Annotated in this window: 83 protein-coding genes and 1 tRNA gene; 44 read left to right on the plus strand and 40 right to left on the minus strand. The window is 48.0% G+C overall.

Translation table 11 applies throughout. The features are described 5' to 3' along the window. The first annotated feature begins 471 nt into the window (after positions 1-471). On the plus strand, positions 472-1206 hold the full coding sequence (locus F569_RS0114585; RefSeq protein ID WP_026942803.1) for a hypothetical protein: 735 nt from the start codon (positions 472-474) through the stop codon (positions 1204-1206). 1 nt (position 1207) lies between these two features. On the opposite strand, the gene gyrB is transcribed toward F569_RS0114585, so the two are convergent. Both gyrB and F569_RS0114595 read right to left on the minus strand, forming a co-directional pair. Then, positions 1208-3643 carry a DNA topoisomerase (ATP-hydrolyzing) subunit B gene (gene gyrB, locus F569_RS0114590; protein WP_026942804.1) on the minus strand — a complete coding sequence of 812 codons (2436 nt, stop codon included), beginning with the start codon at positions 3641-3643 and terminating at the stop codon, positions 1208-1210. 85 nt (positions 3644-3728) lie between these two features. Further along, positions 3729-6947 (minus strand): intermembrane phospholipid transport protein YdbH family protein, encoded by a 3219-nt coding sequence (locus tag F569_RS0114595; RefSeq protein ID WP_026942805.1) that lies wholly within the window; start codon positions 6945-6947, stop codon positions 3729-3731. Positions 6948-7120: 173 nt separating this feature from the next. Here F569_RS0114595 and F569_RS18375 point away from each other — a divergent pair, with 173 nt between their 5' ends. Both F569_RS18375 and F569_RS19185 read left to right on the plus strand, forming a co-directional pair. Continuing rightward, positions 7121-8530 carry a M23 family metallopeptidase gene (locus tag F569_RS18375; RefSeq protein ID WP_051279936.1) on the plus strand — a complete coding sequence of 470 codons (1410 nt, stop codon included), beginning with the start codon at positions 7121-7123 and terminating at the stop codon, positions 8528-8530. A 66-nt stretch (positions 8531-8596) separates the two neighbouring features. Beyond that, complete coding sequence (locus tag F569_RS19185) at positions 8597-9361, plus strand: DUF4282 domain-containing protein (protein ID WP_051279937.1); 765 nt, start codon at positions 8597-8599, stop codon at positions 9359-9361. A gap of 80 nt (positions 9362-9441) precedes the next feature. On the opposite strand, the gene F569_RS19190 is transcribed toward F569_RS19185, so the two are convergent. From F569_RS19190 to F569_RS0114625, 4 genes are all read right to left on the minus strand, one after another. After that, positions 9442-10017: a DUF4167 domain-containing protein gene (locus F569_RS19190; protein WP_026942806.1), complete on the minus strand. Its 576-nt coding sequence runs from the start codon at positions 10015-10017 to the stop codon at positions 9442-9444. Between the two features lie 134 nt (positions 10018-10151). Next, a complete protein-coding gene (gene prmC, locus F569_RS0114615; protein ID WP_051279938.1) occupies positions 10152-11045 on the minus strand; it encodes a peptide chain release factor N(5)-glutamine methyltransferase in 894 nt (297 codons plus the stop codon). A 41-nt stretch (positions 11046-11086) separates the two neighbouring features. Continuing rightward, entirely contained in the window at positions 11087-11542 is a 456-nt protein-coding gene (locus tag F569_RS0114620) for a TlpA family protein disulfide reductase (protein ID WP_162143791.1), read from the minus strand. Between the two features lie 66 nt (positions 11543-11608). Beyond that, positions 11609-12388: an alpha/beta fold hydrolase gene (locus tag F569_RS0114625; RefSeq protein ID WP_026942809.1), complete on the minus strand. Its 780-nt coding sequence runs from the start codon at positions 12386-12388 to the stop codon at positions 11609-11611. Between the two features lie 32 nt (positions 12389-12420). On the opposite strand from F569_RS0114625, the gene F569_RS0114630 reads away from it, so the two are divergent. From F569_RS0114630 to F569_RS0114640, 3 genes are all read left to right on the plus strand, one after another. Continuing rightward, positions 12421-13527, plus strand: a complete 1107-nt coding sequence (locus tag F569_RS0114630) for a glycosyltransferase family 4 protein (protein WP_026942810.1) — start codon at positions 12421-12423, stop codon at positions 13525-13527. A gap of 52 nt (positions 13528-13579) precedes the next feature. Further along, entirely contained in the window at positions 13580-14116 is a 537-nt protein-coding gene (infC, locus tag F569_RS0114635; protein WP_084169050.1) for a translation initiation factor IF-3, read from the plus strand. 160 nt (positions 14117-14276) lie between these two features. Further along, on the plus strand, positions 14277-15071 hold the full coding sequence (locus F569_RS0114640) for a CPBP family intramembrane glutamic endopeptidase (protein WP_084169051.1): 795 nt from the start codon (positions 14277-14279) through the stop codon (positions 15069-15071). On the opposite strand, the gene F569_RS19195 is transcribed toward F569_RS0114640, so the two are convergent. From F569_RS19195 to F569_RS0114660, 4 genes are read right to left on the minus strand one after another with little or no spacing between them, the layout of a single operon-like run. Beyond that, a complete protein-coding gene (locus tag F569_RS19195; protein WP_051279939.1) occupies positions 15068-15484 on the minus strand; it encodes a hypothetical protein in 417 nt (138 codons plus the stop codon). The genes F569_RS0114640 and F569_RS19195 overlap by 4 nt on opposite strands. 4 nt (positions 15485-15488) lie before the next feature. Further along, entirely contained in the window at positions 15489-15851 is a 363-nt protein-coding gene (locus F569_RS0114650) for a DUF4345 family protein (RefSeq protein WP_026942813.1), read from the minus strand. Continuing rightward, a complete protein-coding gene (locus tag F569_RS0114655) occupies positions 15848-17359 on the minus strand; it encodes a hypothetical protein (RefSeq protein ID WP_026942814.1) in 1512 nt (503 codons plus the stop codon). Before F569_RS0114655 ends, F569_RS0114650 begins: the two co-directional genes overlap by 4 nt. Before the next feature lie 38 nt (positions 17360-17397). Next, on the minus strand, positions 17398-17979 hold the full coding sequence (locus tag F569_RS0114660) for a DUF1287 domain-containing protein (RefSeq protein WP_026942815.1): 582 nt from the start codon (positions 17977-17979) through the stop codon (positions 17398-17400). Between the two features lie 56 nt (positions 17980-18035). Between F569_RS0114660 and dapB the strand changes: the two genes are divergently transcribed. Together dapB and F569_RS0114670 are read left to right on the plus strand one after the other, a co-directional pair. Continuing rightward, positions 18036-18848 (plus strand): 4-hydroxy-tetrahydrodipicolinate reductase, encoded by an 813-nt coding sequence (gene dapB, locus F569_RS0114665; protein ID WP_026942816.1) that lies wholly within the window; start codon positions 18036-18038, stop codon positions 18846-18848. A 2-nt stretch (positions 18849-18850) separates the two neighbouring features. Next, a complete protein-coding gene (locus tag F569_RS0114670; RefSeq protein ID WP_026942817.1) occupies positions 18851-19606 on the plus strand; it encodes a M50 family metallopeptidase in 756 nt (251 codons plus the stop codon). Here the strand turns inward: F569_RS0114670 and gloA are convergent, their stop codons facing one another. Together gloA and F569_RS0114680 are read right to left on the minus strand one after the other, a co-directional pair. Beyond that, entirely contained in the window at positions 19607-20083 is a 477-nt protein-coding gene (gene gloA / locus F569_RS0114675) for a lactoylglutathione lyase (protein WP_026942818.1), read from the minus strand. It abuts the gene before it with no gap. Between the two features lie 17 nt (positions 20084-20100). Continuing rightward, a complete protein-coding gene (locus F569_RS0114680; RefSeq protein ID WP_026942819.1) occupies positions 20101-20700 on the minus strand; it encodes a hypothetical protein in 600 nt (199 codons plus the stop codon). A 124-nt stretch (positions 20701-20824) separates the two neighbouring features. On the opposite strand from F569_RS0114680, the gene F569_RS0114685 reads away from it, so the two are divergent. From F569_RS0114685 to nth, 3 genes are all read left to right on the plus strand, one after another. Next, positions 20825-22840: a hypothetical protein gene (locus F569_RS0114685; RefSeq protein ID WP_026942820.1), complete on the plus strand. Its 2016-nt coding sequence runs from the start codon at positions 20825-20827 to the stop codon at positions 22838-22840. Positions 22841-22924: 84 nt separating this feature from the next. Next, on the plus strand, positions 22925-23473 hold the full coding sequence (locus F569_RS18395) for an NADPH-dependent FMN reductase (RefSeq protein WP_051279940.1): 549 nt from the start codon (positions 22925-22927) through the stop codon (positions 23471-23473). 9 nt (positions 23474-23482) lie between these two features. Beyond that, positions 23483-24172: an endonuclease III gene (gene nth / locus F569_RS0114695; RefSeq protein WP_026942821.1), complete on the plus strand. Its 690-nt coding sequence runs from the start codon at positions 23483-23485 to the stop codon at positions 24170-24172. 135 nt (positions 24173-24307) lie between these two features. On the opposite strand, the gene F569_RS18400 is transcribed toward nth, so the two are convergent. Together F569_RS18400 and F569_RS0114705 are read right to left on the minus strand one after the other, a co-directional pair. After that, the gene (locus F569_RS18400; RefSeq protein ID WP_034389159.1) at positions 24308-24529 is read right to left on the minus strand and encodes a DUF5710 domain-containing protein; all 222 of its coding nucleotides are present in this window, start codon (positions 24527-24529) and stop codon (positions 24308-24310) included. Between the two features lie 91 nt (positions 24530-24620). After that, a complete protein-coding gene (locus F569_RS0114705) occupies positions 24621-25013 on the minus strand; it encodes a TerB family tellurite resistance protein (RefSeq protein WP_026942822.1) in 393 nt (130 codons plus the stop codon). Between the two features lie 187 nt (positions 25014-25200). Between F569_RS0114705 and F569_RS0114710 the strand changes: the two genes are divergently transcribed. Further along, on the plus strand, positions 25201-26139 hold the full coding sequence (locus F569_RS0114710; RefSeq protein ID WP_026942823.1) for an NAD(P)H-dependent flavin oxidoreductase: 939 nt from the start codon (positions 25201-25203) through the stop codon (positions 26137-26139). Here the strand turns inward: F569_RS0114710 and F569_RS0114715 are convergent. The 3 genes from F569_RS0114715 to F569_RS0114725 form a co-directional block, all read right to left on the minus strand. Then, on the minus strand, positions 26136-26921 hold the full coding sequence (locus tag F569_RS0114715; protein ID WP_026942824.1) for a glycoside hydrolase family 16 protein: 786 nt from the start codon (positions 26919-26921) through the stop codon (positions 26136-26138). The two genes, F569_RS0114710 and F569_RS0114715, sit on opposite strands and share 4 nt — an antisense overlap. 37 nt (positions 26922-26958) lie before the next feature. Further along, positions 26959-27975 carry a fatty acid desaturase gene (locus tag F569_RS0114720; protein WP_026942825.1) on the minus strand — a complete coding sequence of 339 codons (1017 nt, stop codon included), beginning with the start codon at positions 27973-27975 and terminating at the stop codon, positions 26959-26961. Positions 27976-28131: 156 nt separating this feature from the next. Next, positions 28132-29040, minus strand: coding sequence for an ATP-grasp domain-containing protein (locus tag F569_RS0114725; RefSeq protein ID WP_026942826.1), 909 nt, complete (start codon positions 29038-29040; stop codon positions 28132-28134). A gap of 106 nt (positions 29041-29146) precedes the next feature. On the opposite strand from F569_RS0114725, the gene F569_RS0114730 reads away from it, so the two are divergent. The 5 genes from F569_RS0114730 (at position 29147) to F569_RS0114750 (ending at position 33775) form a co-directional block, all read left to right on the plus strand. Next, a complete protein-coding gene (locus F569_RS0114730) occupies positions 29147-30139 on the plus strand; it encodes an adenosine kinase (protein WP_026942827.1) in 993 nt (330 codons plus the stop codon). 116 nt (positions 30140-30255) lie between these two features. Beyond that, positions 30256-30939 carry a LolA family protein gene (locus tag F569_RS18405; protein ID WP_051279941.1) on the plus strand — a complete coding sequence of 228 codons (684 nt, stop codon included), beginning with the start codon at positions 30256-30258 and terminating at the stop codon, positions 30937-30939. A gap of 120 nt (positions 30940-31059) precedes the next feature. Next, complete coding sequence (locus F569_RS18410; RefSeq protein ID WP_051279942.1) at positions 31060-31926, plus strand: mechanosensitive ion channel family protein; 867 nt, start codon at positions 31060-31062, stop codon at positions 31924-31926. Positions 31927-31957: 31 nt separating this feature from the next. After that, positions 31958-32833, plus strand: coding sequence for a mechanosensitive ion channel family protein (locus tag F569_RS0114745; RefSeq protein ID WP_233353695.1), 876 nt, complete (start codon positions 31958-31960; stop codon positions 32831-32833). A 108-nt stretch (positions 32834-32941) separates the two neighbouring features. Beyond that, a complete protein-coding gene (locus F569_RS0114750; RefSeq protein WP_026942829.1) occupies positions 32942-33775 on the plus strand; it encodes an exodeoxyribonuclease III in 834 nt (277 codons plus the stop codon). Here F569_RS0114750 and F569_RS20090 read toward each other — a convergent pair. From F569_RS20090 to F569_RS0114770, 4 genes are read right to left on the minus strand one after another with little or no spacing between them, the layout of a single operon-like run. Further along, positions 33768-34043: a lysoplasmalogenase family protein gene (locus F569_RS20090; protein ID WP_162143792.1), complete on the minus strand. Its 276-nt coding sequence runs from the start codon at positions 34041-34043 to the stop codon at positions 33768-33770. The genes F569_RS0114750 and F569_RS20090 overlap by 8 nt on opposite strands. Next, positions 34003-34410, minus strand: a complete 408-nt coding sequence (locus F569_RS0114760) for a lysoplasmalogenase family protein (RefSeq protein WP_084169053.1) — start codon at positions 34408-34410, stop codon at positions 34003-34005. The genes F569_RS20090 and F569_RS0114760 overlap by 41 nt, the downstream gene beginning before the upstream one ends. Beyond that, positions 34407-35453 carry a cupin-like domain-containing protein gene (locus tag F569_RS18415; RefSeq protein ID WP_051279943.1) on the minus strand — a complete coding sequence of 349 codons (1047 nt, stop codon included), beginning with the start codon at positions 35451-35453 and terminating at the stop codon, positions 34407-34409. Before F569_RS18415 ends, F569_RS0114760 begins: the two co-directional genes overlap by 4 nt. 43 nt (positions 35454-35496) lie before the next feature. Beyond that, complete coding sequence (locus F569_RS0114770) at positions 35497-36204, minus strand: response regulator transcription factor (protein ID WP_026942832.1); 708 nt, start codon at positions 36202-36204, stop codon at positions 35497-35499. Positions 36205-36312: 108 nt separating this feature from the next. Here F569_RS0114770 and F569_RS0114775 point away from each other — a divergent pair, with 108 nt between their 5' ends. Beyond that, a complete protein-coding gene (locus F569_RS0114775) occupies positions 36313-36819 on the plus strand; it encodes a L,D-transpeptidase family protein (RefSeq protein ID WP_026942833.1) in 507 nt (168 codons plus the stop codon). On the opposite strand, the gene F569_RS0114780 is transcribed toward F569_RS0114775, so the two are convergent. Next, entirely contained in the window at positions 36810-37490 is a 681-nt protein-coding gene (locus F569_RS0114780; RefSeq protein ID WP_026942834.1) for a YggS family pyridoxal phosphate-dependent enzyme, read from the minus strand. The genes F569_RS0114775 and F569_RS0114780 overlap by 10 nt on opposite strands. Between F569_RS0114780 and F569_RS18420 the strand changes: the two genes are divergently transcribed. Then, positions 37489-38124 (plus strand): thiamine phosphate synthase, encoded by a 636-nt coding sequence (locus tag F569_RS18420; protein ID WP_051279944.1) that lies wholly within the window; start codon positions 37489-37491, stop codon positions 38122-38124. The two genes, F569_RS0114780 and F569_RS18420, sit on opposite strands and share 2 nt — an antisense overlap. Here F569_RS18420 and F569_RS0114790 read toward each other — a convergent pair. Then, positions 38121-39833 carry a porin gene (locus F569_RS0114790; protein ID WP_026942835.1) on the minus strand — a complete coding sequence of 571 codons (1713 nt, stop codon included), beginning with the start codon at positions 39831-39833 and terminating at the stop codon, positions 38121-38123. The genes F569_RS18420 and F569_RS0114790 overlap by 4 nt on opposite strands. 247 nt (positions 39834-40080) lie before the next feature. Between F569_RS0114790 and F569_RS0114795 the strand changes: the two genes are divergently transcribed. The 7 genes from F569_RS0114795 to hslU all read left to right on the plus strand — a co-directional run bounded on the left by F569_RS0114795 (position 40081) and on the right by hslU (position 48238). Further along, positions 40081-40551, plus strand: a complete 471-nt coding sequence (locus F569_RS0114795) for a DUF3576 domain-containing protein (RefSeq protein ID WP_034389162.1) — start codon at positions 40081-40083, stop codon at positions 40549-40551. A 104-nt stretch (positions 40552-40655) separates the two neighbouring features. Further along, positions 40656-43358, plus strand: a complete 2703-nt coding sequence (leuS, locus tag F569_RS0114800; RefSeq protein WP_026942837.1) for a leucine--tRNA ligase — start codon at positions 40656-40658, stop codon at positions 43356-43358. Further along, the gene (lptE, locus tag F569_RS0114805) at positions 43355-43855 is read left to right on the plus strand and encodes an LPS assembly lipoprotein LptE (RefSeq protein WP_084169055.1); all 501 of its coding nucleotides are present in this window, start codon (positions 43355-43357) and stop codon (positions 43853-43855) included. The genes leuS and lptE overlap by 4 nt, the downstream gene beginning before the upstream one ends. Beyond that, on the plus strand, positions 43855-44907 hold the full coding sequence (holA, locus tag F569_RS0114810) for a DNA polymerase III subunit delta (RefSeq protein ID WP_026942839.1): 1053 nt from the start codon (positions 43855-43857) through the stop codon (positions 44905-44907). The genes lptE and holA overlap by 1 nt, the downstream gene beginning before the upstream one ends. 66 nt (positions 44908-44973) lie before the next feature. Continuing rightward, positions 44974-45807 (plus strand): mechanosensitive ion channel family protein, encoded by an 834-nt coding sequence (locus tag F569_RS0114815; RefSeq protein WP_084169056.1) that lies wholly within the window; start codon positions 44974-44976, stop codon positions 45805-45807. A 43-nt stretch (positions 45808-45850) separates the two neighbouring features. Then, positions 45851-46906, plus strand: coding sequence for a hypothetical protein (locus tag F569_RS0114820; RefSeq protein WP_026942841.1), 1056 nt, complete (start codon positions 45851-45853; stop codon positions 46904-46906). 30 nt (positions 46907-46936) lie between these two features. Then, the gene (gene hslU, locus F569_RS0114825) at positions 46937-48238 is read left to right on the plus strand and encodes an ATP-dependent protease ATPase subunit HslU (RefSeq protein ID WP_026942842.1); all 1302 of its coding nucleotides are present in this window, start codon (positions 46937-46939) and stop codon (positions 48236-48238) included. 123 nt (positions 48239-48361) lie between these two features. Here hslU and F569_RS0114830 read toward each other — a convergent pair whose 3' ends face one another. The 3 genes from F569_RS0114830 to F569_RS18430 are packed head-to-tail and all read right to left on the minus strand — an operon-like array spanning position 48362 to position 50830. Beyond that, on the minus strand, positions 48362-48883 hold the full coding sequence (locus F569_RS0114830) for a Smr/MutS family protein (RefSeq protein WP_026942843.1): 522 nt from the start codon (positions 48881-48883) through the stop codon (positions 48362-48364). Beyond that, positions 48884-50161 (minus strand): murein transglycosylase A, encoded by a 1278-nt coding sequence (mltA, locus tag F569_RS18425; protein WP_051279946.1) that lies wholly within the window; start codon positions 50159-50161, stop codon positions 48884-48886. A 3-nt stretch (positions 50162-50164) separates the two neighbouring features. Beyond that, positions 50165-50830, minus strand: coding sequence for a Tim44/TimA family putative adaptor protein (locus F569_RS18430; RefSeq protein WP_051279947.1), 666 nt, complete (start codon positions 50828-50830; stop codon positions 50165-50167). 166 nt (positions 50831-50996) lie between these two features. Here F569_RS18430 and secB point away from each other — a divergent pair, with 166 nt between their 5' ends. Then, complete coding sequence (gene secB, locus F569_RS18435; RefSeq protein WP_084169067.1) at positions 50997-51542, plus strand: protein-export chaperone SecB; 546 nt, start codon at positions 50997-50999, stop codon at positions 51540-51542. A 37-nt stretch (positions 51543-51579) separates the two neighbouring features. Here the strand turns inward: secB and F569_RS0114850 are convergent, their stop codons facing one another. Then, a complete protein-coding gene (locus F569_RS0114850) occupies positions 51580-52689 on the minus strand; it encodes a PQQ-dependent sugar dehydrogenase (protein ID WP_026942844.1) in 1110 nt (369 codons plus the stop codon). Between the two features lie 63 nt (positions 52690-52752). Between F569_RS0114850 and F569_RS0114855 the strand changes: the two genes are divergently transcribed. Next, on the plus strand, positions 52753-53217 hold the full coding sequence (locus tag F569_RS0114855; RefSeq protein WP_026942845.1) for a hypothetical protein: 465 nt from the start codon (positions 52753-52755) through the stop codon (positions 53215-53217). A 16-nt stretch (positions 53218-53233) separates the two neighbouring features. Here F569_RS0114855 and rho read toward each other — a convergent pair whose 3' ends face one another. From rho to hemE, 3 genes are all read right to left on the minus strand, one after another. Next, positions 53234-54499, minus strand: a complete 1266-nt coding sequence (rho, locus tag F569_RS0114860) for a transcription termination factor Rho (RefSeq protein ID WP_026942846.1) — start codon at positions 54497-54499, stop codon at positions 53234-53236. 161 nt (positions 54500-54660) lie between these two features. Next, entirely contained in the window at positions 54661-55101 is a 441-nt protein-coding gene (gene hemJ, locus F569_RS0114865) for a protoporphyrinogen oxidase HemJ (RefSeq protein ID WP_026942847.1), read from the minus strand. Further along, on the minus strand, positions 55085-56119 hold the full coding sequence (gene hemE, locus F569_RS0114870) for a uroporphyrinogen decarboxylase (RefSeq protein WP_026942848.1): 1035 nt from the start codon (positions 56117-56119) through the stop codon (positions 55085-55087). Before hemE ends, hemJ begins: the two co-directional genes overlap by 17 nt. Positions 56120-56529: 410 nt before the next feature. Here hemE and F569_RS0114875 point away from each other — a divergent pair, with 410 nt between their 5' ends. Genes F569_RS0114875 through dnaQ form a run of 5 tightly spaced genes read left to right on the plus strand, consistent with a single transcriptional unit; the run spans position 56530 to position 60105 of the window. Further along, positions 56530-57372 carry a pyruvate, water dikinase regulatory protein gene (locus tag F569_RS0114875; RefSeq protein ID WP_026942849.1) on the plus strand — a complete coding sequence of 281 codons (843 nt, stop codon included), beginning with the start codon at positions 56530-56532 and terminating at the stop codon, positions 57370-57372. Continuing rightward, complete coding sequence (locus F569_RS0114880) at positions 57369-57959, plus strand: Maf family protein (RefSeq protein ID WP_026942850.1); 591 nt, start codon at positions 57369-57371, stop codon at positions 57957-57959. The genes F569_RS0114875 and F569_RS0114880 overlap by 4 nt, the downstream gene beginning before the upstream one ends. Continuing rightward, entirely contained in the window at positions 57956-58804 is an 849-nt protein-coding gene (aroE, locus tag F569_RS18440; RefSeq protein WP_034389167.1) for a shikimate dehydrogenase, read from the plus strand. Before F569_RS0114880 ends, aroE begins: the two co-directional genes overlap by 4 nt. Continuing rightward, complete coding sequence (gene coaE / locus F569_RS0114890) at positions 58801-59388, plus strand: dephospho-CoA kinase (RefSeq protein ID WP_026942851.1); 588 nt, start codon at positions 58801-58803, stop codon at positions 59386-59388. The genes aroE and coaE overlap by 4 nt, the downstream gene beginning before the upstream one ends. Positions 59389-59394: 6 nt before the next feature. Continuing rightward, entirely contained in the window at positions 59395-60105 is a 711-nt protein-coding gene (dnaQ, locus tag F569_RS0114895) for a DNA polymerase III subunit epsilon (protein ID WP_034389170.1), read from the plus strand. On the opposite strand, the gene F569_RS0114900 is transcribed toward dnaQ, so the two are convergent. Beyond that, positions 60102-61004: a glycerophosphodiester phosphodiesterase family protein gene (locus F569_RS0114900; RefSeq protein WP_026942853.1), complete on the minus strand. Its 903-nt coding sequence runs from the start codon at positions 61002-61004 to the stop codon at positions 60102-60104. The two genes, dnaQ and F569_RS0114900, sit on opposite strands and share 4 nt — an antisense overlap. A 47-nt stretch (positions 61005-61051) precedes the next feature. Here F569_RS0114900 and mnmE point away from each other — a divergent pair, with 47 nt between their 5' ends. From mnmE to F569_RS18445, 6 genes are all read left to right on the plus strand, one after another. Next, entirely contained in the window at positions 61052-62398 is a 1347-nt protein-coding gene (mnmE, locus tag F569_RS0114905; protein WP_026942854.1) for a tRNA uridine-5-carboxymethylaminomethyl(34) synthesis GTPase MnmE, read from the plus strand. Positions 62399-62569: 171 nt separating this feature from the next. Continuing rightward, positions 62570-64438, plus strand: coding sequence for a tRNA uridine-5-carboxymethylaminomethyl(34) synthesis enzyme MnmG (gene mnmG / locus F569_RS0114910; protein WP_034389263.1), 1869 nt, complete (start codon positions 62570-62572; stop codon positions 64436-64438). Continuing rightward, entirely contained in the window at positions 64438-65061 is a 624-nt protein-coding gene (gene rsmG / locus F569_RS0114915; RefSeq protein ID WP_026942856.1) for a 16S rRNA (guanine(527)-N(7))-methyltransferase RsmG, read from the plus strand. The genes mnmG and rsmG overlap by 1 nt, the downstream gene beginning before the upstream one ends. 16 nt (positions 65062-65077) lie before the next feature. Further along, the gene (locus F569_RS0114920; RefSeq protein WP_026942857.1) at positions 65078-65854 is read left to right on the plus strand and encodes a ParA family protein; all 777 of its coding nucleotides are present in this window, start codon (positions 65078-65080) and stop codon (positions 65852-65854) included. A 35-nt stretch (positions 65855-65889) separates the two neighbouring features. After that, positions 65890-66801, plus strand: a complete 912-nt coding sequence (locus F569_RS0114925; RefSeq protein ID WP_026942858.1) for a ParB/RepB/Spo0J family partition protein — start codon at positions 65890-65892, stop codon at positions 66799-66801. Positions 66802-66803: 2 nt separating this feature from the next. Continuing rightward, a complete protein-coding gene (locus tag F569_RS18445; protein ID WP_051279950.1) occupies positions 66804-67466 on the plus strand; it encodes an NUDIX hydrolase in 663 nt (220 codons plus the stop codon). On the opposite strand, the gene hslV is transcribed toward F569_RS18445, so the two are convergent. The 5 genes from hslV to F569_RS19795 are packed head-to-tail and all read right to left on the minus strand — an operon-like array spanning position 67463 to position 70409. Then, positions 67463-68038: an ATP-dependent protease subunit HslV gene (gene hslV / locus F569_RS0114935; RefSeq protein ID WP_026942859.1), complete on the minus strand. Its 576-nt coding sequence runs from the start codon at positions 68036-68038 to the stop codon at positions 67463-67465. The two genes, F569_RS18445 and hslV, sit on opposite strands and share 4 nt — an antisense overlap. 53 nt (positions 68039-68091) lie before the next feature. Beyond that, positions 68092-68289 (minus strand): Trm112 family protein, encoded by a 198-nt coding sequence (locus tag F569_RS0114940; RefSeq protein WP_026942860.1) that lies wholly within the window; start codon positions 68287-68289, stop codon positions 68092-68094. Positions 68290-68311: 22 nt separating this feature from the next. Continuing rightward, on the minus strand, positions 68312-68986 hold the full coding sequence (locus F569_RS0114945) for an LON peptidase substrate-binding domain-containing protein (protein WP_034389171.1): 675 nt from the start codon (positions 68984-68986) through the stop codon (positions 68312-68314). 25 nt (positions 68987-69011) lie between these two features. After that, positions 69012-69896: a thioredoxin gene (gene trxA / locus F569_RS19790; RefSeq protein ID WP_026942862.1), complete on the minus strand. Its 885-nt coding sequence runs from the start codon at positions 69894-69896 to the stop codon at positions 69012-69014. Between the two features lie 3 nt (positions 69897-69899). After that, on the minus strand, positions 69900-70409 hold the full coding sequence (locus tag F569_RS19795) for a prolyl-tRNA synthetase associated domain-containing protein (protein ID WP_026942863.1): 510 nt from the start codon (positions 70407-70409) through the stop codon (positions 69900-69902). Positions 70410-70451: 42 nt separating this feature from the next. Here F569_RS19795 and F569_RS18450 point away from each other — a divergent pair, with 42 nt between their 5' ends. The 4 genes from F569_RS18450 (at position 70452) to F569_RS19640 (ending at position 78051) form a co-directional block, all read left to right on the plus strand. After that, on the plus strand, positions 70452-71234 hold the full coding sequence (locus F569_RS18450; protein ID WP_034389172.1) for a DUF6065 family protein: 783 nt from the start codon (positions 70452-70454) through the stop codon (positions 71232-71234). Positions 71235-71365: 131 nt separating this feature from the next. Continuing rightward, positions 71366-71440 (plus strand) — tRNA-Gly (locus tag F569_RS0114965). Between the two features lie 369 nt (positions 71441-71809). Then, on the plus strand, positions 71810-72676 hold the full coding sequence (locus F569_RS0114970; protein WP_154813769.1) for a hypothetical protein: 867 nt from the start codon (positions 71810-71812) through the stop codon (positions 72674-72676). Positions 72677-72687: 11 nt separating this feature from the next. Next, the gene (locus F569_RS19640) at positions 72688-78051 is read left to right on the plus strand and encodes a calcium-binding protein (protein WP_026942865.1); all 5364 of its coding nucleotides are present in this window, start codon (positions 72688-72690) and stop codon (positions 78049-78051) included. Positions 78052-78998: 947 nt separating this feature from the next. Here the strand turns inward: F569_RS19640 and F569_RS0114985 are convergent. The 4 genes from F569_RS0114985 to F569_RS18460 form a co-directional block, all read right to left on the minus strand. After that, positions 78999-79205 (minus strand): helix-turn-helix transcriptional regulator, encoded by a 207-nt coding sequence (locus F569_RS0114985; RefSeq protein WP_026942866.1) that lies wholly within the window; start codon positions 79203-79205, stop codon positions 78999-79001. 68 nt (positions 79206-79273) lie between these two features. Continuing rightward, positions 79274-80107 (minus strand): hypothetical protein, encoded by an 834-nt coding sequence (locus F569_RS0114990; RefSeq protein ID WP_026942867.1) that lies wholly within the window; start codon positions 80105-80107, stop codon positions 79274-79276. Between the two features lie 9 nt (positions 80108-80116). Then, a complete protein-coding gene (locus F569_RS18455; RefSeq protein WP_034389173.1) occupies positions 80117-81259 on the minus strand; it encodes a tyrosine-type recombinase/integrase in 1143 nt (380 codons plus the stop codon). 250 nt (positions 81260-81509) lie between these two features. Continuing rightward, complete coding sequence (locus F569_RS18460; protein WP_051279951.1) at positions 81510-81914, minus strand: winged helix-turn-helix transcriptional regulator; 405 nt, start codon at positions 81912-81914, stop codon at positions 81510-81512. Positions 81915-82390: 476 nt separating this feature from the next. Between F569_RS18460 and F569_RS19680 the strand changes: the two genes are divergently transcribed. Further along, positions 82391-85446, plus strand: a 3056-nt coding sequence (locus F569_RS19680) for a beta strand repeat-containing protein (protein ID WP_162143793.1), incomplete at its 3' end; no start/stop codon positions are given.

An 85446-nucleotide genomic window follows, 5' to 3' on the forward strand; every position in this document is an offset into this window, starting at 1 on the left:
TAAATGGACGTCCGCAGGGTCGATGCCTTGAGGCACCTTCTTAAGATAATAAACACAAGGCACTAACCCTGCGGCGGTGATTTTATCGGCGGCGTCTCAAGTGACGCACGCCGAGGCCAGCTTTCCACGCGCGTAATTCGCGGCGCTCAGCCTCACCGTCCCTCTAACAACAAACCTACGCGATTGCCTGTCCTATTAGCGGGAACGGGGGCAGATTAGCACAGGGAGCGTGGAGCGAGGATTGAGTTTTTTGAGTGTGGGTATTTGTGGAGGTTTTGGCTTCTACGGCCAAGGATTTACAGTAGCGTGGATTAGGCGAAGCCGTAATCCACCATTGCCACAAAGCATCAAGAAGAGGTGGATTACGAGCAAGCTCTAATCCACCCTACTCGCTGAGTACTTAGATAATGACTTTGACAGCTGGGCGACTCGCTTTAGTTGAATAATGTACATTAACACCGCAGCGACTTCATGAAGACATTTGTAAATACATTACTTGGAACACTGATAGCAGGTCTAATACTCTATGTATTTCAAGACCGCCTGGCTGAATGGATAAGTCCAGAATCAAGTCCCCTAAAAGCGGAAATGTTTGTTGGAACATGGCATGATTTTCCAGATAAAGCCTACGGCTCTGACGACTACTATGTATTAAAAAATTTTATGAGCTCCTCAGATACGCAAAATGACTTTGCTGCTATCAAGTTATCAAATGATGGAAACGCAATAGCTAAAGAAACTAGATTCAACTTTGAACACTCCACTTACGGTATCATCAAAAACGGAGAAGAGACAATTAAATTTCAAGATGTGAAGTTTGTCGAGCTGCCTAACTTGTCTCCAGGAGACACTATGAACCTCTACCTATGGAGCATATATGGTTTTAGCGAATACAGGGAATTACAATCTTTCTCATCGATGGGACCATATAAGATAAGGCGACATTATCATAAAGCAGAACACGGGGCCTATAATCTTGCATGGTTATCAACTATTTTAGATTATGGAGGAGTAATTTTATTAATAGTATTAGGAATTATGGTATTTTTATTTTGGCTAATTAACGATTATTTTCAAAAAGCTATTCGTCAAATTCTCATAGATGATGACATATACCTAGAAGAGAAAATCAGGCTAGACGAAAATTCAGGAAAATACGTTCTTGATACTGATAAAATAGATAGTTACCAAAAACGCATAAAATAACCTAGCTATCCACCTCAGCGTCCAGCGCATGTTCTATAATAAATTCGCGGCGGGGTTCGACGACGTCTCCCATGAGTTTTGTGAAGAGATCGTCCGCTGAATCTGCGCCTTCGACTTTGACCTGTAATAGGCTACGGGCGTTTGAGTCGAGCGTGGTTTCCCAGAGCTGATCGGGATTCATTTCGCCGAGGCCTTTATAGCGCTGAATCTTGAAGCCTTTCTTGCCGCCCTCAAAAATCACTTCGAGGAGTTGCGCGGGGCCATTGACCTCTATCGGATCATCATCGCTGCGGCGAAATTCTGCGCGGCCTGAATAGGTTTCCGCCAGAGCGGGCGCAAGGCGGTGAAGGCGGCGGGCGTCGGAGCTGTCGCGGAAACCGGGTCGCAAAATAATACGGTCGGTTACGCCGCGCACGTCACGCTCTAACACAAGCGCGCCGTCATCATCATAGCGTCCGGCCCATCCGTCTTCGCCCTCATCGGCAATCATATCAAGGCGAACAACCGCGCGGTCAATCGCCTCCGGGCTTTCTTCGATATCCAATGCACCGGCAATGGCGAGCTGTGCAATGGCGCTGTCGGGCGCGCGGTGCTTCATACGGTTTATGATGGTCTGTGCTTGGAGCGCTTCCTTGGCAATGCGTTTTAAATCCTCGCCCATGCTTTTGGCCCCGCCGTCTAATGTGAGCGAGGCATCTTTGGCCCCGGCATCGATGAGGTAATCATCCAGCTCCTCTTGGTCTTTGATATATTGGGTACTCTTTCCGCGCTCGACCTTATAGAGTGGCGGCTGGGCGATATAGAGATAGCCTCGCTCAATCAGCTCCGGCATTTGGCGATAGAAAAATGTCAAAAGCAATGTGCGGATATGCGCGCCATCCACATCCGCGTCGGTCATAATGACGATCTTATGATAACGCGCCTTATCCGCGTCAAAGTCATCACGGCCAATACCTGTGCCTAGCGCCGTAATCATCGTTCCGATTTCTTGCGAGCTCAGCATGCGGTCAAAGCGGGCGCGTTCGACATTGAGGATTTTACCCTTTAGCGGCAGGATAGCCTGGTTCTGACGATCACGCGCTTGCTTGGCAGAGCCCCCCGCAGAGTCGCCCTCCACGATGAAAATTTCAGACAGGGCGGGGTCGCGCTCTTGGCAATCGGCAAGCTTACCGGGAAGCGAGGCGATATCGAGCGCGGATTTGCGGCGGGTTAAATCGCGGGCCTTACGCGCGGCCTCACGCGCGGCGGCGGCTTCGGCAATTTTCGTCATCAGCATTCTGGCTTCAGTGGGATGCTCTTCGAACCACTCGCCAAGCGCTTCATTCATGGCGGATTCAACAACAGGGCGAACTTCGGAGGAGACGAGCTTATCCTTAGTCTGGGAGCTAAACTTTGGGTCGGGCACTTTGACAGACAGTACACAGGTCAAGCCTTCCCGGGCATCATCGCCTGAAATCGTGACTTTTTCTTTCTTTGCTGTCCCCATGCTGGCAGCATATTTATTGACGGTACGGGTGAGCGCGCCGCGAAAGCCCGCCAAGTGAGTGCCGCCATCGCGCTGCGGAATATTATTGGTAAAGCAGCGGACATTCTCATGGTAACCGTCATTCCACCACAGCGCGGCCTCGACGGTGATGCCGTCCACTTCGCGCATCACGGAAATAGGCTCAGCTAGAAGGCCTTCTTTATTGGCGTCCAAATGTTTAACGAAAGCCGTGATACCGCCCTCATAAAACAGCTCTGTGACGATATCGTCTTCGGGGCGCTCATCGGTAAGGATAATCATTACGCCCGAGTTGAGGAAGGCGAGCTCGCGCAAGCGGCGCTCTAGCGTATCACGGTCAAATTCGACCATGGTGAAGGTCTCTTCGGAAGGGAGGAAGCGCACACGCGTTCCCGTCAAAGTGCGAACGCTACCATCGCGGCGATGATCATCCGGCGCGTCGCCTACGGCCTTTAGCGACGCCACTGTATCGCCGTGGCTAAATTCCATATAATGCTCTTTCCCGTCGCGCCAGATCGTGAGCTGTAATGAGACGGAGAGCGCATTCACCACAGAGACGCCCACGCCGTGAAGACCGCCTGAGACCTTATAAGAATTCTGATCAAACTTCCCGCCCGCATGAAGCTGAGTCATGATAACCTCGGCGGCAGAGACGCCTTCTTCCTCATGGATAGCCACAGGGATGCCGCGCCCATTATCGCGCACGGAACAGGACCCGTCAGTGTGCAGCGTGACTTCTACGCGGTCGGCATGTCCGGCAAGGGACTCATCAATAGAATTATCGACAACCTCATAGACCATGTGGTGCAAACCTGATCCGTCATCCGTATCGCCGATATACATCCCCGGACGTTTGCGAACCGCATCCAGTCCCTTAAGAACCTTAATACTATCAGCGCCATATGCGGGGGTATTTTCAGCAGGATCGGCCATGCGTTCATCTTTCACGAATCAGTCAGTCTACGTGCTAAAAATATAGGGGATGCAAGGGCAAAATGCACGCTTAAACCCAATAATCCTATTGCTCTAGATCGGGGATTTCTTCTTCCTGGTTTAGGCCTCTGCGGGCTAGCTCGGACTTTATCTGGGCATTGGTATTGAAGCTGCGCAAAATATTCAGGAGCTCACCTTCAAGGGCAATATCAAAGCGGAATGGCTGTCCCCCAAGCACATCCGCATTCTTGCCGTCAAATTTCAGATTCACGCCAATCGCCCCGTCCAATGGGCCATCAATGGTCACGCGCAGCTCATCATATTCAAAATCCTTCAGCGCTTCAAAAGCGGCGTCACGATAATTACCTTGGCGCATAGCCGCCACCGCGCGTTCATCCGTGCCGTCCAATTGCGAAATCGCATTTAGCTGTTTGGATTGATATTGAATACGCCCGCCGTCACGCACGAAAAGCTCACCATTTTCGACTTTGACGTCCACACCCGAGAGAACAATTGGCAGTGTGCCTTCAAGATCACCTGTGGCCTTAATAGATCCATCGCCGACATCTTTGAGAAACTCTCCAATGGAAACATTTTCAATGCGCATGACGACGCGGTTGACCTTATTGGAATAAAGCCAATCAAACGGGTCAAGCGAGAAAAAGCCTTCGCCCAGTGGCCAACGCGCGGAATAAACCCTTACGCCGTCAGGTATCATCTCAAATTCAATCACGCCATTTTCCAGCGGGAAACCCGGATCAAATCTATCCACAGTCAAGGTCTGCCGCCCCTGACTTTGCAAAGGAAACATATTAGAAAAACTCATTTCCGTATTCACGCCTGTTAGCGGTCCAGGCAGCGTACCGAAATTCATGTCGATAATTTTAGCCGTGCCAGAGCTTTGCAAAGGTTGTCCCGCTGCAAAAGCGAGTTTTATATTGGCCTGAACCAAGCCTTGGACTTCGGCGATCTTACCCCTAAGAGCTGAGACCAAATATTGTGGCTGTAATCCTTTGGGCGTAAAGCGCAGTTCAGGAATGACGACATCGGCTGTGCCCTGCCCGTCTTTGAACAGATAGCTAATATCAATCGGCGTATCATCCGTCAGCGGAAGGGTCGTGACAGCTGTGCCTTTAAAGACGCCATCTTCAAAATTTACCTCCCCCGTCATAGGTAAGCGCGGCAGCGCGTCCCCTGCGAATTTTACGCGGCCCTGACCCGCCTCGCCGGGGCTGTAACGCAGACGATATTTATCCGGCTGACCCGCCGCTTCAACGCGAATAGCCGAGGCGGTTACAAGCTGTGTTTTTATATCGGCGGTCGGGGCGGCCATAAAGAACTGTATGGGACGCTTAGGGTCTGTGCGTTGGACTTGGATGCGTGCCTCGGGGGTTGTGATAATCGTTCCCGGGCCAGGCATATCTTCGGAACGGATCGTCACCACATTGCCCAAGACATCCCAATTTTGGGCTTCCCCCTTAAACTCGCCCTCAACCTCCATCTGTTGAAAGCTCATATCAAGGTTTTTTGTATTCGTCTCATCTATGGCGATGAAGCTGACATCGGCGAGTTTTGCGCTCATATTTGAACTCTTGCCGCGGCGGCTAAAAACAGGCGCGCCGGATAAAAGCCGCGCGGAGACATTCTCACCGCGCCAGGCTGTATCTGTTTCTATTTTCGAAATCAGTATCGGGGCGTCATCTTTGGGCGCAAAGCTCACATCAAGGCGTGAGCCGCGTAAATCCATAGACATACGCCCCGCTGTTTTAAGGCCGGTCACATAACCGCCCGGCACCACCCCGTCATAATCCACACCGCCCGATAGCAAGAGGTTACGGGTGCCCGCTCTTCCGCTTACCAAACCCTTATAAACGGCTTCACTCTTAAAGGGGGCCAGCCGTGCCCCGCGCCCATCTATGCCTTTGGACTGCCAAATCTTTGACGTGCTTATATCTGCTGAGAAGCGTTCAAGGCCACCCAACTGCCACCCATTAGGTGAGCTCGCCACCAAATCACCCTCTCGAAAAGTAAGGCCCGCAGGCTCCGTTAAATTGGCGTGAAAGGCGAGCCGCAGTTTTTCGTCCTCGCGCGTAAAATTATAAAGAGGCGCCCAATCTGTTTGCTCTAGGCGCAAGCGCGTTGTGTCGCCGCGCAATGTGGCGGGGACTGACAAATTTACAGAAAGTCCCTCCGCTGAGAGTTTTATGCCGCCAGCGGCCTCAACATCACTGCGGGATAAAAGCGTCTCAATTTGGCGGGTCAACTGGCCGCTGAAATTCTGCGCAATCGGTGCATTCAATAAGGTTTCGGACAGGCTTAATGTTTGCGCCAGGTTTTTCCGGCGCGCAGGGTCTGGTAAAACGACGTCTTTGGTTTGGCTCGACCATGTTCCGGACATCGTAAAAGGATGTATGCGGTCGGGATCACGTTCTACACGCCCGTCCCACCTCGCCTCGCCTTCTCCCGTCATAAGCTGCGCCGTGACAATGGAGCCAAAACCAATATCCAGCTCACCTTCAACTTTTATAGCCTCGCCTGACAGGATTGGGGCTAAATCCCCCTTTAGGCGCACTTCAGAGGCATCAATAACGGGGTGCTCCAAATTCGACAGGCGCAAATCCAAATCCAATTTAGAGTTTGTGTCTTTCAGTTCTATATTCAGGCGGCCTCCGCCCTGCATTTGCCAGTCTTTATAAGAGATAGAAGCGGGCGCAATATTTAAGGCCGCCGTCAAGTTTTCATTTGAAAAATACTGCGCGTCAACCTCAACTTCAGCGTCTCCAAAAGGCGTTGAAAGCGTGAAAAGCCCATCTTTAATCGATATGCCCTCAGGCGGAAGGGCGATGTTTCCGCTACTATCCTCAGGCGAGGGAGGAACCCATCCATCAATGATTTTGCCGCTCTCATCCAGAGTGAGGCGGGCCTTGGGCCGCGTGAAAACCATTTTTTCAAACCGCCCCTCCAAGGCATCGCGCCATGAGTAATCTGTTTCTATTTTTTGTGCCGAGAAGAAGGGCTCATTGCTCTTTGTCTCGTCATCAAACAAGGAGACATCTTTCAGCACCGCTTTGGTTTTACTTATGGACTCTATGGACAGCTCAGCTCTTATGCCCTGTTCGAGCATAAGCTCTTCTGCGGTCTGCTCTAAGAGCTTATAACGGTTAAGCCACAGATAGGCCGCTATTATCAGGCACACAAAGATTAGGCCCAAAACGGCCCATAATATCCAGCGCCAAACAGACCGCCCTTTGGATCTATTTCGCGACGGTTTCGCCTTTTCTGGTTCTGTGTCAGTCACTGACATTGTAATGTGTAATGTTCCTTTTGCGCGTATAAACACTCAATAGAACGCAGCAGATGAATACACCATAAAATTTGTTAAGTTTACGAAAGACTTCACAAGTGTTAACGCGTCATTAGGGATAAATTGGGACTATAGGCACGAACGTATATAAGCGTAATTTCACCGAGATTTGCATGACTGATGAAACATCTACCGAAGCTGGGGCTGTCGGAACCAAAGAGATTGTTAAAGACGCCTTGGCTGTGCGGATGAAAGCGTTTTTTACAATGGATAATACCCGCATTTACCGGGATAAGCGTTTTGCTTTTCTTGCGGCAGGCGGGGCCGCTATTCTTATTGGCGCAATTGCTCTACCAAAGGATACCTCTCAAAGCCCAGTCATTGAGGTGGCCGAAATAATCGAGCCTAAAATTGATCTCTCGCGCTATGATATTGCACTTGAGGAACCAAAAACCGAAACATCTTTAACAACTTTAAAAGTTCGCTCCGGCGACAGCTTAGGACCGCTTTTGCAAAAAAACGGCGTTTCAGGCGGACAGGCTTATAAAATTACCCAAGCTTTTGCGACAGTCTATAAGCCGCGAAATGTACGGGTGGGCCAAGAGTTCAATCTGCACTTCAACGGCGAGACATTAGAGCACCTGACCTTTAAGCCTAATGTTGAGAAAACTATATTTGTTGACCTTAAGGATAATGATTACACCGCCCGTGAGGTTGCGGCCGAATTTAAATATGAAACGATCGGCGTCGCTGCGAGTATCAAAAATTCTCTTTATGTTGATGCCACGCGCTTGGGTGCACCCGACCGTGTTGTTCAACAATTTGCGAATATCTATGAATATTCCGTGGACTTTCAGCGAGACATTCAGCCTGGAGATAATTTCGAATTATTCTTTGAGGTCGCCAGAAACCGCAAAGGCGAAATTATTAAATCTGGCGATTTGCTCTATACCTCTTTCAGTCCGCGCGGAAAGCAATCCGAGTATTGGCTTTATGTCGATAGCAAGGACCGTGAGAATTTTTATGACGAAAAAGGTAAAACGGCGAAACGTAAGTTGCGTGCCACGCCCGTTAATGGCGCACGACTTTCCTCCTCATTCGGTAAAAGACGGCACCCAATTTTAGGCTATCGCAAAATGCACTCCGGTGTTGATTTTGCCGCGCCGCGCGGAACGCCTATTCTAGCGGCGGGCTCGGGGACTGTCGAACGTGCCAATCGCTATGGTGGTTACGGTAATTATATTCGTATTCGCCATACTGATGGTTATAAAACAGCCTATGCGCATTTAAGTAAATTTGCGCGCGGGGTTCGCAAAGGCAAATATGTCAAGCAAGATCAAGTCATTGGTTATGTCGGGACAACGGGCCGCTCCACAGGGCCGCATTTACATTACGAAGTCCATCATCACGGCAAGAAAATTAACCCGCGCCGCCTCTCACAATTAGCGGGTAAACCCTTAGCAAAATCAGAAATGCCTAATTTTGCAAAACGCCGCAAAGAAATCGAGGCGATGCGATTAGCCTCTGAAACGATCAGGGCTGCTCCTGTGTCGGTCGTCATGACCGATACGGCAACAAATTAAGCTGTATTGCGTTATGTTCTTAAGTCTGATTAAAACGCAGATAAAATAATTAGCGGAGCCCCTCGCATGAAAAACCTTATAAATTTCTTTTTCTCATTTGATAAATTAATGAAAGAAAAGCTCGTCATTGCTTTTTTCTGGCTGGCCCTCATCATTGCAGGCCTAAACTTTTTCAGTGAAGCTTTAAGCGCAATTAAACTGGGACCTCTCGCCGCTGTCGTTGAATTTATTATTTTCTTTGGCAGTATTCTGCTCACGCTGGTTGCTTTGCGTCTTGTCTGTGAGTTGGCGGTCGCACTATTTAGAATAAATGATAATTTATCTCCGGATGGCGGGAAATCTGAAACGGCGAATATTGACCCTATTGTCGAAGCTCGCAAAGCGGCTGAAGCCGCAGCGCTACGCGCCCGCGACCTGTCTAAGACGGCTGGCGAGAAAGCCAGTGCCGCTACCAAAAGTGCTGTAGATAAAACCAAATCAACAGCAGAAAGTGTAAAAGACTCAGCCGAAGACGCGATTGATACGGCAGCCTCCAACACGAAGGACGCGGCTAGCGGGATTAAAATCAGCGCAAAAGAAAAAACGAGTACGACGGCTAAAACCGCAACAAAGCCTGCCACTAAATCAACGGCAGCGCCTAAAAAACGCGGCCGTCCAGCAGGGTCGAAAAACAAAACAACAGCGAAAACATCAGACAAAAAGACGGCATCTTCCGCGCCAAAGAAACGCGGACCGAAGCCTGGCAGTAAAGCGCCGCGCGATGCGCAAGGCCGCCTCTTGAAAAAAGACGGAACGCTTCGCGGCAAACCCGGCCCCAAAAAGAAGGGTTAAGCGGAGAAACAAATTATTTCTAAAAATAAAAAAGGGCCTTCTTAAGAGGCCCTTTTTTAATACATGTTCTAATTGCCGTTTTACTCAGCAACCTCTGCCGCTTCCGGCTCTTTATCATCTTTCTTACGCGCAGGAGCCTTACGGCGGCGCTTAGGCTTATCTTCAGCGGCGACCTCTTCAGTCTCTTTTTTAGCCTTTTTCTTGGGCTTTACGTCAAGAGTTTTGGCGTCCGCCTCTGGCGTTACCACTTCAAGCGCGTCGTTATCCGTTGAGCCTTCTGCAGCCCTATCTTCGCGCGGCTTGCGATTTCTGTTATTATTGTGACGGCGGCTCTTACGCTCTTCGCCCTCTTCATTATCTGTTTCGCCGCGTGCGGCACGTGCGGCATCTCGTTCAGCCTGGGCCTTGGCGCGAGCGGCTTCCATTTCGTTCATCAAACGCAAATAATGTTCTGCATGTTGGCGTAGGTTTTCAGCATTTACGCGGTTGCCAGAGCTTCGCGCATCACGGGCAAGTGCCGTATATTTTTCATAGATAGTGCTGACATTTCCGCGAACTTTAACGCCAGGACCATTACTATCCATCGACCGGTTCGGGTTCGTATTATTGTTATTATTACGGTTATGATTGCGATTACGACCGCGTTGGCGCTTCATGATGTCGTCCTTAAATTCCCCCAAGCTCGCATCCTTGCGATAGCTTCTCAATTTCGGGCTTTAGTGAGGGGGCCTGTGGCCTCCACCGTCTCACAATCCTTCACTAGCAAACCCAAAGCTAAAGGCAAAGCTTTTTATGCCTTATATGCAGCTTTAATCATACGGTCATGCCCGGATAAGTCCTGAGAGGTGGTGATATCGGAAAAATTTCGCCTCTCAAGTAAGTCTGTTACGCTGGGGCCTTGGTCATATCCGATTTCAAGCAATATAATCCCATTTGGTTTTAAATATTGCGGCGCATTAGAAATGATCTCTTTATACGCCGCCAACCCATCAGCGCCGCCGCGCAGAGCGATATCCGGATCAAAGCCTGTCACTTCGGGGGCTAAATGCTTCATCGCCGCATCTGTAATATAAGGGGGGTTGGACAAAATTATATCAAAATGCTCTGTCACAGCTTCAAACCAACTTCCTTGCAATACCTTTAGCCGATCAGCAACATTATGTTGGGCGGCATTTTCTTTCGCAATGTCCAGAGCTGCACCTGACATATCAATGGCGAGGCCTTGCGCATCATTTTCTTCGGTTAAAATCGAAATTGCAATCGCGCCAGAGCCCGTCCCAAGGTCGAGAATTTTAGCGCCTGTTTTGCCTCTAAGGTTTTCTAAGGCCGCCTCGATAAGCAATTCTGTTTCTGGTCGAGGCGAGAGCACATCTTTGGTGACTTTAAAGCGGCGCCCATAAAATTCGCGGTAGCCCAAAATATGATCAATCGGCTCACCGGCTAATCGGCGGTTCGCGTAATCTGCAATAATATCAAAAGTGGCAGCGGGCGGGAAATCCCTGCCGGATATGATTAACTCTGTGTGGGTGAGGCCTGTCGCCGCCATCACTAATAGCCGCGCATCCAAATCTGGGGTCTCAACTCCAGCCTCTTGAAACTGTGTTGTAAGGAACCGTTTCAAGGAGTTCACAGTTAAACCAGAATAAGGGCCTGAGTGCGGGCGTTGATCGAGCGGGACTGTCATCCCGCTCCTTTAAGAGCCAAGGGCCTGAAAAGCAATTACGTCTAAGACGCTTTTACGGCGTCATTAAGGGCTGTTACAATTTCAGCAGGTTCCAGAGTTTTTGTGACCCTACCGACAACCTTTTGGTCATCCAAATCAACGAGCAAAAGCTGTCCGGTTTTAATTGTGCCATCCAAATAAGCCTTCACAGCCTCGCTCACGCCCGCCGCCTCGGCTTGCGCATAAAAGGCCTCTGCATCTTTAGCCGTATAATCGAGCGTCACAAATTCGAGGCCCGGCATAGGTCCCATTTCTTGAACCTTTTGAATTTTAGGGTCGAGCACCTTACAACTGCCGCACCAATCAGCATAAACTAAAACAGCTTTGGTTTTTGTACTCATGGCTTTGGTCGCCATGGTTTCCATTTTATCGGCGGATGGCTTTGGGGCTTCGGCTTGGGAACAGGCCCCCAACGCTAAAACGGATATAAAGGCAGTCATTAACAGGGGCGTTTTCATGGAAATCTCCGAAGTTTCTTCCATTGCGCCTAACATAAATTCTCTTTTTGCATCTCTGACTTAATATCACGATGGCGTGAGAGTTCGGCAAAGCTCCTTGGCGGTGCGCACCAATCGGTCAAGGTCATTAGGAGATGAAAGGCTGTGGTCCCCGTTTTTAACTAAAGTATAATCCACATCATGAGACGTAATCACATCCAGAATTCGCCGCGAATACTCCCACGGCACGACGGGGTCGGCGGCGCCTTGCAAGATACGCACGGGTCCGTCAAACTTTATCGGCGCGTCCAATATTTGATGCGCCTTACCATCCTCCATCAAAACGCGGCTGTATTCATTGGGTTCATCATAATCTGACGGAACATAGACAATACCGTCGCGCTCCAGGGTCTCGCGCTGCTCTTGGCTCCACTGCGCATAAGTGAGCTTCTCAGTAAAGTCCGGCGCGGGCGCAATCAATAGCAGGCCCTTAACCCGATCGGGCCGGTTAAGCGCGGCCAATAATGAGGCCCATCCGCCCATGGATGAGCCGACGAGAATAACATCACCTATAGCTAACTCATCAATGACCCGTACAACATCAGCAGCCCAGCGAGAGATCGTCCCATCCCGAAACTCGCCGCTACTCACGCCATGACCAAAATAATCAAAGCGAATATAATGTCGGCCTTCTTCTATGGCCCAGTCATGTAAGTGAACAGCCTTGCCGCCTTCCATGTCGGATTTCAGCCCGCCGCACCAAATCAGGGTTGGGCCTTTATAGCCATCTGCCCTTTCGCTCATTTTATAAGCAATTTTTTCTCCGTCTTCTGCGGATAAATAGTTGAGTGTAACAGCGCTGTGCATGCTAAGGAGCCTTATATGAAAGTCATTTTTACATGAATGTGCTCCAAGTCGTGCCGGAACTCAATGCCGGAGGTGTCGAAGGCACAACGCTTGAAATGGCCGAAGCCCTCATTGCGCAAGGGCATAGCGCCCATGTCATTAGCGCCGGCGGGCGCATGGAAGATGACTTGCTCCGGATGGGCGGGGTTTTACACAAGGCGGATATCGGCTCGAAAAACATCTTTTCTATCTTTCGCCGCATCCGGTTAATCCGCGCTATTATTCACGAGCATAAAATAGATATTGTTCATGCCCGCTCCCGCGCCCCGGCATGGCCCGCTTATCATGCCGCGCGAATAGAAGGCGCACCGTTCTTAACCACCTATCACGGCATTTATAATAGCCGATCAGCTCTCAAGACTTATTATAATTCCGTCATGGCAAGGGGTGAGCATATCATTGCCAATTCTGAATTTACCAAAGCCTATATTATTAAAACTCACGGCACAGAGGAAAGCCGCATCACCGCTATTCCGCGCGGCGTGGATATGGACCGGTTTAATCCTGCTATTATCAGCGCCAAAGACATTCTCGCACAACGAAACCGTTGGGGCATCACCCCGGATCAAAAAGTCATTTTGCTCCCCGGACGACTGACCCGCTGGAAAGGGCCGTTAGTTGCGATAGAGGCTTTGGCAAATTTACCAGAAGACTGCGTGCTTGTCTTATTGGGCGACGCACAGGGACGGGACGCTTTTGTGCAAGAGATAAAAGCCCTTGCCGCTGAGCTTGGCGTTACCTCGCGCGTGATCCTGCCGGGGCATAGCCGCGACATGCCAACCGCCCTTTCTGCCGCGCATGTAGTTATTTCTGCCTCTACAGACCCCGAAGCTTTTGGCCGCGTCGCCGCCGAAGCCCAAGCTATGCGTAAGCCTGTTGTCGCCACGGCTCATGGCGGGGCCTTGGAAACTGTTATTGACGGAGACACAGGCTTTCTGGTTCCGCCAAGCGATCCTAAAGGGTTATCCGACGCTATAACCAGAGCGCTAAATTGGCCCGATTATAATGGTCTTGCAGCCCGGAGCCGAATTGCGGCACAGTTTTCCAAGGAAAACCTGCAAGCTAAAACGCTCACCATATATAAAGAGCTCTTGAAATAACGGCCTTACGCGTCCATATTACGGGGGCTTAACATTATAAGGAGAAGCTACCATCGCCAGACGCCCCCTCGCCGCCGCGCCGAAAAAACCTAAAGGTCCGCGCACTAATCGTGAAATCACGAATCCAAAAGTTCTCCTCATTACTGAAACCGGCGAAAAACGCGGCGTTGTCTCTTTAGACGAAGCCTTGGCAGCTGCACGGTCAGCAGGTCTTGATTTGGTGGAAGTTGCGCCCGGCGAAACGCCTGTTTGTAAAGTGCTCGATTATGGCAAGCTTCGTTTTGAAAACCAAAAGAAAAAGGCCGCTAACCGTAAGAACCAGCGCACGACGTCCTTAAAAGAAATTAAAATGCGTCCGAATATCGACACGCATGATTACATGGTCAAAACCAAGGCGATGCAAAAATTCTTTGATCGCGGCGATAAGGTCAAAGTGACCATCCGTTTCCGTGGCCGTGAAATGGCCCATATGGATCGCGGCATGACGCTTTTAGCACAAGTCAAAGAAGACTTTGAAGAGATTGCAAAAGTCGAATTTGAGCCTAAGACCGAAGGCCGAATGATGACGATGGTTCTCGCGCCTAAATAAGATTCCGCCAACGGACACACATATCTTTTCTGATGATACGTTATCAGAGCTCAAGGCCGCCTCACTCGCGGCCTATTTTGCATCTACCCGCCTTGGCCGGTCCGATTGGTGGGCTTGGTGTCTGGGCTTTATCTTTATTGTTATCCTGACATTTATTGGCATGATAATTATCAGCATGGGTCACGGCATTATCGATGGCGTGAGGGGCGCGAATACTAAAACCCTAGCCGATGCGCCCTCTGCGGGGCTCTATATATTTCTTTTAATGAGCTTCCTGCCCATTTTTGCATCCATTCTTGTTGTTTATAAATATTTTCACAAGCTTCCCATCAAAGCCCTCATGACTTCGGCCCCGCAATTTAGGTGGGGTTATCTGTGGCGTACGATATTCATCATTTTCATATTTTATAGCGCCGTCAGCCTTGTTGAATATTTGCTTTTCCCCGGCGAATATGAGGGTCTGCAATTTCAAACCGATATGGGTGTCTATCTGAAATTTCTGCTCATCACGCTCTTGCTTGTGCCTTTTCAAGCCGCCAGTGAGGAGTTTCTGTGCCGGGGTTATTTGAATCAGGCTCTGATAAAGTATCTAAAATCACCTTGGGTGGTCTTTGTGATCACAAGCGGCGGCTTTGCCCTGCTTCATGCATGGAACCCGGAAAGCACCGGACAGATGGGGCCTTATCTGGCCAGCATTTTCCTTTTCGGTATGGCTATGTGTGTGCTGCTCTATTTCGAGGGCGGTATTGAAAGCGCGATAGGCGCACATGTCGCCAATAATATATTTGTCTTTGGACTGCTAGGCTATGAAGACCCAGATCTACCCAATACAGCGCTCTTCACTCTTGGAGAACCCGTCATTGGTTGGACGGATTTTGGTATTGAGTTTCTCATGATGATACCGCTGATCGCACTTATCATCTGGGCCAATCGCAAATGGGGAGATAGGGCCTAACCCATCTCCATTGCGCGGCGATCATCAAGCCATGTTGGGTCAGGTAGGTTTAATTTCTTTGCCATTTTATCTTTTGAGGTAATCACCCGCCAAAAAGGGGCAATTTCGGTCTCATCCAAACCCGCATCCAGATCTTCAAGAGCCGCCTCTGCTGACATGCGGATAAAAATGGAGGTGGACATAGGGCAAGTGCCGTCACATTTATAATCTGCGGCTAATTCCGCCCTCATGTCAGGAATGGTGCGCGTCTCTCCATAGGGGATTTTACGAATATAGCTATCGACGATAAGAGGCGTCGCCACAAGCATTGTCTCGCCAACAGCAATGCCGCCATAGGCCTTATCCATCACAACAGTTTTTATCTCTTTTTTACGGTGGAGCTTTTCTTTGGCTGTAGGTTTGGACTTTGGCATTTTATCACCCGCGTCTGTAAAAAATCGTGCCTAAAGCCACAACGACAAATTCTATTCCAATTTCCTTATAGGTTTGCACCGGACCTGTCCCGTCCAGAAGCAATCCTAAGAAACGCCCTGTCATGAAAGCTAATGTTACAAATATAATGGCAAGAGTTATCTGCCTTTGGTCTTTCCGCTCGTAAATATAAAGGCAGAGTAAAGCGCCAAGCGCAGCCATAACGCAGGAAATGGCACGCATCTGATGCAACCCCAAAAGGCTTAGCTCCATTCCCATAAAGGCGGCCATGCGTTGCGGCAGGAAAAGGCCATAAAGCCCAAAGAGGACATAAAAAACGCCATTCAGCCCATTAAATATTTTGATCATTGCCCGCCTCTTTCAATATAACGTTTCATGCTTTGCGCGGACATGCGCATGCCGGGGTGATTACCCCAGACAATAGCGCGGTTAATGGGCCTGAGAGCCTCTTGATACGCCTCGCCATTTGCCAATATGCCCGCCAAGCCCAGATTTGATCCAATAAAGCTTTTATCACGGTAATAATCCAGCGCATATCCGGCCGCGTTTAAAGCATTTTCAGGCGGGTCATAATCATCTTTATAGCTCAGTGCATATGTATAATTGGCCAAGGGGATTTGTGAATTTTGGCGCAAAACTTTGGCCGCATGCTTGCGCGCGGCTTTCATATCTTTGGGCGAGCCGCCAATCCCGCGTCCATATTGATGCACCATAATTAGCGCCGCGATATTATTAGCCTCTATACTCTCGGGCTCCAGCTCTAAGGCTTTTTCAATCAGCGCGCCCGCGGCTTCATAAGCTTCAGCCTTTTCGGCATTCAGCGCAAGAAGGTCGGCCTTGGCCGCCAGAGTCTTAGCACTTGTGCCAAATTCAGCCTCATATTTTTCAAAAGCGTTTATCACGACATCCCGGCGTTCAGGCGTGAAAACAAAACTATGCATAGCAGAAAGCCGCGCAAGTTCAGCCTCTTGATCCGACAAAATGCGGGTTGCCGGCTCAGGGATATCTTTATCCGTTGTTTTATAGCGCATGACGTTAAAGCTGTTCTTTTTATAATAGGCTTTTAACTCAGCCTCAAACTCTTCGGGGGTCACGCCCATGGCGGCTTTAAAAGCCAGAAGGTTGCGCTCCCCCTTATTGAGCCGCTGTACATAATCGGTCAGTTTGCCTACATATTTTTCTTCATTGCGCAGGTAATGCGTTGCGAGCCATGTTTGGGCGTAAAACTGTGCTTGCGTCAGGCGGCCAATCTTAGAACTGTCCCCAATATTGAATGGGTATTTTTCCATTGTGCCCAAGACAACTGTCATGGGCATCCAGTTTTTCTGCGCCAAAGTGTAAGCATATGGGTCATGCGGATCGCCAACCCGAAACGTTCCATCTTTATAGGTAAATGTCGCCAGATAATTGGCAAAACCTTCATTATACCAACGCGGATAATCCAGCTCCGTATAGGTGGAAACGATATGATGCGTATATTCGTGAAGCGCAATATGACGTGCACCGCCGCCCCGCCGAAACCCTGCTTTTCCGTTCAGCACAAATGCCGGGCCGTTTAGCGTGGTCGTATACATGCCGCCAAAGCCGCCTGTTCCTGTGACTTTCGCCAGGCCTTTTTCATTTTTAGTGACATAGACTCTTACAGGGATAATTTCGGGCGCGCCATTAACGCCTAGAACCTTAAAGACATTTTTGCGAAAAATTTCTAAATCGCGCAAAAGCCTCTCTCCATCCTTTTGCCGCATATCGCCTGTTATAATAAAATTATCAGAACGTACTTCGATGGCTTTAGCGTAGGCAGCTGCAGGATAAGTCATAAGGCCTGTGGCCATAATAAGCGTTGCAACATATTTCATGCGCTTAACCTAGGACAGATATTCACGTGCGCAAAGTGTTAGTCCTCAGTTTGCGGAATAAACCGAAAATGTCCTGTCATCTTATAAGCAAACAGCACATTTTCCTCCTGCGGCCCGGCGCCAACATTGTGAATAATGAGCGGGTTGCCGTCTCGCGCCCTGCGGTCAGACACGATACCAATATGTGGCAGGCGGCCCGCTATGCGCCAAGAGACAATATCTCCGGGCTTAAAATCTTTGGCCTTACGGCTTATGCCAAGGCTCGCCCCTTGGCGTTTCAAATAGGTTTCAAGGTTTGGGACGCGGCGATGATCAATATTTCTGTCTGTACGTTTCAGACCCCAATTCTTGGGATAAGCCGAGAAATTGGCTTTCATATCCTCATGCACAGCTTTTTGAAAATCAAAGCCAAAAGCGGCGCGGTAGCTGCGAATAATCACATCTGTGCAGACGCCGATATTGGCGGGAACGTCTCCGCCGGGATAATCCAGCCGCATATAAGCGCCGTTATAAATGACCTTTTCTTTAAGCCGGTCCTGCGCGGCGGCCACCAAAGCCTCACCTGCAAAAGCATTAGAGGTCAGAAGGCATGAAAAAATAAGGCTAAATAAAATACGCATGGATTCACTCCATAATTAAATTGCGCCGATTTTAAGTCCCCGTTACATGTCAGGGCATGACAGATATTTTAAATATTGGCGTCTTGGGCGCAGATGGCCGAATGGGCGGCGCGATCATTCGAAGTCTTGAGGCCCAACCCAAAGCGCAGCTTGTCTGCGCCATAACCGCAAAAGACTCTCCTAATTTGGGTCAGGACGCAGCAGAAGCAGCGGGACTGAAAGCTTGCGGCGTGATGTTGACGGCAGACGTGAATAAGGCACTTGAACAATGTGACGTGTTGATAGATTTTTCTAGCCCCAAAGCAGCTATCGATGCGGCATTGGCGATGCATGACACGCGCTGCCACACCTTTGTGACCGGCACGACGGGATATACGGAAACCGAAGAGAAAGCGCTTTTGGCAGCGGGGGACAGTATCACCCTTTTAAAGTCCGGTAATTTTTCCCTTGGCGTGAATATGTTAGAAGCCTTGGTCGAATTGGCGGCCAATAAACTTCGCAGCGGATGGGATATAGAGATTTTGGAAATGCATCATAAGCACAAGGTCGATGCACCAAGCGGCACCGCGCTTATGCTCGGCGAGGCAGCGGCCAAAGGGCGCGGCGTATCGCTAAAGACCCATCAAGTCTTGTCCCGCGAAGGCCGGGGTGATGCCCGCAATGAAGGCCAGATCGGATTTGCGGCGCTGCGAGGCGGCGGCGTCATTGGGGCGCATGATGTGCTATTGGCACATGAACTTGAGATGGTTACGCTCTCCCATGAAGCCTTTGACCGCAGTGTCTTTGCCAATGGCGCGGTCACAGCTGCAATTTGGGCGGCGGCCCAGCCAAAAGGTCTTTATGATATGAAAGATGTTCTCGGCCTATAATTATGACAAGCCGCTCCTCACTCGCTCTGCGTATGATCATCATCACAGCGGTTTATTTTTGTCTTTCGACCTATGGCGGCCTGTTGGGCTGGCAATTGCTTTACCCCATTCGCCTTTTTGTCACATTTTTGCATGAATTTGGTCACGCGGCGGGCGCGCTGATCACCGGCGGGGCCGTAGAGTATATAGCCATTGAGCCCAATTCAGCAGGCGTTACTAGTACCTTTAATGGTAATGCGAGCGTTATCTTGATGGGCGGTTATATTGGCAGCGCCATATTCGGAAATCTGTTATTTTATATCGGCGCCCGCAAACATAATTGGGTCAAACCTGTTATGGGCCTTGTCATTGCCGCTATGCTTATCACAGGCTTTATTTGGTATAACACGCTTTTCACCACAGCTATTCTTTGCGGCTTTTCTATCCTGCTTTATTTCATAGGGCTTAAAACGATATATGGGCGTGAAATTTTGATGCTGTTAGGACTCGCGAGTATTATTTATATCATCCAGGATTTTAATGTGGGGCCGACATCTGACCTTGCGGGGATGGAACGGCAAATGAAGTTCATTCCCGCCAAAGTGTGGATGTATATCTGGCTTGCTATTGTTCTTCTGATACTCGCTTTTAATCTAAAGATGCTTTTCTCTGCGCGAGGTGAAAAAAAATCAAAAACAAAAACTGCGCCTCCGCCTACAGCGCCTAAGCGAAAGCGGCTAAATACGACGCGGCGCTATAATCCGATCAAAAAGAAATAGCTACCACTTCCCCTCATTCTCCATACTTGCCCAAGGTTCTTCAGGCGCAAGAGAGTCGCCCCGCTGTAGCAGTTCAATGGAAATATTATCAGGGCTACGCACAAAGGCCATATGCCCATCCCGCGGCGGGCGGTTAATGGTCACGCCCCTATCCATCAGGCGCTGACAGGCGGCATAAATATCATCCACGCGATAGGCCATGTGGCCAAAATTTCGCCCTTCTCCATAATCCTCAGAATTTCCATTCTCGTCTGGCCAATTATAAGTAAGCTCTATCATGGGCAGGCCGCTCGGAAATGTCTTCATTTTAGTTACGCCGCTGCGCTCGATATCGCTTTGAGTCGCGAGGAAGACTAGGGTGAACCGCCCTTTTTCATTTTCAACGCGGCGCAATTCTTTGAGGCCTAATCCTTCACAGTAAAACTTAAGGCTGGCATCAATATCCGTGACCCTAACCATTGTGTGTAAAAAATCCATCCTGCTCTCCTGTGTCTTTATCTAAAGAATATACGATATATAATGGCGGCAAAGCCAAAAAATACGCCGCCAATAACCATGAAGGGCGGCAAGCCCCAATCATTGTCATAGACCACTTTTTCTCGGCTCCCCGTTTGCTCTTCTAATATCTGCTGTTCTGTCTCATAGGCGGGCGTGCCCGGGGCGCGCATGTGATAACGGCGAGCCATGAAATAAGCGAGGCCTGTCCACGAAAAAATGATGCTGAAAAAGATACTGAACTGCCAGACCAAAAAACCCGGCTCGAAAACACGGTTACGTCCTGTCAATTGATAGAGCTGCTCTAACAAAACTGAAAGCACAGCCATAATCGGCCAGGTCAGACATATAATCAAAAAGATTGCCGCGGCGATATAAGCCGGACGGCGCGGATTATGGAGCCGTTTGAATAGGCGGATATAGCCGTCTTCGGACAGGCGCGAATCCAGCATGCCGCGCTCTTTTTTATAGGCATAATCTTCAGCGGCATCCTTAGCGACGCCGCGAAATCCTAGAAAAGCCCTAACCGCGTAAGCCAAGCCTATCATAGAGAGGAGGATAAGGGCCCAGAGAAATGAAATACCATCAAATTTTTGCATTGTGTGACTTTATAACAGACGCAGACAGACGCAAGAGCTTTCCTCTCACTATTAATTTAGACTCACAGCTTTAAGCGTGATAAGCGCGAGATAATAAAGCTTGGGCAGCGTTAAGGGGCATCATATGAATCCCATGAAATTCTTCACGGAAATGCGCCGACGTAATGTTTTTCGCGTCACTGGTGCTTATTTTGTGGGGGCCTGGGTCTTGGTGCAAATCGCCTTTACCTTAGAATCCGTGATGCAGTTGCCCGAATGGTTCGATGCCCTGTTCATGGCACTCATGATATTAGGCGCGCCCGTTGTGGTTATATTAGCATGGGCATTTGAACTAACGCCTGAAGGATTTAAGCGCACCGAAACCGTAGCGTCTGAAAATTCTATTGCCGAAAAAACTGGACGGCGCCTTGAGCTAGGCATTATTGTGGGGCTTCTTGTCATCGCAGGGTTACTGATAGCGGATCTTGTAAAACCCAGTAATGCGGTCGGCATTGCGAAACTTTCCAGCAATCATTCCGTGGCCGTTTTGCCCTTTACCAATCGTAGTAGCGAGACCAATGATGCCTTCTTTGCGGATGGCATTCATGATGACCTGCTAACCCGCTTATCCAAAGTCTCTGCTTTTGAGGTTATTTCTCGCACCTCTGTGATGGGCTATCGCGATACTCAAAAACGGATTCCGGAAATTGCTCAGGAACTCGGCGTCGCCGTTATATTAGAAGGAGCGGTCCAACGTGCCGGCGACCGCGTTCGCATTACAGTACAGCTAATTGACGGAACGGATGATAAGCATTTATGGGCCGAAAATTACGACCGCGCTCTCAACACTGATAATATCTTCGATATTCAAGCCGAGATAACCCAAGCCATTGCCAGCGCCTTGGAGTCGGTTATTAGCGGTGAAGATAAAAACGCTGTTTCTGCGAAACCGACACAAAATTTGGCGGCTTATGAGGCATATATTCAATCGCGCCTCCTCATGCGCCCTGACGGCAATAGAGCTGAGGACCTGGAAAAGGCAGGCTCTTTCGCTGATGAAGCCATTCGGCTTGATCCGGAATTTGCAGATGCCTATGCCGTAAAAGCCTATATCCAGATCGCGCAATATTGGTTTAACGGGCGCAACACCATTTATCGAGACGCCGCACTAGGCAGCTTGTCCCGCGCCCAAGCCCTTGCGCCCAATAGTCCTGAAACTTTATTATCCGAAGCCTTTTATTATTATTGGGGCTTTAGGGACTTTCGCAAGGCTGATGCCATATTTGATAAAGCTATCAGCGCCGCGCCTAATGATGTGCATGCCGTGTCTGGGAAAGCCTTTATTGCCCGGCGGTTGGGACGCTTCAAAGAATCTGCCAAGGACCTTGAGAAAGCCCGCCGCCTTGACCCCAAGACATTTTACCTCATGCCAGAACTGGGCCTGACCTATGCTTTAATTGGGGACTTTCAAGGCGCAAATGAGATGATCTCATTAGCCAAAGCGCAGCAGCCGGACTCATTGCAAGGCGCGGCTTTCGAAGCGGCCATCCTTCAATTTCAAGGTGATGCGATTGGCGCTTACAGAGCGCTTGGCTCCACAGGGACAATCTTACAAGAACAGAAAATGAACTATGCGGTGGCGACACGAAACCCTGTCCATATCAATGAAACGCTTGAGGCTTGGCCGGAAAACCGCCGATCACCCCAAGGGAGTCCTCATCTTTACCGCCTCGCAAAAATTCGCGCGCTCCTCGCCATGGGTCAAGATGCTACGAGCGAGATTCAAGCTCTGAGGGAGGCGGCCGTAATAAAGCCGCCTTCGCAGTCGTGGATGCAAACGGCGAGCTATAGCCCCGTTATTATTCCCGGATTTTTAGGGGATAAAGCGACAGTCGAAAAACTGGCAGTAACTTATGAGCAAGAGGCCCCAGATGATGCGCTTGCAGCGCTCACGCAGTTAGGCGAGCTGGCGGAAAGTTTTGCTCGCCTTGGTGAAGCTGACAGAGCTATGGATTATGCGGAGCGTATGCGCGATATGACTGGCCCGCATATGTTTTTGCTTCACCGCATGGAACCTGGTCTAGATAATGTAAGAGATCACCCGCGCTATCTTAAAATGGAAGAAGAATATGAGGCCTGGGCAGTGAAGATGCGGGGATAAGCCTTGCGCGGGCAAGCCAAATCTTGATACGCCCCGTATAGATTTATATTCCTCCTTTTACCATAGCTTCACAGGACTTTTAGAATGACGGCTCCTAAAATTGCTTTTATCTGCGCTTCACTTCGGGAAGGGTCTATCAATAAAAAACTGGAAAAGGCGTTGATGAAACGCTTCAAGATCTCAGGGGCAAAAACAAGTTCCATTGACCTAGGTAAATATGAGATGCCTCTTTTTCACGGGGATTTGGAAACGCCTAAGACTGTGAAGAAGTTGATTACGCGGCTTAAAGGCTTTGATGGCATTGTGGTTATTTCACCTGAATATAATGGCTGTCTACCGCCTCTACTTAAGAATACGATTGATTGGACGAGTACTGTTAGTACCGATTACATCAAATCCGCCGTTTGGGGACTTGCCTCTTGTTCGCCTGGCCCTATGAGCGGCATCATGTGCATGCGGCAAATGCAGTTTATCTTTACGCGCCTTGGCGGAGATGTGTTGCCCCAGCAGGTGGGATGCGGGAACGCGTCTAAAGCTTTTAATGAGCGAGGTGACCTTGTGGCCCAGCCCGCCAGCACATTCGCGGATAATATGCGTGATATGATGCTGGAGCGCATATCTCAAAAGGGATGATGCGGCCAGATGGCAAAAAAAGAAAAGCTCTATAAGGATCTGCCGAGACCGAAATTAAATCGCGCCCAGATCAGCGATATTTATCGTCATCTGCAAACACTTGACCCCGCACCGCGTACTGAACTTGAGTATACCAATGTCTATACGCTAGTCGTGGCGGTAGCGCTTTCAGCGCAATCGACGGATGTTGGCGTGAATAAAGCGACCAAAGCCCTCTTTGCCAAGGCCGATACACCTGAAAAAATGATTGCCCTTGGTGAGGACGCCGTTCGGGACCATATTAAAACAATTGGCCTTTATAAAAACAAAGCCAAAAATGTTATTAAGCTCTCTCAAATGCTGATTGACGATTTCGACTCAGAAGTGCCAGATAATCGCGAGGACTTGGTTAAGTTACCGGGCGTTGGACGCAAGACAGCCAATGTCGTTTTAAATGATTATTTTGGACAGCCGACTATGGCGGTGGATACGCATATATTTCGCGTATCAAACCGCACCGGCATGGCCCCTGGCAAAGACCCTGTGGAAGTTGAGCTTAACCTATTACGGGTGACGGCGGACGAATTTATGGATCACGCCCATCACTGGCTGATCCTTCATGGGCGCTACACTTGCCTGGCTCGAAAACCTGAATGTTATAATTGCGCAATTAAACATCTGTGCAAATACAGGCCCAAAACACTAAGACCCGAAGACTAGCTTTGACACCCGACTAGCGCCCTCGTCCTTCGAGTTCCGCTACTATGTAGCGCCTCAGGATGAGGGCTAACTTTAATCTAACCCTCACCCTGATGAGAAGCTTTGCTTTGGGACTCGAAGGTTAGCGGCCCCGCACTAACCCGCCAAATCAAACTCAAAATTTTCATTTTGGGCTACATGTTTTACGGCAGGTTTGGGCTCAGCCGTTTCGGCACGCCACTTAAAAATTGTCGCGAGAGGAGACCCGGCAGGGCAATACCAGCGCTGAACAGAGGGGTCCCACCGAGCGCCCAATCGCTTGGCAAGCTCACGGTCCGTATATTTTACATTTAAAAACTTCTTGGCGGCACGGGCCATAATATGTCTCCAATCTTATAATTTGAGAATGGAACATAACAAGAACATGATAGGAAATCAATCCTAAAATTCACCTAATATTCAGGCCTGTCTAATGTAGCTGAATATCCATATTCCAATGTTTGGCTGTTAAGACCAGAAGGGCTTTTTCACTCACATGGAATTCATCATCGGCGTTGGCGATCTCCGTCATGATGTCTGTGATATAGCGCTTACCTTTTAAGTTTCTTAGCCGCGATAGACAGCCATCAAGCCAAGGCTCAAATTTTGAGCTCGATAATTTGTCTTTTATACTATCGGAATTGGTTTCATACCACAGAAGTAATTTAGCCTCTGAGAGGTTCACAGGCGCATCTGGCAGTTGTGCAAGCTTCTTGGCCGCCTTCAAAAAGGTGTCAATCTCTCTGGCGTAGACTCGCTTATCTGCCAAAATTGTTGCCACAAGTAGGCTTAATATATCATCTGTTTTTCTTGAAACGTCCATACCCACATACTCCGCTCGCAATGAGCGCCCTTATGTTGACACTACGCTTAACAGGCTAATATCCGTTAAAGGGATGGAGGGTTTTTCGGTCTATCTTATATTAAGGCTAATAAAGGGTTTATTTTTTCGGCCCTCGACAGGCTTTACTTATCTTCATAACGTCAGCTTTAAATGATAAGGAGCTAAGATGATTATTCATACACGGATTACAGAGATGCTGGGGATTGAAAAACCCATTATTCAAGCGGCTATGGGCTGGATTGCCCGCGCCCCTTTATCCTCTGCGGTGTGTAATGCAGGCGGCATGGGTATTATTGAGACGAGCTCAGGGGAATTGGATGCCGTGCGCGAAGAAATTCTGAAAATGCATGATTTGACGGATAAGCCCTTTGGCGTAAATGTCGCGCAAGCCTTTGTGCGCGATCCTAAAATCATTGATTTCATAATTGATCAAGGCGTGAAATTTGTCACGACCTCCGCAGGTGATCCGATGAAATATACGGCCCTTTTAAAAGAGGCTGGCTTGACTGTGTTTCATGTGGTGCCAAGCCTGAAAGGGGCCCTTCGCGCAATTGAAGCGGGCGTGGACGGATTGATCGTCGAAGGCGGCGAAGGCGGCGGATTTAAAAACCCCCAAGATGTGGCGAGCATGGTGCTGATCCCCCAAGTTTGTGAAGCAGTTGATATCCCGGTTGTTGCGGCAGGCGGCATTACGGATGGGCGCAGCATGGCCGCCGCCTTTGCGCTTGGCGCGGAAGGCATCCTCATGGGCACCCGGATATTAAGCGCGGCTGAAAGCCCCGTTCATGGCAACTGGAAAAACGCCATTATTAAGGCCGATTCCACAGATACAGTCTTCCTGAACCGCAGTGGCCCCGGACCAGCGCTTAGAGCACTTCGCACAGAGCGGACGAGCCGCCTTCAAAAAGAAGGTGTTGAGAACATATTTGGAGAATTTGCAGATACGGCAGACGTCTATTTTGGGGGTAATCTCGAGGCAGGTATAGCTCTGACTGGCCAAGTCGCTGGCCGCATCAAAGAGGTCAAACCCGTTAAACAAATTTTCGATGAAACGCTTAAAGAATTTGGTGAAGTGACAGGGCGCCTGGCCACGCTTGGGGCTTAGATATCGGGCTCACAGCCCTCCCAAACTTTAACATAATCGATGAGATATTCGTCGGGAAAAGCGGCAGACTTTAAATCGCTCGCCCAATTTGGAGTCAGAAGCCAGTCCTGTGTGCTGATTTCTCCGCTGAGTTTTATATATAAGGGCATAGATGGTGCATTGCCGGAGGGTCTCCGCCAAACCTCTTGGCCATTTACAAAATAAATATAGTCTGTCTCAGTCCAATCCAATCGGTAAGTCTGAAACCCATCTCTAGCCCCCGAAACCATAACTTTGTTATCCCGACTGAAAATCACATCGCCTGGCGATTTTCTATGATGGGCATTTCGAATTTCATCTGTCCAGCCAAAGCCCTCCATAATGTCGATTTCCTGACTATCTTCAGATCTACCAGTACCGGATTTATTAAAGAGCCAAAAGGCAGCCCACCAACCAGAGCGTTGCGGCAGACGGGCCCGAATTTCAAATCGTCCATATTGCTGTTCAAATTTACCCTGTGTCGAGACCATGCCAGAAGCAAAATCATGAGGGTCCGTATCCCTGTTCTGGTTTTGGATCTGCCTTACGGAGATTTCCAAATGGCCCTGCCCGTTTAGCCGAACAGCATCTTGCCGCCAGAAACCGTCAGGGCCGTTTTCATTCGGGCGGCGATTATAGGCTTTGGAAATCCATTTTGTTTTATCAGGAGCGCCGCTTCCGCTAAAGTCATCACTAAATGTCAGGCGGCAGCCATCCAAAGGCTCAGTATCAGAGCTTATGGCTTGGCAAGCTGCCAAGCTCATTATGCTCAAAATAAAATGTTGCGCCCAACGCAAAGTTCTAAGTTGCGCCTAGCGCTCGCATTCTGAAAGACACCATCTTTTGCCGTGTCTCGCACCACAGGGCCAAGCGGACACATTTGAAACTTTGCCACAATGTCAGGCGGCCAACTTTTTTAAGCTCAGGGTGAGCCTTAAGAATTCGCGGAAGCTGATAAAAGGGAATACGGCTTGAGAGATGATGAACATGATGCACGCCAATATTGCCAGTAATCCACATAAGCGGCTTTGGTAGATCGTAATAGGAACTACCATGAAGCGCGGCAGATTCGCGGTCCCAATCACCTGTACGTGACCAATGTGTTTCATCAAATTGGTGTTGGACATAGAACATCCAAACCCCAATCGAGGCGCCAATAATTATGATAGGCACCTGGATCAATAAGAACGCCTTAAGGCCAACACCCCAAATCAACAAACCATAAAGAAGCGCAACACCTGCATTTGTTGTCAGGGTGGAAATCCACGGCATTTTACGTTTCATCGCGCCAATCGGAAGGCGCTGCGCGAGAATAAAGACATAGGCAGGGCCCACACCGAACATAACGACGGGATGGCGATAAAGGCGGTATTTGAGCTTTCCCCATTTTGACAGCGCCGCATATTCGTCAACGGTTAAAGTAATGATATCATCGCCTAAACCGCGGCGGTCAAGATTACCGGAGCTCGCATGATGAAGGGCGTGACCTCTGCGCCAATGATCATAAGGCGTGAGGGTCAATATGCCGATGAAACGGCCAACCCAATCATTGGCTTTTTTAGAAGAGAACATAGAGCCATGTCCGCAATCGTGCTGAACGATGAACAAGCGCACGATTAATCCGCCTGCAGGAATAACGCCCATCAATGACCAATATTGACCGCGGGCCACCAAAGCCCACATCCCCGCCCATAGAATCAGGAAAGGCACGAGCGTGATCAAAACCTCATAGACAGCCCGCCAATCTTCAGATTTACGGTAAGGCGCAAGCCGGGCGAACCATGTTTTAGCAGTCGCAGCAGGGTTGGGTAAGGTCATAGGAGCGCTTTCAAGTTAGAGCCCAAACATGGGCTTAATCCCGTTAACCCTTAGTTAAGACCGCGCTAATGTGAAGCCTAAATATCAGTCTTTAAAGTGAGATTTTGGTAAGATAAAGTTGAAGAAAGAGAGCCGCTAAAAACCTTGCAGAGCAATTTACTCAGAGAGCCGTTTTGCCAAGCTTTCTGCTAATTTTTGCGCGCCTTTATTCTCGCCGCCCTCACCTTGAGCATGGCCCAAATAAAGGTAAGGCTCGATCATTTCGAGCTCGATCAGTTTTAACTTACCGTCGAGACCTCGCAGTAAATCAACCCGGGCATATAGCGGCGTAAAGTCCAGCGCATTCAGAACGGCTCTTGCTGAATTGCGCTCTTGTGTGCTCGGCTCATATGTTTCCTCTGTGCCGCCATATAGAGATTGAATGCGGTAATCGCCTTTTTTGGGCCGCTTAATCAAGCCGTGTGAAAATTTACCGCCGAAATAAAGAAAGGAATATTCACCTTCTTCAGTCACGCTTGGCAGAAACGCCTGTATCATCGCGCCTTCAGGCGGAAGATCATCTTTGCTCGGAAAAGGGTCGCCTTTTTTATAAAGCACTTGCCGCCATGCGCCGCCTCCGACTTGCGGCTTAATGACGAGCGTATCAGTGGCAAGCTCTTCAAAAGCGCGGGCCACGCCCGTTTCTGTGACGCGGTCAACTGTGATGGTAGAAATCACAGGGGCACCTTCATGCTCAAGCTCATCAAGATAGGATTTATTAGAATTCCAGCTGAGGGTCTTAAAGGTATTAAATAGTTTCGTCTTAGCTTCCGCTTTAGCCATCTCAGCCGTAAAGGCCGCTTCATTGCCTTCAAAATAATCCCAAACGAGAAGCGGCAGCATGGCATCATAATCACCCGCCTGTTCCGCCGCATCGCGCCACCGAATAAGGTCCAGCTCCATACCCTGCGCGGCAAAGGCAGGGACAAGCTTGCCCATTTCCTCGTCGCGCTCAAAAGCGTCACCGCGTTCATCGGGATGGCCCGGCATCATATTGTCTGAGGCAAGGATAGCGACTTTTTTCATAAGGATGTCCGAACAATATTAAGGAGTGGCTTTTTAGCTTTTATTTCTCATTCCATGTAATTATGACCCGCTCAAAGAACAAGAGTGAACAACAAGGCTGAAGACGATGAAAACTGAATTTGACGTATTAGGTATCGGTAATGTGCTGATGGATATTATTGCGCCTGTAAAGGATGCGTTCCTCACGGATAATCATGTTGAAAAAGGATCTATGACTCTCATCGATGAGCCGCGAGCTTTGGCGCTTAACAACGCGCTCAAATCTGCTGGCGATATTCAAGAAATAGCGGGCGGCTCTGCGGCCAACACAATGTTTGGCATTGGCGCCCTTGGTCTTCGCGCCGCTTATCTTGGCAATGTGGCTGATGATGGCGTCGGACGGCGGATTAGCGCAGGACTGGCAGAAGGCGGCGTTGATTTTTCCAGTAAACCCAAAACAAGCGGCCCGGCCAGTGGGCGTTGCCTGATTGCAGTCACGCCAGATGGAGAGCGCTCCATGAGCACCTTCCTCGGCACATCATGTTTATTCACACCCAAAGATATCGTAAAATCCAAAGTCGAAAGCGCGGCCTGTGTTTATCTCGAAGGCTATCTCTTTGATACAGAACCCGCCAAAGCCGCCTTTGTCAAAGTGGCCGAAATTGCCCGCGCGGCAGGACGCACCGTCTCGCTCACCTTATCAGATAGCTTCTGTGTGGATCGCCACCGTGCAAGCTTCCGACAGCTTGTGGATAACCATGTGGATATCTTGTTCGCAAATACAGATGAAATCCTCAGCCTTTATGAAACCGACAGCCTCGATAAAGCGCTCGATGAGCTCATCAAAACAAAAACTGTGGCCTGTGTAACCCGCAGTGAAAAAGGCTCTGTTATTCAAGACGCAAAGCGCCGCTATCACGTAAAAGCTATTCCTGTGGATAAAATTGTGGATACAACGGGAGCTGGCGACCAATATGCAGCAGGCGTTTTAGCAGGCCGCGCAATGGGATTGGATTGGGCGGATGCCGGACATTTAGGCAGCCTCGCCGCCGCCGAAGTCATAAGCCATTATGGCGCGCGGCCCGAGACACCTATCCATGCGCTTGCAATTGGTCGTTAGAAGACAGTTAAGAACTCTGTCGCATTTGTAATTTTCATGAGGCTAATATTCAGCTTTCGTTAAAACGAATTTTTGTAGGACTGGCGCTAAGTCAACGAACCTTATAAGGATTCGACATGAAAAAATTTTTAATGATGGCCGCCGCGCTGATGTCCTCCTTGGCCATAATTGCGCCTGTCGCAATAGCGCAAGTTAATTTGCAGCCGCAAGCTCAGCTATCTGCCCCCGCCCCGCAAATGGCCGCCTTTACGGATCCGCGATCTGTGCCAGCTGATCTGGCCCGTGTGGATGCGTCCATGAACAGCACAGTCAGTTTTTCCGGCCGCTTCGCGCAATATGCGGCGGATGGATCTTTTGCGCAGGGGCAAGTTTATATTAAACGCCCTGGTAAGCTTCGTTTTGAATATGACGCGCCTAATCCGCTTCTAATTGTGTCAGACGGCGTCACCCTCACGCAACAAGATAAGGCGCTAGAAACAATTGACCGTGTGCCACTCTCGGCTACGCCGCTGAATTATTTCCTCAAAGAGAACATAAATTTGGCCAATGACACCGAAGTCATTGCCCTGCAAAAAACCTATAATGAATGGCGCGTCACGGCGCGTGACGGCTCGGGGGAAATGGACGGCGCAATTACAATGGTGTTTGATGCCAATACGCTAGCCCTTAAAGAATGGGTCATCGCCGATAGTTTTGGCGGCGAAACGCGTGTTCTATTATCCGAGCTAAAATATAATGAGCGGATCAATCCCCGTCTCTTTGTCCTGCGTGATGAATCGCGCCGTGATAGACGCAGATAACTTATAACTAAACCGGCAAGGGCTCAAACCTTGCCAAAGTTATGTGTAATTTCATAATCGCATCACTTGCATTGTTAAACTAAATTACGTTAAAGACGCATCATTCTAGGGGGATTTAGAATGGATGTTTCAAACATCATATCTGTGGTTTTAACATATGCCGTTCCGGTAGCCTTGGCGGTTATTACGTTTTGGCTCGGCGCTATTATCGCCAGTAAGATCAGCACAGGCGTTGAAAAAGGCTTTAACCGCTCCCCGCAATCTGATCCCAGCCTGTCACGCTTTTTTGCCAGCATCGTGCGCTACCTCATTCTCATCGCTGTCATTATTGCCGCGCTCACAATACTCGGCATTAATACGAATTCTATAACAGGTGTTATCTTGGGTCTGGGCGCGGCCATGGCCTTTATCCTGCAAGACTCTCTAGCCAATATCGCGGCGGGCGTGATGCTGATGTTCTTCCGTCCCTATAAGCTTGGCGATGAGATCGAAGTCGGCGGCGAGGCCGGAAAAGTCACGTCCATTGAGCTCACGGCAACCCGCCTTAAGACCACTGACAATATCGAAATTATTATAGCGAACGGTAATATTTGGGGCAGTGTGCTTAAGAATTATTCCTCACTTGTTAATCGCCGTTTGGATATGGATTTTGGCATTAGCTATGATGCGGACATAGACACCGCTATCAAAGCCATCACCACCGCCGCTGCCGCGCATCCGCTTGTCTTGAAAGACCCTGCACCTTGGGCCAAAGTTGTTCTGCTGAATGAAAGCTCGGTTGACCTTCAGCTTCGGGCTTGGTGCAAAGCCTCTGATTACAGAGCGCTCAAAGCCTCAATTTCTCAGCCCGTAAAGACCGCCTTGGACGCCGCCAATATTGGCATTCCTTATCCGCATGAAATCAAAATTAAGATTAAAACCAAACCCGCGCCCAAAAAGCGCGCCTCTAAATCTAAACCCCAATCAAAGAAAATGAAAAAGGCCTAGCTAGGTCCTAAAAAATATAATGGAGAGTAATATGGCACAAGACGCCACAGACACAGTAACCGATGCCGCCCAAAGCGTCACTGAAATGGCGGGCATGTTCACGCCGGATAAATTGATGGGCTATTGGCAAACGGCTCAGCCTCTTGTCATAAAGCTCGTTATCTCTTTGCTGATCTTATGGATTGGAATGAAGCTCGCTAAATGGCTGTCAAATATGGCCCGGAAGCTTGCCACAAGAAACCCAGCCATTGATGACACGCTTGGAAATTTCTTGGCCTCCATCGTAAAATATATTGTGACGGCCTTTGTCGTCATTGCCGCCATTACTAATCTTGGCGTCGAAACCGCCTCGCTTGTCGCTATGCTCGGTGCGGCCACCTTAGCCATTGGCCTAGCCCTTCAAGGCACGCTCGGCAATGTCGCCGCCGGTGTGATGCTGATGCTCTTCAGACCTTATAAGCTCGGCGATTATGTCAAGGTTGCAGGTGAAGAAGGTATTGTCACCGATATCAATATCTTCACGACCCAGCTTTCTACACTTGATAATATCGAAGTGATTATTGCCAATGGCGAGGCTTGGGGTTCCACAATTCAGAACCTGACCTCCCTCGATGTGCGCCGCGTTGATGTGGATTATGGCATTCACTATGATGACGATATGGATAAGGCGATTAAGATCATCAAAGATACAGCCGCGGCCCACCCTCATGTCTTGTCAGAACCTGACGCGCCTTGGGCCAAAGTCGTTAAGCTCAATGACAGCTCTATTGATATTCAAAGCCGGGTTTGGTGTAAGGCCGAACATTATTGGGATGTGATGTTTGATCTAAACAAATCCATCAAAGAAGCTTTTGATAAAGGCGGGATTACGATTCCATATCCGACAAGTATTGAACTTGATGGTTAAGCCAAGGCCTTACATTTAATTTGATTTGAAGCCGGTTCATATGTCGTGAGCCGGCTTTTTTACTTTAAAGCATTTGAGTCTTTCCCGCGGCTCGGCTATCCCCGCCTCATGAAAATTAAAGTCGCCACTTGGAATATTAATTCTGTTCGCCTTCGGATAGATCAGGTCATTCGGTTTTTAAATGAGCAGCAGCCTGACGTGTTAGGCCTTCAGGAAATTAAATGCGAGACGGATAAATTCCCTAGTCAGCCCTTTATTGATGCGGGCTATGAATTTATCGAAGTCGCTGGAATGAAAGGTTATCACGGCGCGGCGACCGTTTCCAAACTGCCTATGGAGCGCCTGCCGACAAGTTTCTGCCCGCTTGATCACGCCCGTCATGTCAGCACGCGCATTATAGCAGGGCCAGAGGATTTTGAATTTCATAATTTTTATATCCCTGCAGGAGGTGATGTCGCAGACCCTGAGGTCAATGATAAGTTCAAGCACAAACTCGACTTTCTGGAGAATATGCGCTGTTACTTTACAGAGCGTTTTGCCAAAGGGGACGACCAGCAAATCCTGGTTGGGGATTTTAATATCGCCCCGCATGAGAATGATGTCTGGAGTCATAAGCAACTCTTAAAGGTTGTTTCCCATACGCCGCTCGAAGTTAGTATCCTCAAGACATTGCAAGAAACGCATGACTTTACAGATTGCTCACGCCTCTTTGCTGATGACGATGAGAAGCTTTACAGTTGGTGGAGTTATCGCGGGCGGGAGCCTATGAAGAGCAATCGTGGCCGCCGCCTTGATCATATCTGGGTCAGCCCCGCCCTTAAACCTGCAGTCGAAGCAGGTGGAAAATCAGCCCATGAAATCCACGTGCCCTGCCGCGTCTGGGATGCCAAGCCAAGTGACCATGTCCCAATGACACAAGTTTTAGATTTATCCGTTAAATAGAAACACTGAACGCGAAAAGCGCTTGCGCCCCAAAATAAAGCGGGGTGATGAGCAGAGCATTTTTAGAGCTAGGTTTAATGAACCGGTCTCTAGCGACGAACATGTCGGACACCGCGAACATTATTGCGGCTATAATAATATCTAATGTTGTTAAGAATGAGGCTGAAACCATTATCCCAATTATAACAGCATAGCCTACAATAGGTAGGCGCATATTCTTATTGGCCCTACAAGAAAAGTAAAATGCACATAATCCAGAAGTAATCAAAGTGATACTTACACATAGATCTATGATCTATAGGTTTCTCATTTTTAATTGCCCCAAACATTAAACCGTGTTCAAGGAAAGCGAATACATAACCTAGATGCCCTATCGCAAAAGCCGCCATACCAGACATAAATAGTTTCTGAGATTTACGAGACAGTAGCAGCACATCACCGGCAGCACAGGCGATAAGTCCAGCCAATATATATTTTCCATAGACTGTCTCAAGCGCTCCAAATTGCAGCGCCAGAATAACAAAGCCAATTGCGGCCAAGGGTTTAAAGAAAAATTGCGCGCGCCTGTCTTGACGTAACTCCGCCAAAAGTAGCGCAAGGACGACGAGGCCATAAAGGCCTAAAGACATACTCATTTTTTCGGGGGCCTGGGCGGAGGCGGAAGGCCGACTTCACCTGCCAAAGCCGTGAGCACATCATAAATTGTAGAATTTCGGTGCTCAGGCGGAACACCCCCAAGAAAACCGCGCTTAGACGGATCTAAATAAGACATTGGCTCTCCATGTTTTTGAAACACGAAATAGTCAAACATGTGCCGCCAAAGGTTTCGTTCGCCTTCTGATAAATTCTGATAGGCGAGCATTCCATGTATCAACGCAGTGTAAGGGTTTTTTACTTGCGCAGGTTTTTCTGACCACCAATAATTGACGAGCATATTCAGAGGCGCATTGGCGCGCACATGATGCCACCAACCGGCAGGCATATAAATCGCGTCACCCGGCTCTAATGTGCCTGTTACTCTATGCGTTAGCGCGTCCTCAAATCCTGGATGTTTCTCAAAATCAGGGTTATCAAGCGAGGTTAAGCTGACAGGAATCCTCCCCGGGGCAGATTCAAGCGGGCCCGGATAAAGATTATGAAACTGCTCTGGCGGAAATAATGTAAAACTTCGCGTGCCCAAAACGACACAGGCTATATTTTCGCTTAGGTCAAAATGGGTTTGAACCGTGGTTTGATTTCCAATCCAAAGGCGCGGTTGCACGGTCGTCTCTAATAGAGGCAATCGGTGGCCTTCCGAAAAACCTGGGATATAACTCTGGGCATAAAGCGACTGGATAAACCGCGCCTTACCGTCAGCTGATTTTTCAAGCAAGTCTTTGAAAGCCTGAGACACCGTCTGCCGCTCTGTTGTGAAGTTTTGCGAGAGCAAGTCGTCACTATAAGCAAAGCGGCCCTGTATTTCGGGAGGGCCAATTAACGTGTCTTGAAACTGCCCATTGTCAAAATCGCTGAGATATTCAAATAAGGCCGCCGGTCCGCCCTGCTGAGCTTTTTCAACGCACGCCCAGCCTTTGACGAGGCCTCTCATGATAACAGGTTTTATCGCGGGACGAATCTCTGCGTCAAACATCTCCTTAGAGACATTTTCAATGACCGGGATATCTGATGCAGGAACCATAAGGTAAGCCTATAACAGCTTACCTCTGCTGACCAGAAAAGAGCTAACCTAATTCTAGCCTATAACCCCCAGGCTCGGTTACCAATAATGTCGCCACGCCTTTTTCAGGTTCTATTTTTTGGCGAAGGCGGTAAACATGGGTTTCGAGTGTATGGGTGGTGACGCCAGAATTATAACCCCAGACTTCGTGCAGCAGTTCTTCGCGGCCAACAGGTTTGCCGCCCGCGCGGTAAAGGTATTTCAGAATATTTGTTTCTTTTTCAGTCAGGCGAATATCGCGAACAGGGCGTTCGCCTTCAACTTGCGGCGGGGTCAGCTTTTTATAAGCAGGCGCAAATTCATAAGGGCCGACCTGGAAAACGGCATCTTCACTTTGCTCAAAGCTACGCAGATGCGCGCGCAAGCGAGCGAGCAACACCGCAAAACGGAACGGCTTGGTAACATAATCATTCGCGCCTGAGTTCAGCCCCAAAATTTCGTTCATATCGCCATCATTACCCGTAAGCATGACAATCGGCGCAGCGACATTGGCATTACGCATAAGTTGACACGCTTCGGTGCCGAGCATATCCGGCAGGTCAACATCGAGTAAAATAAGGTCAAAGCTATTGGCTTTGGCGGCATTTATGCCTTCTGTTGCAGTTGCAACATCTGTGGTTTCAAATTCATCATAGAGCCCAAATTGCTCGACAAGTTCCTCACGCAGATCATCATCATCATCGATCAGCAAGATGCGTTTTTTTACGGCCATTATATATCCTCTTTAGACCCCTTACGGGATTTCGAGCTCTTTAGACTTGTTTACACTATTAGGCTAATGCCAGTTTAATCGCACTATATCACAAAAAAGAGACCTAACTTGAGTATAATCGTGAACACATCCGCCCACACAATTGAGTTTGAGGGCCAAATTTACCCCTGCCGCATTGGGCGCGAAGGTGCCATTGCCTTTGAAAAGGGCCGCGAGGGTGATGAAAAAACACCCTTAGGAGATTATTCTCTACGCTTCGGTCTTTATCGGGCTGACCGGCTACCAAACCCTAAAAGCGGCTTAACCTTCCGTCCCTTGCGCAAAAATGATGGCTGGTGCGATGATCCGAATGATCCCGCCTATAACCGCTTCATCCGCTTGCCTTATAATGTGTCCCACGAAAAGCTATGGCGGGAGGACGGGGCCTATGACGTGATCCTAGTTATGAACCATAATGACAGCCCCCCCGAAGCTGGATTGGGCAGTGCTGTCTTTATTCATGTTGCACAAGCTGATGACAGAAAGACTTTGGGATGCGTCGCCCTAGCGCCGGAAGTGATAGTAAGATTATTACCGCGTTTAAAAACGGGAATGGACGTAAATATTCAATTATAATCCCGATCTCCAAATAGGGCTGACCCTATTCTGACATGCGTTGCGCCCATTTCTATCGCGGTTTCAAAATCTCCGCTCATTCCCATGGAAATTGTTTTCAGGCCATGCTCATCGGCCAGTTTTTTTAGCAACCAGAAATGCGGAGACGCCGCTTCGCCAACAGGCGGAATACACATCAAACCTTCGGGAGTTATATCGTAATTGCGCTTAAGCCGTGTCAAAAATCCCGCCAGCTCCTTAGGCGAAATTCCGGCTTTTTGCTCTTCCTCACCTGTGTTGACCTGTACCAATAGGCGCGGCATGCGACCCACTTTATCTGCAGCTTTGATAAAAGCTTTAGCTAGTTTTTCTCGGTCAAGCGTCTCAATAACATCAAAAAGCCTGATCGCGTCTTCAGCTTTATTTGTCTGCAGCGGCCCAATGAGACGCAGCTCAATCTCTTTGCGGTTTTCCGCAAAGCTCTCGCCCCATCGTTTCTGCGCTTCCTGTACGCGGTTCTCTCCAAACACGGTCTGCCCTGCGGCTAACATCTGCGCGATACGATCATCAGGTTGAACCTTGGAAACCGCGACCAAGACTTGCGAGTCACTGCGCTCTGCACGCTTGGCAGCCTCAGCCATTCGCTCTAGGATGAGGTCACGTTTTTTAGAAATTGGAAGTTCATCAGACATGTGCGCGGCTTACCCCGAATGGGATTATAAGGGAAGAGAGACAATTCCTTCGGTCGCGACAAAACTCTATCAGGCGCGGGAAAAGCCCTGCCGCTTATCACCTCTTATATTTATGACAGACCCATCGCGCGTTCCCGATGTCGTAACCGCCGCGGGAAAACTTCCGAGAAGAACTGCCATTATATATCGGCATTTTGGCAGCGCCCATAGATTTGTGGATGCAGAAAACTTAAGGCAAGTCACCTTTGAACGCGAGCAACAACTCCTCATAGGGGATGACCCCGCCCTTGCAATCGACATTGGAGCTGACGGCGTTCACTTTAAGCGCGGCGCCAAGGTGAAAGCCCCAACGCTGTGGCGGCAACGCTGTCCAGATTGGCTCATCTCAATGGCAGGACTAAAGTTGGGCCAATATCAAGGCGATATGACTGTTCTGGATGGGCTTTTAGTCTCGTCCATATTCCCAAGTGAAAGCCCCAGCGCTGGAGAGCCTATAGGCATTCAGGGTTTTTCCAATAAAGTTAGCACCTTACCTGTTCCTGTCTTTGCGCTAGGCGGCATCAATAAAACAACAGCGCCAAAGCTTCTCGGCTCAGGCGCTGCAGGTATAGCAGGGATTGGGTTTGCTCTCTAAAACTTAAAGCCACCTTCGATAAAGACCGCTGTCGCTTTTTCTTTTTGCGAGCTGATAATATTGCCTGTCGCCAGAGGTGTTGTGCGTTCGATATATTGCACGCCCGTTCCAAGGCTAAAGCGTTCAAATTCACGCATGACGCCAAAGACAAATTGATCTGATTTCAGATCGACATTTTTATCATTGGCATGGCCGTAACTCGCGGTGAAGCCATAAGCCGAGGGCTTCCACGTAATGCCCGCATCATAAGCGGTATAATCTCCATCGCTAAGCGCATTATTACTTTGCAAATATGAACCGCCAGCTGTCCAGTCACCGAGCGAGATTTCAAGGCCTGTATTCCACGCTTGCAGATCATCAAATCCGGCCAGAACAATTTCGTTTTTGGCCGTGGCATATGTCGCTGTGGCTTCGACCTTGAGGCCATTATCAAATTTACGGTCAAGCGAGAGACCCACTTCCATGACATCTTTGAGATCAGGCGCAAGCGTACCAGATTCGTCTTTGCTGTTTTTGCGCACGCAATAATCAACCCCGCAAGCGCGCGCGTTAAAGGCGTAAGACGCGCCGAGCTGAACTCCAACACCGATTTTATCACCCAAAAGGCGCGGCGTTGTATAAGTGATTTTCTCAGAAAACCCTGACGCATCATTGACGGTTTTAACGCTGTCCAGACCTGTATAGTCGACAGCTGAATTAGAGGCATTGACGATCATTAGGCTCGGTGCGCCCAGAGAGAAGAGATAAGCCGCGCCGTCATCCCGGCCCGCTGTGACGTCACCATAAGCGGTGCGCAGGAATAAATGCGCGCTTTCAAGCGCCACCTGTGTTTCCGTCGCGTTGCTGGGGCCACTACTGTAAAACTGTGAGGTATGTCCACGAAGCCCCGTTGGAACCCCCGCCACCAAAGTGCCGTTACATCCCGCAACACCCGGAGGACAATCCCCAACACGTCCGCCAAAGCCGCGGCGATAACGGTCATAATCTTCGCGCAATTCAAGGTTCACGCCATATTCCATACCGCCATCGGTAATAGCGCTGGCCTCAAGCTCTAATCGGCCATGCGCGACAAAATCAAAATCTTTTTCATCTTCTCCAGCGCGGTCCACAAAAGCCCCACCAATTTTCATAAAGCCCTGCGCCGCAAGCTTAATCCCGCCAAGGCCAAATTTATCAAGCCATTTATTGCGAGGCTTTCGGGCTTGAGGTGCAGCCGAGAGAGGGGTGGCCGCTTGACGAGGTGCATAATTTTGAGCTGTAGGAGCTTGATACTCATATTGGCCTTTTTCACGGCCCGGATAATAAGCTCCGCTATCAGAGGCCGCGGGTGCACTGCCGGCAAGCTCTTCGGAGCCATAGGTCTTAGAGCCATAAGTCTTAGAGCCATAAGTGCTCTCTGTTTTAGGCTGATAATTATAGCTACTGCTTTCAATTTGATTTCGCGCCGTGTCTTGCAGGGAGTTCGTGCTTGGCGTGACCGTCAAGGGTTCATCAAAAATTTCGACATCTGAATAAGAGCTGCTACTCGGCGCAATAGAACTCGGCGCGGCAGGAGCGGACGGAACACTATCTTCTGTCTCCCACGCTTGTTTCTTTGTTTTTTTAGCAAAAGGAGAACTGGTGGTTTGAGCGGTAGCGACAGTCATGACGCCAAGGCCAGAAATCACAAGCGGCACAATAAGGGATTTTCCCCGAAAATGAGTTGGCATGGGTGTCTCCGAATGCCGCGCCTCAGCCTTAAGTAGGCCTCAAGCCGCGTTAACCATAATATGTGTCCTTAATGTGCGGGGCTTCCCTAAAAAATGGTTAACAAATCTTAAATCCCTGCGGTTTTATGGGGGATTATGTATATTAAAGCCCCGTAATTTCCTGATAGCAGGACTAGGCGCGGCGGTTTTTAGTGTTATAACGCCCAGAAGAATTTAAGAATGATTTGATGCTTACGGAGCAATCTTGATGACAATTTCACGCACACGCGTCCCGGCCCTATTAGTTTCTACTGTGATGGCCTCTGTTCTTTTAACAGCTTGCGGGACGCTCGGTATTGGTAAAAGCAAAGCTAAAAAGCAATCTCGCGCCATCTCAACAGCCCAAGCGCCAAATATGGGCGTGAACTCATTTTTATGGCGTGCTTCTCTTGAAACGTTGAACTTTATGCCGCTTGAGCAAGTTGATCCATTTGGCGGGGTTATCGTCACGGATTGGTATGCCAGTGCCGAAGCGCCTAATGAGCGGTTTAAAGCCAATGTTTATATCCTCGACACGAATCTAAGGGCGGATGCCTTAAAGACATCCATCTTTAAGCAAACGCGCTCTGCGGGTGGATGGCAGGACGCGTCTGTTGATGCCGATACAGCACGCCAGATTGAAAACGCTATCCTGACCCGCGCCCGTCAGCTCTATATTGCTACGGTTGACGGTCAGTAAGGCCCTCTTAAATATTTGAGAAAAGAGGCCCTTAATGAGGCCTTTTTTTGTGCCCTGTCTCTGCTATAGACAGCGCTTAAATTTCTGATGTTAAGAGCCATATAATGAGTGACGATAACGCCCGATATAATGCCGCCGAGGTTGAGCCGCGCTGGCAGGCCGTGTGGGAAAAAGGAGATATTTACCGCGCCGATGATAAGAGCGATAAGCCCAAATTCTACGCGCTAGAAATGTTCCCTTATCCGAGCGGTAGAATCCATATGGGCCATGTGCGTAATTACGCGATGGGTGATGTTGTGGCGCGTTATAAAAAGGCGCAAGGCTTTGAAGTGCTGCACCCTATGGGCTGGGACTCATTTGGCATGCCCGCCGAGAACGCGGCCATCGCCACAGGTGGTCATCCGAAAGATTGGACTTACGGCAATATTGACGCGATGAAAGCGCCGATGAAGCGGTTAGGATTTGCGCTGGATTGGAGCCGTGAATTCGCGACCTCTGATGAAGCCTATTACAAACAGCAACAGGCGATTTTCCTGAAATTTTGGGAAAAAGGCCTCGTTTACCGCAAGACCGCTAAAGTCAATTGGGACCCCGTAGACAATACGGTTCTCGCCAATGAACAGGTCATAGACGGCAAAGGCTGGCGTAGCGGCGCGGTGGTTGAACAGCGCGACATGGATCAGTGGTTTTTTAAGATTACAGAATATGCAGAGGAGTTACTTGAAGGATTAGACACACTCGACCGCTGGCCTGAGAAAGTGCGGACGATGCAGGCCAATTGGATTGGGAAATCTGAGGGTTTGCAGATGCGGTTTGAATGGACTGGTTCATCAAAAGATATCAAAGTCTTTGGTAAGAAAATACTGACAATTGCAGAACACGCAGATGCAGGTGACGGAGTCCACCCTGACCGACAAGCAAATGTTCTAAATTATATTTCAGAAGGCATCGAGGTCTTCACGACAAGACCAGATACGCTTTTTGGTGCAAGCTTTATTGCCGTATCGCCAGACCATCCAATATTAAAACAGATGGAACAATCCTCTACCGAGGTAGAGGCCTTTCAAGCTGAATGCGCCAAAATCGGAACATCGGAAGAAGCTATCGCCCAAGCACCAAAACTTGGTTTAGACACTGGCCTCCGTGTCAAACACCCCTTTGATGAAACTAAAACCCTCCCCGTCTGGATCGCGAATTTCGTTCTTATGGGTTATGGTACAGGCGCTATTTTTGGCTGCCCCGCCCATGACCAACGCGATTTTGATTTTGCGACGAAATACGGTCTGCCGATTTTACCTGTGGTTCAACCCCCACACCCCAATCATCCCCGCGAAGGCGGGGATGAACGGAAGTTGGAGGAGGCCTATGTTGGTGAAGGCACACTGATTAATTCTGGCTTCCTCAATGGCCTCTCCAAAGAGGCAGGCATCAGCGCCGCCATCACCAAAATCGAAGAGATTGGCCTGGGCCAAGGCGTCACACAATACCGCCTACGCGATTGGGGTGTTAGCCGTCAGCGTTATTGGGGTTGTCCTATTCCTGTGATTAAATGCGAAGCTTGCGGGCCACAGCCTGTGGCGGAAGCCGACCTACCCGTTCAGCTCCCTTATGAGGATATCGATCTGAACATTCCGGGTAACCCACTCGACCGTCACCCGACATTTAAAACAGGGACTAAAGAGAATCCTGTGACCTGTCCGAAATGCGGTGAGCCTGCCGAGCGCGAAACCGATACGCTTGATACCTTTGCGGATAGCTCTTGGTATTTTGCGCGCTTTGCCGGCGGCAATACAGAAGACACTCCCATTGGCGCAGCCGCTAATGACTGGCTGCCCGTCGATCAATATGTCGGCGGAGTCGAACATGCTGTGCTGCATTTATTATATGCGCGTTTCTTTACGCGCGGCCTCCGCGATTGCGGATTGCTTGACCTCCCAAGCGGGGAACCTTTTGCAGGCCTCTTCACCCAAGGCATGGTGACCCATGCGGTCTTTACAGATGAAGACGGCGAATATGTCATGCCCGCCGATGTCATTGAGGGCGGCAATCAGCTGCTTCATATTGAGAGCAAAAAACTCATCTCCAAGGGCGAGGTCATTAAGATGTCCAAGTCCAAGAAAAATGTCGTCGACCCGGATGAAATTATCGAGGGTTACGGCGCGGATGTGGCGCGCTGGTTTGTCCTCTCTGACTCTCCGCCTGAACGGGATGTCGAATGGACAGAATCTGGCGTCATCGGCGCGTGGCGTTTTTCCAAAAAGGTTTGGAGCCTTGTTGCGGACAGTGAGAAAATGAACCCGCTCTCTGTGGCGACCGATGCCACAGGTGACGCCCTCGCCCTGCGCCGCTTTGCCCATAAAGCACTTGAAAAAATCACGGCGGGGATTGAGAGCTTCCGCTTTAACACCTCTGTCGCGCAGATTTATGAGCTCACCAATGCACTAAAGAAATATAAAGGCGAAGACGCCGCCAAAGCGGAAAGCTTAGGTATTCTCATCCGCGTCATCGCGCCTTTCATGCCGCATCTGGCGGAAGAGTGCTGGTCGCATTTGGGCGGCGCAGGTCTATGCTATCACGCGCCATGGCCGGAGGTTGATCCCGCCATGCTCGTCGAAGATGAAGTCACCCTGCCTATTCAGGTTAATGGCAAGCGCCGTTCTGAACTATCTGCACCGAAAGACATCTCAAAGGAGGACGCGGAAAAACTCGCTTTGGCTGACGAGGCCGTACAACGCGCCATTGATGGCCTAACGGTAAGGAAAGTCATTGTTGTTCCCGGACGAATTATCAATATAGTGGCGTCATGATGAAAAAAATTATTATTGCGGCTTTGGCCCTTCCTCTCCTCACAGCGTGCGGATTTACGCCCATGCATGGCAGTAGCCTCGGCGCGAATGCCGCCAAATTTGAGGATATCTCAATCCAAATCAATGATGGACGTGATGCGGGGGATAAAGAGGCCGGGTTTTTAGTCATGCAGCGGCTACGGGATCGTATTGGCGAAAATACTGGCAAACATATTTTAGAGTTGACCCCAAAACTAAGGCGTCAACGCCTCGGTATTTCTGCCGATGATGTCGCCTCCCGCTACGATTCTATCCTAGAAGTGAATTACAAACTTATGGATGCCAAAACGGGCCGTATTTTGAACAAAGGTAAAGTCAAGGGCACTTCGACCTTCGGAGCGCCAGTTGACCCTTACGGAATTGTGGCCGCAGATAATAATGCCAAGCAGCAGACCGCCAAAGAAGTGGCTGACCGCCTTTTGGTTAAACTTGCGGGCTATTACGCCGATCAAAAATAATGAAGCTCACCGGCGCCCGCGCTAATAAATTTGTCTCGGCGCCGCAAGCTGATATTATTGGCGTGCTGCTCTTTGGGCCGGATCGCGGCCTTGTTAAAGAACGCGGCGGATTACTGACGAAATATTATCTGCCCAATCCCGATGATGCCTTCGCGGCAACGGTCTTGACGGCGGATGACTTAACGGGCGATCCTGCCAAGCTTGCAGATGAAATGTCGGCCCTCTCAATGTTTAGAGATGCGCGGCTTGTGCGCTTGCGTCTGGACCATGAAAGAAACGGCGCGGCTATCGCCAAAATCATCAAAAGTTTTGATACCGAACCCGGCAAAGCGGAGGCTAAGTTAATCGTAGAAGCGGGTGACCTCTCCCCCCGTTCCGCTGTGCGCAAAGCCTTTGAGGCCGCCGGGAAATTTGCGGCCATTGGCTGTTACGCCGCCAACACAGCAGATCTGTCCAATTTGGTTCGCACAAGCCTGAATGAGCATTCCATCGCCATTAACAATGACGCATTGGCTTTATGGACGCCGCTTTTGGAAGGCGATTATGCCATGGCCCGCAGCGAGATTGAGAAAATGGCGCTATATAAAGGGTATGGGTCTGAGGTTGAGGCTCGCGTAACTCTTGATGATATACGCACCCTTGCTGCCGGCGGTCAAAACGTCTCCATTGACGATATTATCATGAATGCCATGAGCGGGAATGTCACTGAATGCGATGCCAGCTTTCGCCGTGCGGTTGCGGGGAAAATGAATAGCGCAGTCATATTGCGCAGTTTGCAACGTCATATCGGGCGGCTACTCGAAGCCAGCGCCAATATGGATAGCGGCGAGAGCGCCGAAGGGGCCTTACGCTCCCTACGCCCGCCCGTCTTTCGTATGCAAGAACGCGCCTTTTTAGGCCAGCTGCGCATTTGGCCCGGCACCATGCTCCGCCGCGCCCTCTCGCAAAGTTTGGAAGCTGAGAAACAATTAAAAACAGCGGGCGCGCCTGTTGACGCGATAACAGGCCGCCTCCTATTGGCCCTCTCAGGTTATGCGGGTAAGCGGAGATAACATCCTCTTGGGGCGCAAAATTAAATATAAGCGGGAACGAATATTTCCGCGAGACATTAGAGATATATGATGGAACAGATTGCAGAGCAGTGGGCGCATGCGCGCGAGACATTCCCCGAACTTTTAAGCCTGTTGATGAATATATCAGCGGCGCTAGTGATATTATTTTTCGGACTTATTTTTGCACGCTGGATGCGCAGACGGCTTCGTAATTCAAAAATAGGGTCTGGGCACATTGATGCAACGCTTAAGCCCGTTATTGCAACGAGCATTTTTTATCTCATTCTAGCGGTTACCTTCTATGCCTTTTTGACAAAATTAGGCGTGCCTTCGACAAGCTTATTAGCCGTTTTTGGGGCAGCAGGATTAGGTATCGCCTTAGCTCTGAAGGATACACTCTCAAATATTGCGGCGGGCGTTATGTTGCTATTTTTACGGCCGCTTAAAATTGGCGAATTTGCTGAAACCTCTAATTATGCTGGCACAGTTGTCGAGATCGGACTCTTTGCCACAACCCTTAAAAATCTGGAGGGCATCTTTATTTATGTGCCCAATAGTGAAGTTTGGCGCAATCGTTTGCAGAATTTCTCGCGCCATTCAGAACGTAAATTTATCGAAACCATTGGTGTGGGATATGACAGCGACCTTCAAAAAACCAAGGCGCTTCTTTTGGACGTGATGCAAAATACGCCTGATATCATGAACACCCCAACACCGCCAGAATGTTACATTATGAATTTCGGCGACAGCGCCATTACCGTGTCGTGCCGCTGTTGGCTCCCAGCAGATAATTGGCTCCTGCGCGCCTCTAATTTACGCATCGATATTAAATCCGCCCTCGATAAAGAAGGCATAGACATCCCCTTCCCGCAACGCGTGGTCACGACCAAAGCGGGTTAGTCAGGCTCTTGTTAAAACGTTATTTCGGTCTTAGGCTTTGCTCATGACCGATATGACGCCTGACCAAATTACCAAAGCGCTTGAAGCAGGGATTATTACGCCGTCCCAAGCTGAGGCTATGCGGGCCAAGACGAGTGTCCCAGATAATGATCTAGCGCAGATTGGTAATGAAGATGAGATGCGGTTTTTGCGTTCATTCTCTGATGTCTTTATTGCCATTGGCGTTGGCATATTTGGATTTGGTCTTTCCGTTGTTGCGGGGCTGATGGGCGGCGGCGTCTCTTTCCTTTTGGCCGCCATCGTCATGTGGCTCATGGCTGAGTATTTTGGCCGCAAACGCCGCGCCCATTTACCCACCCTTATCACCGCTTTGGCGTTTCTCATTTTTACGCAGCGCGGCGTTCAAGCCGTATTAGGCGATATGGGGTTTGGCGGGGACATTATGACGGCGCTGATTACCTTGGGCGCAATGCTGCTCTTTTACCTGCGTATACGCCTTCCTTTTTGCATTGCGCTGATTGCTTTAGCAGGACTTTATCTTGCAGCAGCTCTTGTCGGGCGCATTGCTCCCGAATTTCTAAGCTCACAATTTGGGCTTGGGTTGTTCCTGAGCGGGCTTACTATTTTCACCATAGCGCTTGCCTATGATATGCGGGACAAGCACCGTACCACACGCTTTGCTGATAATGCCTTTTGGCTACATTTTTTGGCGGCCCCCCTCATTATTCACGGCCTCGCGCTGCAAACAGTTTCGCTGAAAAAAGATGTGCTCTTTGGCTTTGTCCCTATGGTCAGTTTGGACAGAGGAGACGCCGCGATCGTCATGTTTATCGTCTCGGTAATTACGCTGATCGGCCTGGCCATAAACCGCCGCGCCTTAATCGTGTCCTCATTGGGCTATGCCGCCTTTGCGATCGGATATCTCTTTGACGGAACAGGCATGGGCTTTGGGACAGTTGTTGCCGCGACATTATTATTGCTCGGCGCAGCGATTATTTTTCTTGGCGCAGCATGGCATACAGCGCGTAACGGATTGCTGAAAATCTTGCCAAATTTACCCATCTTCCCGCCGCCTTTTGACCCGCATTATAAGTCTTGATTTAAATATTTAGCTCACCATTTAGGGGCTATGACAGATTTTACCCCCCGAGAAATAGTCTCCGAACTGGACCGCCACATTGTTGCCCAAAGTGATGCCAAACGTGCCGTCGCTATTGCGCTGCGTAATCGCTGGCGCCGCCGCCGCGTATCAGATGATTTGCGCCATGAAGTGACGCCTAAAAATATACTCATGATTGGGCCGACAGGCGTGGGTAAAACAGAAATTTCTCGCCGCCTCGCCAAGCTCGCCCAAGCCCCCTTTATTAAAATCGAAGCGACAAAGTTTACCGAGGTTGGCTATGTCGGCCGTGACGTTGAGCAAATTATTCGAGACCTCATTGAGGCCTCTATTTCCCTGCTACGCGAAACCAAGCGCGAGCAAGTTAGCGCCCAAGCTGAACTGGCCGCAGAGAAGCGTATTCTCGATGCTCTTGTTGGGGAAGGTGGCCGCGAATCCACACGTGATAAATTTCGTCAACAGCTGCTCAAAGGTGAACTTGATGAAACCGAAGTTGAGCTTGAAATGTCCGATAATGGATCGCCCTTTCAAGGCTTTGAAATCCCTGGGCAGCCCGGCGCCTCTATGGGTATGATGGATTTATCTGCGCTTCTCGGCAAAGGCGGCAAGACCAAGAAAGTGACCATGAAAATTGGTGACGCCCATGGGCCGCTCCTCTCTGAAGAAGCTGATAAGCTGCTGGATGATGACGCGATTAAACGCGAAGCCGTAGAACTGGCAGAGCAAGACGGTATCGTTTTTCTCGACGAAATTGATAAAATCACCACGCGCTCTGATGCAAGGGGCGGGGATGTGTCCCGCGAAGGCGTGCAGCGCGACTTACTCCCACTAATTGAGGGCACAACGGTTTCGACAAAATATGGTCCCGTTAAGACAGATCATATATTATTTATCGCGAGCGGCGCATTTCATGTCGCCAAGCCATCGGACTTACTGCCTGAACTTCAAGGCCGCCTGCCTATACGCGTCGAGCTTCGCGCGCTAACCGAAGAAGATTTCGTGCGCATCCTCACCGAACCCGAAGCGAGCCTAATTAAGCAGTATAAAGCCCTGATGGCGACCGAGGATGTTACCCTTGATTTTACCAAAGACGGCATTGCCGAAATTGCAAAGATATCGGCCGACGTAAATGCAAGTGTCGAGAATATCGGCGCAAGACGCCTGCACACCGTTATGGAACGCCTCCTCGATGATATCAGTTTTAAAGCCACAGATAAGGGCGGCGAGACGGTCGTGGTGGATAAAGCTTACGTTAAGGAGCATGTCGGCAAACTCGCGGCCGATCAGGATTTGAGTAAGTTTATTTTGTGATCCAATCGTTCCCCTCATCCTGAGGAGAGAGCATAGCGAACGTCTCGAAGGACCGTTCCTACGGGCGCCAACCCTTCGAGTCCCGCCGCTTTGCGTCGCCTTAGGGTGAGGACATTTTAAAGCTCACCCCTTCAAAAACACATACCAGGCCCCGCTCCCGCCATGTTTAATATGCGCTTGGGCGTAGGTCGCGATTAACGGTCTTATTTGTGGGTCGCCTATCCAGCTAATGAAATTTCGGCGGAGTACGCCTTCACCTCTTAGACCTTTACCCGTTACAACTAACACGCATTTATGATTACGGTTAGAGGCGCGGATGATGGCTTTCATCAAGGCAGGTTTCGCCTGTGCTTGGGTCATATCGTGCAAGTCAATTTTGGAGTCTATGGTGACTTGGCCGCGGCGGGTTTTTTTATCTTGGTTGGGCTCCAAGCTTTGTGGGAGGCCGCGCGGCGTGGGCGCGATATCAGGCGGGAGGCGCAGCATATGGGCAAAGTCTTCGGTTGTGGGATCTGTCGGCGGGAGCGGTCTTGCGGATTTCGGGCCCTTTTCATATCGGCGCGGCGCAACGGTTTTGGCTACACGTGTCCAAACGGTTTTCTCTTCAGGCTTTAAGGGGCGCCCAGTTTTGGACTTTCTAGTCACTTACCCAATACCAATGGGTTTCGGCGCAATGGCTTTGGGTACCAATATTGTCCAACGCACAGGATGTTTCATTACGCCAGCCTTGTCCCCTGCAATATTTCCGGGACCGAAAAATAAATCCCCGCGTAGCGGGCCGCGAATAGCGCTGCCTGTATCTTGTACGGAGACCAAAACGCCCGTTTTTTTACCTTTATAATCACCCGGCTTCTGCGGCAAAGTTGTCTCAAGCCAAGCTAGAGTTCCATATGGATGATAGCGCGGGTCCACCGCCATTGAGCCCATGGCTGTCAGCGGGACACGCATTGCGCCGCGCGGGCCTTGGCCTTTAGCAATTTTTTGCTCGGTAAAGAAAATATAGCGCGGGTTTTCATTCATCAGTGCGCGGGTTTTTTCGGGCCCGGCCCGTTCCATCCAATCGCTAATCGCTTGCTTGCTCGCTTGCTCCACTGTCATTTCTCCGCGCGAGACTAAGACCTTGCCGATTGATTTATATTTACGGCCATTATTGGCGGCATATGCCGCGCGCACTATTGAACCGTCTTTAAATTTAATGCGGCCTGACCCTTGGATTTGCATAAAAAACACATCAATCGGTTTTCCATAAGCAATGACGCGTGACCAATTTGGGCCAAGTTGTGAGCGTTCTAAATTTTGTACCAGCTCAGATTTAGGTTTTGCCAATATGGGTTCGGAATAAATCGGGTCAGCGGTTTTCCGCACGTCAATTTCAGGCTCGTAATATCCTGTCAGCAATCCTTCATCACCATCAGGTCTCGCAAGGACAAGTGGGGCGAATTGATCTTCAAAAAAGCGGCGCGCTTCTTTGCGGCTATCACCGACAAAGAAGGCTTCATCACAGGCCGGCATCCAATCATTATAGCGGCCATATTCGGGTTGGCGGGGATTAAGCTCTGCCGCGAGATCTGCTTTGGCAAAACTAGCGCAGCTCGCAAGAAAAGATTTAAGCGCAGGACGCTGATCGGCGTCACGCCAAAAAGGAAGATCTGAATACCATTTGGGCGTTTCGAAAATTTCAACCTCGAGCGGAAGATCGGAGGGCGGCGGGGGCGGGGCGGCCTCTTCTTCCAGAGGTTCAATCACGTCGATTTCAGGCTCAGCCGAAGGCGCAGCGGCAATTTCTTCTTTTAGCTCAGGCGAAGGTTCTGGCGCAGATATAACAGAGTCTTTTTCTGTTATTTCAGGCTGAGGCGGAACCGCAATAGTTGCGCAAGCCGAGAGCGACAGAATTGCCGCAGCAGAAAGTAATCTGCGCAGCATGATCTATTTTTTAGTATCAGGTGTCGGGTCGGCTTCTAGCGCATCACCTTCACTGGGCGAGACATCGGATAAGCGCCAATTGATATCAGATGATTTTACGTTGCGTTCAAATGTCCAAACTTCAGAAATACTAGAGAGAATATCCGGATCGCCTTGAACAACATTTCCGTCCTTATCCATCAATGCGGATGTCAGTTCTGATTCGTAAAGCACTTCGATACGGGCCATTTTCCCGTCAAGCTCAGCTTCTTTGATCATGGCTTTGCGCAGACGGCCCAAATCCGTGACTTGCGTTAGATTATCCGCTTCTCGCGCATCAATCGCCTCTGCATAGACTTTGTAAACATCAGAGGTCAGTAAAGACTCAAGTTGTTCGCGATCTCCGGCCGCAAAGGCCTCAAGGATCATTGAATAAGCTGCTTTGGCCCCATCCATAAAATATGCGGGAGAAAAATTACTATCCGCGGCGGCGATGGCTTCGAGACCTGTGGGAGGCGTATTTGAGCTGTTTAACTGAACAACTTTATTATTTGCACTCTCGCTATCTTTGATCGCTTTTTCAGCATCAAAACCAGATTCAGGCCCTTGGCCAACGGATTTTCCAAGAACACTATAAAGCATAACACAAACGATTGTTGCGATGGCAGCATAGAGAATGACTTCATACATGCGGAACTAATCCTTATTTTCGGTGCTTAGGTTGAATTTTATACGCGTGAGCACCAGTTATGTGTGGAGATAGGCGCTAATAGCCCATCTCGCAATAAGCAATTGCCCGGCTGACTGCACTATGTTAGCGAGCGGCCTGAAATTAAGTAACGGGAGACCGGATATTATGGCGAAAAAGCCAACCAAAAAAGAGCTAGCGGCCCAGAAAGCTGCGGAAGAGGCGGCCGCAAAAGCCGAAGCTGAAGCCAAGGCCACTCAGCAAGAGGCCGTACAAGGCCCGATGCTCAGCGTCTTAGCGCAATATACTAAAGATCAAAGTTTCGAAAACCCAAATGCGCCTGATAGTTTACGCTCCGGACTTGAAGCCCCTGCTATTAGTATCGGTATCGAAATTGGCCGCCAAATGCTCGAAGGTGATAATGTCGAAGTGACATTGATGCTCAAAGCCGAAGCGATACGCGGCGAACAAACGGCCTTTATTGCAGAATTGGAATATGCTGGGCTCTTTGCCTTCCAAGGCGTTAGCGTTGAAGAAATTCAGCCCCTTATCCTGATTGAATGTCCGCGTTTGCTCTTTCCATTTGCTCGCCAGATTATGGCCGATATGACACAAAATGGCGGATACCCGCCCATCATGTTGGAGCCGCCGGACTTTGCAGCCATGTTCCGCGACGAGATGATGCGCCGCGCGGCAGAGCAACCAACAAATTAAATTTAAGGCTCCTGTTTCAGGGGCTTTTTTTATTATTTTATTTTGGAGTAACCCGCAGGAGTTTACCATTTTCGGGGTCATCCGTCAAAACTAGTATCGCGCCGCTTTGATCTATTCGTACATCGCGGACACGCTCTCCTAAATCTGATAAAAGACTTGTCTCTCCAAGAGACGCGCCGTTTTCCAAATCAATACGGCGTAGATCTTTTGAGACCAAGCCGCCAATCAAAGCATCTCCGTTCCATTTTGGAAACATATCTCCGCGGTAAATAGCCAGACCTGAGGGCGCAATTGAGGGGACCCAGTCATGCACCGGGCCAGTCATACCCTCATATGTTTTAAAAGGACTTATTTTTGCGCCGTTATAGTCCAAACCCGTTGTCGCGATCGGCCAGCCATAATTCTGGCCGGGTTTAATAAGATTAAGCTCATCTCCGCCGCGCGGGCCGTGTTCATGTTCCCAGAGATTTCCTGTCTCTCTATCATAAGCCAAGCCTTGAACATTTCGGTGTCCATAGGAATAAATTTGCGGTTTGCCGCCTAATTTAGGGTTATTGGAAGGTGTGCCCCCATCGCGGTTTAAACGCACAATTTTGCCGAGGTGAGAGTCAAGGTTTTGCGCTTCTTCGCGGTAAGCGAAACCATCACCTAATGTTAGAATAAGTGTATTATCAGGCAGAAAAACAATCCGTCCGCCAAAATGGGAGGCGGCCGCTTTGGGCGGCGAGGCCCGGAAAATAATACTCGCGTTTTCTAATGTGTCCCCCTTTAAAGAGGCTCTTAGCAAAGCTGTGCCATTCTCTTTGGGGCCGCCATAAGCGTAAGAGATATATAGCTCTTTACTTTGGTCAAAATCCGGTGCGGGGGCGACCTCCAAAAGACCGCCCTGCCCTGCAACATAAATATCATCAGGTAATCCTGTGATCTCTGTTTTTGCGTTTCCTATAATTCTAAAAAGCTTACCCCCGCGCTCTGTCACAAAATATCCTTGGGAGGTTTCAGCCACAGACCAAGGCGCACTAAAACCCTTGGCGAGTGTTTCAATCGTAAATTCTGAAATTGGTATTTCTTTAACATCAGGCTCAGGCTGAGGTTCGAGGCAAGCTGTTAAAGCAATCGCAGAAATGAGTGTCAGAACCTTGCGCATAAATGCCTCTTATTGACCTGACGTTATCTTAGACCTAGCTTAAAGAAAGACAAGGAGAGGCTTATGCTTAAATTTCTGAAACGTGTCGGGGCGTGGCTTGCCGCTGTTTTTGTCACAGTTATTTTAGCTGTAGCCTTACAAACGCAAAATATTATTTCCCGCCTGGGTAATCTGGGCGCAGATATAGGGTTTGGTGAACGGCTTTCTATGACCACCTATGATATCAGTCACCTTGGAACACTTTATGGAATTTTTATTACGCTTGCTCTTGGATTCGCCTTTCTTGCCGGGGGTCTTCTTTATCGCGGCGTAAAGTTTGGCCGTCCTCTCATTTATAGTGTTGCCGGAGGTGTCGCTATGCTTGTCCTGCTTTTTGCAATGAAAGAAGCTTTCTTTGATGTGCATATTATAGCCGGAGCGCGAGATGCGCTCGGTATAAGTCTTCAAATCTTGGCAGGAGCTTTGGGCGGATGGGTTTTTGCCTATCTCACCCGCAATTTAACTGTAAATAAAAAGGCGGCTCACTAGCCGCCTAAATATTCTCCTAGGTATTCATAGAGTCAAAGAACTCTGAATTGTTCTTATTATCTTTGAGTTTCCCAAGCAGAAACTCAATGGCATCCATCGTGCCCATAGGATTTAGGATACGGCGCAAAACATAGGTCTTTTGTAGCTCAACGGGATCAAGAAGAAGCTCTTCCTTACGTGTACCGGACTTGGTCACATCTATAGCCGGGAAGATACGCTTATCCGCGACTTTACGGTCAAGCACCAATTCAGAGTTACCCGTGCCTTTAAATTCCTCAAAAATAACTTCATCCATACGGGATCCTGTATCGATCAGCGCTGTCGCAATAATGGTCAGAGACCCGCCCTCTTCAATATTTCGCGCGGCGCCAAAGAAGCGCTTAGGACGCTGGAGCGCATTAGCATCAACACCGCCCGTTAAGACCTTACCAGAGCTTGGCACAACAGTGTTATAAGCGCGGCCCAAACGGGTGATTGAGTCGAGAAGAATAACAACGTCTTTTCCATGCTCTGTAAGGCGTTTGGCTTTTTGAATGACCATTTCAGCAACTTGAACGTGGCGTGTCGCTGGTTCATCAAATGTTGAAGACACAACCTCACCCTTAACGCTGCGCTGCATATCCGTCACTTCTTCCGGGCGCTCATCAATTAAGAGTACAAGCACATAACATTCAGGATGATTTCTCTCGATGGAGTGAGCGATATTTTGAAGAAGGACAGTTTTACCTGTACGCGGCGGCGCAACTATCAAGGCCCGCTGTCCTTTACCAATAGGCGCCACAATATCAATAATCCGGCCTGAAATATCTTTACGAGTCGGATCTTCTATTTCCATTTTCATCCGCTCATCTGGATAAAGTGGTGTTAAGCTGTCAAAATGAGCTTTGTTACGGGCTTGTTCAGGGGTTCCGAAATTCATTGACGTCACATTACTCATAGAGAAGTAACGTTCATTCTCTTGGGGAGAGCGAATAATGCCTGAAACAGTATCGCCTGTTCTTAGGCCAAATTTACGGATTTGTTTGGTGCTAACATAAATATCATCGGGGCCTGGCAGGTAATTGGCATCAGGTGCGCGCAAAAAACCAAAGCCGTCTTGCAGGACTTCGAGGACACCCCCGCCTTGGAGTTCAACTTCATCTTCGGCTAAATCTTTTAAGACAGCGACAAAGATATCTTGCTTACGCATGGAGCCAGCATTTTCAACGCCAACCTCTTCGGCAAATTTTATAAGTTCAGCTGGTTTTAATTTTTTAAGATCATCGAGGCTGATGGACGTCATCCCCTCAAGGTCTAATGTGTTTTCTTCAGTCATTATATATATCTCATTCAGGGGGAAATCTCTTCAGGCTCAATTTATATGAGCTAACATTTGAAAAGTTGCGGCAGGACTGCCGTCTTATATTTTTCATCTAGGCCTGAATTAGTATTTCGTCAAGTCAATTAAAACGGTTTTACAATAGCCATAATAACAATGATGATTGTAAAAATTGCCGGGACTTCATTGATCTTGCGAAAGAATTTTTCTGATTTTGGACGCCCGCCAGCTGCAAAGAGTTTACGTTGCTTGGAAAGAAAACCGTGATACCCCATCAAAGCAAAAACCAATAGCAATTTTACAGGAAGCCAGATGGAGCCTGTCAAATTTGCAGCATTATATCCGAATATTAAAATCATACCCAAAATAAATGAGACGATCATAGCCGGGTTCATAATAATTCGCATGAGTTTTTCAGCGGCTTCGATCATTTTGGCTTCAAGTTCCCCGCCAGGCGTTGAAGCGCTATGGTAAACAAAAAGGCGCGGCAGATATAAAAGACCCGCCATCCAAAAGATAACAGCTATTAAATGCAGGGCTTTAAACCACTCATACATAATCGCCATCTCCTGTTCTAATATGGTTTATAACCGCATGGACATTTTCAATCTTAACATCCGGCGTCACGCCGTGACCTAAATTAAAAATATGCGGTCCGGTTGATGTCTCAAGTACAGTTTGCACGGCCTGTCTTAAAACATCACCGCCAATTCTCAAGGCAAGTGGGTCTAAATTGCCCTGATAAGGCATATCTTTTGGTAAGAGCTTTCTAAAGCTGTCCATGGGCATATCTGTCCCTGCCGCAATGGCTGTGATGCCTGTATTTTGCGCATATATAACAGCCTTAAGGCCCCCGCCTCTCGGAAAGCCTATAATAGGTTTTGTAATACCAGCATCCCTCACTAGATCTATGATTTGGCGTGTTGGTTTAATTACGAGCCTTTCAAAAAGGTCAGGCGAGAGACCTTCTGCCCAGCTTTCAAATATTTTAAGAACATCAGCGCCTGCATTGGCTTGGTGGATTAAATAGTCTGCACTGGATATCGCCAAGGCTTGCAACAGATCATCCATAGCTTCAGGGTTTTCATAAGCAAACCGTTTAGCTATTTCTTTTTTTGGACTGCCCTGCCCTTCAATCATATAAGTTGCTACCGTCCAGGGGCCACCGCAAAATCCGATAAGGGCTTTTGAGGGATCAAGCTTAGCTCTTACTTTTGAAACTGTTTCATATACGGGCGAAACACGCTCCGCTGCACCTTCAATTGTAAGCTTTGCAATATCAGAAACAGTTATAGGATTGAGCTGTGGGCCCTTACCTTTAACAAACCAGACATCCCGTCCTAGTCCTATGGGGATAAGCAAAATATCTGCAAACAGAATAGCCGCGTCCATATCATATCGGCGGATAGGTTGAAGAGTCACTTCAGCCGCCTTATCGGGAGAAAAACAAAAATCTATAAAGTTTTTAGCTGTCGCGCGAACCTCTAAATATTCAGGTAGATGACGCCCGGCTTGACGCATCATCCATATTGGCGGGATATCAAGTCTTTCGCCCGATAAGACTTTTAAAAGAGAGGACGTCAATGTTTATGCACCATTTTGCCAATAAAATTTCTTCCCTCTTAAAAGAAAAATATAAGGAGTGATAGTATTAGAGATGTGACAATGTGGACGAGATTAACACTTTAGTAACCAATCTTAATATTAAGGGTAATGCTTGGGATTATTCGCAATATTAGTTTTTGGAAGAAAACTTATACAGTTATGTGAATAAGGTATTTTTTATAGGCTAGAATTGTCATTAAGGCACGAATGAGTTTGTGGATGGATTTTAGCAGAAAACTTATACAGTCTATTCACAGGATTAATAATCACAGTGTTAAGATGCGGATGATTTAGTATGAGCTAAAATTTATGTTCAAGAGATTCACATTCAAGCGTTAGATATAACACTATGTGTGGACAAATTTGGATAAGCCCCTCTAGAAAGAGCTATGTCAGTTCCAAATAAATCTATTGCCATATATTTTCATGTTCATCTTGTCTCAGATTCCACAGGGGAAACACTTGTCGCAATGATGAAAGCTTCGACGGCGCAATTTCGTAATGCAACTGCTCTGGAGCACCTTCATGCTTTGGTGAGATCTGAAAGCCAAATGCTTAAAACACTCGATGATATTGAAGCAAAACCGGGTGTTGTTTTATATACATTGGTTAATGAAGAACGGCGCAAAATGCTTGAGAATCATTGCGCTAAGCTAAACATTCCCGCTATTTCTATATTGGATCCCACACTCTCTATGCTTGGCAGGTATTTGGGCGCGGCTATGATAAGTGAAGTCGGAGCCCAGCGAACCTTGGACGCTGAATACTATAACCGTATCGAAGCTCTTGATTACGCAATGGCTCATGATGATGGACAAAATGTTACGGGCCTAAATTCAGCCGATATTATTTTGCTTGGTATTAGCCGAACGTCAAAAACGCCAACGTCGATCTATCTTGCGAATAGAGGCTATAAGACAGGTAATATCCCGTTGGTCCCAAATGCGCCTTTGCCAATTATATTGGATAATTTTGATAAACCTTTTATTGTTGGCCTTGTAGCCGCGCCTGATAGAATTGTTCAAATTCGAGAGCAACGCTTGGTCGGGCTTCGGCAAAATCAACAAACTGATTATACGGATGCTGATCGCGTGCGGGACGAAATGCGTGAAGCTAAGCGTATGTTTGTGCGTAAAGGTTATAAGGTGATAGATGTAACGAGGAAATCTATTGAAGAAACCTCCGCACAAATTATCAATGCTTATCAGCAATCTGGTAGAGAAACACGATGAGAGTTATATTAGCTTCGGGTAGCCAAATTCGTCGTAAGCTTATGTCTGATGCAGGGCTTGAGTTTGAAGTAATTGTTAAACCCGTTGATGAAGCGGCTATTAAGGCATCGATGCTCGCAGAATCGGCGCGGCTTCGGGATATTGCAGATGCGCTTGCTGAAGCCAAGGCGATGCGTGTTAGCCGGATAGAGGAAGGACTTGTTATAGGCGCTGACCAAATAATGGTTATGGACGGAGAGCTATATGACAAGCCCAAAGATATTAATGACGCGCGTGAGCGTCTAAAACTTATGCGTGGTAAAACACATTTTCTTGTTGGTGCGGTGGTGATATGTGAAGGCGGGCAGGCTGTGTGGCGGCACATGGCGAAGACCAAATTGACAATGCGTGATTTTTCGGATGGTTTTCTGGAAGACTATATTGAAAAAGAAGATGATCTTTTAACGAAATCAGTCGGAGCCTATCGATTTGAGGGATTAGGCGCACAGCTATTTTCTCATGTTGAGGGTGATTTCTTTTCTATATTAGGTTTATCGCTTTTACCTGTAATGGATTATCTACGGCTTCGCGGAGCAATCCCGTCATGAGCAAGATTACGACATTAGCCGGTGTGTGCGGCTGGCCAATACACCACTCGCTTTCCCCTGTTTTGCATAATTTTTGGCTAAAGGAATTGGGTCTCGGCGGGGCTTACGTGCATTTTGCGGTTCGTCCTGACGAAGCTGTCCGCGCTTTTAAGAGTTTGAAACGAACATCCATTTCAGGTGTAAATGTTACGCTTCCACTCAAGAGCCTTGCTTATGAAGCGGCGGATGAACAAACCCCTGATGCGATTAAGCTAGGAGTGTCAAATTGCCTTTATAAAAAAGACGGTAAGCTGATTGCCCATAATACAGATCTCGAAGGGTTTGCAGTGCCCTTGATCAAGGCTATGGGCGCCAAAACATTATCTCAAACACCAGCGCTAATTATTGGAACAGGCGGTGCGGCAAGAGCCGTTATAGGGGCTTTGCTGGCGCTTAATGTGCCCGAAATTCGTATTATTGGGCGGACAGACATAAAAGCTGAAGCGCTGGTAGATATTGTTAATGTCCCCAGTTTTTATGCTCTGCCTTGGGCAAAGCGTGATGAAGCTGTTGCTGCTTCAGGCCTGATTATAAATGCGACTGCGGGAGGCATGAGCGGAAAGCCTGAATTGGATATTGATATTCACTTGGCCGAAAAGGGCAGCTTTGTATATGATCTTATATATACCCCCCGCCATACACGGTTACTGCGTGAAGCTAAAAAAGCGGGCTGTATGACCCTAGGTGGCCTTGAGATGTTGATTGCGCAAGCGAGGCCCTCATTCCGTCTCTTTTATGGGCATAAAGCTCCAGAGCTGCCCGACCCTAAAGAGATGTTGTTTGCGGCGCTGAAAGCAGGGCAATGATCATAATCGGTCTTACAGGCTCAATTGGGATGGGAAAATCCACGACAGCCGAAATGTTCCGCGAAGAGGGCTACCCCGTATTTGATGCTGATGGGGTTGTGCATGAGCTATATGCCAAGGGCGGTAAAGCTGTTCCAATTATAAAGGCCGTATTCCCTGATGCCATCAAGAATGGCGCTGTGGACCGCGTAGTCTTGGGCGCGCATATGAGAGCCGACCCGTTGCATTTAAAAGTGCTTGAAAGTTTCATCCATCCCCTTGTAAGCGAAAGCCGCACCGCATTTTTTGAGGCGCATAAAGACGCAAAAATAGTTGTTATGGACGTTCCGTTACTATTCGAAACGGGACTTGATAAAGCGGTGCACCATATCGCGGTGGTTACAGCGCCTTACCAGCTACAGCGCGAACGGGTTTTGGCGCGAGAGGGTATGACGCCGGAATTATTTGACTCTTTGTTAGCCCGCCAGATTCCGGATGATGAAAAACGTAAACGTGCTGACGTCCTTATTTTTACTGATAAGGGTCTAGATAATGCCCGCAAACAGGTGCAGGACATCATAAGGGACTTAAAAGAAACGGCTTAGAGGCTTATGACTGGCATTCGTGAAATTTGTTTTGATACAGAAACCACGGGCTTTAATGCACGCGGGGATGATCGAATTACAGAAATTGGCTGTATTGAGCTGATAGATATGCTGCCAACGGGACGGGAATTCCATGCCTTGGTAGACCCGGAGCGAGATATTCCTGATAAAGTCACAGAACTCACAGGACATACACTTGAAAATTTGCGTGAGCGCGGTGCAAAAGTGTTTAAAGCTCAGGCGCAGGATTTTTTAGACTTTATCGGGGATAGTCAATTAGTAGCCCACAATGCTGACTTCGACCGCGGTTTCATTAATGCGGAATTAGAACGAGCGGGTTTCGAGGCGATTGCTAATCATCGCTTTACAGATACGCTGCAAATGGCGCGAGAGAAATTTCCGGGGTCCCCAGCCTCGCTCGATGCCCTTTGCAAACGTTATGGCGTGTCCTTAGCCTCACGTGATAAACACGGCGCGATAATCGATTCTATATTATTGGCAGAAGTTTACCTCCAGCTTAAAGGCGGGAGGATGCACAAACTTGGGCTTGAGCCAGAGGCGGCACAGGCTGTTGAATCCATTTTTCTACCAGCGGCGCGGCAGAGGCCTTCATCTCTTAAACCACTGCTCAGTGAAGCTGAACGCGAGCAGCATAAAGCTTTCATCGACTCTATGGGTGACGAAATGGTTTGGAATAAATATTGGCGGCGCGCCTAAAGCGACGATAGGCAAGCCTCAAGCTCTTCCTTGTTTTTATTTGTGAGCCCCGCGATAGGATTGTGATCAAATATATCATCTGTCACAAGAAGATCAGCTGCATCCGCGGCTTGCAAAGACCAGTCTTTTCGAACACGCCCTAAGATTGGAATGTCTTTATCCCGTAAATTATTCACTAGAGCGGCATCATCTACATTATAGCCAATCCAGGCCGCTATCTGTCCAGGCTTAAAGCGCGTTTGCCCGAGCGCCTCGTTGGGTCCGACTGATAACATCATATCTGGCGCAAGACGCATGAGTTTTTCAGTCTGTCTTTCATTATATGAAATCAAGATAACATCCTTTGCCATATCGTTTTCACGGATTAGTTCGAGAACGGTCTCGTATTTTGAGCTGCTTTTAAAATCGACTTCGAGATATATTTTCCCTTTTGCCGCCTTCAGGTAATCATCAAACTTTACGGGGCGGTCTGCGCTGAAATTGCCTTTTGTATCCATCAGTAACAGAGTGGAGGCCTCATCCCATGTTGTGGAGGCTATGGCGCCTTTCCCTGTAGATTTTTCGTCCCATACCCCGTCATGATATAGGATGTGAGTTCCATCTTTAAGTCCTGCAACGTCAACCTCAGATACCAGAAAACCCTTCTCGATTAGCAGGTTTAGTCCGCTCATCGAGTTTTCAGGATAGTCACTATTTCGTGCCGTCCCGCGATGGGCGGCGACCAAAGCAGTCTCCTGTGGCAGGCAGGACATATATGAGGCCAGCGGCGGTAAAGCGGTATTTGCATCTATGACAGATGTTTGGCTTTGCTTGGAGACTGATGTTGTTTCGGAAGATTGGCCACAAGCTGTCAGAATTGCGGCTAATGTTATTGTGAGGGGCGCTTTAAAATTTCGCATAGCAAAGTCTTTCTTATTGTCTCTGCTCTCTATAGAAGCGCGAAGTTATGAGCGGTAGTCCTAATGATACAATATTTGCCCTGTCTTCTGCGCCCGGCCGCGCTGGCGTGAGTGTTTTCCGTGTAAGTGGAGCTCTATCACAATACTGTCTTGAAAAACTGTTGCAAAAGCCGAGCCCTAAACCTCGCATGGCGTCGCTTAGAAAGCTTTATAACACGGAAAACGACTTAATTGATGAAGCCCTAATATTATGGATGCCCGGGCCCAATAGCTTTACGGGTGAGGATTGCGCTGAATTTCAAGGGCATGGTAGCCCTGCGGTTATAGAGGCAATGGCAAAAGCTTTCATGCAACTGGGCCTACGCCAAGCGGAACCCGGAGAATTTACGCGGCGGGCTTTTGAAAATGGTAAGATGGACCTGACTGAGGCAGAAGGTTTGGCGGACTTGATTGATGCAGAGACTGAAGGCCAGCGAAAGCAAGCGCTTCGCCAAATGCAAGGCGGGCTACGCGATCTTTATGAAAATTGGCGTGAGTCACTGCTTGACGCCTTGGCTCAAATTGAAGGGGAGATAGACTTCCCTGACGAGGAAGATGTGCCTGATACGCTTTCGCATAAATCGTATCCTTATATTTCAGACGTGGTCAAGAGTATGAAGCAAAGCCTAATGGAGGCTGATAAGGGCGAAGCTATTCGTCACGGCGTCGAGGTTGCTATTATCGGAAAACCCAATGCGGGTAAATCAACACTTCTTAATGGCCTCGCGGGGCGCGAGGCTGCGATTGTGTCTTCTGAAGCGGGAACAACACGTGATATAGTGTCTATATATACAGTAATTGCAGGGATTCAGGTTCGCCTTTCTGATACAGCAGGTTTAAGGGAGACATCTAATACGATCGAGGCAGAAGGTGTAAAACGAGCTTTAAAACTTGCGAGTGAGGCAGACATACGTGTTGGTGTTGTAGATTCAACACAGCTCAATGACTTGCCTAATCTCATTAAAAAGCTGATGGAGGATGACATTCTTATCTTTTCTAAAGCGGATCTTCCAGGTCAAGGAGTCCCCAATGTTTCACGTGAAACATATAAAACCCTGTCTATAGATGCCAATAATGATCTCGATGTGCGCAAGGTCTATGACGTGTTAGAACAAGAGATTATGGAACGCTTCACTATTGGCGATGATGCTGGCCTGACACGAGCGCGTCACAAGGATTGCGTGACGCGCGGCCTATCAGCCTTGGAGCGGTCTCTCGAAAAACTTACTCTTGCCCCTGAATTAGCGGGCGATGATATTCGAACCGCCCTTTCTGCTGTAAAAGAACTTGCGGGGGAAACAGATATTGAATCCGTTTTTGACCGTATCTTTTCGCGTTTTTGCGTCGGCAAATAAACTGTCACTCGGTTAAGTGACAGACACGATTCAACGCTATTGTTAACCATAATCGTGTTTCACGCGATCTAGGAATAGTCCTGTATTCCGGTGCCCCGAAAAATCGCGTGAAACATAACCTTCACATAATAAGACTTAGCGGCTATAGGCTCGCGCAATAGTAAAATGGAGATGTTTCACGTGAAACATTGGGATGTCATAGTTATTGGTGGAGGTCATGCAGGCTGTGACGCGGCAGCGGCTTCAGCGCGTCTGGGCGCTAAAACCTTATTATTGACGCATAAGCTGGGAACTATTGGCGAAATGTCCTGCAATCCTGCCATTGGGGGATTAGGGAAAGGCCACTTGGTTCGCGAAATAGACGCAATGGATGGCGTTATGGCCCATGTTGCTGATGCTTCAGGCATTCAATTTCGCCTGCTAAACCGTTCCAAAGGGCCGGCTGTTCGTGGCCCCAGAACCCAATCTGATCGCCGGCTCTATAAAAAAGCCATGCAGGAGACTCTCTCGGCCTATCCTAACCTCACATTGAAGGCTTTGGCGGTGGAAGACCTTCTCGTTAAGAATGGCCGTGTTGTTGGCGTTGAGACACAAGATGGTCAAAAATTCGCCAGTGAGCACGTTGTTCTGACTACCGGAACATTTTTGCGGGGCGAAATTCATATTGGGCATGAACGCACGCCCGCGGGTCGTTTTGGAGATGCGCCGTCTATAGGACTTGCTGACCGTCTTTATGACCTCGGCTTTGATATGGACCGGCTTAAAACAGGCACTCCTGCCCGTATTTCCAAAGCTTCAATTGATTGGGCTGCGCTTGATCAACAGGCGGCAGATGACGAGCCTGTGCCTTTTTCATTTATGACAGACGCAATCAAGGTACCTCAGGTGACTTGCGGGATTACCCATACAAATGAAGATACGCACCGTGTTATTAGCGATAATATTAAGAAATCAGCGCTTTATGGCGGCGGTATTTCCGGAAAAGGCCCGCGATACTGTCCTTCAGTTGAAGATAAAGTGGTTCGTTTTGCTGACAGAAACCGCCACCAAGTCTTTCTAGAACCTGAAGGCCTGCCTGAAAACCCGGATGGAGATACGATATATCCTAACGGCATATCAACCTCCTTGCCCCGTGATTTACAAGACGCTTTTATGCGAACGATCAGGGGACTCGAAAATGTTGTTGTTAAACGCTATGGTTACGCCATTGAATATGATTATGTCGATCCGCGTGAGTTACGCGCAACCTTGGAAACCCGCCGATTACCGGGCCTCTATTTAGCGGGACAAATTAACGGTACAACCGGTTATGAAGAGGCGGCAGCGCAAGGCATGATGGCGGGTTTCAATGCTGCTCTCGCCGCCTCAAGCTCTGATCCTTTTATTTTGGACCGAAGCCAAGCCTATATTGGCGTGATGATAGACGATTTAATTACCAAAGGTGTCACAGAACCCTATCGGATGTTTACAAGCCGCGCCGAATATCGCCTCTTATTGCGGGCCGATAATGCCGATCAGCGTTTAACACCATTGGGCGAAAAGATTGGGGCTGTGAGTTCTCGGCGCTCCAAGGCCTTCGCTAAAAAGCTAAAAACGCTTAAAGATGCCAAAATCCAAGCCCAAACATTGTCGAAAACTCCTAATGAACTCAAAAAACAAGGTCTTAGGATTAATCAGGATGGTAAAAAGCGAACAGTGTTAGATTTACTTGCTTATCCAAATATTAAATTTGATGATCTTACGCCTGTCTGGCCTGAGCTAGGAGGCCTACCGCATTTCGCGCGAGAGCATTTGGAAACCGAAGCGTTATATGCCGGATATATTGACCGTCAGGCCCGCGATATTGCCGCCTTTCAGAGGGATGAAGGCTTGAGAATCCCTGAAAGCTTTGATTATGCGGGCGTTGGCGGATTATCTAATGAAGTGCGCGGAAAGCTTGAATCTGTGCGTCCCGCGACACTAGGCCAGGCGGCGCGCATTGAAGGCGTGACCCCAGGCGCTCTAACCGCCGTCTTAGCATATCTACGTAAAGCCTCGTAATGGCTTATAGTTTTGAAGATTTTGCGCGTGACAGCGATGTTTCACGTGAAACATTAGCGGATTATCAAAGCTGGCAGAGCCTTCTTTTTAAGTGGAATCGTAAGATAAATTTAGTGTCTCCAACGGCATTGGACGATTTTTGGTGTCGTCATGCCTTGGATAGTTGGCAGGTATGGCCGCATATCCCCGCATATGCAAAAAATATTATTGATCTAGGCTCGGGAGCAGGTTTCCCGGGCATTGCTATGGCGATTGGCTGTAAAGCGAGGGGCTTAGGCCAAGTTACTTTAGTCGAGTCAGCCGGAAAAAAGACATCATTTCTGCGCTCTGTCATACGTGAGCTTGATCTTCCTGCGACAGCAAGTTCAGAGCGGGCCGAAGCTTTACCCTCAAAACCCCATGATGTCATAACCGCGCGCGCTTTTGCGCCATTACCGAGACTCTTTTCTTATGCACAGCCTTTTTGGGGTGAGAGCACAATTGGACTGTTTTTAAAGGGTGAGGCCGCTGAACAGGAATTGACGGAAGCCTCAAAAAAGTGGACATACAACGTGGAAAAAGTCCCTAGCCTCAGCGATGGCGCAGGTTGCTTGTTAAAAATTACGGAGCTAAAGCCCCGATAACCTTTTTGGAGATCACATGACGAAGCCGCGTATTATAGCGATTGTGAACCAAAAAGGCGGTGTGGGTAAAACAACCACAACAATTAATCTGGCCGCCGCCCTTACTTTGCGCGGAAAAAAAGTTCTCCTGATTGATTTAGACCCGCAAGGTAATGCTGCAACGGGTTTGGGCATCCCCCGTACAGCACGTGATGTAACGGTTTATGATGTTCTCGTCGAAAGCAGGCCAATATCAGACGCTATTATGGATACAGTCGTTCCAGGCTTAAAGCTTGTGCCGTCTCATATTGATCTGGCGAGTGCAGAACTTGAGATCGGCGATAGAGCAGGGCGCACCACTATTTTACGGCACGCGCTGAGCCGTGTCGATTTTGATTATGTCTTAATAGACTGCCCGCCATCTTTGAATTTACTGACGGTCAATGCTTTATCAGCGGCGCGTTCTGTCCTTGTGCCATTACAATGCGAGTTTTTCGCGTTGGAAGGTCTAAGTCAGCTTTTGCAGACTGTTGAAATGGCCAAAGCCAATATAAATTCTGATCTGGTTATCGACGGCGTTATGCTCACTATGTATGATCAGCGTAACCGCCTTTCCGCGCAAGTGGCGGCTGACGTTCGAAAACATTTGGGCCGTGCCGTTTTTAAAACCGTTATTCCGCGAAATGTGCGCATCGCAGAAGCTCCATCTTTTGGAAAACCGGTTATTATGTATGATCCCGATTGCGCGGGATCCAAGGCTTATATTGATTTGGCTGATGAGATGTTGGGTCGTCATTCAAAATCTCGCAAATAAATATATTATATCAATAATTACAATAGGTTAGAGATATGTCAAAAAAAACAAAAGAGCGTGGCTTAGGCCGCGGATTATCAGCCCTTATGTCAGATGTCAGCGTCGCCGCCGCACCGCAGGAGCTTGAAAAAATGCCTGTCGCCTCAGAAGCGCCCAGAGGCGGCGTCACCTCACTTAATATCGACCAATTAGAGCGCAATCCAGAGCAACCCCGTAAATATTTTGATAAAGAGAAGCTTGCTGAGCTTACCCAATCGATAAAAGATAAAGGGGTGTTGCAGCCAATCTTGGTCCGTCCGCTCCCGCACAAAACAAGCGATAAAAAAAGACACTACCAAATCGTTGCAGGTGAACGCCGCTGGCAAGCCGCGCTCAAAGCTAAGCTTGACGCCATGCCTGTGCTTATTCGTGAGCTATCCGATCAAGATGTTTTGGAAATTGGTGTTGTCGAGAATGTGCAGCGGGCAGATCTGAATCCAATTGAAGAGGCTTTGGCCTATAAAGCATTGTCGGATCAATTTAACCGCACGCAAGAGGACATTGCGCAAGCCGTTGGAAAATCACGGCCGCATATTACAAATATGCTGCGCTTATTAACCCTTCCCAAAAGGGCGCAGACTTATTTGGCAAAAGGAAAAATCACGGCAGGACACGCCCGGGCCATTATTGCTGCGCCCGATCCCACAGAACTTGCGGATGCGATTGCTGAAAAAGGTCTCTCCGTAAGGGAGGCCGAAGATTGGGTTCGCCGTATCAAAGCCGCCGACGGAAAGGTTGCGGCCATACCGGCCCAAAAGGATGCTGATACACGAAAAGTCGAAAATGATATATCTGACATTCTTGGCCTCGTGACGGATCTCCGTCACAAAGGCCCCGGCGGAGAATTACGGATTAAATATAGAACAGGTGCCCAACTTGAAAGTCTCATTAAGCGCCTAAAGGCGTAGTCATGACGGCAAGTCCGCTTATTCCAGCTGCGACAGTCATGGTGTTACGGGATTATAATGGTCGTCTTGAAGTCCTGATGTTGCGGCGAAATCGTCAGCTTAAATCTTTTGGTGGTGCCTGGGTATTTCCGGGCGGACGCGTTGATGAGGTCGATGCGCCGGGTGAGGGGGAAGTTGAGCGGGCCAGAGCTGCCGCCATTCGGGAAACCCTGGAAGAAACGGGACTAGATATTGAAGGTGCTGATATGGCGGTTCTGTCCTGCTGGATTCCGCCTGTTCAAGAAAAGCGGCGTTTTTCAACATGGTTCTTTATTGTTCGCGCCCCAGATATGCTTGTGCAAATTGATCAAGGCGAAATACATGATTATCGATGGGTTTGTCCCAAGGAATTTTTAGAGTCGGTTCCCTCACCGGACATCATGATTGTGCCGCCAACCTATGTGTCACTGACAACGCTCACGCAGTTTTCAAATGTTGATTCCGTCATAAGCTATATTCACGGCGCAAAAACAGATATTTTCGAAACGCGCTTTGCAAAAGATGACCAAGGATTTGTGACCTTATGGAAAGCTGATGCGGCTTATGAAAATTTGGATTTTGAGGCAGAAGGACCGCGGCACAGATTATTATGCCGCCCCGATAAATGGGAGTATCAGAGAGATTAAGCGCTCAGGCTCTCTACTGTCAGATTATTATTGGTAAAGACGCAAATTCGGTCTGCAATTCCCATCGCTTTTCGCGCTAACACTTCGGCGTCTTTTTCATACTCATCCATAGCCAAAGCCGCGGATAATGCGAAATTTCCGCCGCTTCCAATTGCCGTTATACCACTGCCGCTTTCGAGCTTATCAGGTTCAACAACATCCCCATTTCCAGTCAGCACATAAGTCTCATCTTTATCTGCAACAATCATCATCGCTTGGAGTTGGCGTAAATATTTATCTGTACGCCAATCTTTAGCAAGCTCGACACAAGCGCGGGCAAGCTGTGTGGGATATTGCTCAAGCTTGGCTTCGAGCCGTTCGAGTAAGGCAAAAGCATCTGCGGTCGCGCCGGCAAACCCTGTAATAACTTTGCCGCCAGCCAGTGTTCGGACCTTACGCGCGCCAGCTTTCATCACGGTGTTTCCCGCGCTGACTTGCCCATCGCCTACGACAACAACTTTACCATTTTTACGAACAGATAATATTGTCGTACCGCGCCATTGGCTGGCATCCGCATAATCAAAGTAAGACATTCTAAGCTCCATTTCTTGGGCTAGAGATGGGGTCTGCCGCAAGGATATTCAAGTCAGTCCAGCGGGCGGGCTTCTTCGATTAACATAATGGGCACACCTTCACGGATCGGATAGGCCAGCTTGGCTTTTTTACTGATGAGCTCATGCGTTTCAGAATCATAGGTGAGAGGACCGCGCGTTTTTGGACAGACTAATACCCCCAGCATTTTCGGATCAATGACAGTGTCGGTCGCTGGCTTTTTTTTACTCATAGCATCATCCAAACCCTATGTTTTATTGCGGAGCTTGCCCAGGGTTTTGCCCCATATCTTTATTGGCATAAAGATGCATAAGACCAATAAGAAGCTTACGGCGATCTTCTGTTGTTGTAGCTTCAATGAGAGACTGCTTATCCTCAGCCGCAAAGGGACTTATCATAGCTGCCTGATTGACCAGAATAGGCAATGGGATTTCGTTAAGGCCGTCCCAATCAATTTCAACGCCCAGCGTTTTGGCTAAAGCTTTCATCGCCACAGTCAGCGTTGTGCGATCGCCTGTTTTACCCGAAAGCGCTTCGGATGTTTGCCGCGCATTATGAATATCCGCGTCCGCTTCAAAGCCTTCAAAACTAATTTTGGCCTGTCTGTAAGGCGTTTTAACATCGGCTTCTTTAAGAATAGAGAAGCGTTTTAATCCTTTTAAAACAATAAGGTAGCGCCCGTCATCGGATTCAGAAAATTGCGTAATGCGTCCCAATCCGCCAATTTTGGCTAAGCGCCCGTCTTGTTTTTGAACCATGCCAATAAGGCGATCACCTTTAAGAGCGTCATCAATCATATTCAGATAGCGCGGCTCAAATATATTCAGAGGTAGATCACATGCCGGGAGCAAGACGGCGCCGTTTAGCGGAAATACAGCTAATTGTTCCGGACTGGTGCGGCGGGTCAGTGATTTGTAATGAGCGCTCATATTGAGGGTGGTTACTTTCTAAGGTTTAAGCAAAAAGAATAGAAGATAGCGCGCGGCGTCCTTCGACAGAGACGTCTGATGTTGGCCCTTCCGCTTCAAATATTGTGAGAAGGAAAAGTCGCGCCGCCTCACCGTTATATGCGCGGTTCTTACCAATTGAAAATAGGAGGTGCTCAACGGCATCTGCATTTCGGCCAGAAGCAGCTAGGGCTTTGGCGAGTGCCATCCGCGCGTCCAAATCATTTGGGTTCTTTTCCACCGCGGCGATAAGCTCCGCTGTCTCATCAGGCTCGACCACTTGTTCAGTGAGGGTCAATTGAGATGTCACAGCTTTAATCTCAGGGTGATCTTTCATGCTTTCAGGCGCAGAGGCCAGGAGATCAGCCGCGGCGTTTTCATTACCGCCGTCAATATAAAGCCTGATCAATCCCGCCATAGCTTCGGCGCTATTAGGATCGAGCGCGAGGGCCTGCGCATAATCTTGCGCCGCGCCGCCGGGATCGCCTGCTGCCAGACTGTCTTTTGCCCTAGCGGCAAGGGCCGCAGCTTCTTCAGCGGGATCACTGTCACCCGTCAGCCGCCCGATAAATTTCTTAAGCTCAGATTCTGGCTGTCCGCCTTGAAAGCCGTCAACGGGCTTTCCGTCCTTAAACGCAAAGACAGCTGGGATGGAACGCACGCCAAGCTGTCCGGCAATGCCGGGGTTTTCATCAATATTGACTTTGACCATCTTAACCTGGCCTTTGGCGTCTTTTACAACGCGTTCCAAGACTGGCATCAGTTGCTTACAGGGCCCGCACCACGGCGCCCAGAAATCAACGACGACTGGCGTCTCTTGGCTGGCTTGAATAACATCGGCCATAAAGCTCTGATCAGAGCTGTCTTTGATAATATCGAGCGCATCACTCATGGGTTAATCCTTCTCATTCAGCTCAGCAAAATCCATAATAATTGGGTCGTGTCCCGTGGCTTTGGCAAAGACCATCATATCTTCACTGGAAATGGCGGTGGTGGCATCATTTAGCAAGGGGTGAAAGTTAACAATATCATGCTCTAAAAGACTCGCATCGAGGATCAGCGTCACAAGGTTGTCTGTATCATTGAGCACAGAAAATAATGTCACGGAGCCCGGTGTAACCCCTAACAGGTCTAAAAGAGGTTCGGGCTTACCAAAGGAGAGGCGCTTACAGCCAAGCAGGGGATGCAATTTGTTGACCCGAATTTGCGTATCACTTTGGGCGCAAATCAGAAAAAAACGTCCCGCTTTGTCTTTTAGAAACAGGTTCTTGGTATGCGCGCCCGGCATATCAGCTTTAATTTCCGCACTCTCTTCTACTGTGAAGACCGGCGCGTGATCTATTGTTGTGCGAGGAATGTTCAGTTCATCCAAATATTCAAATAATTTTTTGCGGCTAACAGGCATAGGTCTCTTTCATATTCGGCTGAGTTAAGGCAAGTTACACGCATGACAGAGTTAAGCGATACCCCTTTTTTTGATGCATTTGCCATTCATGATGTCGCGCCTCCGCTCTTGCCGGGACGTCCGCATCGCAGTTGGATGGATGAATTTACAGATCGGCAGCCTTATCGCTGCTTACCGCTAACCATGGCTAACTCGACGGGCTGGGAAATCACCTGTCCTTTTACTCTGGACATAAGCTGGAATGGCGGTCCGGGGGCAGAGGATATCACGCTCAGCTCGCCTGACCCAAAGGCCCATATTGCAGGTCTGGCCGTCAGTCATTTTCGCGAAGGCATTGTGACCTTTCATACGGGCTATATTTTTAAAACTCCGCCGGGATGGGCTGTAACCTGCGGCGGTCCGCCTAATTGGCCAAAAGACGGGATTTACGCTTTATCTGGCCTTATTGAAACAGATTGGCTGCCTTTCCCTTTTACAATGAATTGGCAAATGACGCGTAAGGGCAAGGTTCGCTTTGAAAAAGATGAGCCTTTTTGTTTTATCACCCTGTCTGAACATAGGCGCCTTGAGGCGGTTCAGCCTAAGGTCAAGTCTATGAAACAGGATGCTGTGCTCACGGCGGATTACAAATTATGGAATGAGAGCCGTAATGATTTTATTGCGCGCTTGGCTGCGCGTGAAGACAGCGCCGTAAGCGATGGGTGGCAACGCCATTATATGAAAGGCGAAAAACCCACCGGTGCAAGAGTTGATGCCGAGCATAATACAAAACGCCGTCTAAAAAAACCTCTGGATGTGCGGGGCGGGGCCCTGCTCAAGCGATAAGGGTCGAAAATTGCGGTGAAAAATTTCTCGTAAAATATGTGCAAAGCCGCTTGATTATAAATTCCGTTTAGGTCATATAGCCGCTCTGCCAAGCGGGTAGGTTATCCTCCTCGTCACTACGCAAAATATGAGCGGGCGTAGCTCAGTGGTAGAGCATCACCTTGCCAAGGTGAGGGTCGTGGGTTCGAATCTCATCGCCCGCTCCATTTTTTCTTATATATTTCAATTAGTTAGAGACTTTCAAGCAACACGCTTTTGGCGGCCAAATTTGGTTTGGCAGCAATTTGGGAGCAGATTGGGTCGAAAGCTCATAGCATGATTACCTGTGGATAATTTTTTCTCAGCCGTTGCGCCTAAAAAACACGAGGAATTTCAGAACAAATGCAAAAGCAGTCAAATTTCAGCCTTGTTTTAGTTTGACCTTAGAAAATGACAACGTATTTCAAAATTCACCTTGCGTTAACCTTTTGGATTTGCTTTCGTGTTTTTTGAACACACACTACTATAGGTTAGTCGCATGGGCTTGAGGTAAAACTACCTTGTTGAGTCTGGGTAATGAAAGAAGAGGAAATTTTATGCGACATTTTTTAATTTCAACAATAGTAGTAACTGCGGCAGGGTTTAGTGGATGTGCGAATGCTCAAAACGCGACTGATATGTCAAAGAAATCAAAAATAGAAAACCAAAGAGTGCCGTATTCCAGTGAGCGTGTTTGTCGAGAAACATGCGGCATGAGCAAAATCGATTTGAGTGTTAAAGACCTGATTATCAATCCGGGAAATGATGCACAAAAGACCTACCCTCGTGGATATCTAGATACGCCATATGAGGATTTAGAATCTCGCCGCCGCACGCTTCAAAATGCAGCATTAGAAGCAATAAATAAAGATTACCATTATCCAGTCGGCGTACCCGTAAAAGTCAACTTCTATTTTGAGGTTGTTGGAAGTGAAGATGATAATCAATGGCGAATTTTAAAAAGTGATAAGTTTAAATATTACGGCGGGTCGAACATGTCCGAAATCATGAAAGAGCGTATATTGGAGGCTTTGGCTGAGTTAAACCATATTAAAATATTGAGCATCTCAGATGGTGCAACCGAAGTGATAAAACTTATTGACCCCGATTTTCCATATATGGAAAGACGGCAAATTTATGATAAAAACGCGCTTGTTTTCACCATTCCATTATTTGGTATTAAAGATGTTCAAGAGAGCAATATACTCTATTTTCCAAATGTCGATTCCTCTGGAAGGTGTGAAAACCCGAACACGCATTTCATACGCGAGATTGTTCCAATGTCAGATATTGGGAAACGTGTAATTAACGCGAAGCGGGAAAAATCAATAATAAGCGGAAGGTTTACATCCTGTGTTTGGATAAAAGAATGGACAGCCAGCTCAACACTACCTGTTCTTCATGATATAAATGGAAATAATTAAGGGGTAGAATTATGGCTTTAGTGGACGTCTTTAATGCGATTACTTTCGATCCAACACATGAAATGGATGTAAAGGCACTAATTACAACAATTTATAATGGCTCTGCAGAAGGTCGTGCGATGCTAGATAAGCTTGTGGCGGATCACACTGCAGGTATTACTTCTCTAAATATTAACTTTGTAGCTGGCGCTTCACAAAATGTTAGAACTGAGAGAGTTTTTACGGATGCAATGGGCAATGTTACCCGTATAGAGTATGAAAATGATTTAAATTGGGATATGTCTAGTAATGTACTCAACAATACTTATACCATAACTAATGAAGGTAAAGTAGTAAACTACACAAATGAATTCCTTTTTGCCCATGAACTTGCCCACGCAATTTATCGTGCAAATGATATTGATAGCCCTGCCAACCGCGCCATTAATTCAAATACACTTGCTGACTATTATGCAATAAGAATAAGCCATCAACTTGCTAATGGTTTTAGCGATATATTCCAAGCAACAGACAATTATTCCCGTGTTGCTTATAATGGAGATTTGAGTCCGCCAGCACTATCAACTGCTCCAGGAATTACTCTAGGTACCCAATTGATCGAAGTTGGTGATACTATAGAGTGGGTTCAAAGATTAATTCAAACGCCAACTGGTGTTACACCAATAGATTCCACAAATTTGGATACACTTATTTTAGATGTCAGTAACGTCGGCGCTACGATCACTACTGGTGGTGGCAATGACTATATTTATGGTTTCGCCGGAACAGATAACCTAAACGGTGGTGATGGCAATGACGTGCTCTACGGTCATAATAAAGACGGCACACTAGATGATAATGCGATTGACACCATAAATGGCGGCATTGGAAACGATAAACTCTTTGGCGGCGGCGGCGCTGATATACTTGATGGCGGTGCGGATGACGATTTAGTTTATGGCGGTCTCGGTGAGGATAAAATAATTGCAGGTGCTGGCAATGATGAGTTTTACGGGCATGAAGCCATAGGTCATGCAACGCCTGAAGATAATGCAATAGACACTGTGGATTATGGCGCTGTGGGCGCGGCTATTATTTTAGATAGCTCGACGCTAAGTGCAGCAGATATTACTGCTGGTTTTTTACTCGTGTCTGATGACGGTCAAGGGGGTTCTGATAAACTACATTCGATTGAGAGAATCATTGCTACTGGCCAAGATGATGAGTTTAAATTTTCTGATCAGGCTCCCTTTTTTACGCTAGAGGAAATAGATTTTGGTGCCGGTATAGATAGCCTTGATTTTTCGGGAATCCCGATTTCGGGAATGGTAGGTTCAGGAATAAATTTGTCAGGCATTGGAGGGCCAAGCGCAACGCCTAAATTACTTGGTTTAGAGAAAATAGTACTAACGGGAGACGATGACACCCTTGTTGTTGATCAAGATTTTATGTCATTGGGTCTGATGGATGTTGATTTTGGTGGTCATAGTACAGACCCTAATGGTGGGGACAGATTAGATTTATCTGCAATGCCTAGTGGTATTGAAATGAATAATACGGTCATTGTTGGAAATATGACTAACTTTATTAATTATGAACGCATTACTCTCACGGGACATAATGATAAAGTAAATATAACGCAGGATTTATCTACACTTGATTTAAGCAGTATTGATTTTGGGGGCGGTACAGATATTTTAAATCTCTCTAGCGTTCCTGGTGGAGCTACCTTTGGAGATATTTTTGGGCCAAGTGCAGCGGTCGAATTGAGCGGTCTTGAAATAGCTACTCTAACAGATAGCAGTGATACAATTATTGTAGAATTATCTACAGATGTCTTTGGGTCACTCGCGGTGGCGAGTCGAGCTTTGAGTGACATAATCACATTTAATAATACACCAACCGCACCTTCAGAGATACGATCATTGGACACGTCTTTAAATCAGGAAGTGCTATTACTCGAAACGCCCTTGGAGAGTAATGCTGAAGGTTTAACCGGTCGGTTTATCTTCTTTGGCGGTGCGGATGACGATACATTTGATATCACAAATGTTGAGGGCGGTTCGGCTCAAGATTTATATGGCGGCACTGGCAACGATACCATCACGGTTGCGGGTGATGGGCGCACAATCATCTTTGGCGGTTCGGGTGATGATGTAATAAGCGCTGAGGATAGTGCCACAATTTTTGGCGGAGATGGTGAAGACCGTATTGAAGTTACAGGCGTCAACAATTCTTTATATGGCGTCATGATAGATGGTTTGAAAGATAGTCTAAATGCCGCTGGTTCTGCACCAAGTAATGGAGCGCTAACAATTGTTGATGATGGTGTTCAAGATATTCTTATAGCGCCCGCTGGAAATGGTATTCATGCTGGGCACAATGATGCAGTGCCGTTTGGCGTGACAATTCTTTACATACCAGGGCTAGACCCAAATGTGTTGAGTTTAAGAACTTGGAGCGAGGCATCCTTATTTTGGTGGGGGGAAGACCAATATGACCCGGAACTAACTATGGGTATTGGCCCACAACATGAAATAGATGGCCGAATGTATGCTGAAATTGTTTTTCTTCCGAAAGGTGGAAGTGAGTTTAAGATATACATGGAAGGCGCTAGTGATTCTGATCTTAATACCATTGCAAGCATTATACAGATTGCCACAGATTATGTTGTGGGGGAGGACGAATCAGAAAATGGGCCATCTCCTTTTGAGGCTGCTGGTTTAGAGGTTCGAGGCGATATATTAGATAATCATATATACGGAGATGTAGATGATGATCAACTTTTCGGTGATTTCGGAAACGATGTGCTACTCGGCTATGAAGGTAATGATTCTCTATTTGGAGAGATTGGAGAAGACTTTTTAGCAGGATATGAGGGCGATGACACCTTGGATGGGGGAATTGGAAATGATGAATTATATGGCGGCTTAGGTAGCGATATTCTGACTGGGGGTGATGGGAATGATATTTTATGGGGACAAGAAGACCCTGACTTTATACCAATTGACCCAACTAATCCAGGCCCTCCAGGTATTCCAGTACCATCGGAAGAACTTTTAAATAACCAAAATATGGAAGCCAGTAATGATTACCTCTACGGCGGAGCTGGAGATGATAGGTTAAATGGGGGTGACGGTGATGATATCTTGGATGGAGGGGCGGGCCGCGATGTTTTAAGAGGTGGCGAAGGTCATGACACAGCGGATTATCGCTCTGCAACCTCTAGCATAGGCATTATTTTCGCTGGAAACACGACCAGCACGTCGGGAGCTGCTTTAGGTGATAGCTATAACTCTATTGAACAAATATTTGGTTCAAATTTTGATGATACTATAACAGGTGATGATGGCGACGATATTTTTTATGGTCATGACGGCAATGACATCCTTAACGGTGGTGATGGAAATGACACATTAATAGGTGGGGTAGGTATAGACACGCTTGATGGTGGCTTAGGAGATGATTTACTGAACGGTGGTGATGGGGAAGACATCCTCAATGGAGGGGTTGGTTCCGACATACTAACTGGTGGCTTAGGAGCTGATACTCTTGATGGTGGCGATGGAATTGACGTAGCAGATTATCGTGAAGCCGCTGCTTCTATATCACTCAATCTGATGACGGGCGGAACGCAAGGCGAGGCTTTGGGTGATAGCTACACATCTATTGAACACGTTAGAGGCTCGGGTTTTAACGATGCTCTTACGGGTTCAGATACAAACGATATACTATCGGGCGAGGGTGGTAACGATACCCTCATAGGCGGAATTGGAGATGATACTCTTCAAGGCGGTTTAGGTGCTGATATACTTATTGGCGGAGATGGTGCAGATTCAATCGATGGCGGCGATGGTTTCGATACTCTTGACTTCCGAAATGCATTAGCGGGAGTTTCGTTAGACCTAGAAACGGGCGGAACGGGGGGCGAGGCTGCAGGCGATAGCTATAGCTCCATTGAGCGCCTTTATGGTTCTGATTTTAATGATACGATTAACGGGACTGATTCTAATGAATTTCTATATGGCGAAGACGGAAACGACACCATAAATGGCGGCGGCGGCATTGACCGCATTTATGGCGGTGAGGGAGATGACATTCAGCGTGGCCAAGACGGCAATGACCAGCTTTATGGGTCTGCGGGAGCCGACCAACTCAATGGCGGTGCTGGTTTTGATATCGCCAACTATTCCGGTGCGACTTCAGCAATAGCGTTAGACATGTCCACGGGCGGAACATTAGGTGATGCGGCAGGTGATACATATTTTGGTATTGAAGCGATTTACGGCTCTAATTTTGATGATGTCATAACGGGTAATAGTAGCGTTAATGAACTCCGCGGTGGCCTCGGCAATGATATTTTGATGGGAAGTGGGAGTAATGATCGCTTATTTGGCGGCGAAGGCGCAGATACGCTTGAGGGGAATGCAGGTATTGATGGCGCATACTATACAGATGCTGCCTCAAGCGTGACCCTTAACCTTGTAACAGGTGGAACGGACGGCGATGCTGCAGGAGATAGCTATAACTCTATTGAATGGGTTTTTGGCTCTGACTTTGATGATGACATTACAGGGGATAGCGCCGCTAACCGTTTAACGGGCGGGGACGGTAACGATAGGCTTAATGGCGCAGAAGGTAATGACCGACTCTTAGGTGGTGATGGTTATGACACTATAAATGGCGGTGATGGTGTTGATACGATATTTGGGCAATCTGGTGATGATATTTTGTCTGGTGGCGGCGGTAATGACTTCTTCTATGGTGATGAAGGCGCAGACAGTCATGATGGTGGAGCTGGAATAGATACAGTCTCTTATTTAGCTTCAGGCGAGGGTGTAACGATCAATATGCAATCAGGTGGCACGGGTGGTGATGCTATTGGTGATACATACACAAATATCGAACGCGTTTTTGGATCGAGTCATGATGATAGCCTTACAGGGTCGGATGGCAATGATGTGCTGTTAGGTTATGGCGGTGTAGATTACCTTGCAGGGGGACTTGGTAATGACAGTCTCAATGGCGGGGCTGGGATAGATAGTTTTGGCTACAACACCTCTTCAGATGGTGCAGATAGTATTCTTGGTTTCACGTCAAATGAGACGATTGATATTTTAGGGTTGAATACTGATTTTGATACTTATGTAGAATTGATTGGTGCAGCTACAGATTCTGGAGCCAATGTTTTGTTCAACTTTGGAAATGGCAATACGCTCACCATTGTAGGAATGAATATTAGCGATTTATCATCTAGCAATTTCTCTTTTGAAAATCCAGGAAGTGCTAATGAGCCGTTAGATTTTCAGTTAGAAAGATGGTTTGATATTGCCGATTTTGAGCGATTTGATTTTATGCACGAATTAATGAATATTGATGCATGGACCTTTGCATAAGGGTAGCTTTTTGTCGTTTGTTTAGCCATCTAATTTGGCGGCTAAATTTACGATGCTGCCTTTGACGACAAGTAAGCGCCAATAGTCGACAATCAAACGAAAAGCTTGTCGATTACCTTACCCCTTAATAGGCCCCTCTTTAGCCCTATATTGCCCCTTATTGGGTTTTAACGGGGATAGTGCGATACTTACCGGAACGGAATCGGGAAGCGATGATTGTCGTTTCACAATGCCCGTTTACGGGTATGTTTTGGGTTATTACGGGCTTTATTCGGGTATAGAAGATCTCCCCATTTGTTTCTCCGTTTAAATGCAAAAGTAACCGATTAAAATGCAAATCAACATTAGTCGCCAATTAAGCGCCATTAGGCGGCAAATAACCGATAAGGATGCCGATATAGCTATAGCTCATTTGGGGCCTATTTAGGCCCATATAGGCCAAAACCATTTTCCCGAAACGGTATCGGGAATTGCCGGGAATGTATGGGAAACGTATCGGCGGGTGTTTCAGTACATGTCCCGATACGGTATGAACCTAAACAGGGGTTATATAGCCCTTTAGTGGGGTTAAAGAGGGGTATTAGCTCGGGTTACGGGTAGGGTTATAAATAGGGCATTAAAGCCCTTAATTGTTTTGACGACAATAAACGGATTTCTTGCCGCTAATCTAATCGGCACGCTTATCGGTTTTTATCGATTATTTATCGTTTAAAATAAGACTATGATAAACCACACATTTGTTAAGCCGATATTGAAAACGACCTGTAATGCATTCTTTATCGATTTTGACGTTAAGGAGCGGTGTAAACAGTTGGGCTGAACTATAGCCCTCTAATAACCCTTTAATGGGTTTAATAGGGGTTATAATTGGGGTCTTGGAGGCGTCAGAGAGGGGTTAGGCTTAGGGCTGCTATAACCCTTAAAAGGCCTCAAATTTATTAAAACTCTTAGGCAGTATGATGGCGCTTATGGGCTTCAATCCAGTCGAGCACATCACGGCGTTGGTAGCGGATGGATTTGGCAGACACTTTGACATATTTCGGACCGCCGCCCCTTTGCCGCCAATTCTGTAACGTGCGCTGCGAGTAATGGATTAAACCCGCCGCCTGTTTTTCGGTTAGCAGTTGGTAAGGGTCATTTTGCAGGTGAGTCATAGCGTCTTATCAAGAGTTTAAGTTACTCCTCCTGATTACGCTGGATGACTATTTATTTCACTGAGGCTTTAAGCGATTTTTTGAGGGGGTAAAGCCTCACTGTTTTTGTGGTATTTATCGTAATAGGCGCGAATGGCATTTTCTACAGTATTATAAGTTAGGGTAGGGTGAATGATGGAAACGGTTTCATAAGCAAATTCTGTAAAGCGTTTACGCCCGTTGATTCCATTCATACCATCATATTCAAATGAGCGCCCCATATACCCAACCCAAAGACCATAAAGTTGATCAATCCAGATTCTTAGAGCAAGGTTTCCCTTTTGGCTTTTTACGCCGATTTTTAAAAACTGACCTAGTTTAGTTTGGGTGACTTTAGGGCGAATAGCGATAAGACTATCTAGCATAGAATCAAGATTATTTAAAAATATCGGAACAGCACTCATGTCTTCATTGAAATTCAAAGAATTATGCGTTTCGATTTGTTCCGCCATTGTCATAATCATATAAAGCGTACTGTCTCGTGCAGGCAGTAAGGATTGGAGTTTTTCCGTCGCTTTTTCAATTTTGCGTAGTTGCTCTAAATCTTCATTTGTATAGGGTATTACTAAAGGCATTATTGCGTACATCACATAAAACTTGGCAAGCCTATCAAGTGACTCGAGAAGTATGTGTTGATGCTCTTTTATAATTTTGAACTGATTTATTAGCCTATTTGCGTCTTTTTCAAAATATCCAATGTGCGGTGTATTTACAAAACGCTTCAAGATGAAATCCATGCCTTTAACTGAGGACTGGTCTTCGGGGTAATCCTCAAAGGTCTTTAGAAAGCTTAAAATATGCTGAGATAAAATTGGACAAAACTCCGCGCTGGCAAGTTTAGCTTTGATTTGTATAGGTGTCATATTAATAGATTAGATATCTATAAGCTGATTGCCAATGCCATTTGACGCTTTTGCTAATTCCGCGTCGGCAAGGTGAGCGTAGCGCATTGTTGTTGTTATTTTAGAATGCCCTAAAAGACGACTGACTAAAGCGAGGGGCGTTCCGCCCATAACCGCGTGAGACGCAAAAGTGTGGCGTAGGTCATGTATTCTGACATCGTCTAAATTGGCTTGCTTACGAATACGTCGCCAAGATTTTTGTAGGTTTACAATATGGCTTCCCGCTTTCTCGCCGCAAATTACATATTCATTATCAGGCAATCGCGGGAATTGGGCTAAGACTGTCATAGCCGCATCATTGAGCGGAAGCCGTTTATAGCCTGTTTTACTATCAGGAAATTCGACATGATTACCGTGAATAAACGACCATTGGAGCGTTTGAATTTCGCTTAATCGGCAACCCGTTAGAATAAGTAGCTTATAGGCATTTACGGCATAGATTGACGCCGTATTTTCTAAAGCGACTTTATCAAGGGTTTGCCATAAGTGAGTAAGTTCGGATTTACTCAAAAACCTATGGCGCTTATTTTCCTTATAGCGCTGAACATGCTTACAGGGGTTTTGTGATTGTTCCCGCAATCCCCATTCTTCGCAAAGATTGAAAATTTTGGATAAGACCAAGACACAACGATTAGCTTGGTTAGGAACGTGCTTTAAACTTAGATGTAGAGCCGCAACATCCGCCCGTTCTATATCGATAATTTTACGCTTTCCCAATACGGGTAACACATAGCACTTGAGAATTTGCCTATAGTTGGCTTGCGTCCCCGGTTTTAATCTAACCGATACATACTCATCTAGAAAACGATTGGCGACTGTATTCAAGGTAGGCGATTTAACATGGCGTTGAACTGCGATGGATGGATTTTTGCCGGAAGCTAGTGCTCCCAAAATTGTCTGCGCTTCCTTACGGGCTTGATCTACTGTAACGAGACCGTATTTTCCTAGCCTAACTTTCTTGGACTTGCCGTGATGTCGATATTGAACAACAAAGGTTTTACGGCCCTTTGGAGAGATACGAATACCAAAGCCTGAAAGCTGACTATCCCAGATAATATGGTCTTTGCCTGTCGTCTCTAAAGCGTCAACAATGCGCTTAGTAAGTTTTGTCATAATAGCCCTATTCAAATTTGGCAGCAATTTGGGAGCAGATTGATATCGAAAACGACGGTATCTACAGAGTCATCTAGGGTACTAAAAATTGAATAAAGTCAATAGTTTCAGATATTTATGGGCGTGCAGGGTAATGCAGAGTAAAGGGCGGTAAAGCCCCAGACTAAATTGCCAAGGTGAGGGTCGTGGGTTCGAATCTCATCGCCCGCTCCATTTTTTCTTAACCTTAGATAAAATCAATGAGATCAGCTTAACTGGCTTTTAGCTTTACGGCTTTCTTCTCATCATAGTTGTCTTGGGTTTTGGTGATGGTTGAGCGGTTTTTCAGGCTCCATTGCAGCACCCCTTCCATTTCAGATAGAAAGCTCCGTCCAAAGGGCGTGATTGAATAATCCACGCGCGGGGGGACGGAGGGCGTAACTTTGCGAGAGACCAGACCGTCTCTCTCTAGCGTTCTGACAGATTGGGTCAGCATGCGCTGGGAAATATCCGGAATTGCGGCCAAGAGTTCGGAAAACCTATGCGTACCGAAATTTAAATGGGTCAAGATTACCAAACACCATTTCCCGCCCAAACGGCTAAAGACCCCGCGAATAGGGCAAAACTCAACATCATAGAAAATGTCAGGTGCAATATTAGGAAATCTATCAGCCATGTTGTGTTCTTAAAAGTTCTAAGCCGCGCCTTCATATAAGGCGCTACATCCTAAAAGTAACTAATGGGTAAATAGGCGAAAATTTCGTACTTAATTTACGCTGAGGAAAAATAATTTCGGACTTTAACCCCTAAAAACCACGGTAAAACCAATCTTTCCAAATTGAGAGTAAATAGCCCTCTTTTCGTAACTCACTTTTAAATAGTAATTTATATAAAAAAGCCTTAACAGATGACATTTGTTCATCCTTAAGTCTTAACAAGCGCAGAACCTATAAATTAAAATACGTATAAATTACAGTTATTTAGATATTTATGCAAAAATAATAAATTAACCCTTCTGAACATAAGCTGACTAGATAGGCTAATTCTTGTTAATAATTACATGAATTTAACATCTTAAAGTATTATTCACTTTAATCCTTCACCTTTGTCCATGGGCGCAACGTTTACATTTATGACGTGCTGGATTTGACGATGTTAAAATTATTCAAAAAAACTATCTCTTCTTTGAAATCAAAGTTTGCGCTTAAACCCGCAAATGAAACGCCCCGATACAGGCGCGGCTCATCAACATTGTCCAAACTCTTGTGCAGTGTATTCGTCACAATGTCACTTGCAGGAGCGGGGATAGAGGCCCATGCAACGCCGTTTACGGAAACTGTTCCGAATGGTAATGGACCTATACCTAATACATATCCTCCAGTTGGTGGTACAATGTTCGTGTTGGTCGGGGCTAACGGAAACCTCTATTACCAGTTCGTCAATCCCTCGACACAATTTCGGGGTTTTCAATTAACGGGTACGCCGACGGCGTTTCAAGGCGCGCCGAAATTTCAGCTTGGACCAACACAAGCGCTGAATTGCGGTACGGTAAGCTGTACAGATTATTTTGGCGGCTCAATTGTAGAAGGCTATTCTCGCTTAACCGTTCGCGATGCGGATGGGTGTGATGCTAGCGTAGGATCAAGCGGAACCAATAATGACTTTGATTATCAGGATGTGTTCTTTGAAGTAAATGGTATCCGCGTCAGCAGCCTTTCTGATCTTCCGGCTAATTCTGTTGAGAGAACAAACTTTGCAGGTACCACGACAATCGGGACAGAGAACTGCTTCCGAAATCAGGGAGGTACAGAAACCAGTACAAGCTGGTTTGACCTCACGCCGATTCCAGGCCTATTAAATAACATTCTGACAACAGGCGGCACAACGCCCTTTATCCATGATGATGATGGCTGGACAAATGGCCGAGGTGATAACTTCTGGTATTTCACAGATGGTGATGATGCGACGGGTACGCCAGAAGTCGCGCCGGGTATCACTATTGAGAAAACCGCGGACCGCACAGAATATATGGCTGTGGGCGACGTCATCAATTATAGCTTCTTAGTCACAAATATCGGTTCAGTTACGCTGAACGATATTGTCGTTACAGACAGCTTTATCACAGGTATTATGAACTGCCCGCAGACAACGTTGGTCACTGGCGAGTCCATGACCTGTACGGCGTCGCATACGGTATCACAGGACAACATCGATAACGATATGGTGTTTGTGAATACAGCGGAAGTGACCGCCAACCCGACAGAGGGTCAATTGGGTAATGTGTCAGGCACGCTGACAATCCCAGGTCCCGATGCCAATAACTCTATCACGATTACCAAAGTGGCCTCCAAAGACACAGATGTCGAAGCCGGTGATGTGATTACTTATACTTACACAGTTCAGAACACAGGCAATATTACATTAGATGCCGTAAACATAACGGACGTTCACGGGGGCACCGGAACTCTCTCTGCTATCACGCCTGCAAGTGTCGATGACCTTGGTCCGAATGACACGCAGGTTTTCACCTCTACATATACTGTCACGCAAGCTGATATAGATGCAGGCGGAACCATAGATAACACGGCGACAGCCAATTCAACGCCTAAGCGCGGCTCTATTACAGCCCCGACCGCGGATGAGTCGATCTCGCTTACAGCCCCACAACCCGAAGCCCTCTTCTCTAAAGTAGCGTCTCCCGATGCTGACTTAAGTGAAGGTGACACGGTCACTTATACTTACACAGTCGAGAATACGGGCAATGTGACTTTAAATGACGTGTCCGTAACAGATGCTCATGGCGGCTCAGGCGCACTTTCCGCCATCACGCCGGCGACAGCCTCTATCGCGCCTGGCGGCTCTCAGGTCTTCACAGCCACATATGTGATTACACAAGCCGACTTTGATGCCGGAACGGATATCGGAAATACGGCGACGGCGTCATTTACACCCGCCCAAGGCACGCTTGCGGATATGACGGCTGACGAAACAGTGGCTCTCGCCGAAGCGGCCCCGTCATCCACGCTTAATAAAACAGCGTCTGACACAACGGACGTACAAGCCGGCGATGTCATTACATATACATATGTTTTCGAAAATACAGGCGACGTTACGCTAAATGATGTCAGCGTTACGGACGTTCACAGCGGCACTGGAACATTAGGCCCAATAAGCCCTGCGACGGTCGCCTCAGTTGCGCCCGGCGCCAGCGTTACTTTCACAGCAGATTATACAATCACGCAAGCCGATATTGATGCGGGCGCGGCGATTTCAAATACGGCGACAGGGAATGCGACGCCTCCAAGCGGGACCTATGTGCCGTCGACAGACACTGAAACAGTCACGCCTGAAGGCCCGGCTCCGGCGTCAACGCTAACGAAAACAGCGTCAAATGATACCAATGTCGCTGCAGGTGACGTCATTACCTATACTTATGTCGTTCAGAACACAGGTAATACTAACCTTACAAATGTCTCTATCTCAGATGTTCACGGCGGAACCGGTACGCTAGGCGCGATCACGCCTGCTACAGTGGCGTTTCTTGCGCCAGGGGCGAGTGCGACGTTCACAGCCGATTACACCGTCACCCAAGACGACATTGATGCGGGAGGCGCAATCTCAAATACGGCTACGGCGAACGCAACGCCGCCCAACGGAACATATACGCCGTCAACCGCGACTGAAACTGTTGACCCAGCCGATCCGGCGCCCGCAGCTGATTTTACTAAAACAGCGTCCGAGACAAGCGACGTTCAAGCTGGTGATGTGATTACCTATACATATGTCGTCACCAATACGGGTAATGTCTCCCTTAATGATGTGTCCGTCACAGACGCGCATAGCGGAACTGGCACTTTATCAGCCATCACGCCCGCCAACGTCGCGACTTTAGCTGTTGGTGATAGCGCAACGTTTACTGCCACATACACAGTGACTCAGGCCGATATTGATAGTGGCGCTGCCATCACAAATACCGCGACTTTGGACGCGACGCCTTCAGGCGGCACATTGCCGCCGACAACGGCTGATGAAACCGTTACGCCAGAAACACCGGCGCCTGCGATGACTCTGGCCAAGACAGCGTCAGAGACAAGCGATGTCCAAGTCGGAGAGGTGATCACTTACACTTATGAAGTCGTCAATACGGGTAATGTTTCGATGTCAGATGTCAGCATTACGGATGTGCATTCCGGTTCAGGCACTTTATC

The sequence above is a fragment of the Hellea balneolensis DSM 19091 genome (assembly GCF_000428525.1).
GTDB classification, from domain to species: Bacteria; Pseudomonadota; Alphaproteobacteria; order Caulobacterales; family Maricaulaceae; genus Hellea; species Hellea balneolensis.

Coding starts and splice junctions, on each gene's coding strand:
- F569_RS0114585 (WP_026942803.1), top strand. CDS start 472: ATGAAGACATTTGTAAATACATTACTTGGAACACTGATAGCAGGTCTA.
- gyrB (WP_026942804.1), bottom strand. CDS start 3,643: ATGGCCGATCCTGCTGAAAATACCCCCGCATATGGCGCTGATAGTATT.
- F569_RS0114595 (WP_026942805.1), bottom strand. CDS start 6,947: ATGTCAGTGACTGACACAGAACCAGAAAAGGCGAAACCGTCGCGAAAT.
- F569_RS18375 (WP_051279936.1), top strand. CDS start 7,121: ATGACTGATGAAACATCTACCGAAGCTGGGGCTGTCGGAACCAAAGAG.
- F569_RS19185 (WP_051279937.1), top strand. CDS start 8,597: ATGAAAAACCTTATAAATTTCTTTTTCTCATTTGATAAATTAATGAAA.
- F569_RS19190 (WP_026942806.1), bottom strand. CDS start 10,017: ATGAAGCGCCAACGCGGTCGTAATCGCAATCATAACCGTAATAATAAC.
- prmC (WP_051279938.1), bottom strand. CDS start 11,045: ATGACAGTCCCGCTCGATCAACGCCCGCACTCAGGCCCTTATTCTGGT.
- F569_RS0114620 (WP_162143791.1), bottom strand. CDS start 11,542: ATGAAAACGCCCCTGTTAATGACTGCCTTTATATCCGTTTTAGCGTTG.
- F569_RS0114625 (WP_026942809.1), bottom strand. CDS start 12,388: ATGCACAGCGCTGTTACACTCAACTATTTATCCGCAGAAGACGGAGAA.
- F569_RS0114630 (WP_026942810.1), top strand. CDS start 12,421: ATGAATGTGCTCCAAGTCGTGCCGGAACTCAATGCCGGAGGTGTCGAA.
- F569_RS0114640 (WP_084169051.1), top strand. CDS start 14,277: ATGATAATTATCAGCATGGGTCACGGCATTATCGATGGCGTGAGGGGC.
- F569_RS19195 (WP_051279939.1), bottom strand. CDS start 15,484: ATGCCAAAGTCCAAACCTACAGCCAAAGAAAAGCTCCACCGTAAAAAA.
- F569_RS0114650 (WP_026942813.1), bottom strand. CDS start 15,851: ATGATCAAAATATTTAATGGGCTGAATGGCGTTTTTTATGTCCTCTTT.
- F569_RS0114655 (WP_026942814.1), bottom strand. CDS start 17,359: ATGAAATATGTTGCAACGCTTATTATGGCCACAGGCCTTATGACTTAT.
- F569_RS0114660 (WP_026942815.1), bottom strand. CDS start 17,979: ATGCGTATTTTATTTAGCCTTATTTTTTCATGCCTTCTGACCTCTAAT.
- dapB (WP_026942816.1), top strand. CDS start 18,036: ATGACAGATATTTTAAATATTGGCGTCTTGGGCGCAGATGGCCGAATG.
- F569_RS0114670 (WP_026942817.1), top strand. CDS start 18,851: ATGACAAGCCGCTCCTCACTCGCTCTGCGTATGATCATCATCACAGCG.
- gloA (WP_026942818.1), bottom strand. CDS start 20,083: ATGGATTTTTTACACACAATGGTTAGGGTCACGGATATTGATGCCAGC.
- F569_RS0114680 (WP_026942819.1), bottom strand. CDS start 20,700: ATGCAAAAATTTGATGGTATTTCATTTCTCTGGGCCCTTATCCTCCTC.
- F569_RS0114685 (WP_026942820.1), top strand. CDS start 20,825: ATGAATCCCATGAAATTCTTCACGGAAATGCGCCGACGTAATGTTTTT.
- F569_RS18395 (WP_051279940.1), top strand. CDS start 22,925: ATGACGGCTCCTAAAATTGCTTTTATCTGCGCTTCACTTCGGGAAGGG.
- nth (WP_026942821.1), top strand. CDS start 23,483: ATGGCAAAAAAAGAAAAGCTCTATAAGGATCTGCCGAGACCGAAATTA.
- F569_RS18400 (WP_034389159.1), bottom strand. CDS start 24,529: ATGGCCCGTGCCGCCAAGAAGTTTTTAAATGTAAAATATACGGACCGT.
- F569_RS0114705 (WP_026942822.1), bottom strand. CDS start 25,013: ATGGACGTTTCAAGAAAAACAGATGATATATTAAGCCTACTTGTGGCA.
- F569_RS0114710 (WP_026942823.1), top strand. CDS start 25,201: ATGATTATTCATACACGGATTACAGAGATGCTGGGGATTGAAAAACCC.
- F569_RS0114715 (WP_026942824.1), bottom strand. CDS start 26,921: ATGAGCTTGGCAGCTTGCCAAGCCATAAGCTCTGATACTGAGCCTTTG.
- F569_RS0114720 (WP_026942825.1), bottom strand. CDS start 27,975: ATGACCTTACCCAACCCTGCTGCGACTGCTAAAACATGGTTCGCCCGG.
- F569_RS0114725 (WP_026942826.1), bottom strand. CDS start 29,040: ATGAAAAAAGTCGCTATCCTTGCCTCAGACAATATGATGCCGGGCCAT.
- F569_RS0114730 (WP_026942827.1), top strand. CDS start 29,147: ATGAAAACTGAATTTGACGTATTAGGTATCGGTAATGTGCTGATGGAT.
- F569_RS18405 (WP_051279941.1), top strand. CDS start 30,256: ATGAAAAAATTTTTAATGATGGCCGCCGCGCTGATGTCCTCCTTGGCC.
- F569_RS18410 (WP_051279942.1), top strand. CDS start 31,060: ATGGATGTTTCAAACATCATATCTGTGGTTTTAACATATGCCGTTCCG.
- F569_RS0114745 (WP_233353695.1), top strand. CDS start 31,958: ATGGCACAAGACGCCACAGACACAGTAACCGATGCCGCCCAAAGCGTC.
- F569_RS0114750 (WP_026942829.1), top strand. CDS start 32,942: ATGAAAATTAAAGTCGCCACTTGGAATATTAATTCTGTTCGCCTTCGG.
- F569_RS0114760 (WP_084169053.1), bottom strand. CDS start 34,410: ATGAGTATGTCTTTAGGCCTTTATGGCCTCGTCGTCCTTGCGCTACTT.
- F569_RS18415 (WP_051279943.1), bottom strand. CDS start 35,453: ATGGTTCCTGCATCAGATATCCCGGTCATTGAAAATGTCTCTAAGGAG.
- F569_RS0114770 (WP_026942832.1), bottom strand. CDS start 36,204: ATGGCCGTAAAAAAACGCATCTTGCTGATCGATGATGATGATGATCTG.
- F569_RS18420 (WP_051279944.1), top strand. CDS start 37,489: ATGTGCGCGGCTTACCCCGAATGGGATTATAAGGGAAGAGAGACAATT.
- F569_RS0114780 (WP_026942834.1), bottom strand. CDS start 37,490: ATGTCTGATGAACTTCCAATTTCTAAAAAACGTGACCTCATCCTAGAG.
- F569_RS0114790 (WP_026942835.1), bottom strand. CDS start 39,833: ATGCCAACTCATTTTCGGGGAAAATCCCTTATTGTGCCGCTTGTGATT.
- F569_RS0114795 (WP_034389162.1), top strand. CDS start 40,081: ATGACAATTTCACGCACACGCGTCCCGGCCCTATTAGTTTCTACTGTG.
- leuS (WP_026942837.1), top strand. CDS start 40,656: ATGAGTGACGATAACGCCCGATATAATGCCGCCGAGGTTGAGCCGCGC.
- lptE (WP_084169055.1), top strand. CDS start 43,355: ATGATGAAAAAAATTATTATTGCGGCTTTGGCCCTTCCTCTCCTCACA.
- holA (WP_026942839.1), top strand. CDS start 43,855: ATGAAGCTCACCGGCGCCCGCGCTAATAAATTTGTCTCGGCGCCGCAA.
- F569_RS0114815 (WP_084169056.1), top strand. CDS start 44,974: ATGATGGAACAGATTGCAGAGCAGTGGGCGCATGCGCGCGAGACATTC.
- F569_RS0114820 (WP_026942841.1), top strand. CDS start 45,851: ATGACCGATATGACGCCTGACCAAATTACCAAAGCGCTTGAAGCAGGG.
- hslU (WP_026942842.1), top strand. CDS start 46,937: ATGACAGATTTTACCCCCCGAGAAATAGTCTCCGAACTGGACCGCCAC.
- mltA (WP_051279946.1), bottom strand. CDS start 50,161: ATGCTGCGCAGATTACTTTCTGCTGCGGCAATTCTGTCGCTCTCGGCT.
- F569_RS18430 (WP_051279947.1), bottom strand. CDS start 50,830: ATGTATGAAGTCATTCTCTATGCTGCCATCGCAACAATCGTTTGTGTT.
- secB (WP_084169067.1), top strand. CDS start 50,997: ATGGCGAAAAAGCCAACCAAAAAAGAGCTAGCGGCCCAGAAAGCTGCG.
- F569_RS0114850 (WP_026942844.1), bottom strand. CDS start 52,689: ATGCGCAAGGTTCTGACACTCATTTCTGCGATTGCTTTAACAGCTTGC.
- F569_RS0114855 (WP_026942845.1), top strand. CDS start 52,753: ATGCTTAAATTTCTGAAACGTGTCGGGGCGTGGCTTGCCGCTGTTTTT.
- rho (WP_026942846.1), bottom strand. CDS start 54,499: ATGACGTCCATCAGCCTCGATGATCTTAAAAAATTAAAACCAGCTGAA.
- hemJ (WP_026942847.1), bottom strand. CDS start 55,101: ATGGCGATTATGTATGAGTGGTTTAAAGCCCTGCATTTAATAGCTGTT.
- F569_RS0114875 (WP_026942849.1), top strand. CDS start 56,530: ATGTCAGTTCCAAATAAATCTATTGCCATATATTTTCATGTTCATCTT.
- F569_RS0114880 (WP_026942850.1), top strand. CDS start 57,369: ATGAGAGTTATATTAGCTTCGGGTAGCCAAATTCGTCGTAAGCTTATG.
- aroE (WP_034389167.1), top strand. CDS start 57,956: ATGAGCAAGATTACGACATTAGCCGGTGTGTGCGGCTGGCCAATACAC.
- coaE (WP_026942851.1), top strand. CDS start 58,801: ATGATCATAATCGGTCTTACAGGCTCAATTGGGATGGGAAAATCCACG.
- dnaQ (WP_034389170.1), top strand. CDS start 59,395: ATGACTGGCATTCGTGAAATTTGTTTTGATACAGAAACCACGGGCTTT.
- F569_RS0114900 (WP_026942853.1), bottom strand. CDS start 61,004: ATGCGAAATTTTAAAGCGCCCCTCACAATAACATTAGCCGCAATTCTG.
- mnmE (WP_026942854.1), top strand. CDS start 61,052: ATGAGCGGTAGTCCTAATGATACAATATTTGCCCTGTCTTCTGCGCCC.
- mnmG (WP_034389263.1), top strand. CDS start 62,570: ATGTTTCACGTGAAACATTGGGATGTCATAGTTATTGGTGGAGGTCAT.
- rsmG (WP_026942856.1), top strand. CDS start 64,438: ATGGCTTATAGTTTTGAAGATTTTGCGCGTGACAGCGATGTTTCACGT.
- F569_RS0114920 (WP_026942857.1), top strand. CDS start 65,078: ATGACGAAGCCGCGTATTATAGCGATTGTGAACCAAAAAGGCGGTGTG.
- F569_RS0114925 (WP_026942858.1), top strand. CDS start 65,890: ATGTCAAAAAAAACAAAAGAGCGTGGCTTAGGCCGCGGATTATCAGCC.
- F569_RS18445 (WP_051279950.1), top strand. CDS start 66,804: ATGACGGCAAGTCCGCTTATTCCAGCTGCGACAGTCATGGTGTTACGG.
- hslV (WP_026942859.1), bottom strand. CDS start 68,038: ATGTCTTACTTTGATTATGCGGATGCCAGCCAATGGCGCGGTACGACA.
- F569_RS0114940 (WP_026942860.1), bottom strand. CDS start 68,289: ATGAGTAAAAAAAAGCCAGCGACCGACACTGTCATTGATCCGAAAATG.
- F569_RS0114945 (WP_034389171.1), bottom strand. CDS start 68,986: ATGAGCGCTCATTACAAATCACTGACCCGCCGCACCAGTCCGGAACAA.
- trxA (WP_026942862.1), bottom strand. CDS start 69,896: ATGAGTGATGCGCTCGATATTATCAAAGACAGCTCTGATCAGAGCTTT.
- F569_RS19795 (WP_026942863.1), bottom strand. CDS start 70,409: ATGCCTGTTAGCCGCAAAAAATTATTTGAATATTTGGATGAACTGAAC.
- F569_RS18450 (WP_034389172.1), top strand. CDS start 70,452: ATGACAGAGTTAAGCGATACCCCTTTTTTTGATGCATTTGCCATTCAT.
- F569_RS0114970 (WP_154813769.1), top strand. CDS start 71,810: ATGCGACATTTTTTAATTTCAACAATAGTAGTAACTGCGGCAGGGTTT.
- F569_RS19640 (WP_026942865.1), top strand. CDS start 72,688: ATGGCTTTAGTGGACGTCTTTAATGCGATTACTTTCGATCCAACACAT.
- F569_RS0114985 (WP_026942866.1), bottom strand. CDS start 79,205: ATGACTCACCTGCAAAATGACCCTTACCAACTGCTAACCGAAAAACAG.
- F569_RS0114990 (WP_026942867.1), bottom strand. CDS start 80,107: ATGACACCTATACAAATCAAAGCTAAACTTGCCAGCGCGGAGTTTTGT.
- F569_RS18455 (WP_034389173.1), bottom strand. CDS start 81,259: ATGACAAAACTTACTAAGCGCATTGTTGACGCTTTAGAGACGACAGGC.
- F569_RS18460 (WP_051279951.1), bottom strand. CDS start 81,914: ATGGCTGATAGATTTCCTAATATTGCACCTGACATTTTCTATGATGTT.